General features: G+C 64.2%; 99 protein-coding genes, 2 tRNA genes, 3 rRNA genes, 1 pseudogene and 1 riboswitch (2 of these 106 cut by a window edge). Of the genes and pseudogenes, 43 read left to right on the top strand and 62 right to left on the bottom strand.

Going from position 1 to position 113372, the window contains the following annotated elements:
- The 4 genes from VUG52_RS20410 to sugE form a co-directional block, all read left to right on the top strand.
- On the top strand, positions 1–625 hold the 3' portion of the coding sequence (locus VUG52_RS20410; protein WP_050704572.1) for an ABC transporter permease. Its footprint begins 170 nt before the window's first position; 625 of the gene's 795 nt are visible here — the last part of the coding sequence; its start codon lies off the left edge, out of view; it ends in the stop codon at positions 623–625.
- Between the two features lies 1 nt (position 626).
- A complete protein-coding gene (locus tag VUG52_RS20415) occupies positions 627–1616 on the top strand; it encodes an ABC transporter ATP-binding protein (protein ID WP_050704571.1) in 990 nt (329 codons plus the stop codon).
- 13 nt (positions 1617–1629) lie between these two features.
- The gene (locus VUG52_RS20420; RefSeq protein WP_050704570.1) at positions 1630–2283 is read left to right on the top strand and encodes an HAD family hydrolase; all 654 of its coding nucleotides are present in this window, start codon (positions 1630–1632) and stop codon (positions 2281–2283) included.
- A 235-nt stretch (positions 2284–2518) separates the two neighbouring features.
- A complete protein-coding gene (gene sugE / locus VUG52_RS20425) occupies positions 2519–2836 on the top strand; it encodes a quaternary ammonium compound efflux SMR transporter SugE (protein WP_050704569.1) in 318 nt (105 codons plus the stop codon).
- A gap of 16 nt (positions 2837–2852) precedes the next feature.
- Here the strand turns inward: sugE and VUG52_RS20430 are convergent, their stop codons facing one another.
- On the bottom strand, positions 2853–4727 hold the full coding sequence (locus VUG52_RS20430) for an MFS transporter (RefSeq protein WP_331832018.1): 1875 nt from the start codon (positions 4725–4727) through the stop codon (positions 2853–2855).
- 199 nt (positions 4728–4926) lie between these two features.
- Entirely contained in the window at positions 4927–6066 is a 1140-nt protein-coding gene (locus tag VUG52_RS20435; RefSeq protein ID WP_262951060.1) for a TDT family transporter, read from the bottom strand.
- A 172-nt stretch (positions 6067–6238) separates the two neighbouring features.
- Here VUG52_RS20435 and VUG52_RS20440 point away from each other — a divergent pair, with 172 nt between their 5' ends.
- The gene (locus VUG52_RS20440; protein WP_050704566.1) at positions 6239–7420 is read left to right on the top strand and encodes an MFS transporter; all 1182 of its coding nucleotides are present in this window, start codon (positions 6239–6241) and stop codon (positions 7418–7420) included.
- Positions 7421–7540: 120 nt separating this feature from the next.
- A complete protein-coding gene (locus VUG52_RS20445) occupies positions 7541–11017 on the top strand; it encodes a hybrid sensor histidine kinase/response regulator (RefSeq protein ID WP_050704565.1) in 3477 nt (1158 codons plus the stop codon).
- Here the strand turns inward: VUG52_RS20445 and rmuC are convergent.
- Together rmuC and VUG52_RS20455 are read right to left on the bottom strand one after the other, a co-directional pair.
- Positions 10989–12347 (bottom strand): DNA recombination protein RmuC, encoded by a 1359-nt coding sequence (gene rmuC / locus VUG52_RS20450; protein WP_331833183.1) that lies wholly within the window; start codon positions 12345–12347, stop codon positions 10989–10991. The genes VUG52_RS20445 and rmuC overlap by 29 nt on opposite strands.
- A gap of 333 nt (positions 12348–12680) precedes the next feature.
- On the bottom strand, positions 12681–13100 hold the full coding sequence (locus tag VUG52_RS20455; RefSeq protein WP_050704594.1) for a tetratricopeptide repeat protein: 420 nt from the start codon (positions 13098–13100) through the stop codon (positions 12681–12683).
- Positions 13101–14041: 941 nt separating this feature from the next.
- Between VUG52_RS20455 and VUG52_RS20460 the strand changes: the two genes are divergently transcribed.
- From VUG52_RS20460 to VUG52_RS20470, 3 genes are all read left to right on the top strand, one after another.
- Complete coding sequence (locus tag VUG52_RS20460; protein WP_050704563.1) at positions 14042–14266, top strand: hypothetical protein; 225 nt, start codon at positions 14042–14044, stop codon at positions 14264–14266.
- Between the two features lie 258 nt (positions 14267–14524).
- Positions 14525–15007 carry a hypothetical protein gene (locus tag VUG52_RS20465; protein WP_262951064.1) on the top strand — a complete coding sequence of 161 codons (483 nt, stop codon included), beginning with the start codon at positions 14525–14527 and terminating at the stop codon, positions 15005–15007.
- Between the two features lie 145 nt (positions 15008–15152).
- A complete protein-coding gene (locus VUG52_RS20470; protein WP_050704560.1) occupies positions 15153–16430 on the top strand; it encodes an OmpP1/FadL family transporter in 1278 nt (425 codons plus the stop codon).
- 186 nt (positions 16431–16616) lie between these two features.
- On the opposite strand, the gene VUG52_RS20475 is transcribed toward VUG52_RS20470, so the two are convergent.
- The 16 genes from VUG52_RS20475 to cobO form a co-directional block, all read right to left on the bottom strand.
- Positions 16617–17519: an RHS repeat-associated core domain-containing protein gene (locus VUG52_RS20475; RefSeq protein ID WP_177330830.1), complete on the bottom strand. Its 903-nt coding sequence runs from the start codon at positions 17517–17519 to the stop codon at positions 16617–16619.
- A 100-nt stretch (positions 17520–17619) separates the two neighbouring features.
- Positions 17620–18180, bottom strand: coding sequence for a glutathione peroxidase (locus tag VUG52_RS20480; protein ID WP_050704559.1), 561 nt, complete (start codon positions 18178–18180; stop codon positions 17620–17622).
- 46 nt (positions 18181–18226) lie between these two features.
- Entirely contained in the window at positions 18227–18349 is a 123-nt protein-coding gene (locus tag VUG52_RS20485) for a hypothetical protein (protein WP_256205968.1), read from the bottom strand.
- Positions 18346–19548, bottom strand: a complete 1203-nt coding sequence (locus VUG52_RS20490) for an MFS transporter (protein WP_050704558.1) — start codon at positions 19546–19548, stop codon at positions 18346–18348. The genes VUG52_RS20485 and VUG52_RS20490 overlap by 4 nt, the downstream gene beginning before the upstream one ends.
- A gap of 64 nt (positions 19549–19612) precedes the next feature.
- Positions 19613–20017 (bottom strand): MarR family winged helix-turn-helix transcriptional regulator, encoded by a 405-nt coding sequence (locus VUG52_RS20495; protein WP_050704557.1) that lies wholly within the window; start codon positions 20015–20017, stop codon positions 19613–19615.
- 42 nt (positions 20018–20059) lie between these two features.
- Positions 20060–21184 carry a glycoside hydrolase family 5 protein gene (locus VUG52_RS20500; RefSeq protein ID WP_371263130.1) on the bottom strand — a complete coding sequence of 375 codons (1125 nt, stop codon included), beginning with the start codon at positions 21182–21184 and terminating at the stop codon, positions 20060–20062.
- Positions 21185–21482: 298 nt separating this feature from the next.
- Positions 21483–22217, bottom strand: coding sequence for an adenosylcobinamide-GDP ribazoletransferase (locus tag VUG52_RS20505; RefSeq protein WP_331832019.1), 735 nt, complete (start codon positions 22215–22217; stop codon positions 21483–21485).
- A 1-nt stretch (position 22218) separates the two neighbouring features.
- Positions 22219–22788, bottom strand: coding sequence for an alpha-ribazole phosphatase family protein (gene cobC, locus VUG52_RS20510; RefSeq protein ID WP_262952195.1), 570 nt, complete (start codon positions 22786–22788; stop codon positions 22219–22221).
- The gene (cobT, locus tag VUG52_RS20515) at positions 22785–23840 is read right to left on the bottom strand and encodes a nicotinate-nucleotide--dimethylbenzimidazole phosphoribosyltransferase (protein ID WP_050704553.1); all 1056 of its coding nucleotides are present in this window, start codon (positions 23838–23840) and stop codon (positions 22785–22787) included. The genes cobC and cobT overlap by 4 nt, the downstream gene beginning before the upstream one ends.
- Positions 23837–24358, bottom strand: a complete 522-nt coding sequence (gene cobU / locus VUG52_RS20520; RefSeq protein ID WP_050704552.1) for a bifunctional adenosylcobinamide kinase/adenosylcobinamide-phosphate guanylyltransferase — start codon at positions 24356–24358, stop codon at positions 23837–23839. Before cobU ends, cobT begins: the two co-directional genes overlap by 4 nt.
- Before the next feature lies 1 nt (position 24359).
- Positions 24360–25814, bottom strand: a complete 1455-nt coding sequence (locus tag VUG52_RS20525) for a cobyric acid synthase (RefSeq protein ID WP_050704551.1) — start codon at positions 25812–25814, stop codon at positions 24360–24362.
- Positions 25811–26803 (bottom strand): threonine-phosphate decarboxylase CobD, encoded by a 993-nt coding sequence (gene cobD / locus VUG52_RS20530; protein ID WP_331832020.1) that lies wholly within the window; start codon positions 26801–26803, stop codon positions 25811–25813. Before cobD ends, VUG52_RS20525 begins: the two co-directional genes overlap by 4 nt.
- Positions 26796–27704: an adenosylcobinamide-phosphate synthase CbiB gene (gene cbiB / locus VUG52_RS20535; protein WP_050704549.1), complete on the bottom strand. Its 909-nt coding sequence runs from the start codon at positions 27702–27704 to the stop codon at positions 26796–26798. The genes cobD and cbiB overlap by 8 nt, the downstream gene beginning before the upstream one ends.
- Entirely contained in the window at positions 27701–28351 is a 651-nt protein-coding gene (gene bluB / locus VUG52_RS20540) for a 5,6-dimethylbenzimidazole synthase (RefSeq protein WP_050704548.1), read from the bottom strand. Before bluB ends, cbiB begins: the two co-directional genes overlap by 4 nt.
- Positions 28348–29643, bottom strand: coding sequence for a cobyrinate a,c-diamide synthase (locus VUG52_RS20545; RefSeq protein WP_331832021.1), 1296 nt, complete (start codon positions 29641–29643; stop codon positions 28348–28350). Before VUG52_RS20545 ends, bluB begins: the two co-directional genes overlap by 4 nt.
- On the bottom strand, positions 29640–30251 hold the full coding sequence (gene cobO / locus VUG52_RS20550) for a cob(I)yrinic acid a,c-diamide adenosyltransferase (RefSeq protein WP_028690903.1): 612 nt from the start codon (positions 30249–30251) through the stop codon (positions 29640–29642). The genes VUG52_RS20545 and cobO overlap by 4 nt, the downstream gene beginning before the upstream one ends.
- Before the next feature lie 112 nt (positions 30252–30363).
- Positions 30364–30582, bottom strand: a riboswitch (cobalamin riboswitch).
- Positions 30583–30734: 152 nt separating this feature from the next.
- Here cobO and VUG52_RS20555 point away from each other — a divergent pair.
- Positions 30735–31313 carry a hypothetical protein gene (locus tag VUG52_RS20555; protein ID WP_050704546.1) on the top strand — a complete coding sequence of 193 codons (579 nt, stop codon included), beginning with the start codon at positions 30735–30737 and terminating at the stop codon, positions 31311–31313.
- A gap of 53 nt (positions 31314–31366) precedes the next feature.
- Here VUG52_RS20555 and VUG52_RS20560 read toward each other — a convergent pair whose 3' ends face one another.
- The 5 genes from VUG52_RS20560 to VUG52_RS20580 form a co-directional block, all read right to left on the bottom strand.
- Positions 31367–31900, bottom strand: a complete 534-nt coding sequence (locus VUG52_RS20560; RefSeq protein WP_050704545.1) for a C40 family peptidase — start codon at positions 31898–31900, stop codon at positions 31367–31369.
- A 146-nt stretch (positions 31901–32046) separates the two neighbouring features.
- Positions 32047–32682, bottom strand: coding sequence for a C40 family peptidase (locus VUG52_RS20565; protein ID WP_050704544.1), 636 nt, complete (start codon positions 32680–32682; stop codon positions 32047–32049).
- Between the two features lie 125 nt (positions 32683–32807).
- Positions 32808–33512 (bottom strand): DnaA regulatory inactivator Hda, encoded by a 705-nt coding sequence (gene hda, locus VUG52_RS20570; RefSeq protein ID WP_050704543.1) that lies wholly within the window; start codon positions 33510–33512, stop codon positions 32808–32810.
- A 208-nt stretch (positions 33513–33720) separates the two neighbouring features.
- The gene (locus VUG52_RS20575) at positions 33721–34794 is read right to left on the bottom strand and encodes an AI-2E family transporter (RefSeq protein ID WP_197866841.1); all 1074 of its coding nucleotides are present in this window, start codon (positions 34792–34794) and stop codon (positions 33721–33723) included.
- 11 nt (positions 34795–34805) lie between these two features.
- Positions 34806–35861: a DUF2066 domain-containing protein gene (locus tag VUG52_RS20580; RefSeq protein ID WP_050704541.1), complete on the bottom strand. Its 1056-nt coding sequence runs from the start codon at positions 35859–35861 to the stop codon at positions 34806–34808.
- A gap of 342 nt (positions 35862–36203) precedes the next feature.
- On the opposite strand from VUG52_RS20580, the gene purM reads away from it, so the two are divergent.
- The 4 genes from purM to VUG52_RS20600 all read left to right on the top strand — a co-directional run bounded on the left by purM (position 36204) and on the right by VUG52_RS20600 (position 39064).
- Entirely contained in the window at positions 36204–37262 is a 1059-nt protein-coding gene (purM, locus tag VUG52_RS20585) for a phosphoribosylformylglycinamidine cyclo-ligase (protein ID WP_050704540.1), read from the top strand.
- Positions 37262–37906 (top strand): phosphoribosylglycinamide formyltransferase, encoded by a 645-nt coding sequence (gene purN, locus VUG52_RS20590; protein ID WP_050704539.1) that lies wholly within the window; start codon positions 37262–37264, stop codon positions 37904–37906. The genes purM and purN overlap by 1 nt, the downstream gene beginning before the upstream one ends.
- 8 nt (positions 37907–37914) lie before the next feature.
- Positions 37915–38625 (top strand): DUF3108 domain-containing protein, encoded by a 711-nt coding sequence (locus tag VUG52_RS20595; protein ID WP_050704538.1) that lies wholly within the window; start codon positions 37915–37917, stop codon positions 38623–38625.
- Positions 38626–38881: 256 nt separating this feature from the next.
- The gene (locus VUG52_RS20600) at positions 38882–39064 is read left to right on the top strand and encodes a hypothetical protein (protein WP_028690913.1); all 183 of its coding nucleotides are present in this window, start codon (positions 38882–38884) and stop codon (positions 39062–39064) included.
- 46 nt (positions 39065–39110) lie between these two features.
- Here the strand turns inward: VUG52_RS20600 and VUG52_RS20605 are convergent, their stop codons facing one another.
- The 7 genes from VUG52_RS20605 to VUG52_RS20635 form a co-directional block, all read right to left on the bottom strand.
- A complete protein-coding gene (locus tag VUG52_RS20605) occupies positions 39111–39650 on the bottom strand; it encodes a DUF2058 domain-containing protein (protein ID WP_050704536.1) in 540 nt (179 codons plus the stop codon).
- A 26-nt stretch (positions 39651–39676) separates the two neighbouring features.
- The gene (gene mazG, locus VUG52_RS20610; RefSeq protein ID WP_050704535.1) at positions 39677–40510 is read right to left on the bottom strand and encodes a nucleoside triphosphate pyrophosphohydrolase; all 834 of its coding nucleotides are present in this window, start codon (positions 40508–40510) and stop codon (positions 39677–39679) included.
- Positions 40511–40601: 91 nt separating this feature from the next.
- Positions 40602–42842 (bottom strand): GTP diphosphokinase, encoded by a 2241-nt coding sequence (gene relA / locus VUG52_RS20615; RefSeq protein ID WP_050704534.1) that lies wholly within the window; start codon positions 42840–42842, stop codon positions 40602–40604.
- A gap of 99 nt (positions 42843–42941) precedes the next feature.
- The gene (gene rlmD / locus VUG52_RS20620) at positions 42942–44300 is read right to left on the bottom strand and encodes a 23S rRNA (uracil(1939)-C(5))-methyltransferase RlmD (protein ID WP_331832022.1); all 1359 of its coding nucleotides are present in this window, start codon (positions 44298–44300) and stop codon (positions 42942–42944) included.
- Positions 44300–45199, bottom strand: a complete 900-nt coding sequence (cysM, locus tag VUG52_RS20625; RefSeq protein WP_330105246.1) for a cysteine synthase CysM — start codon at positions 45197–45199, stop codon at positions 44300–44302. The genes rlmD and cysM overlap by 1 nt, the downstream gene beginning before the upstream one ends.
- Positions 45200–45508: 309 nt before the next feature.
- Positions 45509–46903 (bottom strand): sensor histidine kinase, encoded by a 1395-nt coding sequence (locus VUG52_RS20630; RefSeq protein WP_050704531.1) that lies wholly within the window; start codon positions 46901–46903, stop codon positions 45509–45511.
- A 3-nt stretch (positions 46904–46906) separates the two neighbouring features.
- A complete protein-coding gene (locus VUG52_RS20635; RefSeq protein WP_331832023.1) occupies positions 46907–47623 on the bottom strand; it encodes a response regulator transcription factor in 717 nt (238 codons plus the stop codon).
- 219 nt (positions 47624–47842) lie between these two features.
- On the opposite strand from VUG52_RS20635, the gene VUG52_RS20640 reads away from it, so the two are divergent.
- The 4 genes from VUG52_RS20640 (at position 47843) to VUG52_RS20655 (ending at position 52528) form a co-directional block, all read left to right on the top strand.
- Positions 47843–50599: a response regulator gene (locus VUG52_RS20640; protein WP_050704529.1), complete on the top strand. Its 2757-nt coding sequence runs from the start codon at positions 47843–47845 to the stop codon at positions 50597–50599.
- A gap of 68 nt (positions 50600–50667) precedes the next feature.
- Positions 50668–51657 carry a 2-hydroxyacid dehydrogenase gene (locus tag VUG52_RS20645; RefSeq protein ID WP_262974205.1) on the top strand — a complete coding sequence of 330 codons (990 nt, stop codon included), beginning with the start codon at positions 50668–50670 and terminating at the stop codon, positions 51655–51657.
- A 31-nt stretch (positions 51658–51688) separates the two neighbouring features.
- The gene (locus VUG52_RS20650; RefSeq protein ID WP_028690922.1) at positions 51689–52123 is read left to right on the top strand and encodes a hypothetical protein; all 435 of its coding nucleotides are present in this window, start codon (positions 51689–51691) and stop codon (positions 52121–52123) included.
- Positions 52124–52528 (top strand): META domain-containing protein, encoded by a 405-nt coding sequence (locus VUG52_RS20655; protein WP_050704527.1) that lies wholly within the window; start codon positions 52124–52126, stop codon positions 52526–52528.
- A 120-nt stretch (positions 52529–52648) separates the two neighbouring features.
- On the opposite strand, the gene VUG52_RS20660 is transcribed toward VUG52_RS20655, so the two are convergent.
- Positions 52649–53116 carry a TlpA disulfide reductase family protein gene (locus VUG52_RS20660; RefSeq protein WP_062363789.1) on the bottom strand — a complete coding sequence of 156 codons (468 nt, stop codon included), beginning with the start codon at positions 53114–53116 and terminating at the stop codon, positions 52649–52651.
- An 86-nt stretch (positions 53117–53202) separates the two neighbouring features.
- Here VUG52_RS20660 and arsC point away from each other — a divergent pair, with 86 nt between their 5' ends.
- From arsC to VUG52_RS20675, 3 genes are read left to right on the top strand one after another with little or no spacing between them, the layout of a single operon-like run.
- Positions 53203–53556, top strand: a complete 354-nt coding sequence (arsC, locus tag VUG52_RS20665) for an arsenate reductase (glutaredoxin) (protein WP_050704526.1) — start codon at positions 53203–53205, stop codon at positions 53554–53556.
- Complete coding sequence (wrbA, locus tag VUG52_RS20670) at positions 53553–54158, top strand: NAD(P)H:quinone oxidoreductase (protein WP_050704525.1); 606 nt, start codon at positions 53553–53555, stop codon at positions 54156–54158. The genes arsC and wrbA overlap by 4 nt, the downstream gene beginning before the upstream one ends.
- Positions 54151–54564 carry a DUF2069 domain-containing protein gene (locus VUG52_RS20675; RefSeq protein ID WP_262974207.1) on the top strand — a complete coding sequence of 138 codons (414 nt, stop codon included), beginning with the start codon at positions 54151–54153 and terminating at the stop codon, positions 54562–54564. Before wrbA ends, VUG52_RS20675 begins: the two co-directional genes overlap by 8 nt.
- A gap of 113 nt (positions 54565–54677) precedes the next feature.
- On the opposite strand, the gene VUG52_RS20680 is transcribed toward VUG52_RS20675, so the two are convergent.
- Positions 54678–55349, bottom strand: a complete 672-nt coding sequence (locus VUG52_RS20680; RefSeq protein ID WP_050704524.1) for a DNA-3-methyladenine glycosylase I — start codon at positions 55347–55349, stop codon at positions 54678–54680.
- Between the two features lie 4 nt (positions 55350–55353).
- Complete coding sequence (gene ttcA / locus VUG52_RS20685) at positions 55354–56178, bottom strand: tRNA 2-thiocytidine(32) synthetase TtcA (protein WP_011532643.1); 825 nt, start codon at positions 56176–56178, stop codon at positions 55354–55356.
- A 263-nt stretch (positions 56179–56441) separates the two neighbouring features.
- On the opposite strand from ttcA, the gene VUG52_RS20690 reads away from it, so the two are divergent.
- Together VUG52_RS20690 and VUG52_RS20695 are read left to right on the top strand one after the other, a co-directional pair.
- Positions 56442–57041, top strand: a complete 600-nt coding sequence (locus VUG52_RS20690; protein WP_028690929.1) for a Yip1 family protein — start codon at positions 56442–56444, stop codon at positions 57039–57041.
- Positions 57042–57180: 139 nt separating this feature from the next.
- Positions 57181–57675 (top strand): SprT family zinc-dependent metalloprotease, encoded by a 495-nt coding sequence (locus tag VUG52_RS20695; RefSeq protein WP_050704523.1) that lies wholly within the window; start codon positions 57181–57183, stop codon positions 57673–57675.
- A gap of 205 nt (positions 57676–57880) precedes the next feature.
- Here the strand turns inward: VUG52_RS20695 and VUG52_RS20700 are convergent, their stop codons facing one another.
- The 4 genes from VUG52_RS20700 to VUG52_RS20715 form a co-directional block, all read right to left on the bottom strand.
- Positions 57881–59203 carry a dicarboxylate/amino acid:cation symporter gene (locus VUG52_RS20700; protein ID WP_028690931.1) on the bottom strand — a complete coding sequence of 441 codons (1323 nt, stop codon included), beginning with the start codon at positions 59201–59203 and terminating at the stop codon, positions 57881–57883.
- A gap of 406 nt (positions 59204–59609) precedes the next feature.
- Positions 59610–60950: an ATP-binding protein gene (locus tag VUG52_RS20705; protein ID WP_262974208.1), complete on the bottom strand. Its 1341-nt coding sequence runs from the start codon at positions 60948–60950 to the stop codon at positions 59610–59612.
- Complete coding sequence (locus VUG52_RS20710; protein ID WP_028690933.1) at positions 60947–61624, bottom strand: response regulator; 678 nt, start codon at positions 61622–61624, stop codon at positions 60947–60949. The genes VUG52_RS20705 and VUG52_RS20710 overlap by 4 nt, the downstream gene beginning before the upstream one ends.
- Positions 61625–61723: 99 nt before the next feature.
- Positions 61724–62329: an outer membrane protein gene (locus VUG52_RS20715; RefSeq protein ID WP_050704272.1), complete on the bottom strand. Its 606-nt coding sequence runs from the start codon at positions 62327–62329 to the stop codon at positions 61724–61726.
- 123 nt (positions 62330–62452) lie between these two features.
- Between VUG52_RS20715 and VUG52_RS20720 the strand changes: the two genes are divergently transcribed.
- Complete coding sequence (locus VUG52_RS20720) at positions 62453–63244, top strand: dienelactone hydrolase family protein (RefSeq protein ID WP_262974209.1); 792 nt, start codon at positions 62453–62455, stop codon at positions 63242–63244.
- 124 nt (positions 63245–63368) lie between these two features.
- Positions 63369–64070, top strand: a complete 702-nt coding sequence (locus VUG52_RS20725; RefSeq protein ID WP_262974210.1) for a 4'-phosphopantetheinyl transferase family protein — start codon at positions 63369–63371, stop codon at positions 64068–64070.
- Here VUG52_RS20725 and VUG52_RS20730 read toward each other — a convergent pair.
- Positions 64067–65671 carry an ATP-binding protein gene (locus VUG52_RS20730; protein WP_262974211.1) on the bottom strand — a complete coding sequence of 535 codons (1605 nt, stop codon included), beginning with the start codon at positions 65669–65671 and terminating at the stop codon, positions 64067–64069. The two genes, VUG52_RS20725 and VUG52_RS20730, sit on opposite strands and share 4 nt — an antisense overlap.
- The gene (locus VUG52_RS20735) at positions 65668–66363 is read right to left on the bottom strand and encodes a response regulator transcription factor (protein ID WP_050704268.1); all 696 of its coding nucleotides are present in this window, start codon (positions 66361–66363) and stop codon (positions 65668–65670) included. Before VUG52_RS20735 ends, VUG52_RS20730 begins: the two co-directional genes overlap by 4 nt.
- A 442-nt stretch (positions 66364–66805) precedes the next feature.
- Between VUG52_RS20735 and VUG52_RS20740 the strand changes: the two genes are divergently transcribed.
- The 6 genes from VUG52_RS20740 to VUG52_RS20765 all read left to right on the top strand — a co-directional run bounded on the left by VUG52_RS20740 (position 66806) and on the right by VUG52_RS20765 (position 76532).
- On the top strand, positions 66806–68002 hold the full coding sequence (locus VUG52_RS20740) for an IS256 family transposase (RefSeq protein ID WP_016391483.1): 1197 nt from the start codon (positions 66806–66808) through the stop codon (positions 68000–68002).
- 607 nt (positions 68003–68609) lie between these two features.
- The gene (locus VUG52_RS20745; RefSeq protein WP_198745030.1) at positions 68610–71489 is read left to right on the top strand and encodes a ribonucleoside-diphosphate reductase subunit alpha; all 2880 of its coding nucleotides are present in this window, start codon (positions 68610–68612) and stop codon (positions 71487–71489) included.
- Positions 71490–72127: 638 nt separating this feature from the next.
- Positions 72128–73378, top strand: coding sequence for a ribonucleotide-diphosphate reductase subunit beta (locus VUG52_RS20750; protein ID WP_050704266.1), 1251 nt, complete (start codon positions 72128–72130; stop codon positions 73376–73378).
- A gap of 310 nt (positions 73379–73688) precedes the next feature.
- Complete coding sequence (locus VUG52_RS20755; protein WP_262974212.1) at positions 73689–75191, top strand: reverse transcriptase domain-containing protein; 1503 nt, start codon at positions 73689–73691, stop codon at positions 75189–75191.
- Positions 75192–75332: 141 nt separating this feature from the next.
- Positions 75333–75872, top strand: coding sequence for a BRO-N domain-containing protein (locus VUG52_RS20760; RefSeq protein ID WP_331832026.1), 540 nt, complete (start codon positions 75333–75335; stop codon positions 75870–75872).
- 39 nt (positions 75873–75911) lie between these two features.
- Entirely contained in the window at positions 75912–76532 is a 621-nt protein-coding gene (locus tag VUG52_RS20765; RefSeq protein WP_050704263.1) for a DUF6088 family protein, read from the top strand.
- Between the two features lie 163 nt (positions 76533–76695).
- On the opposite strand, the gene VUG52_RS20770 is transcribed toward VUG52_RS20765, so the two are convergent.
- On the bottom strand, positions 76696–77166 hold the full coding sequence (locus VUG52_RS20770; protein ID WP_050704262.1) for a GNAT family N-acetyltransferase: 471 nt from the start codon (positions 77164–77166) through the stop codon (positions 76696–76698).
- Positions 77167–77510: 344 nt separating this feature from the next.
- Here VUG52_RS20770 and pdxR point away from each other — a divergent pair, with 344 nt between their 5' ends.
- From pdxR to VUG52_RS20785, 3 genes are all read left to right on the top strand, one after another.
- Positions 77511–79010: a MocR-like pyridoxine biosynthesis transcription factor PdxR gene (gene pdxR / locus VUG52_RS20775; protein WP_331832028.1), complete on the top strand. Its 1500-nt coding sequence runs from the start codon at positions 77511–77513 to the stop codon at positions 79008–79010.
- 245 nt (positions 79011–79255) lie between these two features.
- The gene (locus VUG52_RS20780; protein ID WP_177330826.1) at positions 79256–79633 is read left to right on the top strand and encodes a helix-turn-helix domain-containing protein; all 378 of its coding nucleotides are present in this window, start codon (positions 79256–79258) and stop codon (positions 79631–79633) included.
- Positions 79630–80934, top strand: a complete 1305-nt coding sequence (locus VUG52_RS20785) for a type II toxin-antitoxin system HipA family toxin (RefSeq protein ID WP_156329583.1) — start codon at positions 79630–79632, stop codon at positions 80932–80934. The genes VUG52_RS20780 and VUG52_RS20785 overlap by 4 nt, the downstream gene beginning before the upstream one ends.
- 33 nt (positions 80935–80967) lie before the next feature.
- On the opposite strand, the gene VUG52_RS20790 is transcribed toward VUG52_RS20785, so the two are convergent.
- Positions 80968–81969 carry an NADP-dependent oxidoreductase gene (locus tag VUG52_RS20790; protein ID WP_331832029.1) on the bottom strand — a complete coding sequence of 334 codons (1002 nt, stop codon included), beginning with the start codon at positions 81967–81969 and terminating at the stop codon, positions 80968–80970.
- Positions 81970–81985: 16 nt separating this feature from the next.
- The gene (locus VUG52_RS20795; RefSeq protein ID WP_262952175.1) at positions 81986–82774 is read right to left on the bottom strand and encodes an SDR family NAD(P)-dependent oxidoreductase; all 789 of its coding nucleotides are present in this window, start codon (positions 82772–82774) and stop codon (positions 81986–81988) included.
- Positions 82775–82922: 148 nt separating this feature from the next.
- Between VUG52_RS20795 and VUG52_RS20800 the strand changes: the two genes are divergently transcribed.
- From VUG52_RS20800 to VUG52_RS20810, 3 genes are all read left to right on the top strand, one after another.
- A complete protein-coding gene (locus VUG52_RS20800; protein WP_262952174.1) occupies positions 82923–83486 on the top strand; it encodes a TetR/AcrR family transcriptional regulator in 564 nt (187 codons plus the stop codon).
- Between the two features lie 107 nt (positions 83487–83593).
- Complete coding sequence (locus VUG52_RS20805; RefSeq protein ID WP_050704256.1) at positions 83594–85024, top strand: transporter; 1431 nt, start codon at positions 83594–83596, stop codon at positions 85022–85024.
- A gap of 17 nt (positions 85025–85041) precedes the next feature.
- Positions 85042–86460, top strand: coding sequence for an aminotransferase-like domain-containing protein (locus VUG52_RS20810; protein WP_050704255.1), 1419 nt, complete (start codon positions 85042–85044; stop codon positions 86458–86460).
- Between the two features lie 122 nt (positions 86461–86582).
- Here VUG52_RS20810 and VUG52_RS20815 read toward each other — a convergent pair whose 3' ends face one another.
- The 14 genes and pseudogenes from VUG52_RS20815 to VUG52_RS20880 form a co-directional block, all read right to left on the bottom strand.
- Complete coding sequence (locus tag VUG52_RS20815; RefSeq protein ID WP_262952196.1) at positions 86583–87482, bottom strand: LysR family transcriptional regulator; 900 nt, start codon at positions 87480–87482, stop codon at positions 86583–86585.
- 46 nt (positions 87483–87528) lie between these two features.
- Positions 87529–89544: an FAD-binding oxidoreductase gene (locus VUG52_RS20820; RefSeq protein ID WP_331832031.1), complete on the bottom strand. Its 2016-nt coding sequence runs from the start codon at positions 89542–89544 to the stop codon at positions 87529–87531.
- Between the two features lie 18 nt (positions 89545–89562).
- Positions 89563–90192, bottom strand: a complete 630-nt coding sequence (locus VUG52_RS20825) for a glutathione S-transferase family protein (protein ID WP_028692248.1) — start codon at positions 90190–90192, stop codon at positions 89563–89565.
- A gap of 177 nt (positions 90193–90369) precedes the next feature.
- Positions 90370–90924, bottom strand: coding sequence for a UPF0149 family protein (locus VUG52_RS20830; RefSeq protein ID WP_050704252.1), 555 nt, complete (start codon positions 90922–90924; stop codon positions 90370–90372).
- 84 nt (positions 90925–91008) lie between these two features.
- A complete protein-coding gene (locus tag VUG52_RS20835; protein ID WP_050704251.1) occupies positions 91009–91986 on the bottom strand; it encodes an asparaginase in 978 nt (325 codons plus the stop codon).
- On the bottom strand, positions 91983–93050 hold the full coding sequence (locus VUG52_RS20840; protein WP_331833184.1) for a hypothetical protein: 1068 nt from the start codon (positions 93048–93050) through the stop codon (positions 91983–91985). The genes VUG52_RS20835 and VUG52_RS20840 overlap by 4 nt, the downstream gene beginning before the upstream one ends.
- 93 nt (positions 93051–93143) lie before the next feature.
- Positions 93144–94040, bottom strand: coding sequence for a nitrilase family protein (locus VUG52_RS20845; RefSeq protein WP_050704249.1), 897 nt, complete (start codon positions 94038–94040; stop codon positions 93144–93146).
- 135 nt (positions 94041–94175) lie between these two features.
- Positions 94176–94487 (bottom strand): annotated as a pseudogene (locus VUG52_RS20850) (FAD-dependent oxidoreductase); the annotation flags it as partial.
- A gap of 276 nt (positions 94488–94763) precedes the next feature.
- Positions 94764–96407 carry an acetolactate synthase large subunit gene (locus VUG52_RS20855; RefSeq protein WP_028692242.1) on the bottom strand — a complete coding sequence of 548 codons (1644 nt, stop codon included), beginning with the start codon at positions 96405–96407 and terminating at the stop codon, positions 94764–94766.
- A 430-nt stretch (positions 96408–96837) separates the two neighbouring features.
- Positions 96838–96953, bottom strand: a 5S ribosomal RNA gene (gene rrf / locus VUG52_RS20860).
- Positions 96954–97084: 131 nt separating this feature from the next.
- Positions 97085–99977, bottom strand: a 23S ribosomal RNA gene (locus VUG52_RS20865).
- A gap of 245 nt (positions 99978–100222) precedes the next feature.
- Positions 100223–100298: transfer RNA gene (locus VUG52_RS20870), tRNA-Ala, on the bottom strand.
- Positions 100299–100322: 24 nt separating this feature from the next.
- Positions 100323–100399 (bottom strand) — tRNA-Ile (locus VUG52_RS20875).
- 86 nt (positions 100400–100485) lie between these two features.
- Positions 100486–102022 (bottom strand): 16S ribosomal RNA (locus VUG52_RS20880).
- The 16S, 23S and 5S rRNA genes sit together here with 2 tRNA genes alongside, the layout of an rRNA operon.
- A 459-nt stretch (positions 102023–102481) precedes the next feature.
- Between VUG52_RS20880 and VUG52_RS20885 the strand changes: the two genes are divergently transcribed.
- Both VUG52_RS20885 and VUG52_RS20890 read left to right on the top strand, forming a co-directional pair.
- Positions 102482–103357, top strand: coding sequence for a formate/nitrite transporter family protein (locus tag VUG52_RS20885; protein WP_050704245.1), 876 nt, complete (start codon positions 102482–102484; stop codon positions 103355–103357).
- A gap of 245 nt (positions 103358–103602) precedes the next feature.
- Positions 103603–104391 carry a hypothetical protein gene (locus VUG52_RS20890; protein WP_156329582.1) on the top strand — a complete coding sequence of 263 codons (789 nt, stop codon included), beginning with the start codon at positions 103603–103605 and terminating at the stop codon, positions 104389–104391.
- Between the two features lie 81 nt (positions 104392–104472).
- Here the strand turns inward: VUG52_RS20890 and VUG52_RS20895 are convergent, their stop codons facing one another.
- A complete protein-coding gene (locus VUG52_RS20895; protein ID WP_050704244.1) occupies positions 104473–105567 on the bottom strand; it encodes an MBL fold metallo-hydrolase in 1095 nt (364 codons plus the stop codon).
- A 125-nt stretch (positions 105568–105692) separates the two neighbouring features.
- Between VUG52_RS20895 and VUG52_RS20900 the strand changes: the two genes are divergently transcribed.
- Positions 105693–106769, top strand: a complete 1077-nt coding sequence (locus VUG52_RS20900; protein ID WP_177330825.1) for a diguanylate cyclase — start codon at positions 105693–105695, stop codon at positions 106767–106769.
- A gap of 51 nt (positions 106770–106820) precedes the next feature.
- Positions 106821–109406: a bifunctional diguanylate cyclase/phosphodiesterase gene (locus VUG52_RS20905; protein WP_050704243.1), complete on the top strand. Its 2586-nt coding sequence runs from the start codon at positions 106821–106823 to the stop codon at positions 109404–109406.
- Positions 109407–109426: 20 nt separating this feature from the next.
- Here VUG52_RS20905 and VUG52_RS20910 read toward each other — a convergent pair whose 3' ends face one another.
- Together VUG52_RS20910 and VUG52_RS20915 are read right to left on the bottom strand one after the other, a co-directional pair.
- Complete coding sequence (locus VUG52_RS20910) at positions 109427–109747, bottom strand: DUF2025 family protein (protein WP_232855825.1); 321 nt, start codon at positions 109745–109747, stop codon at positions 109427–109429.
- A gap of 125 nt (positions 109748–109872) precedes the next feature.
- Positions 109873–110793, bottom strand: coding sequence for a LysR family transcriptional regulator (locus tag VUG52_RS20915; RefSeq protein WP_050704241.1), 921 nt, complete (start codon positions 110791–110793; stop codon positions 109873–109875).
- A gap of 115 nt (positions 110794–110908) precedes the next feature.
- Between VUG52_RS20915 and VUG52_RS20920 the strand changes: the two genes are divergently transcribed.
- Positions 110909–111667, top strand: a complete 759-nt coding sequence (locus VUG52_RS20920; protein ID WP_050704240.1) for an SDR family NAD(P)-dependent oxidoreductase — start codon at positions 110909–110911, stop codon at positions 111665–111667.
- 170 nt (positions 111668–111837) lie between these two features.
- Here the strand turns inward: VUG52_RS20920 and VUG52_RS20925 are convergent, their stop codons facing one another.
- Entirely contained in the window at positions 111838–112617 is a 780-nt protein-coding gene (locus tag VUG52_RS20925; RefSeq protein ID WP_331832032.1) for a LysR family transcriptional regulator, read from the bottom strand.
- A gap of 101 nt (positions 112618–112718) precedes the next feature.
- Between VUG52_RS20925 and VUG52_RS20930 the strand changes: the two genes are divergently transcribed.
- Positions 112719–113372, top strand: partial view of an SDR family oxidoreductase gene (locus VUG52_RS20930; protein WP_050704246.1) — the 5' portion only. 75 nt of this gene lie beyond the right edge of the window; only the first 654 of its 729 coding nucleotides appear in the window; its start codon is at positions 112719–112721; the stop codon falls past the right edge of the window.

Here is a 113372-nt window from a genome sequence, read left to right on the forward strand (position 1 = left end):
GAGCGAGCCGCGCTTTCTCGCCGCCTTCGGCCAGTCGCTGCTGGTGTGCGTCGGCGCGCTGCTGCTGTCGGTGCTGCTGATCCTGCCGTTGCTGTTCGTGGTCCACTACCACTTCCCCAAGCTCGACGCACTGATGAACATCCTCATCCTGCTGCCGTTCGCCGTGCCGCCGGTGGTGTCGTCGGTGGGCTTGCTGCAGCTGTACGGCAGCGGGCCAATGGCCATGGTCGGCACCCCGTGGATCCTGATCGGCTGCTACTTCACCATCGCCCTGCCGTTCATGTACCGGGCCATCACCAACAACCTGCAGGCCATCAACCTGCGCGACCTGATGGACGCCGCCCAGCTGCTCGGCGCCAGCACCTGGCAGGCGGCGTTCCTGGTGGTGCTGCCCAACCTGCGCAAGGGCCTGATGGTGGCGCTGCTGCTGTCGTTCTCGTTCCTGTTCGGCGAGTTCGTGTTCGCCAACCTGCTGGTGGGCACCCGCTACGAGACCCTGCAGGTGTACCTGAACAACATGCGCAACAGCAGCGGCCACTTCAACAGCGCGCTGGTCATCTCCTACTTCGCCTTCGTGCTGGTACTGACCTGGGTCGCCAACCGCCTGAACAAGGACAAGACCTGACATGAGCTTCGTCAGCGTACAGAAACTGCAAAAGAGCTACGCCGGCAGCCCGGTGTTCGAGAACATCGACTGCCAGATCGAGCGCGGCGAATTCGTCACCCTGCTTGGCCCGTCGGGCTGCGGCAAGTCCACGCTGCTGCGCTGCATCGCCGGGCTGACCCCGGTGGACAGCGGGCGGATCCTGCTCGACGGCCAGGACATCGTGCCAGTGAGCCCGCAGAAGCGCGGCATCGGCATGGTGTTCCAGAGCTACGCGCTGTTCCCCAACATGACCGTGGAACAGAACGTCGCCTTCGGCCTGCGCATGCAGAAGGTCAAGGCCGACGAAAGCCAGGCGCGGGTGCGTGAAGTACTCGATCTGGTCGAACTCGGCAGCTTCGCCGGACGCTACCCGCACCAGCTGTCCGGTGGCCAGTGCCAGCGTGTGGCCCTGGCTCGCTCGCTGGTCACCCGCCCGCGCCTGCTGCTGCTCGACGAGCCGCTGTCGGCGCTGGATGCGCGCATCCGCAAGCACCTGCGCGAACAGATCCGCGCCATCCAGCGCGAGCTGGGGCTGACCACCATCTTCGTCACCCACGACCAGGAAGAGGCGCTGACCATGTCGGACCGCATCGTCCTGATGAACCAGGGCCGCATCGTCCAGAGCGGCGATGCCGAGACCCTCTACACCGCGCCCGTGGACCTGTTCGCCGCGGGTTTCATCGGCAACTACAACCTGCTCGACGCCGACAGCGCCAGCCGCCTGCTGCAACGCCCGGTCAGCGGTCGCCTGGCGATCCGCCCGGAGTCCATCACCCTGGGCCTGAACGGCGAACTGGACGGCGAGATCCGCAGCCACAGCCTGCTGGGCAACGTCATCCGCTACCGGGTACGGGTGCGCGACGTCGAGCTGGTGGTGGACGTGCTCAACCGCTGCGCGGCCGACCTGCACGCAGACGGCCAGCGGGTATCCTTGTCGATCGACCCCACGGCGCTACGGGAAGTGGCCTAAGGAGAAGCAACGCATGGCACTGGCAATCTTCGATCTGGACGAAACCCTGATCCACGGTGACTGCGCGTCGCTGTGGAGCGAGCAGATGGCCCGGCTGGGCTGGGTGGACGGCAAATCCTTCCTCAAGCGCGACCATGAGCTGATGGAAGCCTACGGCAAGGGCCACCTGGCCATGGAGGACTACATGGCCTTCAGCCTGGAGCCCATCGCCGGACGTACCCTGGAAGAGGTGGAGCATCTGGTCGAGCCCTGGGTGGAGGACGTGATCGAGCCGATCATCTACGGCGACGCCTGCCGCTGCATCGCCGAACACCGCAAGCGCGGTGACCGGATCCTGATCATCTCGGCCAGCGGCACCCACCTGGTCGGGCCGATCGCGGCGCGCCTGGGTGTCGACGAGTACCTGGCCATCGAGCTGGAGGCGGTCAACGGCGTGTTCACCGGCAAGACCCACGGCGTGCTCACCTACCGCGAGGGCAAGATCACCCGTTTGCTGGAGTGGCTGGACCAGGAGCAGGAGAACCTGGAGGGCGCGAGTTTCTACTCGGATTCACGCAACGACCTGCCGCTGCTGCTGAAGGTCGATCACCCGCACGTGGTGAACCCGGACCCGGTGCTGCGCGAGCATGCGCAGATCAATGGCTGGCCGATTCTGAGCTGGTCTTGAACCGGCCCTTTCGCGGGTAAACCCGCTCCCACAGGTATTGCGTAGCATCAAGCCTGTGGTGATCCTGTGGGAGCGGGTTTACCCGCGAAGAGGCCGGCACAGGCACCATTGATCCGTCACACTTGCCTCTCCCGCCACAAATGTGCAGTATAGTGCGCACTGTGAGGACGGCCTCACGACGCTGTGCGTGAACATACCGGGGACGGCCCCATCATTGAATCGATGGAGACTCACCATGTCCTGGATCATCCTGTTCTTCGCCGGCCTGTTCGAAGTCGGCTGGGCTGTCGGCCTCAAGTACACCGACGGCTTCACCCGCCCCATGCCCACCATCCTCACCGTCGGTGCCATGGTCATCAGCCTCGGCCTGCTGGGCCTGGCCATGAAGGAACTGCCGCTGGGCACCGCCTACGCCATCTGGACCGGCGTCGGCGCGGTCGGCACGGTGATCGCAGGGATCATCCTGTTCGGCGAATCCATGGCGCTGATCCGCCTGGCCAGTGTCGCCCTGATCATCACCGGCCTGGTCGGCCTGAAGGTCAGCGCCAGCTGACCTTCCTGCGTTTCCCTTAGCGAACGTCGCCGCGCAGCAGGCTCACCTGCTCGCGCAGCGCCTCGGGCTGCGCCGCCTCCACCGGGATGGCGGCGCCGGCCACCAGGGTCACCCGCGACCACAGGCGCTTGAAGAAGCCCTTGTTCGGGTCGCGACTGAAGAAACTGCCCCACAGCCCCTGCAACGCCAGCGGAATCACCGGCACCGGCGTCTCCTGCAGGATGCGGTTCACCCCGCCCTTGAACACATCGATCTCACCGTCCGAACTCAGTTTGCCTTCGGGGAAGATGCATACCAGCTCGCCGTCGGCCAGGTACCGGGCGATACGGGCGAAGGCGCGCTCGTAGGTGGCCTCGTCCTCGCCGCGCCCAGCGATGGGAATGGCGCCGGCGGTGCGGAACACGAAATTGAGCACCGGCAGGTTGTAGATCTTGTAGTACATGACGAAACGGATCGGCCGGCGGATCGCCCCCCCGATCAGCAGCGCATCGACGAACGACACATGGTTGCACACCAGCAGCGCTGCGCCCTCGTCGGGAATGCGCTGCAGCTCGCGGTGCTCGACCCGGTACATCGAGTGGCTGAGCAGCCAGATCAGGAAACGCATGGTGAATTCCGGCACGATGCGGAAGATGTAGGCGTTGACCGCGATATTGAGCAGCGACACCACCAGGAACAGCTGCGGGATGCTTAGCTTGGCCAGGCTCAACAGGGCGATGGTGATGATCGCCGACACCACCATGAACAGCGCGTTGAGGATGTTGTTGGCGGCGATCACCCGGGCCCGCTGGTCTTCCGGGGTGCGCGCCTGGATCAGGGCGTACAGCGGCACGATGTAGAAGCCGCCGAAGATGCCCAGGCCGACGATCGACAGCATGATCCACCAGGCCTGGCTCATGCCCAGCAACGCCAGCCAGTCATGGGGCACGGCGCCGACCGGCACATCCCCCGAATGCCACCACCAGAGCAGGCCGAACAGGGTCAGGCCGAACGAGCCGAACGGCACCAGGCCGATCTCCACCTTGCGCCCGCTCAGGCGCTCGCACAGTAGCGAACCGACGGCGATGCCCACCGAGAACAGGGTCAGCACCAGGGTCACCACGGTCTCGTCGCCGTGCAGCCAGTCCTTGGCGTAGGCCGGGATCTGCGTGAGGTAGATGGCGCCGACGAACCAGAACCACGAGTTGCCGACGATCGAGCGCGACACTGCCGGGGTCTGGCCCAGGCCCAGGCGCAGGGTCAGCCAGGACTGCTTGAAGATGTTCCAGTCCAGCTTCATCTGTGGCGCGGCGGCGGCGGCGCGGGGGATCCAGCGGCTGGCCAGGTAGCCCAGCACCGCGGTGGCCACCACCCCGGCGGCAGCCAGTACCGCGTACTGGCTGGAGGACATCAGCATACCGGCGCCGATGGTCCCGGCCAGGATCGCCAGGAAGGTGCCCATCTCCACCAGGCCGTTGCCGCCCACCAGTTCCTCCTCACGCAGGGCCTGGGGCAGGATCGAGTACTTCACCGGGCCGAACAATGCCGAGTGGGTGCCCATGGCGAACAGCGCCACCAGCATCAACTCCAGGTGATGAGTAACGAAACCGGTCGCGCCGATGGCCATGATGACGATCTCGGCCAGCTTGATCGCGCGGATCAGCCGGTCCTTGGCAAACTTCTCGCCGAACTGCCCGGCCAGCGCCGAGAACAGGAAGAACGGCAGGATGAACAGCAAGGCGCAGAGGTTGACCCAGATCGAGCGGTCGCCTTCCAGGCTCAGCTTGTAGAGGATCGCCAGGATCAGCGACTGCTTGAACAGGTTGTCGTTGAAGGCGCCCAGCGACTGGGTGATGAAGAACGGCAGGAAGCGCCGCTTGCCGAGCAGGGTGAATTGCGAGGGGTGACTCATCGTCCTTGTACCTGGTTGGGCTTTGTCATTGGAGGCACGTACAGCGTGATAAGCCACAAATCTGCACGGGAATGTCCATAGGCACAAGGAACTTGTGAGGGCGGGTTCGGTGGGAGCGGGCTTGCCCCGCGATAAGGCCTGTCGCCCCTATCGCGGGGCAAGCCCGCTCCCACAAAGCCCCCCACAAAGCACAATAAAGTCAGTGCTGCGCGATACACGGCGATACGAACAGCTCGCCGCGCCAGGCACCCTGCACGGTACGGCTGGCCACCACCGCCCAGAGCAAGGCCAGCGCCACCACCAGTACCAGGCCAAACACGCTGAAGAAACCGAGTCCCAACCAGGCCGCCAGCTTCAGGGTGGCCAGGCAGTACACCCCCAGGGGGAAGGTGAACCCCCACCAGCCCAGGTTGAACGGCATGCCCTGGCGCATGTAGCGCAGGGTGATCAGCACCGCCGTCAGCAACCACCACAGCCCTGCGCCCCAGAGCACGATGCCGGCCACCAGCCCCAGCCCACGGGCCACCTCGCCGAGGCCACCCAGGCCATTGGCGGCGAACACCGACGGAGCATCGCCACCGAGCACCAGCATGCCCAGCGCGCCGGTCCCGATCGGGCCGAGCGCCAGCCAGCTGGAGGCGGCCATGTTCGCTGGCGGCAGTTTATGCAGGGCCATCCGCAGCATGAGGATGGTGAGGATGCTGAACGCCACCGGCAACGACACCGCCCACATCACATAGCTGGTGATCACCACCAGGAACTGCCGGTGCGCATCCACCAGGTGCGGCGCCAGCAAACCGCCACTGGCGGCGGCGACTTCCGCCGCCACCACCGGCAGCAGCCACACCGCGGTCATCTGGTCGATGCTGTGCTCCTGACGGGTGAACATCAGGTAGGGAATGGCCACGCCGCACAGCAGCGCCAGGCCCACGTCCAGCCACCAGAGCATTTCCACCCACGGCACCACCGCCTCGCCCCAACGCGCCAGGCCGAACACCAGGGCGCCATTGAGGATGGTGGCCAGGCCCATGGGAATGGTGCCAAAGAACATCGACACGGTGGAGTGGGCAAAGATCCGCCGCGCCTCGTCGAAGAACATCACCCAACGGGCGCCGTACAAGACGCAGAATAAGATGAACAGGCCAATGGTCAGCCACCACAGGCCCTGAGCAAGGGTATCCAGCACTGGCACCTGCACCTGGTGCAACGCCAGGGCCAGCACGCCGGTGCCCATGGTCGCGGCGAACCAGTTGGGGGTGAACTGGCGGATCACTTCGCGGGGATGGGCCAGATGGCTCAACGGGCGCCACGAGGGGGCGCGGGTCTGGGTGCATGGCATGGGATGTCTCCTGGCCTTGTGTAAGGTGGATTTATCTTATGCCTTCGAAGAATATCTATATAACGGGTAATTTCTCTATCTGTTATCTGTTTTGCAGATATAGCTAAACGTATAGCCCCTGGAATATGCTTGGCGCGGTTTTCCTGATGACAATAATGACAAGGACCTGTCGATGCTCACCGCCCTCAAGCGCTACCCCAACCCGGTACGCCTGCTCCTGCTCACCACCTTCACCCTGACCATGGCCCGAGCGATCACCCTGCCCTACCTGGTGGTCTACCTGGCCGACAATTTCCAGCTCTCGGTCGGCCGTATCGGCCTGGTGATCGGCGGCGCGCTGATCGTCGCCTCGCTGCTGAGCCTGTACGGCGGACACCTGGTCGACACCGTGCGCAACCATACCCTGGTGATCGCCAGCCTGCTGGTGTTCGCCCTGGCCTTCGTCGGCGCCATCGCCAGTCGCTCGGCCGCGCTGTTCTTCCTCTGCCTGGTGGTGATCAACCTGGCCCTGGCGCTGGTCGACATCGCCGCCAAGGCCGCTTTCTGCGCCCTGTTGCCGGTGGAGCAGCGCGCCGAGGTGTTCGCCATCAAGTACACCCTGAGCAATATCGCCTATGCCGTGGGGCCGATGCTCGGCGTGGCCCTGATCGAGGTGGACGGCCACCTGCCCTTCGTGGTCTCGGCACTGATCGGCCTCGCCATGTGCCTGGCCTACCAGCGCCTGGGCGTTCGCGACCTGCAGCCCCAGGACCGGCCACAGCCCGGTGCCGGCTTCGGCCAGGTGGCCCTGGGCCTGCTGCGCGACCGGCGGTTGGTGTGCTTCACCCTGGGCGGTGTGCTCAGCGCGGTGGTGTTCGGCCAGTTCACCGCCTACCTGTCGCAGTACCTGGTGGTGACCCGCAACCCCGCCGAGGCGGCGCGGCTGGTCGGCTACCTGGTGACTACCAACGCGGTGACGGTGATCGCCTTGCAGTACCTGATCGGCAAGCGCATCGACCGGCGCCGGCTGATGCCGTGGCTGATGGCCGGCATGGGCCTGTTCGTCGCCGGGCTGCTGGGCTTTTCCCTGGCCGGCACGGCGCTGGCCTGGTGCCTGGCGATGCTGGTGTTCACCCTGGGCGAGATCATCGTGATTCCGGCCGAGTACATGTTCATCGACCTGATCGCTCCGGAGCACCTGCGCGGTATCTACTACGGCGCACAGAACCTGGGCAACCTGGGCGCGGCACTGGGGCCGGTGCTGGTGGGCGCCGCCCTGGGGCACCTGGTGCCGGTGGCGGTGTTCTATCTGCTGATCGGGTCGGTGATACTGGCAGGTGTGTTCTACTGGCTGGGGACGCGCCGACCTGAGTGATGCCATCGCGCGGCCCTGCGACGTCCTGCCACTGCGACCATGGTCGGCGCTGACGAACCGCGCCCTGCGTGCCAGACTGATTGATCGGGACCGCGTTTCTATTTTTGCTCCGGAGTTTGCATGTCGTTGTCCAGCGGGCTGATCGCCGTGGTCGCCCTGGCCTACATGGCCATCATGTTCGCCATCGCCTTCTATGGCGACCGCCGCAGCACGCCGTTGCCGCCGCGCCTGCGTGCCTGGGTGTACAGCCTGTCGCTGGCGGTGTACTGCACCAGCTGGACCTTCTTCGGCGCGGTCGGCCAGGCCGCCGAGCAGCTCTGGGCGTTCCTGCCCATCTACCTGGGGCCGGTGCTGCTGCTGATCTTCGCGCCCTGGGTGCTGCAGAAGATGGTGCTGATCAGCAAGCAGCAGAACATCACCTCGATCGCCGACTTCATCGCCGCCCGCTACGGCAAGTCGCAGACCCTGGCGGTGGTGGTGGCGCTGATCTGCCTGGTCGGCGTGCTGCCGTACATCGCCCTGCAGCTCAAGGGCATCGTGCTGGGGGTGAACCTGTTGATCGGCGCCAACGCCGATGCCACCGGCAGCCGGGTGCAGGACACCGCGCTGGTGGTGTCGCTGGTGCTGGCGCTGTTCGCCATCGTCTTCGGCACCCGCAGCCTGGACGTCACCGAGCACCACCGCGGCATGGTCCTGGCGATCGCCTTCGAGTCGCTGGTCAAGCTGCTGGCCTTCCTCGCCGTGGGCGCCTTCGTGGTGTTCAACCTGTATGACGGCTTCGACGACCTGTTCACCCAGGCCCAGCAGTCGGTGCACCTGAGCGACTACTGGGAAGAGACCATCAACTGGCCGTCGATGGTGGTGCAGACCGCCGTGGCGATGATGGCAATCATCTGCCTGCCACGGCAGTTCCACGTCACCGTGGTGGAGAACATCGAGCCCCAGGACATGCGCCTGGCGCGCTGGGTGTTCCCGTTGTACCTGGCCCTGGCCGCGCTGTTCGTGGTGCCCATCGCCCTGGCCGGGCAGATGCTGCTGCCGGGCACGGTGATCTCCGACTCGTTCGTGATCAGCCTGCCGCTGGCCGAGGCCCACCCGAGCCTGGCCCTGCTGGCGTTCATCGGCGGCGCCTCGGCGGCCACCGGCATGGTCATCGTCGAGGCCGTGGCGCTGTCGACCATGGTCTCCAACGACATGCTGCTGCCCTGGCTGCTGCGGCGCAACAACGCCGAGCGACCCTTTGAGGTGTTCCGCCACTGGATGCTCTCGGTGCGCCGGGTGACCATCGTCGTCATCCTGCTGCTGGCCTACGTCAGCTACCGCCTGCTCGGCTCCACCGCAAGCCTTGCGACCATCGGCCAGATCGCCTTCGCCGCGGTGACCCAGCTGACCCCGGCGATGCTCGGCGCGCTGTACTGGAAGCAGGCCAACCGCCGTGGCGTGTTCGCCGGCCTGGCCGCCGGCATCTTCCTGTGGTTCTACACCCTGGTGCTGCCGATCGCCGCCCACAGCCTGGGCTGGTCGCTGCAACTGTTCCCGGGCCTGGCCTGGCTGCACGGCAACCCGCTCAACCTGCCGATCACCCCGCTCACCCAGGGCGTGGTGCTGTCGCTGGCGGGCAACTTCACCCTGTTCGCCTGGGTCTCGATCCTGTCGCGCACGCGGGTTTCCGAACACTGGCAGGCCGGACGCTTCATCGGCCAGCAGACCAGCGCCCGCCCCTCCAGCAAACCCCTGCTGGCGGTGCAGATCGACGACCTGCTCAAGCTGGCCGCGCGCTTCGTCGGCGAGGAGCGCGCCCGGCAAAGTTTCATCCGCTTCGCCTACCGCCAGGGCAAGGGCTTCAACCCCAACCAGAACGCCGACGGCGACTGGATCGAGCACACCGAACGGCTGCTGGCCGGCGTACTCGGCACCTCCTCGACCCGCGCCGTGGTCAAGGCCGCCATCGAAGGCCGCGACATGCAGCTCGAGGACGTGGTGCGCATCGCCGACGAAGCCAGCGAGGTGCTGCAGTTCAACCGCGCGCTGTTGCAGGGCGCCATCGAGAACATCAACCAGGGCATCAGCGTAGTCGACCAGAACCTGCGCCTGGTAGCCTGGAACCGCCGCTACCTGGAGCTGTTCAACTACCCCGACGGGCTGATCAGCGTCGGCCGGCCGATTGCCGACATCATCCGCTACAACGCCGAGCGCGGCTTGTGCGGGCCGGGCGAGGCCCAGGTGCATGTGGCGCGGCGCCTGCACTGGATGCGCCAGGGGCGCGCCCACTCCTCCGAACGGCTGTTCCCCAATGGCCGGGTGATCGAGCTGATCGGCAACCCCATGCCCGGCGGCGGCTTCGTCATGAGCTTCACCGACATCACCCCGTTCCGCGAGGCCGAGCAGGCCCTGCGCGACTCCAACGAGGGCCTGGAGCAGCGCGTCGCCGAGCGCACCCACGAACTGTCGCAGCTCAACCAGGCGCTGACCGAGGCCAAGAGCCGCGCCGAGGCGGTCAGCCAGTCCAAGACCCGCTTCCTCGCCGCCGTCAGCCACGACCTGATGCAGCCGCTCAACGCCGCCCGGCTGTTCTCCGCCGCCCTGTCGCAGCAGGCCGAGGCCATGAACGACGAGGCCCGGCAACTGGTGCAGCACATGGACAGCTCGTTGCGCTCGGCCGAAGAGCTGATCAGCGACCTGCTCGACATTTCGCGCCTGGAGAACGGCAAGGTCACCCCCGACATCAAGCCCTTTGCCCTCAACGAGCTGTTCGACACCCTCGGCGCCGAGTTCAAGGTGCTGGCCGCCGAGAAAGGCCTGGAGTTCCGCCTGCGCGGCAGCCGCCTGCGGGTGGACAGCGACATGAAACTGCTGCGCCGGGTGCTGCAGAACTTCCTCACCAACGCCCTTCGCTACGGCAAGAGCCCGCTGCTGCTGGGTGCGCGGCGCCAGGGCGGACGCCTGTGGCTGGAGGTGTGGGACCGCGGCCCGGGCATCGCCGACGACAAGCTGCAGGTGATCTTCCAGGAGTTCAAGCGCCTGGACAGCCACCAGACCCGCGCCGAGAAGGGCCTGGGCCTGGGCCTGGCGATCGCCGACGGCCTGTGCCGGGTGCTCGGGCATCCGCTGGAGGTACGCTCCTGGCCGGGCAAGGGCAGCGTGTTCCGCGTCAGCGTGCCCATCGCCCACAGCCCCGCGCCCGCGACGCCCGCCCCCGTGGAGCAGGCCGGGCAACCCCTGGCCGGGCTGCAGGTGCTGTGCGTGGACAACGAGGACAGCATCCTGATCGGCATGAACAGCCTGCTCAGCCGCTGGGGCTGCCAGGTGTGGACCGCGCGCAACCAGGCCGAATGCGAGGCCCTGCTCGGCAAGGGCCTGCGCCCGCACCTGGCACTGGTGGACTACCACCTGGATGACGGCGAGACCGGCACCGGGCTGATGGGCTGGCTACGGGCGCGCCTGGGCGAGCCGGTGCCCGGCGTGGTGATCAGCGCCGACGGACGCAACGAGACCATCGCCCTGGTGCATGCCGCGGGCCTCGACTACCTGGCCAAGCCGGTCAAGCCGGCGGCCCTGCGCGCCCTGCTCAATCGGCATCTGAGCCTGGTTCAGTAAGCGCCTCGTCGCTCAGGGCGCGCTCGATCAAATCGGCCGGCAGGCTCTTGCTGGCCCGGGCACCGAGCAGCTTGAGCTGCTCGCTGCGGCTGACCAGGTTGCCGCGCCCCTCGCACAGTTTGTTGCGCGCTGCGGCGTAGGCCTTGTCCACCTGGGCCAGGCGTGCGCCGAGCTCGTCCAGGTCCTGGATGAACAGCACGAACTTGTCGTACAGCCAGCCGGCGCGCTCGGCGATCTCCCGGGCGTTCTGCCCCTGGCGTTCCTGCTTCCACAAGCTGTCGATCACCCGCAGGGTGGCGAGCAAGGTGGTCGGGCTGACGATGACGATCTGCCGGTCGAAGGCCTCCTGGAACAGGTTGGGCTCGGCCTGCAGTGCCGCCGAGAAGGCCGCCTCGATAGGCACGAACAGCAGCACGAAGTCGAGGCTGTGCAGGCCTTCCAGGCGGTTGTAGTCCTTGCTCGACAAGCCCTTGACGTGGTTGCGCAGCGACTGCACGTGCTGCTTGAGCGCGGCTTCGTCGTTGTTGCCGACGAACTGCTGGTAGGCCGTCAGGCTGACCTTGGCGTCCACCACCACCTGCTTGTCGCCCGGCAGCATGATCAGCACATCGGGCTGGAAGCGCTCGCCATCGGCGCTGCGCAGGCTGACCTGGGTCTGGTACTCGCGGCCCTTCTCCAGGCCCGCGTGCTCCAGCACCCGCTCCAGGATCAGCTCGCCCCAGTTGCCCTGGGTCTTCTGGCCCTTGAGCGCCTGGGTGAGGTTGGTGGCCTCGTCGGACAGGCGCAGGTTGAGCTGCTGCAGGCGCTCGAGTTCCTTGCCCAGGGAGAAGCGCTCGCGGGCCTCCTGCTGGTAGCTTTCCTCGACGCGCTTCTCGAACGCCTGGATACGCTCCTTGAGCGGGTCGAGCAATTGGCCCAGGTGCTGCTGGCTGGTCTGGGCGAAGCGTTGCTCGCGCTCGTCGAAGATCTTGGTGGCCATGTCGGCGAACTGCGCGCGCAGGGTGTCGCGGGCTTCCTGCAAGTCCTCGAGGCGTTGCTGGTGGCTCTCCTGCTGCTCGCGCAGCTCGGCCTCCAGGCGCGCAGTCTGGGCTTCCAGACGGCGCAGCTCGGCCTCACGGTTGGCGCGCTCGAGGTGCCAGGCATGGGCGGCGTCACGGGCGTTGTCGCGGTCGACCTGCAGCAGTTCCAGTTCCCGCCCCTGGGCGGCCAGCTGGGTCTGCTTGACGGTGTTGGCCTCGCTGAGGTCGCTGATCTCGTCGCGGCTGGCCTCCAGCTGCGCCTGCAGGCCGGCCTGGGTCAGCTGGGCGGCATTCAGGCGTTCTTCGAGCAAGGCCTGCTCGGCCTTGCGCGCGCCCTGGCCGCGCTGCACCTGCATGACCCAGCCCAGGCAGGGCACGGCGCCCGCCACCAAGCCCAGCAGAATGCTGGTCAGATCCACTGTCATGCTTACCCCGATCGAACATTGACGAATGCTGCGCAGCTTATCAGCCTGGTGGCGGGGCTGCCTGGTCGGTGCCCCCTGTAGGAGCGGCCTTGTGCCGCGAAAGGGCCGTCTAACGGCCCCGAGGTTCAGCGTTGACGCAAAGATCGTCGGGGCCGTTGCACGGCCCTTTCGCGGCACAAGGCCGCTCCTACAGGGGGGAACGCGAAAATTGATATCCGGCTAACAACTAAACCACTGGCGCAACAACCGCCGCGCCTCCTGCGAGCCCTGCCCCGCCGCCAGCTCCAGCCAATAGCGGGCCTGCTCCGGCTCCTGGGCCTGACACAACCGCCCATATTCCAACTGGGCCCGGCGATCACCGGCGCGGGCCGCCTGGCGCAGCAGCTCATGGCCGATGCGCCGGTCGCGGGCATTGCCGCAATCGCGGCAAAGCATCTGCCCCAGGCGGCTCTGGGCCACCACCACGCCCTGGCGCGCCGGCTGCTTGAGCATGCGCCCGGCCAGGTGCTTGACGCTGGGCTTGTCGCCCAGACGCGGGCTGTCGAGCAGCCACAGGGCCACTTTCAGGGAAAAGCGCTTGGGGGAAGGCAGCGATGACGAGGCATCAGGACTGGCGAGGTGTTTACCGCGAAGCTTCATGACCAACAGCAAGGGTGACTCGAGAGGCGCGCCACTCTACTCCATTTTTTGCGGACTGGCCCGAGCGACTTTCGGCTGATCGACATTTTTTTCCATGATTTTTTCTTGACGTTTTCCCAGGGAAAATGCGCATGCCACCCTCACCCACCAATTGTCGGACAATCGATGAAACAGCTGGCACGCCCGTACTAGAGCAAGCGCCCGGGACAATCCACAGAACCTGTGGATAACTCGGTGGACAACCCCTTGAGGCAGCCCGCAAACCCCTGTGAAATGGGGCTTTCAGTCAAACTGTCGATTTTTTCACCAGCAAAAATTAGTGTTTTTTTTCATTGACTTAAGCCCCCAGTCAAGTCATTGGCGAGCCGTCCACAGGATGTTGCAGGAGGGTTACAACTGTTCAGCCGAGTGTGTACAACTGCACCAACAAACGGCATCGCAGTGCACGAAAACGGGACAAGCGGGCAATTGGCCGGGCATTTCCCCCTCTTCACAGCAGGCACGATTGACGACATAATGATCGGCTTCCCGCCAGAAAAGCCAAAAGCTTGCCAACCCCGAAAAGTTCGTGTAGGGTTGCGCCCCGTTAGTACCCAGCTGAAGTCATTCTGGCCACTCAGTCCCTGCAGCACTGTGCTCGACACCGAGCAGACGCTGCCCCATCGGGACCGGCCCATTCGATGATTCACTCGGCAGACCTTGCCCAGCACGAATCACGTTTCAGATTGATCAGGATCTTCCCCGACGCCCAGAACCCTGGTGTCGGTGTGCTGCCTGCCTTCTGTCGTACCTACCAGTCAGCCCAGCGCCCACCTATTGCATGCGCCCCTCTGGCTGCCCTGTTCCAGTCAGGTTCTGCGTCTCCTTAATAAAGACGTCACTGGAACGTTTCTATTGTGCACGGATCAAACACCGTGTCTTACGCAGGAACATCCAACAATATGAGTAACCATCAACAGATCCAGGCTGCCTTTGGCACCCTTTCCCAGGCCTTCGCCCCACTGAAGTGCCTTATCGTTGCCCCTCGCAAGGGCAGCTTCAGCTTCACCCTGGTCGACGAGCATGGCATTGCCTGCCACAGCGAGCGCCTCTACCCGGAACAATACAACCGGGCCGAACCGCTGCAGGCGGTGATCGAGCGCACCCGCCAGTCGCTGACCGCATGAACGAATGGCGGGTGATTCACGCCATGAATACGCCATGCAACACCCAGCCTGAAGGTAATTGGCCTAATCGCCAGCGGGCATATGCCCCGCGCCTTCGGGCTGCAATCGATTTAAAAACAGCCCTTTACACCACAGTTATCACACTACACTTCAACTCGAGCGGCTCCTGCCGCTTCCGGCGGGCCTGACCACTCACCAGCTGCCAAGCTCCAGCGCCCGTCGGCCCTTTCCAGCAGAGGGCATCCAGCAGAGGGCATCATGGGCATCGCTGCGAACGAGTTGAGTCGATATGTGATCCGGCCGACCTTGATCTACCTGGGTCGCCACTGCGAAAGCGCCGAAGCTTTGTTACTGGGCGTTGCAGCAAGCCAGTCTGCGCTGGGCGCCGCCCTGCATGACCGACGCGGCCATGGGCTCTACAGGATCGGTGGGAATCGTCACCGTTGCCTGTGGGACGAATACCTGGCCCGCGACCCCGAACTGGCCAGCCTGGTACGTGGCCTGGCCAGTCAGCACGCCTTCCTCGGCGGCCCGCACCTCGAACTCACCGTCAACCTGCGCTACGCCACCGCCATCGCCTGGATGCTGATCGAAGAGCAGGCCATGCCCTTGCCGGCGGCCGACGATCTGCTGGGCCTGGCGCGGATCTGGCGGCAGACCTTCCAGCCCCAGGGGCGCCTGCGGGATTTCACCCAGGCTTGGCACCACTGTATCGAACCGATGCTCACCCCAGCCTCCTGAGCAACCGCGTCCTACAACCGGAATAAACGGAATTTTGGTCGGATTGTCCTACAAAACCGCTCTATCTCCTGAGTTTCAGCCTATAGCGCAGCGCGGCATTTGTTGGTAGCTTTTCGCCCCGGAGATCCCAAGGAGTTTTCTAATAATGAAAAAAGTTATGCTCAAAACCTCTCTCGGCATTGCCGTTGCCCTCGCTTCCAGCCAATTGCTCGCCAGCGGCTTTGCCCTGAATGAACAGAGCGTTAGCGGCATGGGGACAGGTTTCGCGGGTCGTTCTTCTTCTGCCGAAGATGCCAGCACCGTGTATGGCAACCCGGCGGGCATGGCCCGCCTGAAGCGCGACCAGATGACCGTCGGTGGTGCCGCGGTCATCGCCAAGTCCGATATTTCCGGACGCGGCAGTAACAAAGGGGGGGAAATGGACGGTGACATGGTGCCCGTGGTCGGCGTGCCGATGGGTTACTACGTCAAGTCCATCGATGATCACTGGAGCGTCGGTTTCGGCGTCTACGTGCCGTTCGGCCTGGTCACCGACTACGGTAGCGACGATGCCGCACGCTACTGGGGCAAGAAGAGCCATGTCGAGGTCGTGACCTTCCAGCCGACCGTGAGCTATGCGTTCAACGACAAGGTCTCGATCGGTTTCGGCCCGACCATCAACCGCATCAAGGGCGAGCTGGGTTCGAACCTGGCCAGTATCTCGCCGCTGCGTCCGGCTGATGGCGAGGTGAAGATCAAGGGCGACGACACCGCCGTCGGCTACAACATCGGCATCCTGGTGCAGGCCACCGATCGCACCCGCGTCGGCCTGACCTACCACTCGATGGTCGACTACAAGCTCGAAGGCAAGACCAAGGTCAGCTACCCGCTGCTCGGCCTGGACGGCAACAAGTTCGATGCCACCCTGAAGATCAAGACTCCCGAGTCGGTGGACTTCTCGGTCACCCACGAACTGGATGACCAGTGGACCCTGTACGCAGGCAGCACCTGGACCCGCTGGAGCCGCCTGGAGAACATCACGGTCAACAACGAAGTGCCGGCAGGCCCTGCCGGGCAGTTCGCGACCATCACCGAGGAACAGAACTGGCACGACACCTGGGCTCACGCCATCGGCGCCTCCTACAAGGTGAACAAGGAGTGGGTCCTGCGTACCGGCTTCTCGGTTGACCAGTCGCCGACCAACAACACCAACCGCTCCCCGCGCATCCCTACTGGCGATCGCAAGATCTTCAGCATCGGCGCCGGCTGGAGCCCGACCGACGACATGACCATCGACGTGGCCTACTCCTACCTGTGGGAAGAGGACACCAAGGTCAACAACCAGCCGCACAGCGCGACCGAAGCTGGCCTCAAGGGCAGCTACCAGGCCAAGTACGAAAACAGCGCCCACGGCGTTGGTGCTTCGCTGACCTACCGCTTCTGAGTGGCACCCGCTACATGAAAAAACCGCCCTCGTGGCGGTTTTTTCATACCTGCACAGGCCATTGTTCGCCCAGATCCATAAGCATGAACTTCACACCCCAACAAGCGTGCGCCGATGCAGTAAAGTCGTCACCCGGCCCCTGGAATCTGGACGAACCTTTCGATTTTGACTGTTTCCAAAAGGTGCTCAGTTGTTTTCGCGCAGTAGCCTGCTCGCATCACTATTTCCAGCTGGAACTGTCGAAGAACTATCACCTGAATTTAATACTCGCATTTCGACACTATTATCCGACCGCCCGCCATTAGCACTTGGCGTAGACCTAGACATGTGAACTGCAGCACTGGTACTTGCAATCTGTGCCCCCAGCACAAGACCGGAACCAAGCCCATATAACCATTGATCAGCAGTACTCATCGGCAAAGAACCAGCTACCCCCATTGAATATACTACCCCCGCGACTCCGGTACCGACGGCATGAACACCTGCTGCGCCAAAGTTAGCAACCGCTGCCCTTGGGTTATGGCTCATCTGTCTAAATCCAGCCAATGTATGACCAACGGCTAAAGCTGCTGAACTATACATCCATGCCTGAGCAGCATCATCTCCCCACGAGGGATCTACCAGCACGGACTCAGAGCTCGAGCTATAAGTTTGCGTCGAGCTCGATATTGGGTAATTACCCTCAGATCCAGTAACGTTACGGAACATATTACCTCGAAGATTCCAACCAGGCTCACCAATGTCCGGCAAAGTATAATTACGTCGAAGCACGGGCCCAGGCGCACGACCAGTACGATCCTGATAGTTTATCGGATCGCCCGTACAATAGGCGTACGCATTAACCCCTCCTTTTGCAAACGGGCTTAACGCATCTGGAGATATAAACCGCATCAAACGGGGGGTGTAACTGCGATGTCCATTACCCAGGTAATAAGCCCCCGTCAATGTCTCACGGAGTTGCCCACAGTATGCCAACCGTGGGCCAGTAGCTGCTGACAATGCACCATAAGGCGGATAGCTTCGAGCAGTATCTGCCGTCGCCAGAACGGAATGTTGCTGATCGCATGCCGTTAGATAGTTCATTGCCATGATGCCCTCCGGGCGAACGAGATGTTTCAGCAAGGCTGAACCCCTTCGCCACCGAGGAAAACTGGCAAAAATATCAGGTCATTACCGGCCCAGGCCGGACCTATTGCTCTGAAGGCTGCGAAGCAATCGCCTTGTCGATCGCCGCCCTGAACGCCGGATCATCCGGTTTGGTCAGGCTGGAGAAGTTGCCGATCACCTTGCCCTTGCGGTCCACCACGTACTTGTAGAAGTTCCACTTCGGCGCGCTGCTCTGCCGGGCCAGTTCGACGAACAGCGGGATCGCGTCCTTGCCGCGCACCGGCTGGGCCTTGGTCATGGTGAAGGTCACGCCGTAGTTGGCGTAGCAGACCTTGGCGGTCTTGTCGCTGTCGGCATCTTCCTGCTTGAAGTCGTTGGACGGCACGCCGAGCATTTCCAGGCCCTGCTCGCGGTAGTCCTTGTAGGTCGCTTCGAGGCCTTCGAACTGCGGGGCGAAGCCGCAGTAGCTGGCGGTGTTGATCACCACCAGCGGCTTGCCGGCAAAGCGCTGGCACAGGTCGATCTGCTCCTTGCCGCGCAGCTCCGGCAGGCTGCCTTGGAGCAGCGCCGGGCAATCGGCCGCCCAGCTCGAAGTGGCGGCGGCCAGGGCCAGCAGGGGGAGGGTCAGCCAACGGGCATGCATGATAGCGGTCTCCTGCACATGGTTCCTTGACTGTGCAGGGTAGCGCTTAACACAGGCTCATGCCCAACTGCATCAACGCCAGCCCGCCCTTGTGCCAGCCCCACCACACCAGCGCCAGCACCAGCACTGCGGCGACCAGCAGCAGGCCACGCCCGAGCAGGCGGTTCATGCGGCCTGGGCCTGCAGGCGGGCGACCGGGCGCTCGCGCACCGGCCAGTTCAACGCCGCGGCCAGCAGGCTGAGTAGAATCGAGATCTGCCACACCAGGTCGTAGCTGCCGGTCTGGTCATACACCACCCCGCCCAGCCAGCCACCCAGGAACGCGCCCAACTGGTGGAACAGGAACACGATGCCGCCGAGCATCGACAGGTTGCGCACGCCGAACAGCGTAGCCACGGTGCCATTGGTCAATGGCACCGTGGACAGCCACAGCAGGCCCATGGCGATACCGAACAGGTAGGCACTGAACTGGGTCACCGGCGCCCAGAGGAACAGCACGATGACTACGGCGCGCAGCAGGTACAAGGCGGTCAGCAAACGCGGCTTGGACATGCGCCCGCCGAGCCAGCCGGCGGTGTAGGTGCCGACGATGTTGAACAGGCCGACCAGCGCCAGCACGGTGGTGCCGGTGATCGCCGGCAGGTGCTGGTCGACCAGGTAGGCCGGCAGGTGCACGCCGATGAACACCACCTGGAAGCCGCAGACGAAAAAGCCCAACGCCAGCAGCCAGAAACCGGAGTGCGAGCAGGCCTCGCGCAGCGCCTGGCCAAGGCTCTGTTCGGCACCATGGCTGGGCAGCGGTCGGTCACGCAGCATACCTACGAACGGCACGATCAGCGCCACCATCAGGCCCAGCACCAGCAACGCCGCCGACCAGCCCAGCCACTGGATCAGGCCGAGGGTGCCGGGAAGCATGGCAAACTGGCCGAAGGAGCCGGCGGCGCTGGCGATGCCCATGGCCATGCTGCGCTTTTCCGGCGGCACCGCGCGCCCGACCACGCCGAGGATCACCGAGAACGAGGTGCCGGACAGGCCGATGCCGATCAGCAGGCCGGCGCTCAGCGACAGCGACCAGGCCGAATCGGCCATGCCCATCATCACCAGGCCGGCGGTGTAGAGAATGCCGCCGATCACCACCACCTTGGCCGCGCCCAGGCGGTCGGCCAGGGCGCCGGTGAACGGCTGGGCCAAGCCCCAGATCAGGTTCTGCAGGGCGATGGCGAAGGCGAACACCTCGCGGCCCCAGCCGAACTCGGCGCTCATCGGCGCCAGGAACAGGCCGAAACCATGTCGCACCCCCAGCGACAGCGCCAGGATCAGCGCCGCCCCCAGAAGTACCCAACCGCTGCTCCGCCAAAGGGAAGTCATTGTCGTTGTCTCCAGCCCATCGCAAGGTTGATACGGGTATATACCCGCTTTATGTCGTAGTCGTTCAGGCAAGCTGCTCCAGCAAGCGCACCAACTCGTCACGCTGGCTTTCACCCAGTCGCTCCACCAACTGCGCCTGGGCCTGCTGCCAGGCCGGGTAGGCGGCGTCCAGGCGCGCTCTGCCCGCCTCGCTCAGCAGCACCACGCGGTTGCGCTGGTCGTCGCCGTCGGCAAGACGCACCAAGCCATCGGCCTCGAGCACCTTGAGGTTGCGGCCCAGAGTGCTTCGCTCAAGGCCCATGGCCTCGGCCAGGCAGGTGATACTGGGGCGGTCGAGGCGCTGCACATGGCGCAGCAGGGAAAACTGGGCGACATTGATGCCGAAGCCGGCAAGGGCCTCGTCGTAATGCCGGCTCACCCCACGGGCGGCGCGACGCAGATGGGTACAGATGCATTCACTGGTCAGCATGGTTACGTGTATATACCCGCATTATGGATGTTGCAAGAAATTTCACGGTGTCGGGTCAGGCTGCAGGCGCTGGCGGATCGGCTCGAACTCGGCCGTGGCCTTGCGCGGCAAAGGGTCCGGCGCGGCGTTCTCGATGGCTTGCCAATAGCGCCACGGCACCTTGGCCGAACCCAACTCGTAATCCATGCCATCCCAACTGTCCTCGCGGAAGCTGTAGAAGGCCCAATGCAATTGCTGGCGATCCAGCACTGTGAGCACATCCTCCAGGTATTGCTGGCACCCGGGCAGCCGGCGCATGCAGCCGAACTCGCCCACCACCAGCCGCGAACGCGGCAATTTGATCGAATCAGCCCAGTCCACCGGTTGCTGAAGATAACGGGCTACCTGTTCGGCACCCCACTGCCGGGTCTGCCCGGCAAACGGCACTGGCCCCGGATAGGCGAAGGGTTGCTGGCGGGCAAGATTAGGCGCACTGGTGGCGGCATAGGGTTCGTACATGTGCACGCTGTACAGCACACGCTCATCCTCCAGTGCCTTGGGCCAGTAGCCGAAGGCATCGGCCGCGGCGTACCAGCCAGCATCGACCATGATCGGCGTCTTGCCGTCGACCTCACGGATCGCCGCCAGCAACTGCCGATAGAGCGCCGGCAGGTCACGCGCCCCGCCCTGTTCGCGGGCGTACCACTGCTTCATCCGATCAAGGTCGGCGTGCTCGGCCAGGCCGCCGTGCTTCTCGGGTGCGGGCTCGTTGATGAGGTTGTAGGCGGCAACGGCCGGGTGATCCTTGAGGGCCTGGGCAACGTCTCGCCAGAAACGGGCGGACTGGGTCCAGTAGCGCTTGTCCTGCCATAGCCTGTCGTCGAAGCGATTCTGGTTGTTCTGCGCCCAGCGCATGCCGGGGAGCGACAGTGGTGTGATGACCACCTTGAGGCCGGCAGCGTGGGCGCGATCCAGCGCCGCAATGAGCTGCTTCAGGTCGGCGTCGGCCAAGCCCTGGTAATCGTCGGCGTTGCCCAGCAGGAAATCGCGTTCGGCCGGGTGCCATTTATCGTAGGAGAGGCGCACCCAGCTGGCGCCGTAGCCTTTCAGGGCATCGAAGTAGGTTTGGTCCGGGGGCAGGCGGTTGAAGCTGTTGCCGCCGTGGCGGGGGGTGTTCCAGAAATCGATCAGGTCGGCGGCGGTGGCGGGTATGGCGGCAAGGGCCAGCAGGCTGGCGAGTATCCAGGGGTGCATGGCAGGGGCTCCTGATATTTGGAGGGGCGAACGAGGATAGCCGCAATACGTGGGGATGGTTTCCGAGATCCATGCAGGACACGTCCGCTTTCTGTAGGAGCGGCCTTGTGCCGCGAAAGGGCCGCAAAGCGGCCCCGGCGATCATTGCATTAACGCTGAAATCCTGGGGCCGCTAGGCGGCCCTTTCGCGGCACAAGGCCGCTCCTACACAGGGGAACGTGTCGGTCTGAAGCTATGCGCGTAGTGCCAGGGTAATTACCACCGTCAATTCCAGCAGTTCCAACAGCGCCCCGGCCGTATCTCCTGTGGTTCCACCCAAGCGACGGCACATCAGCTTACGCAGCCACACGAATACCACCAACGCCGCCAGCAGTGGCCACAGCACCGCCGAGCCTCCCAATGCCAGTCCGGCCAGCGCAGAAACCGACAATACCCAGGTCGCGCCGCGCCGGGGCAGGTGTTCGGCCAGGGCCGCACCCAGTCCACCCGCACGCACGTAAGGCGTGCCGAGAAACAGCCCAAGCATCGCCGCCCTTCCCACCACAGGCGCCAGTACCAGCAGGCCGCCAGCGCCCCGCTCGACCAGCACCCAGAGGGCACAGAACTTCAGCAGCAATACCAGCACCAGCGTGACCACGGCAATCGGCCCGCTGCGCGGGTCCTTCATGATCTGCAAGGTGCGCTCGCGATCACCGAAGCCCCCCAGCCATGCGTCGGCGCTGTCAGCCAGGCCGTCCAGGTGCAGCCCGCCGCTGAGCAGCACCCACAGCGCCAGCAGCAAGGCCGCGTGCAAGGGCGCTGCAGTGCCATGCAACAGATGGCTGGCCAGCCACAGGAACAGGCCAAACAGCAGCCCTACCAGCGGATAGCACAACAGCGAAAGCCCCATCTCCCGGGGCTCCGGCATGCCCGGCAAGCGCACCGGCAGACTGCTGAGGAACTGCAGGGCGATCCAGAACGGCAACATCTCAACCCACCTCGCGCATCTGGCCGTCGTTCTCCAGCATCAGACGAGCCAGCGTGCCATGCCCGACCTCGACCTGAAGCAATTGCTCACGTGGCAAGCCACGTGCCCGCGCCAGGAGAAGACGCATCACCCCGCCATGGGTGACCATCAGCACGCGCTTGCCTGCGTATGCACGGCGCATGCCCTCGACCGCCGCCAGCACCCGTTCGGCAAAAGCCAGCACCGGCTCGCCGCCCGGCGGGGTGAAGGCATACGGGTCATTCCAGAACTGCCCCAGGGCATCGGCGTCGACCTGCATGATCTGCGCGGCGCTCTGCCCTTCCCACTCGCCGAAGTGCAGCTCGCGTACACCGGCCTCGCGCAGCACCGGCAGGTTCAGCCGCGCCCCCAGCTCATCGGCGAACACCGCACAGCGCTGCAACGGCGAACTGACCAGCACGTCCCAGGGGCCGGCGTCGGCGACGGCCTGGCGCATCTGCGCCCAGCCGGTTTCGGTCAGGGCGTCGTCGAGGCTACCGCGCAGGCCGCCACCCAGTTCGGTCTCGCCGTGACGCAACAGTTCGAGGATCATGCCGGGCGATCCGCCACCGCCGCCTCGGCAAAGGTCGCCATCTGCCCGTGCAGCGCGCAGGCAAGGCGGATCAGCGGCACCGCCAGCGCCGCGCCGCTGCCCTCGCCCAGGCGCAGCCCCAGGACCAGCAGCGGCTCGGCCTCCAGGGCCGCCAGCAGGGCCTTGTGCCCCGGCTCGGCGCCCTGGTGGGCAAACAGCAGCCAGGGGCGGCACTGCGGATTGAGGCGGACCGCCACCAGGGCGGCGACGCTACAGATGAAGCCATCGACCAGCACCGCCACGCCATGCTGCGCGCACGCCAGGTAGGCACCGGCCAGCGCGGCGATCTCGAAGCCTCCGACACAGGCCAGCGCCTGCAGCGGCTGATCGGCGCGCAGACCGTGCAACACCAGGGCACGCTCGATCACTTCGGCCTTGTGCCGCACACCGGCGCTGTCCAGGCCGGTGCCCGGGCCGCTCAGTTCGCGCGCCGGGCAGCCCAGCAAGGTACTGGCCAGCGCGGCGGCGGCGGTGGTGTTGCCGATGCCCATTTCGCCGCCGATGAACAGCTGGGCGCCGTTGTCGAGTGCGCGCAGGGCACTGTCGCGCCCGGCCTGCAGCGCCGCAGCCAGTTGTGCGTCGGTCATCGCCGGCTGACGGGCGAAGTTGGCGGTGCCGGGCCCAAGATTCAGGTGATGGACACCTGGGAGTTGCAGCGTCGGGTCGATCGTACCGAGATCAACCACCTCAAGGTCCGCCTCCAACTGGCGCGCCAACACGCTGATCGCCGCGCCGCCGCCGACGAAGTTGCGCAGCATCTGCCCGGTCACCGCCTGCGGGTAGGCAGAGACGCCCTCCTCCACCACGCCATGGTCACCGGCGAAGATCGTGATGGCGACCCGCTCCAGGCCGGGACGTTCGCGCCCTTGCAGGCCGGCCAGACGGATCGCCAGGCCTTCGAGCTGGCCGAGGGAACCGGCGGGTTTGGTCAGCTGCTGCTGACGGGCTCGGGCCTGGTCCATGGCGGCGGTGTCGAGGGGTTGGCAGGCGTCACGCCACCACATCTGGGTCATAGGGCAGGTCCTTTGAGCATGAGAGGGAGGCCGGCCACGGTCAGCACCACGCGCTGGCAGCGTTCGGCCACGGCCTGGTGCAGCGTGCCCGCCAGGTCGACGTAGCGACGGGTCAGTTCGCCCATGGGCACCACGCCCAGGCCGGTTTCATTGCTGACCAGGACAAGGGTGCCCGGCAGCTGTTCCAGGCAATCGAGCAGCGCATCGCGCTCCTGTGCCAGGCGCAGGTCATCCTCGAGCATCAGCAGGTTGGTCAGCCACAGGGTCAGGCAGTCCACCAGCAGGCAGCGCCCTTCGGCGGCTTCGGCGCGCAGCACCTTGGCCAGCGCCACGGGCTCTTCCACCAGCCCCCAATGGGCCGGACGGCGCTCGCGGTGCAGGCGCACGCGTTCATTCATCTCGCCATCCAGCGGCTGGCTGGTGGCGATGTAGGTCACCGGCAGGCCGCTGGCCTCGGCCAGTTGCTCGGCCAGGCGGCTCTTGCCCGAACGGGCGCCGCCGAGGATCAGGTTGCGCATGTCAGGCGACTCCACACAGTTGGCGCAGGCGCGCGGTGTCCAGGTGCTGCTCGACCAGGTCGGCCAGGCGCTCGATATCGTGTTCGCGCAGGGCCTCGTAGTCGACAGGCTGCACCTCGGCCAGACCCGCCCAGCGCAGCAGCGCGGCACACGACTGTGTGCCCTCGAACAGGCCATGCAGGTAGGTGGCGAGAATCTGCCCGTCGGCGCTGATGGCCCCGTCGGCGCGGCCATCGGCCAGTTGCACCGCCGGACGCTCCAGCGCCGGGCCGTGGGTAACCCCGGCATGGATCTCGTAACCCGACACCTGTGCCTGCTCGAGACCGAGCAGGCCTGCCACGTTGCGCAGTTGCTTCTCGGCCTCCAGCACGGTGCTGTAGGCCAGCAGGCCGAGACCGGCGCTGGAACCGGCGGGCCCTTCCAGGCCCAGTGGGTCATGCACCTGCTCGCCGAGCATCTGCAGGCCGCCGCAGATGCCGATGAGCTTGCCGCCGTAGCGCAGGTGCCGGGCGATGGCGGCGTCCCAGCCACGCTCGCGCAGTTGCGCCAGGTCGCCTCGCACGCTTTTGGAGCCTGGCAGGATGATCAGGTCGGCGGGCGGGATCGGCTGGCCCGGGCCGATGAACTGCAGGTCCACCTGCGGATGCAGGCGCAGCGGGTCGAAGTCGGTGTGATTGCTGATCCGCGGCAGCACCGGGACGATCACCTTGAGCACGCGCTCGCCCTTCGCCCCTTGGCGGGTATCGATACCGTCCTCGGCCTCCAGGTGCAGGTCGGTGACATAGGGCAGCACGCCCAGCACCGGCTTGCCGGTGCGCTGCTCCAGCCAGTCCAGGCCCGGCTGCAGCAAGGCGATGTCGCCACGGAAACGGTTGATGACAAAGCCCTTGACCCGCGCCTGCTCGCTCGCCGACAGCAGCTCCAGGGTGCCGACCAGGTGCGCGAACACGCCGCCCCGGTTGATATCGGCCACCAGGATCACCGGGCAGTCGACCGCCTCGGCGAAGCCCATGTTGGCGATGTCGCCGGCACGCAGGTTGATCTCCGCCGGGGAACCGGCGCCTTCGACCATCACCACCGGGTAGGCTGCGCTCAGGCGCTCGTGGGATGCCAGCACCGCCTGCATGGCGATGGACTTGTAGTCGTGGTAGGCGACGGCGTTCATACTGGTCACCGCGCGGCCATGGACGATCACCTGGGCGCCGGTGTCGCTGTTGGGCTTGAGCAGCACCGGGTTCATGTCGGTGTGCGGCGCCAGCCGGCAGGCCTGGGCCTGCACCGCCTGGGCGCGGCCGATCTCGCCGCCGTCGGCGGTCACGGCGCTGTTGAGCGCCATGTTCTGCGGCTTGAACGGCACCACGGCGATGCCCTGGCGCAGCAGCCAGCGGCACAGGGCGGTAACCAGCGTGCTCTTGCCGGCATCGGAGGTGGTGCCTTGCACCATGAGGGTGGTCATGCCGATTCCTTCTGGTAGTCCGCCAGGGCCTGGGCCAGGCGTAGTTCGTCGGCGGCCGTGGCGGGCAGGCCGAAACGCAGCGCGGGCGGCTGCTCGAACAGGCGCACCAGGATGCCGCGGCGGGCGAGAAAGTCATGCAGGTGCGCGGCGCGCTCATCACGCACGTACTGGAACAAATCGCAGCCGCCGCTGGGTGGCAGGCCTGCGTCGTCGAGCAACGAAGCCAGGCGCTGGCTGGCCTGGGCGCAACGGGCAATCTGCGCCTTATGCGCCGCGTCGTCGGCGAAACAGGCCTGCCCCAGCACACGGGTCGGGCCGCTGACGGTCCAGGGCCCGAGTGCCTCGGCCAGGCGCCGCAGCACATCGGCCTGGGCGACGACAAAGCCCAACCGCACACCGGCCAGGCCAAAGAACTTGCCGAACGAGCGCAATACGATCAAGCCCGGTTGCCCGGCCTGCTCGACCACGCTGTGTTCGGGCGCGGTGTCCATGAAGGCTTCGTCCACCAGCAGCCAGCCACCGCGCTCGGCCAGACGCCTATGCCAGGCCAGCAGGCGTTGGCGGGTTACCCGGTGGCCAGTGGGGTTGTTGGGGTTGACCAGCACCAGGACGTCGAGGCTGTCGAGCACCTCCTCGACCTTGCTCTCGTCCAGCTCGACCAGCGTGTGCCCTGCCCGTGCCCAGGCATGCTGGTGCTCGGCATAGCAAGGCGAGAGTACCCCGACCCGCCCGCTCGGGCGTAGGTACGGCAAGGCCTGGATCGCTGCCTGGGAACCGGCCACCGCCAGCAACGGCTGCGCGCCATAGTACTGCCGCGCCGCCGTCTCCAGGCCGTCCTCGGTCTCCGGCAAGCGGGCCCAAGCCTCCAGCGGAATCGACGGTATCGGGTAAGGCCATGGCGCGATACCGCTGGACAGGTCGAGCCACTGCTCCCGTGGGATGGCGTACTGTTTCACCGCCCGCAGCAGGCGGCCACCGTGTTCAAGCATTCAGATAGGCTCCCACGCAGATCAACAGCACCCACAGCCACACGCCGCGCTGCACCAGGCTCCAGCCGCGCTCGATGGCCTCGGCGTCGGCCATCGGCCCTTCACCCAGGCGCGGCCGTTCGTGCAACTCGCCGTGATACACCGCCGGGCCGCCCAGTTCCACGCCTAAAGCGCCAGCCCCCGCCGCCATCACCGGGCCGGCGTTGGGGCTGTCCCACAGCGGCGCCTGGTTGCGCCAGCAGGCCAGGGCCAGGCGGGTCTTGCCCAGCAGCGCATAGGTCAGCGCCACCAGCCTGGCGGGAATATAGTTCAGCCCATCGTCGATGCGCGCCGCGCACCAGCCGAAGCGTTCGAAGCGCTCGTTGCGATAGCCCCACATGGCATCCAGGGTATTGCTCAGGCGGTACAGCACCACCCCCGGCGCACCGGCCACGACGAACCAGAACAGCGCGGCGAACACCGCGTCGCTGCCGTTTTCCAGCACCGACTCGGTGGCCGCCCGGGCCACGGCGGGCTCGTCCAGCTCGCGGGTCTCGCGACTGACCAGATAACCGACGCGCCGCCGCGCCTCGGCCAGGTCCCCCTGGCGCAATGCCTGGGCCACCGGCAGCACATGCTCGCCCAGGCTGCGCAGGCCCAGGGCGCAGTACAGCGCCAGCACATCCACCAGCCAGCCGATGTACGGCAGCCAGGAGAGGATCAGCGCCAGCAGGGTCAGCGGCACCACCGCCAGGAACCACGCGGTAACGCCATGGCTGCGCCAGCCGCGCCCACCGGCGTTGAACCGTTGTTCAAGGCGCGAGGCGAAGTTGCCGAAGCCCACCAGCGGATGGCGTCGGCGCGGCTCGCCCAGCAGCGCATCCAGGGCCACGCCCGCCACGGTCAGCAAGGCCACGCTCATGGGCGCTCTCCCCAATGGTTCTCGTACAGCATCTCGCTCAAGGGCCGTTGCTCGGCCCAGTCTTCCAGTACCAGCATCGGCGCCGGATAGAACTCGGTCACCGGCCCCAGGCACAGCACCGCCATGGGCTTGGCGCCTACGGGCATGCCCAGCAGCTCGGCCAGGGCCTCGGGGTCGAACAGCGACACCCAGCCCATGCCCAGCCCTTCGGCGCGTGCCGCCAGCCACAGGTTCTGGATGGCGCAGGCCAGCGAGGCCAGGTCCATTTCGGGCAGGGTGCGGCGGCCGAAAACGTGCGCCTCGCGCTTGTCCATCAGCGCGGCCACCAGCACTTCGGCGCAGTCGTTGATGCCTTCGACCTTGAGCTTCATGAATTCATCGGAGCGCTCGCCCAGGGCTTCGGCGGTGCGCACCCGCTCCTGCTCCACCAGCGCCTGGATCCGCTCGCGCAATGCACGCTGGCTGATACGGATGAACCGCCACGGCTGCATCAGGCCCACGCTGGGCGCCTGATGGGCGGCGGCGAGCAGGCGCCCGAGCAACTCGGGGGCCACCTCGCCCCCGGCGAAATGGCGCATGTCGCGGCGTTCGCCAATGGCCCGGTAGATGGCCTGGCGCTCGGCTTCGCTGTAGGCGTGTCGGCTCATGGTCGCAGCAGCGCCGCCGCCGCGTCGGGGTTGGAGGGGAAATAGAAGTGCACGTAGGAGGCGGTCAGGCGCCCCAGGCGATAGACCGCCTCGTTGCCCCGCCCACCGTTGGGGCTCAGGCCACGGGCGATCGGCGCCAGCTCGGTGCTGGTCAGCGAATGGTGGTAGGTGTGGCCACGCAGGGTGCCTTCGGGCAGCTCGACCGCCTGCAGGGCCAGGGCCGCCAGGCGCTTCTGCATGGTCGCCTCACCCGGCAGCAGGCCCAGCAGCGCGGCGCGCTCGCCTGCCACGTCGGTCAGTGCATCGAGCAGGTAGAGCATGCCGCCGCACTCGGCCAGCAATGGCTTGCCGGCGGCATGATGAGCGCGGATCGCTTCCAGCATCGGTGCGTTGGCGGCCAGCGTCTGGTGATGCAGCTCGGGGTAGCCGCCGGGCAGGTAGAGGCTGTCCACCACGGGCAGCTCGCGATCATGCAACGGCGAGAAGAATTCCAACTGCGCGCCGAGGCCACGCAGCAGCTCGAGGTTGGCGCCGTAGGTAAAGGCGAAGGCTTCGTCACGGGCCACGCCGATACGCACCCCAGCTAGCGACGAGGTCATACTCACCGGCTCAGGCCCGGCAAAACGGACCGGAGGCGGCAACGCGGCATCGCAGCTGTCGCCCAGTGCTTCGGCGGCGGCATCCAGGCGTGCATCCAGGTCATTCAACTCGCTGGCCTGGACCAGGCCAAGGTGACGACTGGGCAGCTCGATGCCGCGCTCGCGGGACAACCCGCCGTACCAACGCAGGCCTTCGGTCAGGCTGCCTTCAAGCAGTTGCGCATGGCGCAGGCTGCCGACCCGGTTGGCCAGCACCCCGGCGAACGGCAGGTCGGGCTGGTAGCGCGCCAGGCCCAGGGCCAGGGCGCCGAAGGTCTGGGCCATGGCCGTGCCGTCGATCACTGCCAGCACCGGGACGCCGAAGTGGCGCGCCAGGTCGGCGCTCGACGGGGTGCCGTCGAACAGGCCCATCACGCCCTCGATCAGGATCAGGTCGGCCTCACCCGCCGCCTCCCAGAGCAAGCGGCGGCTCTCGTCGGCGCCGATCATCCACAGGTCGAGCTGGTAGACCGGCGCGCCGCTGGCACGCTCGAGGATCATCGGGTCGAGAAAGTCAGGCCCGCACTTGAACACCCGCACCTTGCGCCCGAGGTTGCGGTGCAAACGGGCCAGGGCGGCGGTGACCGTGGTCTTGCCCTGGCCCGAGGCCGGGGCGGCGATCAGCACGGCGGGACACTGGCGCGACTCACTCACAGTTCGACGCCCTTCTGCGCGCGGATACCGGCCTGGAAGGCGTGCTTGAGCATGCCCATCTCGGTGACGGTGTCGGCCAGTTCGATCATTTCCGGCTTGGCGGCGCGACCGGTGACGATCACATGCTGCATCGGCGGGCGGGCCTGGATATCGGAAAGCACCTGATCGAGGTCCAGGTAACCGTGCTTGAGGGCGATGTTCAGCTCATCGAGCACGACGAACTGGATAGACGGATCCTGCAGCAACTGCCGCGAGACCGCCCAGGCGGCCTCGGCGGCGGCGATGTCACGCTGGCGGTCCTGGGTTTCCCAGGTAAAGCCCTCGCCCATCACGTGATAGCGCACCTGCTCGGGGAAACGCCGGAAGAACAGCTCCTCGCCGGTGCTGTTGCGGCCCTTGATGAACTGCACCACGCCGCACTGCATGCCATGGCCCAGGGCGCGGGCGAGCATGCCGAAGGCCGAGCTGCTCTTGCCCTTGCCATTGCCGGTCAGCACCAGCAGCAGCCCGCATTCGTTGGGGGAATTGGCGATGCGCTCGTCGATGATCGCCTTCTTGCGCTGCATGCGCGCCAGGTGACGTTCGTCGCGTTCGATGGATTCGCTCATCAGGGGTCTCCGCAGGCTGTCGCGGCGGCGGCGACAGATAAAAGGCAGGCAGACGAGGAGCGCGCAGGGGCATGGCAACAGCCACATCGCACCGCGCATCACCCTCCGTGATGCCGTTTGGCAGTGACAGGCCGGTCTCCGGGCTCATGAGCGGGCGCAGGCCCTGGCCACGCGCCTTCCCGGACATGGACATCCAGTGGCCTTGCGTAACCGTCTACTCATCTACCGTTGCGGGGGCAGCGCCGGACTCGCGCCTGCTGGCGCCCACCGGCTTCCCAGTTTCACCCTGCCGAACCGCGGCTCGCAGGGCACCTGAAACACGCCGCGAAGGTTAGAGGGTTGAATCGGGAGCGTCAATCGAACGAGGGCCGATCTGGCCTGGATCAATGGCCGATCCGCCAGCTTGTGCCACACTGAAAGCAGTGATATCACATAGCCACTATTTTCGGCTGACCTCGATCACAATGACAAGGAGAGCGCAGCATGCAAGGCCTGATCATCAACAACACGCGCCTGGAGTTCCTGCGCCCGGCCCTCGAACGCTGGGTCGACTGCATCGACCGCTTCAACCAGCTGCAGGGCGACAACGAGGCCCCCTACTGGCACGGCACGGCCACCAACGTCGGCCTGCTCGCCGCTGCCGCCTGGCAGGGTGAGCTGGTGGCGCTGGAACGGCACATGAGCAAGAAGCAGCGCGACGAGGGCGAGCGCGATGGGCGCTGCGACCTGTCGATCAGCAGCGCCGAGGAATCGCTGTACCTGCACGCCGGCCAGCGCTGGCCGCGTATCGCCCGCCTCGACCTGACAGCGGCCCTGCAGGAAACCGCCACCCTGGCCAAGCCGATCGCCTATGGCAGCCAGCTCAAGGCCGGGGCGCTCTTCGTCACCCCGTGGAAGGCCGGCCAGCACGCCAGTCCCGAGGAACTGCAGGACCTGGTGGACGACCTGCAGAAACACACCGCCTGTGCGATTGCCTGGTACTTCCCGTATGCCTACCGCAAGCTGCACAACGAACTGGGGCAGTACTATCCCGGGGTGGCGCTTCTGCTCAAACAGGCCTGATGCCAACCGGGCAATACTGGACCAAGCTCATACCCTGCCCGCGCCGGTAGGTATCAGGGATTCTGCGCCAGATGCCCCGGCGGCAACACCCGTTTGGCCTGGAGGTAGGCCTTGGCCCAGTAGCTGTTGGACAGGTAGTCCAGGCGCACGGTGCCGCCCGTCGACGGCGCATGCACGAAGCGCCCTTCACCGACGTAGATGCCGGCATGGCTGACCTGCGACCCACCGCTGGTGGCGAAGAACACCAGGTCGCCCGACTGCAGCGAATTGATATCCACATTTGGCGCGCGCATGACGATCATCTCCCGGGTCGAGCGTGGCAGACTGATACCCGCCGCATCACGGTAGACATAGCCGATCAGGCCGCTGCAATCGAATCCGGCATCCGGTGTGTTGCCACCCCAGCGATACGGTGTGCCCACCAGGCCGATGGCGCGGAACAGCACATCGTCAGCCGCAGGCGAGGAAGGCGCTTGATTGAACACCATCGGCGACTTGGGTACCGGTGCCGGTGCGGGCGCACGGCTGGAGCAGGCCGCAAGCAGGGCCACCAGGGAAAGGAATGCGAAGCGCGCCAACATCGCCATGATGCGAACGTCCTGTCGAAATCCCGACGGCCACGGCCGAAGGTAAAAATAGTTGAGAATTTAGATTAGACGCTTTCTGTAAATGCGCACGGCGGCGAGCTTTTCAGCTACGCCGCCGTGCGAGGTTACAGCATTTTGATATCAAATCAATTGCGCGAGATCGTGGTCGGCGCCATGGCGAGCGCGCGTTTGGCCTCGATGAAGGTCTTGCTCCAGTAGCGATCGCCCAGGCTGTCGATGCGCACGCCACCGCTGCGGCGGCTGCTGGAGTGGATGAACTGGTTGTCACCCAGGTAGATGCCGGCATGGCTCACGCGGCCACGGCCGTTGGTGCTGAAGAACAGCAGGTCGCCGGGCTTGAGCTTGTTGCGGGCGACCTTTGGCGCGTCGACGTTGATCATCTCGCGGGTCGAGCGTGGCAGGTTCATGCCCGCCTCTTCGCGGAACAGGTAGCCGATGAAACCGCTGCAGTCGAAGCCGGACTTCTCGGAGGTACCGCCGAAACGGTAGCGGGTGCCGATCAGGGCCATGCCGCGTTCGAGAATGCTGTCGGCCAGCACGGGCAGCTGATAAGGCTTGCCGTTGCTGGAGAAGGCGTCGAGGTCGTCTTCGCTGGCCAGCTCTTCCTCGGTGAATACGGAAGAGGCGGAAGCCTTGGCCTTGACCGATTGCTCGGTGGCCACGCGGTGGTCCTGCGAGGGCTCGACCGGGCCAGTGGAGGCGCAGCCGTAAAGTAGGGTGACAAGTGCAAGTGGCACGAGGGGTGCGAAGCGCTTCAGCATGGGCACGACCGTGTCTGTAGTCCTTTAGAAGGGGGAAACTATGCCTTCTATCGGACCCATTTGCAAATTTTATCGAAAAAGATGTGACTTTTCCGTTTTGACGCTCTGGCACCGTGTTCTCAGGGTTACCAGCCGAGGGTTTCCTTGAGGAACGGGATGGTCAGCTTGCGCTGGGCTTGCAGGGAAGCCTGGTCGAGGCGCTCGAGCAGGTCGAACAGCGCGCTCATGCTGCGCGTGCCGCGGGTGAGGATGAAGTGGCCGACTTCGTCGGTCAGGTGCAGGCCACGGCGCGAGGCTCGCAGTTGCAAGGCGCGCAGCTTGTCCTCGTCGGACATGCCGCGCATCTGGAAGATCAGTGCCAGGGTCAGCCGCGATTTCAGGTCGGCGAGCTTGATCGGCAGTTCCCGTGGCGAACTGGACGCCGCCAGCAGCAAGCGCCGGCCGCTGTCGCGCAGGCGGTTGAACAGGTGGAACATCGCCTCTTCCCAGTCCGCCTTGCCGGCAATCACGTGCAGGTCGTCGATGCACACCAGCTCGTACTGTTCGAGGTGGTCGAGCAGTTCGACGCCGCGATCGAGCAGTTGCGCCAGGGGCAGGTAGACGGCGGGTTGACCCAACTGCTGGAAACGCTGGGTGGCGGCCTGCAACAGGTGGGTGCGGCCCACGCCCTGCTTGCCCCACAGGTAGATGAGGCTTTCGGTCCAGCCGGCGTCGGCTTCGCACAGCCGCTCGACATAGCCCAGTGCCGCAGCATTGGCGCCGGGGTAGTAGTTGATGAAGGTGGCGTCGTCGCGCAGACGCACACCCAGGGGCAACTGGATCGGTTTCATGCTCGCGGGCGGTCGCGGGGACCACAGGGGGCCTTTGATGAACAGTGTGCAAAGTCTATACCCGCAGCGCGGACGGCACAATCGGCGAGGGGAATAGCGCAAGTAAAATCAAGTAGTTGCACTGTTTCACAAGCATCGCGGGGCAAGCCTGCTCGCACGTTATCGCCCCTGCCAGGGTAGCGTGGGAGCGGGCTTGCCCCGCGATTGATCATAGGTCGGGGTCGATCTCCCCGGCATACATGTCCGACTCCTTGTACAGGTCATGCACATGCCGCAGCAGCACCATGATCACCGCCGCCACCGGCAACGCCAGCAACACCCCGGTAAAGCCGAACAGCTCGCCGCCGGCCAGGATCGCGAAGATCACCGCCACCGGGTGCAGGCCGATGCGGTCGCCCACCAGCAGCGGTGTCAGCACCATGCCTTCGAGCGCCTGCCCGACCATGAACACCGCGACGATGCCCAGCATCGGGTAAAGCTCACCGCCGAACTGGAACAACCCGGCGACCAGCGCCGCGCCGATGCCGATGATGAAGCCCATGTACGGCACGATCGCCGCCAGCCCCGCGAGCATGCCGATCAGCAGGCCCAGCTCCAGCCCCACCAGCATCAAGCCGGTGGAATAGATGACGCCCAGTGCCAGCATCACCAGCAGCTGCCCGCGCACGAAGGCCCCCAGCACCTCGTGGCACTCGCCGGCCAGCCCCACCACCTGCGGCTCGCGCTGGCGCGGCAGCAGGCTGCGCAGCTTGGCCATCATCAGGTCCCAGTCGCGCAGCAGATAGAAGCCCACCACCGGGATCAGCACCAGGTTGGCCAGCCAGCCGATCAGCGCCAGGCTCGAAGCGGTGGCCTGGGACAGCAGCACACCGACGATGTCGGTGGTCTGGCCCATGTGCTCGCCGATGGCGGCCTTGATCTTGTCGAACTTCCAGAAACCATCGGCCAGGCCCAGGCGGCTCTGCACCCAGGGCAGCGCCACATGCTGCAACCAATCGAGCATCTGCGGCGCCAGCTCGTACAGGCGCAACAGTTGCTTGGCCAGCATCGGCACCAGCACCAGCAGCAGGGCCAGGAAGATCAAGGTGAACAGGCTGAACACCACCACCACGCCCCAGGTGCGCGACAGGCCGAGCCGCTCCAGGCGATCCACCAGCGGGTCTGCCAGGTAGGCCAACAGGATGCCCACCAGGAACGGCGAGAGGATGTTGTGCAGGAAGTACAGCAGCACGGCGATCACAAAAGCCGCGCCCAGCCAGATCCAACGACGCATATCAATCATTCAAGTATTCCTTACCAGCGAAAACGCAGGCCGTCGAACGGCTTGGCGGCGGTGGCCGGTGGCGTCGCGCCGGCCGGATCCTGCGTGCTCGGCGCAGGCGTGGCGGGCACAGGCTCGGCGGGCAGCTCCTGGAGCTTGGCCAGGCTCAACTGCGCGCGCAGCTGCTCGCGATTGCCGCTGACGCGATAGGTCAGGGTACCGCCATCGGCCATCTGCAGGCGCGCGCCATAAGGCTCGAGCACCCGGCTCAGCTCGGCGTAGCGCGCCAGGTTCATGCCCTGGACCTGCACCTGCAGGTCGCTGCTGGCGCCGGGGCGGGTGACGTAGCGCGGCGCCAGGCGGTTGCTCACCGCCAGCAGCACGGCATCGGCCAGGGCTGCCTGGTCGGCGCCCTCGGCGCTGCCCTGCTCACGCTGATCGCCCAGCCACAGCTGCCACTTGCCCTGCCACTTGCCGTCGGCCTCGTGGGCGTGCACCGCCAGCAGCGCATCGGCGCCATAGCGCTCGGAGGCCTCGCGCAGCGGCGCCGGGTCGTTGCCTTCGAGCAGCTTGGCATTGGCCACCAGTTGCTCCTGCAGGTCGGCCAACGGCAGGCGCAGGGGCAGGCCACGGTGCTGGGCGGCCCGGCGCAGGGGTTCGGCGACGGTCTGGCCATCGCCGACCAGGCTGCTGCCCTCGACGCTGTCGTTCAGCCACCAGCCAAGGATCGACGGCCGATTGCTGCCCCACAGCGCCAGGCCAGCCTGGCGCAGGGCGCGCTCGGTGCTGCCGGGGTCGAACTCGACCAGCACCGACTCCGGCGGCCCGGCCTCGGTGCCGACCTGGTTGATGATCTGCTGCGGGTCCTTGCGCAGGGCGGCCAATGCCGGGTTCTGCGCCGCCTTGGGATCGCCGGTCAGGCGCAACACCAAGGTATCCAGGGCCTTGCCGGTGGCCTGGGCGCGGGCTTCGCCGCCCTGCCCTTCGACCGGTTCGCGCACCTGATACAAGCCAGAGACGGTTTCGGCCTGGGCGACGCTGCCGGCCACAGCCAGGCAGGCACCCGCGAGGAAATTGAGAAGACGCATTGAGGATTCCTGTCCAGATGACCTTGGGGCGACACGCCCTTGCCTGTCGGCTGTGACCGCGCAACCATGGAAAATGCTCCGCGTTGCCAGCCCGTTGCGTGGGTCGCCATGCCTATACCTTATACAGGCACCGGCGCGGCAACCAGTCGCACGGGGTGAAACACGGTTTTTTGCCCAGATTTCCCGCCTGCCCGTCGGCCTGAGGATGGCCGCCTTGGGGCAACCCTGATAAAATCGCGCGCCTTCGCAGACCAGTGACGTACAGGCAGCCGCCGTTTCTGAAACCGGCCTTGGCCGTCCCGGTCGTTTTTCTGAATCCCTCCCTCCTAAAGGCCTGGATCAATGAGCAAGCAACCCTCCCTGAGCTACAAAGACGCCGGTGTAGACATCGACGCCGGCGAAGCACTGGTCGAACGCATCAAGGGCGTCGCCAAGCGCACCGCACGTCCTGAAGTCATGGGTGGCCTGGGCGGCTTCGGCGCCCTCTGCGAGATCCCGGCCGGCTACAAGCAGCCGGTGCTGGTCTCCGGCACCGACGGCGTCGGCACCAAGCTGCGCCTGGCGCTGAACCTGAACAAGCACGACAGCATCGGCCAGGACCTGGTCGCCATGTGCGTCAACGACCTGGTGGTGTGCGGCGCCGAGCCGCTGTTCTTCCTCGACTACTACGCCACCGGCAAGCTCAATGTCGACGTGGCCGCCACCGTGGTCACCGGCATCGGCGCCGGTTGCGAACTGGCCGGCTGCTCGCTGGTCGGTGGTGAAACCGCCGAGATGCCAGGCATGTACGAGGGTGAAGACTACGACCTGGCCGGTTTCTGCGTCGGCGTGGTGGAAAAGGCCGAGATCATCGACGGCTCGAAAGTGGTCACCGGCGACGCCCTGATCGCCCTGCCGTCCTCCGGTCCGCACTCCAACGGCTACTCGCTGATCCGCAAGATCCTCGAGGTTTCCGGCACCGACATCGACAACACCCAGCTCGACGGCAAGCCGCTGGCCGACCTGCTGATGGCGCCGACCCGCATCTACGTCAAACCGCTGCTGCAGCTGATCAAGCAGACCGGCGCGGTCAAAGCCATGGCCCACATCACCGGCGGCGGCCTGCTGGACAACATCCCGCGCGTACTGCCAAAAGGCGCCCAGGCCGTGGTCGACGTGGCCAGCTGGCAGCGTCCGGCGGTATTCGACTTCCTGCAGGAAAAAGGCAACGTCGACGAGCATGAAATGCACCGCGTGCTGAACTGCGGCGTGGGCATGGTCATCTGCGTGGCCCAGGACCAGGTCGACAACGCCCTGAACGTGCTGCGCGCCGAAGGCGAGCAACCGTGGGTGATCGGCCGTATCGACGTGGCCGCCGAAGGCGCCGCCCAGGTCGAGCTGCAGAACCTCAAGGCACACTGATGCCCTGCAATGTAGTCGTGTTGCTGTCGGGCTCCGGCAGCAACCTGCAGGCACTGATCGACAGCAACAGCGCCAGCGACAGCCCGGCACGCATCCGCGCGGTCATCTCGAACCGTGCCGATGCCTACGGCCTCGAGCGCGCCAAGGCCGCCGGCATCGAAACCGCCGTGTTGTCGCACACCGGGTTCGACGGGCGCGAAGCCTTCGACGCGGCGCTGATGGCGCTGATCGACGGCTTCCAGCCCGACCTGGTGGTGCTGGCCGGTTTCATGCGTATCCTCAGTGGCGATTTCGTGCGCCACTACCAGGGCCGCCTGCTGAACATCCATCCGTCACTGTTGCCGAAGTACAAAGGCCTGCACACGCACCAGCGCGCGCTGGAAGCGGGCGACGCCGAGCACGGCTGCAGCGTGCACTTCGTCACCGAGGAACTCGATGGCGGGCCTCTGGTCGTACAGGCTGTGGTGCCCGTGGCAACGGACGACACCGCGCAGACGCTCGCCCAGCGCGTGCACCTGCAGGAACACCAGATCTACCCGCTGGCGGTGCGCTGGTTCGCCGAAGGACGCTTGCGTCTGGGCGAACAGGGTGCATTACTGGATGGCCAGCCGCTGGCGGCCAGCGGTCACTTGATTCGATCCTAGGAGAATTTATGCGTCGCGCCCTGCTCTTGGCTCTCGCCGTGCTCGCCCTGCCCCTCCAGGCAGCTGATCTGAAGCCTTTCGCGGCCAGCTACACCGCCGACTGGAAACAGCTGCCGATGAGCGGCACCGCCGCACGCAGCCTGGAAAAGAACGCCAACGGCACCTGGAGCCTGAACTTCAAGGCTTCGATGATGATTGCCAGCCTGACCGAGCAAAGCACCCTCAAGTTCGAGAACGACACCCTGCTGCCGCAGCAGTATCACTTCGAACGCGGCGGCCTGGGCAAGGCGAAGAAGGTCGACCTGAACTTCGACTGGGCCGGCAAGAAGATCACCGGCAGCGACCGTGGCGACGCCATCAACCTGCCGCTCAACCGCGGCGTGCTGGACAAGTCGTCCTACCAGCTGGCCCTGCAGCATGACGTGGCCGCCGGCAAGAAGAGCATGACCTACCAGGTGGTCGACGGTGACGAGATCGACACCTACGACTTCCGCGTGCTGGGCACCGAAAAAGTGACCACCAAGACCGGCCAGGTCGACGCGATCAAGGTCGAGCGCGTGCGCGACCCGAGCCAGAGCAAGCGCATCACCGAGCTGTGGTTCGCCAAGGACTGGGACTACCTGCTGGTGCAACTGCGCCAGGTCGAGACCGATGGCAAGGAGTACGTGATCGTGCTGCAGGATGGCACGGTCGATGGCAAGGCGGTCAAGGGTAACTGATACCGCTGCCTGCAATGCCCGAAGCCCCGCCTTGTGCGGGGCTTCTTTTTTGGCCAATACCTGTATCGCCAAATCGCGGGGCAAGCCCGCTCCCACGCAGGTTTGTGATCGGTTCGTGGGAGCGGGCTTGCCCCGCGATTTGGCCCTTTCATGAAACTTGTTTCATCGCCGTTTTATTTACTTAGCCTGCTAACAAATTCTATAAAGGAGGCCTGCGACAGAGTGCCGCAGCCAACCGAAGAAGTGGAGTTTGACGATGACAGTCCAGGTAACCGAACGCGACGAATCGAAAATGTCCCACGAAGGCCAGGCCGCTGGCCTGCGGATCTGGGACGTGCATCAACAAGGCCAGCTGGTCGGCATGTTCCATGACGAGCAACAGGCTCACCAGTACCGCATGGAGCTGGAGTACCTCGAGCGCCAACGCCCGGCGCAGTGACCCGGCCCTGCAACAAAAAACCCCGCCAAGGCGGGGTTTTTCGTGCTTACCACATGAGATCGTCAGGGATCTTGTAGGCCGCGTACGGATCGTCCTCGTCCGCCTCCTCGACATGGGTATTGAGCAGCAGGATACGGTTGGGGTCGCGCTCTTGGATCTTCACCGCCGCCTCGCGCGGGATCACCTCGTAGCCGCCGCCGTGGGCGACGATGGCCAGCGCGCCATTGCTCAGCTTGCTGCGCATCAGGGCGTTGACGGCGATGCGCTTGACCTTCTTGTCATCGACGAAGTTGTAGTAGTCCTCGGTGGTCAGCTTGGGCAGGCGGGTCGCCTCGATCAGTTGCTTGATCTGCGCGGCACGGGCCTTCTGCTCGGCCTTCTCCTGGACCTGGCGATTTAACTCCTGGTCCTTCCTGGCCTTCTCGGCCATGGCTTCCTTGGCCAGTCGTTGCTGGCTGTCGTCCACCTCCACCTGACCCTTGTGTTCCAGGCGTTTCTGTTTCTTCTGGGCTTTGTTGGTCTGCGAGACCTGTTTCTGGTTGACCAGGCCGGCTTTGAGCAATTGGTCGCGAAGGGAAAGGCTCATGGGTGTTCACTCACTTATGCATCGGCTCAGCCGCAGCTGGGCAGGTTCTTTTCCTGACGCTTGGCCTCGCCCCAGAGGGCGTCCAGCTCGTCGAGGGTACGATCTTGGATGTTCAGGCCCTGCTCGCGCAATGCCTGTTCGATGAATCGGAAGCGCCTCTCGAACTTGCGGTTGGCGCGGCGCAACGCGTTTTCCGGGTCGTGCTTGAGGTGCCGGGCCAGGTTGACGGTGGCGAACAGCAGGTCGCCCAGTTCGTCCTCCAGCGCGTCGCTGTCGCCGTCGGCCATGGCCTGCAGCACTTCGTCGAGCTCCTCGCGGACCTTGTCGAGCACCGGCAACGCCTCGGGCCAGTCGAAGCCGACCGTGGCAGCGCGCTTCTGCAGTTTGGCGGCGCGGGACAGGGCGGGCAAGGCCGCGGGCACGTCGTCGAGCAGCGACAACTGCTCGGGCTCGCTCTTTTCGGCACGCTCCTCGGCCTTGATCTCCTCCCAACGCGACTTGACCTGGGCCTCGTCGAGCTTGGGTGTGTCCAGCGGCGCGTACAGCTCGCCGGTGGGGAATACATGGGGGTGGCGACGGATCAGCTTGCGTGTGATCGAATCGACCACGCCGTCGAACTCGAAGCGCCCTTCTTCGCGGGCCAGCTGGCTGTAGTAGACCACCTGGAACAGCAAATCACCCAGTTCGCCCTGCAGGTGCTCGAAGTCGCCGCGCTCGATGGTGTCGGCGACTTCGTAGGCTTCCTCGATTGTGTGCGGGACAATGCTGGCGTAGTCCTGCTTGAGGTCCCAGGGGCAGCCATATTGCGGGTCGCGCAGGCGGGCCATGAGGTGCAGCAGGTCTTCAAGGGTGTAGGTCATGGGTTGTCCTTACCGGCCTCATCGCGGGGCAAGTCGCATCGGCGCACCGCCGCTCCCACGGTGGGAATGGGCTTGCCCCGTGATGGCGGTATCAAGGGGTACGATTACGCCGCGTCTCGATGATGTTGGGCAACTGCGAGATCCGCCCCAGCAAGCGCCCGAGGGCGTCGAGGCCCGGGATCTCGATGGTCAGCGACATCAGCGCGGTGTTGTCTTCCTTGTTCGAGCGGGTGTTGACCGCCAGCACGTTGATCTTCTCGTTGAGCAGCACCTGCGACACGTCGCGCAGCAGCCCCGGGCGGTCGTAGGCACGGATGACGATGTCGACCGGGTAGGTCTGCACCGGGATCGGTCCCCAGCTGACCTGGATCATGCGCTCCGGCTCCTTGCCCGCCAGCTGCAGCACCGAGGCGCAATCCTGGCGGTGAATGCTCACGCCACGGCCCTGGGTGATGTAGCCGACGATGGCATCGCCCGGCAGCGGCTGGCAGCACCCGGCCATCTGCGTGAGCAGGTTGCCGACGCCCTGGATCTGGATGTCGCTGCGCTTGCCCGCGCGGATGCCCCGGGCCTGGCGCGGGATAAGCTCGACCGGCTCCAGGCGCTCGGGTTCGAGCAACTGCTGCGCGGCGTTGACCATATGCGCCAGGCGCAGGTCGCCGGCGCCTAGGGCGGCGAACATGTCTTCGGCGGTCTTGACGTTGGCCTTTTCCGCCAGGCGTTCGAAGTCCACCTGGGGCAGGCCCAATCGGCTCAGTTCGCGCTCGATCAGGGTCTTGCCGGCGGCCACGTTCTGGTCGCGGGCCTGCAACTTGAACCAGTGAACGATCTTGGCCCGGGCCCGCGAGGTGGTCACATAGCCCAGGTTGGAGTTCAGCCAGTCGCGGCTCGGGTTGCCGTGCTTGCTGGTGATGATCTCCACCTGCTCGCCGGTCTGCAGGCTGTAGTTCAGCGGCACGATACGGCCGTTGATCTTGGCGCCACGGCAGTTGTGGCCGATCTCGGTGTGCACCCGATAGGCGAAGTCCAGCGGCGTGGCGCCCTTGGGCAGGTCGATGGCGTGGCCGTCGGGGGTGAACACATAGACTCGGTCCGGCTCGATATCGACGCGCAGCTGCTCAGCCAGGCCGCCGATGTCGCCCAGTTCCTCGTGCCACTCCAGCACCTGGCGCAGCCAGGAGATCTTCTCTTCGTAGTGGTTGGAGCTGGGCTTGACGTCGGTGCCCTTGTAGCGCCAGTGCGCGCACACGCCCAGCTCGGCTTCCTCGTGCATGGCGTGGGTGCGGATCTGCACCTCCAGCACCTTGCCCTCGGGGCCGATCACCGCGGTGTGCAGGGAGCGGTAGCCGTTTTCCTTGGGGTTGGCGATGTAGTCGTCGAACTCCTTCGGAATGTGCCGCCACAGGGTGTGCACGATGCCCAGCGCGGTGTAGCAGTCGCGCACTTCCGGCACCAGCACGCGCACCGCGCGCACGTCGTAGATCTGGCTGAATTCCAGGCCCTTGCGCTGCATCTTGCGCCAGATCGAATAGATGTGTTTCGCCCGGCCGCTGATGTCGGCGTTGACACCGGTGGCCAGCAGCTCGTTCTGCAGCTGGTTCATCACGTCGCTGATGAAGCGCTCGCGGTCCAGCCGGCGCTCGTGCAGCAGCTTGGCGATCTGCTTGTACTGGTCGGGCTCGAGGTAGCGGAACGACAGGTCCTCGAGTTCCCACTTGATATGGCCGATGCCCAGCCGGTGCGCCAGCGGCGCATAGATGTCGAACACCTCGCGGGCCACGCGCAGGCGCTTCTCGTCATCGGCGGCCTTGACCGCTCGGATGGCGCAGGTACGTTCGGCGAGCTTGATCAGCGCCACGCGCACGTCGTCGACCATGGCCACCAGCATCTTGCGCAGGTTCTCGACCTGCGCCTGGGAACCGAGCACCAGCGACTGGCGCGGGCTGAGGCTGGCACTGATGGCCGCCATGCGCAGCACGCCGTCGATCAGCTTGGACACCACCGGGCCGAAACGCTGGCCGACCTCGGCCAGGGTCACCTTGCCTTCGCGCACCGAACGGTAGATGACCGCCGCCACCAGCGAATCCTGGTCGAGCTTGAGGTCGGCGAGGATCTCGGCGATCTCCAGCCCCGCCTGGAAACTGGACGTGCCGTCGGCCCAGGAATGCTTGGCCGGATTGCCTTTCTTCTCGACTTCATGGGCGAACTCGCAGGCCTCTTTCAGCCCCGGGCGATCGAGCTGCGAATCGACGCTCACCACATGATCGAGCCATGCTTCGAGATTGATACTGCCGTCGTTGTTGACCGGCTGGTGCACTCTCACCTGTACCATCTATGTTCTACCTTTCCATACAGCGCACCACGCGGGTGCACTGGCTATCACCTGTGCGTCCCTCACTCCCTGAAGGGCGCACCAAGAGGGCCAGCCCGGCTAGCCCGCTTCGAATAACGCCATGGCCTCGACATGCGCCGTCTGAGGAAACATGTCGAGAATCCCGGCCCTTTTTAACCGGTACCCCTGCCCGACCAGCACTTGCGTATCTCGCGCCAGCGTGGCCGGGTTGCACGATACGTAGACCAACCGCTTCGCGCCCAGTCGGGCGATGCCTTGCACCACCTCGAAAGCCCCGTCGCGCGGTGGATCCAAGAGTACCGCAGAAAAGCCCTCGGCGACCCATCCGGCGCCTGCCAAAGGCTGCGATAAATCGGCCTGAAAAAACCGAGCGTTATGCACATTATTGCCGTCGGCGTTGGCCGCGGCGCGCTCGACCATGGCCTGCACGCCCTCCACCGCCACCACCTCGCGCGCCTGGCGAGCCAGGGGCAAGGCGAAGTTGCCCAGGCCACAGAACAGGTCCAGGACCCGCTCGTGCGCCTCGGGCGCCAGCCAGGCCAAGGCCTGCTGGATCATCAATGTGTTGACCTGGGCGTTGACCTGGACGAAATCACCCGGCCGCCAGGCCAGTTCCAGGCCCCAGGGTTCCAGGGCGAAGCCCAGTTGCGCTGCGGCATCCACCGGCGCCGGCTCGCCCTCGCCCTGCAGCCACAGCTGGGCGCTGGCCTCGCGGCAGAACGCCTCGAGCCGCGCCAGGTCTTCACTGGGTAATGGCGCCACATGCCGCACCAGCACCGCCTCGGCGTTGCCGCTGAACAGCTCCACGTGCCCCAGCGCCTGCGGCTTGCCCAGGCTGCGCAACACGGTCGGCAGGTGGCGCATGATCGACTGCAAGGGTTGTACCAGCACCGCGCACTCGTCGATGCCGACGATGTCCTGGCTGGCCTCGGCGCGGAACCCCACGTCCAGTTGGCGCGCCTTGGTGTCCCAGCGTACCGCGACCCGCGCCCGACGGCGGTAGCCGAATTCCGGTCCGCTCAGGGGAACAGCCCACTCCTCGGGCTGCACGCCGGCCACCCGCTGCAGCTGCTCGGCGAGCAGGCGCTGCTTGAGTGCCAGCTGGCCGTCATGGGGCAGGTGCTGGAGGTTGCAGCCACCGCAGCGGGCGTAGTGCCGGCAAGGCGCTTCGCGGCGCTCGGGGCTGGCCTGGAACACGCGCTCCAGGCGCGCCTCGACCACCTTGCCGCGGGCAGCGAGCACCCGCGCCTCGACGTCCTCGCCGGCCAACGCGCCGCTGACGAACCAGGTACGTCCTTCGATGAAGGCGATGCCGCGACCGTCACCGGCCACGCGCTCGATCGACAGACGCTGCTTCTTGCCCACGGGCACCTGTGCGGCGCGGTTGCCGCCGGCCGGCTGGAAACGCAGGCCGGCGTTGCTTTTCTTTCTGGACATCAGGTCGGATCGAACAGGCCGGTGGAGAGATAGCGGTCGCCGCGGTCGCAGATGATGGCGACCATCACCGCGTTCTCGACTTCACGGGACAGGCGCAGCATCGCCGCCACCGCACCGCCGGAGGATACGCCACAGAAAATGCCCTCTTCGCGAGCCAGGCGACGGGTGGTCTCCTCCGCCTCCTGCTGGGACATGTCGACCACGCGATCGACGCGGGTGGCGTCGAAGATCTTCGGCAGGTACTCGTGGGGCCAGCGGCGGATACCGGGGATGGCCGAGCCTTCCATCGGCTGCAGGCCGACGATCTGCACCGCCGGGTTCTGCTCCTTGAGGTACTGCGAACAGCCCATGATGGTGCCGGTGGTACCCATGGAGCTGACGAAATGGGTGATGGTGCCCTGGGTCTGCTGCCAGATTTCCGGGCCGGTGCTGTTGTAGTGGGCGATCGGGTTGTCGCCGTTGGCGAACTGGTCGAGGACCAGGCCGCGGCCTTCGGCCTGCATCTTCTCGGCGAGGTCGCGCGCGCCCTCCATGCCCTCTTCCTTGGTCACCAGGATCAGCTCGGCGCCGTAGGCGGTCATCGCCGCCTTGCGTTCGGCGGTGGAGTTGTCCGGCATGATCAGGATCATCTTGTAGCCCTTGATCGCCGCGGCCATGGCCAGGGCGATGCCGGTGTTGCCGGAGGTGGCTTCGATGAGGGTGTCGCCGGGCTTGATCTGCCCACGCAGCTCGGCGCGGGTGATCATCGACAGCGCCGGGCGGTCCTTGACCGAGCCTGCCGGATTGTTGCCTTCGAGCTTGAGCAGCAAGGTGTTGCTGGTGTCCCCGGCGATGCGCTGCAGGCGAACCAGAGGCGTATGGCCGACGCAATCGGCAATGGTTGGGTACTGCAGGGTCATGGGCGTTTTCGCAATCCGGACGGCAGGGGCGACTATCATACCGGCAAACCCAGCGCGGCCATATCACGCAATTGCTGGATGTTATAACGGGTGGCTATAAGCGCGGAGGCCTGGCACCCGCTTTGCGGGTGATCGCGGGGCAAGCCCGCCCTCATGGAACAAACCGTAACTCATTGATTTAGCTTAACCCTGTGGGAGCGGGTTTACCCGCGAAGAATCCAGCGCGGTGTATGGCACCGGCTCCGCCGGTGTTCGCGGGTAAACCCGCTCCCACAGGGGGACAGTTCACAGCGCGGCAACGCAAATTTCCTACGGGGTGTGCGGAGCCTTTGTGAGAGTGTTTTTTTCCCCCGATGGGCTCGACTCCCCCGCAGCCAGGCGCATGCACAAGCGCAGGCCATGCTCGCCATTGACCGCCCACACGCTCCCACCCTGGCGGCGGATCGCATTGCGGGCGATGCTCAAGCCCAAGCCGAAACCACCATCCCCAGGCCGCGAACCCTCCAGCCGGGAAAACGGCGCGAAGATCCGCTCAAGGTCATCCTCGGCCACGCCACCGCCCTCGTCCTCCAGGTCGATACGCCAATACCCGCCCTCTCGCCAACCGCTCAGGCGCACCAGGCCCGCCTCGGGTGAATGACGAATGGCGTTGCGCAGCATGTTCTCCAATGCCTGGGCCAGGTCGTTGAGGCTGCCCTGCACCCAGCAGTCGGCCGACAGCTCGCAACGCAGCCGTCGCGGTGCCCAGCCACTTTCGTAGCAGGCGTTCTCGCTGAGCAGGTCCCACAGCGCCGCCACCTGGATCGGCTCGAGGTTCACCGGCGCGCGCTCGGCGTCCTGCCAGGCCAGTTGCAAGGTGTCCTCGACCAGCTGCTGCATGCCATCCACCTCGCGGTGCAGGCGTTCGCGCAGGCGCTGCAGGTCGGTCTCGCCATCGCAGGCAACGCGCAGGCGGCTGAGCGGCGTGCGCATCTCGTGGGACAGGTCGCGCAGCAACTGCTGCTGCAGGGCCACGGTACCCTGCAGGCGCTCGGCCATCTGGTCGAAGGCGCGGGCCAGCTCGCCCAGTTCGTCCTTGCGCCGGGTGGTACGCGAATCCAGGCGCGCCGCCAGCTGGTCGGCGCGCCAGGCATTGGCCTGCTCGCGCAACTGGTTGAGCGGCACGATCAACATGCGGTACAGGCCGACGCATAGCAGCAAGGTGAACAGCCCGGGGATGATGCCGTTGGTGACGACGCGCCAGAACAACCGGTACTGGCCGGGGTTGAAGCGCTCCGGCAGTTCGATCACCAGCATGCCCTGCTCCGGGGCGCCGGGGAACGGCAGGCGCAACCAGGGCTGGCCGATGGTGCGCCGGCTCATGGGCCAGTCGACGCCACGCAGGCGGGTCAGGCGCTGGGCCTGGCCGGCAGTCAGGTCGGCGCTGCCCAGCGGCTGCAGATCGCCATCGAGCACGCCCACCCAGCCACGCTCGCGCTCACGCATGGTGGCCAGCCAGGCATCCACGCCCTCACGGTCGCCGCTGCGCCAGGCCTGCTCGGCTTCGGCCGCATAGCCGCGCAGCACTTGCCGTGCCGGCTCGGAGAGGAAAGCATCCTGAGTTTCCATGTGCCGGCCCCAGCTGTAGCTCAGGCCGATCATCAGCAGGCAGAAGCCCACCAGCAGGACGGTCAGTTTCCAGAACAGCGAGTGACGGTCAAGCACGATTCAGTCGGCCTCGCCCGCGCCGAACACATAGCCTTTGCCCCACACGGTACGCACCTGGCGCTCGTGGTAGCCGATGGCCTTGAGCTTGCGGCGGATCTGGCTGACGTGCATGTCCAGGCTGCGGTCATGCCGCGAGTAGCCGCGCTGCAGCACCTGCTGGTAGAGGAAGGGCTTGCTCAGCACCTCGTCCTGGCTGCGGTGCAGGATGTCGAGCAGGCGGTACTCGCTGGGGGTCAGACCGGCACAGGCTCCGGCGAGGCTGACATCGGTGGTCTGCTCGTCGAAATGCAACTGCCCGATTTCCACCTCACGCGGCGCCCGAGCGCGTCGCTCGAAGGCCACCCGGCGCAGGATCGCCTCGATGCGCACGCGCAGCTCGGCAAAGCTGAACGGCTTGGGCAGGTAGTCGTCCGCGCCGCGCTCGAAGCCACTGATGCGGTCGGCCTCGGCGCCCAGCGCCGACATCAGGATCACCGGCGTGGCGCTGCGCCGACGCAGGCTGGCCAGGGCGTCCAGGCCATTGAGGCCGGGCAGCAGGATGTCCATCAGCACCAGGTCGAACACCTGCCGCCCCGCCGCCTCCAGGCCTTCGAGGCCATTGCGGCACCAGGTCACCTGGAAGCCACCGCGCTGCAGCTCGTCATGCAGGTAGGCGCCCAGCACGGGATCGTCCTCGATGGCGAGGATGTTGGTCGCGTGAATCGCTTCAGGATGCATTGGCAACTGCCATCAATTCTCAGTTACGCGATTATTGGACAAGCGGTCCGAACAAGGCAACCGTCGTCCGACTGGCGCGACCTCGAAGTGGCCGCGCCGGCAACGCCAGCCGAGAAAAGCAAAAACCACTACAAATCCTGTGCATTACCCCTCAGCGCAGAGTAACGTTCCCGCTGATGCGCGAACCGCGCCTTTAACAGCACATGACAGGAGACAGGTGTGCTCGACCGTTTGGGAATCCGCAGCCGCGTCCTGCTGCTGGCCTTGCTGCCCGCCAGCCTGATGGCCCTGGTACTGGGCAGTTACTTCACCTGGCTGCAACAGAGCGACCTGCGCACGCAACTGCTGCAGCGCGGCAAGATGATCGCCGAGCAGCTGGCGCCTTTGGCGGCACCGGCCCTCGCCCGCCAGGCCCCGGCGCAACTGGAGCGCATCGCCGCCCAGGCCCTGGAGCAGGCCGACGTGCGCGCCGTGGCGTTCCTCGCCGCCGACCGCACGCGCCTGGCCCACGCCGGCCCGAGCATGCTCAACCAGCCGCCCAGCGGCGGCACCGGCACGCAGCTGCTGCAGCGCACGGGCAACGACGCCACCCGCTACCTGATGCCGGTGTTCGGCCATCACCGCGACCTGGCCACCGACGCCGTGCCCGCCGAGGCCGAGCGCCTGCTCGGCTGGGTGGAAATCGAGCTGTCCCATGACGGCACCCTGCTGCGCGGCTACCGCAACCTGTTCACCAGCCTGCTGCTGATCCTCGCCTGCCTGAGCCTGACCGCGTTGCTGGCCCTAAGCATGAGCCGCACCATCAACAACCCGATCAACCGCATCAAGCACGCGGTCAACCAGCTCAAGGACGGCCACCTGGACGAGCGCCTGCCGGCCATGGGCAGCCATGAGCTCGATGAGCTGGCCGCCGGCATCAACCGCATGGCCGAGACCCTGCACAGCGCCCACGAAGAGCTGCAGCACAGCATCGACCAGGCCACCGAGGACGTGCGCCAGAACCTGGAGACCATCGAGATCCAGAACATCGAGCTGGACATGGCGCGCAAGGAGGCCCTGGAGGCCAGCCGCATCAAGTCCGAGTTCCTCGCCAACATGAGCCACGAGATCCGCACCCCGCTCAACGGCATCCTCGGCTTCACCCACCTGTTGCAGAAGAGCGAGCTGACCCCGCGCCAGCTCGACTACCTCGGCACCATCGAGAAGTCCGCCGACAACCTGCTGGGGATCATCAACGAGATCCTCGACTTCTCCAAGATCGAGGCCGGCAAGCTGGTGCTCGACAGCATCCCGCTGAACCTGCGCGACCTGATCCAGGACACCCTGACCATCCTCGCCCCGGCCGCCCACGCCAAGCAGCTGGAACTGCTCAGCCTGGTCTACCGCGACACGCCGCTGTCGCTGGTCGGCGATCCGCTGCGGCTCAAGCAGATCCTCACCAACCTGGTGAGCAACGCCATCAAGTTCACCCGCGAAGGCACCATCGTCGTGCGCGCCATGCTCGAGGACGAGCAGGAAGACAGCGTGCAACTGCGCATCAGCGTTCAGGACACCGGCATCGGCCTCTCGCCCCAGGATGTGCGCACCCTGTTCCAGGCTTTCAGCCAGGCCGACAACTCACTGTCGCGCCAGCCCGGCGGCACCGGCCTGGGGCTGGTGATCTCCAAGCGCCTGATCGAGCAGATGGGCGGCGAGATTGGCGTCGACAGCACGCCAGGCGAAGGCTCGCAGTTCTGGATCAGCCTCAACCTGCCCAAGGCCCACGACGACGCCGAGGAGCAACCCGCCCAGGCCCTGCTCGGCCGCCGCGTGGCCATCGTCGACGGCCACGACCTGGCACGCCAGGCGCTGGAGCACCAACTGGAGGACTGCGGCCTGGCGGTCAGCGTGTTCGCCTCCTGCGACCAGCTGCTGCAAGGCGTGCAGGCCGCCAGCCAGGCCGGGCAGCCGTTCGAGTTCGCCGTGCTCGGGGTCAACCTGGGCAGCCTGGCGCCGGAACAGCTGGGCCAGTACCACCAGCAGCTCGAACGCCTCGGCTGCCAGTGCGTGGTGCTCTGCCCGACCACCGAGCAGCCGCTCTACCACCCTTACCTGCCCAATGCCCATGGCCAACTGCTGGCCAAGCCGACCTGCACCCGCAAGCTGCGCCGCCTGCTGCTGGAACTGGTGCAGCCGCGCCGCCCAGTGTGCGAGCAGCGCAACCAGGGTGGCCAGCGCATGCCGAAGATCCTCTGCGTCGACGACAACCCGGCCAACCTGCTGCTGGTGCAGACCCTGCTCGAAGGCATGGGCGCCGAGGTGCTGGCCGTGGACAACGGCTATGGCGCGGTACAGGCCGTGCAGGACGAACCCTTCGACCTGATACTGATGGATGTACAGATGCCCGGCATGGACGGTCGCGCCTGCACCGAGCAGATCCGCCAGTGGGAAAGCAGCCAGAGCGGCCCACCCCTGCCGATCGTGGCCCTCACCGCCCACGCCATGGCCAACGAAAAACGCGCCCTGCTGCACAGCGGCATGGACGACTACCTGACCAAGCCGATCAGCGAGCGCCAGCTGTCCCAGGTGGTGATGAAGTGGACCGGCCTTAGCCTGGGCTCACCGCCACCGGAACGCGCCAGCGAACGCCTGCCCGACAGCAGCGAGCTGAAGGTGCTCGACCCGGAGGAAGGCCTGCGCCTGGCGGCCGGCAAGCCAGACCTGGCGGCGGACATGCTGGCCATGCTGCTGGCCTCGCTGGAATCCGACCGCGAAGCCATCCTGGCCGCGCGCAATGCCGCCGACCGCACGGCGATGATCGAGCGCGTGCACCGGCTCAACGGCGCCTCGCGCTATTGCGGCGTGCCGCAATTGCGGGCGGCCTGCCAGCGCAGCGAAACCTTGCTCAAGCAGGACAGCCCCCAGGCGCTACAGGCCCTGGACGAACTGGACCAGGCCATCAACCGACTGGCCGAGCAGGCGCGCCAGAGCGCGTAGGAGACACAGGTCAACGCCAAAACCAGCCCTATGGCTAGACTGGTGGCATTTCAGATAGGACTCAGACCATGCGCGCCCTGTTGTTCAGCAGCCAACACTACGACCAGGAAAGCTTCACCCGCGCCGCCAGTGCGGGCAGCGTGGAGCTGCACTATCAGCCCGCCCGCCTGACCCTCGACACCGCGCCCCTGGCCCAGGGCTTCGAGGTGGTCTGCGCCTTCATCAACGACGAGCTCGACGCGCCGGTGCTGGAACGCCTGGCCACCGGCGGCACGCGCCTGATCGCCCTGCGCTCGGCCGGCTACAACCATGTCGACCTGGCTGCGGCACAGCGCCTGGGCCTGACCGTGGTCCGCGTCCCGGCCTACTCGCCCCACGCCGTCGCCGAGCACGCCGTGGCCCTGATCCTGGCCCTCAACCGCCGCTTGCACCGGGCCTACAACCGTACCCGCGAAGGCGACTTCACCCTGCACGGGCTGACCGGCTTCGACCTGCACGGCAAGACCGTCGGCGTGGTCGGCACCGGCCAGATCGGCGCCGCCTTCGCCCGCATCATGGCCGGCTTCGGCTGCCAGCTGCTGGCCTACGACCCCTACCCCAACCCCGAGCTGGTCGCCCTCGGCGCCCGCTACCTGGAACTGCCCGAGCTGTTGCGCCAGGCACGCATCATCAGCCTGCACTGCCCGCTGACCGAGCACACCCGCCACCTGATCAACGCCCAGAGCCTGGCGCAGTTGCAGCCCGGCGCCATGCTGATCAACACCGGCCGCGGCGCGCTGGTCGACACCCCGGCGCTGATCGACGCGCTCAAGAGCGGCCAGCTCGGCTACCTGGGGCTCGATGTGTATGAAGAGGAGGCGCAGCTGTTCTTCGAGGATCGTTCCGACCTGCCGCTGCAGGATGACGTGCTGGCACGCCTGCTGACCTTCCCCAACGTGATCGTCACCGCCCACCAGGCCTTCCTCACCCGCGAGGCCCTGGACGCCATCGCCGCGACCACCCTGGACAACATCAACCGCTGGGCGGCAGGCAATCCGCACAATCTTGTAAACGGTTGATGCTAGGATACGCGGCAATTTTGGAGGACCCATGGTCGAACACGATTTCCGCTACACCCTTTTCAACCCGCAACACACCCTGATCGAGTGCCGCGCGCTGGTGCCTGGCCGCTACCAGGTCACCGGCAACGGCGGCTCGATCCAGAAGGGCGACGTCCTGCTGGTCACCCTCAAGGGCAGCAAGGACCTGTCCATGCGCCTGACCGTCGAGACCGTGCGCCACCTGATCAACCCGCACGGCCAGTGGGTCGCCGTGGCCCAGGGCCCGGCGTTCAACGAGCTGGAAATCCTCAACTGGCAGGTCAAGTGCGACAGCTGCGACGCGGTGCTGGACTTCGAGTTCGCCAACGACGCCAAGCTGGGCAAGAAGGGCCAGGCCCCGGCCGCCAGCGCGCGTATCCAGGAACTGGGCTGGGCGAGCAAGGGCGACAAGCACCTGTGCCCGCAGTGCCGGGAGCGTGGTTGAGTGAAACAGCTGCTGACCGGCGCGCTGATCGCCTGCGGCCTGATGGGCTGCGCCGCACAACCCTCGAAGCTGCAGCAGGAGCAGAGCTACGTGCTGGAGTGGATCGGTGAGCGCCCGCTGATCGACTACAGCCACCTGACACTGACCCTGGCCAGCGATGGTCGCGCCTATGGCAACGGCGGCTGCAACCACTGGTTCGCGCCCTACACGCTGGATGGCGAGCGCATCAGCTTCGGCAAGGTCGGCAAGACCCGCAAGCTGTGCGCGCCAGCGCTGATGGACCAGGAAAAACGCTTCCTGCAGGCGCTGGAAACGGTGCAGCGCTGGGATGTGTCGCCGATCGAGCAGATCCGCTTCTGGCCGGTCGAGGGCAAGCCGCTGCGGTTCTGGCCTGAGGAAGGCTGAAATATCCTGGGGCCGCTGCGCGCCCCTTTCGCGGCACAAGGCCGCTCCTACAGGGTTTCGCGTCCTCCTGTAGGAGCGGCCTTGTGCCGCGAAAGGGCCGCAAAGCGGCCCCAAGATCGATCAGGCGCCGCCTTTCAAAGCCTTGATCTTCGCCTGCAACCCTTCAAGCGTCTGCTCGCCCATCAGTTGCTCACGCACCTTGCCCTTGTCATCGATGATGTAGGTCACCGGTAGCGCCTCGCTGCGCGGCAGCTCGTAGCGCTCGGCCGGGTCCTGGGCCAGCACGGTGAAACCTATGCCCAAGGTATCGGCGGCGGCTTTCAGGTCCGGCCCCTGCAGACCATCGAAGTTCACTCCCACCACGCGAATGCCCTGTGCCTCCCACTGCTTGGCGGCGGCATTGAGTTCAGGGATTTCCGTACGGCACGGGCCACACCATTCGGCCCAGTAGTTGAGCACCAGCCAGTGCCCGTCGATCTGTTCGGCCTTTACCGTGTTGCCGTGCTGGTCCACGCCGTAGTCCGCACCGCAGCCGCCGAGCAACAGGCTCGCGGTGATGGCCAGTGCAGCTGCCAAACGCCTTGCCATGGGTCAATCCTTCTCGAAGTTTTCAAGCATTGAAGTCGGTCGCTGCGGTTAGAATAGCCGCCACACCCAGCTGGATGCGACCCGTCATGACCGATCTGACCCTCTATCATAACCCGCGCTGCTCGAAATCCCGCGGCGCCCTGGAACTGCTCGAGGCACGCGGCCTGGCGCCGACCATCGTGCGCTACCTCGAGACCCCGCCGGACGCCGCCACCCTCGAACAGCTGCTGGCCAAGCTGGGCATCGGCGCGCGCCAGCTGCTGCGCACCGGCGAAGACGAATACAAGGCCCTCGACCTGGCCAACCCGGCCCTGAGCGACGCCCAGCTGATCAAGGCCATGGCCGAGCATCCCAAGCTGATCGAACGCCCGATCCTGGTGGCCGGTGACAAGGCCGTGGTCGGCCGTCCACCGGAGAAGGTCCTGGAGATCCTGCCGTGAGCGAACCCTACATCCTGGTGCTGTACTACAGCCGCCACGGCTCGACCAGCGAGATGGCCCGGCATATTGCCCGCGGCGTCGAGATGGCCGGCCTGGAGGCGCGCCTGCGTACCGTGCCGGCAATCTCCACCGAATGCGAAGCCGTGGCCCCGGACATCCCGGCCAGCGGCGCGCTGTACGCCACCCTCGACGACCTGCGCCATTGCGCGGGCCTGGCCATGGGCAGCCCGACCCGCTTCGGCAACATGGCCGCGCCGCTCAAGTACTTCCTCGACGGCACCAGCAGCCTGTGGCTGGGCGGCGAGCTGGTGGGCAAGCCGGCGGCGGTGTTCACCTCCACCGCCAGCCTGCACGGCGGCCAGGAGACCACCCTGCTGTCGATGCTGCTGCCGCTGATGCACCACGGCATGCTGGTCACCGGCCTGCCCTACAGCGAATCGGCGCTGCTGGAAACCCGTGGCGGCGGCACCCCGTACGGCGCCAGCCACCATGCCGGCGCCGACGGCAAGCGTGAGCTGGACCCGCACGAGATCACCCTGTGCCGCGCGCTCGGGCAGCGCCTGGCGAAGACGGCCAAGGCCCTGGGTGGCGAACGTGGCTAGAAAGCCGAAGGTCTTGCCGCCACTGGACTGGCTGGCCCCGCGGGTGCGCTTTACCCGCGCCCTGAGCCTGGCCTGCTTCTTCGGCCTGATCGCCCTGCTGGTGGTGAACAACCTGTGGTTCGCCGACCTGCACGGGGCGCGGGTCGAGGTGATCATGGCCATCGAGCTGATCCCCCTGCTGCTCTTGCTGCCGGGCATGCTGATGGGCAGCGCCCGGGCGCATGCCTGGACCTGCTTCGTGGTGAACATCTACTTCATCAAGGGCGTGCTGGCGGCGTTCGATCCGGCGCGGGCGCTGTTCGGCTGGGTCGAGGTGCTGGTGAGCCTGGGGTTGTTCGTCAGCGGGTTGCTGTTTGTGCGTTGGAAGTTCCAGCAGGAGCGACGCCTGGCGGGTGAAGGACAGTAGATCTGGTCTGGCCTCTTCGCGGGTAAACCCGCTCCCACAGGATCTTCACTGTATCTGAAAGCAGTGCAGTACCTGTGGGAGCGGGTTTACCCGCGAAGAAGGCAACACCGATATCAGTGGTTGACGGTATGCGCCAGCATCACCGACAACTGGCACAGCGGCCGGCCGCTCTCTGCATGCCACTGGTTGAACGCCTGCTGCACCAGTGCCAGGTCACGCTGGCTAGTCGGCGGCTTGTCGATGATCTTCTGCGCGATCAGCGCCGCCGCCATGTCATCGGTGGGAATGAAGGTATCCTTGCCGACCATCCGCAGGAACCGCGGCGCCGACAACCCACCCAACTGGTTGCCATGCTTGGCCAGGTACTTCCACAACCCGACGATATCGGTCTCTGGCCAGTCGGCGATGAACGCGCCGAAACTGCCCTTCTCCTTGGCCACGTCCAGCACCATCTGCGCATTGCGCGGCACGCTCTTGAGCTTGCCCAGGTGGCGGATGATGCGCTCGTCGTGCATCAGCCGCTCCAGGTGCTCGGCGCCCATCAGCACCACCTTCTGCGGGTCGAAACCGAAAAACACCTGCTCGAACGCCGGCCACTTGGCGTCCACCAGGCTGTGCTTGAGCCCGGCGCGGAACACGCGCAAGGCCAGGGTCGACAGGTAGCGGTCGTCAGGGATGTCGCGCAGCTGCGCGGGCGTGCGCGGCTGCGGCAGGAAGGCTTCCAGCGCCTGGGCCGAACCGAAGCGGTTCAGGCAGTACTCGTGCAACCACTGATAGTCGCGCATGGGCTCAGATGTTCAGCACGTCGAGGAAACGCGGGGTGGCGCTCTCGTCGATCTTCAGGCTGGTGAAATCGAACAGGTTGCGGTCGGCCAGCTGCGACGGCGCGACGTTCTGCAAGGCGCGGAAGATGCTCTCGGTGCGACCCGGGTGCTTGCGCTCCCACTCCACCAGCATGTCCTTGACCACCTGGCGCTGCAGGTTCTCCTGCGAGCCGCACAGGTTGCACGGGATGATCGGGAATTCCTTCATGTCCGAGTAGGCCTGGATGTCCTTCTCGCTGCAGTAGGCCAGCGGGCGGATCACCACGTTGCGGCCATCGTCGGCGCGCAACTTCGGCGGCATGCCCTTGAGCGCGCCGTTGAAGAACATGTTGAGGAAGAAGGTCTCGACGATGTCGTCGCGGTGGTGACCCAGGGCCATCTTGGTCGCGCCGATCTCGTCGGCGAAGGTGTACAGGGTGCCGCGACGCAGGCGCGAGCACAGCGAGCAGGTGGTCTTGCCCTCCGGTACCAGCTCCTTGACCACCGAGTAGGTGTCCTTCTCGACGATGTGGTACTCGACGCCCAGCTCTTTCAGATAAGCCGGCAACACGTGCTCGGGGAAGCCCGGCTGTTTCTGGTCCATGTTCACCGCGACGATGTCGAACTTGATCGGCGCCACCTTCTGCAGGTGCAACAGAACGTCGAGCATGGTGTAGCTGTCCTTGCCGCCGGACAGGCAGACCATGACCTTGTCGCCATCCTCGATCATGTTGTAGTCGGTGATGGCTTCGCCGGCGAGACGACGCAGGCGTTTTTGCAGTTTGTTCTGGTTGACCGAGAGGGTGCCCATAGCGCTTGGATCCGCGAGGTGTGACAAAAGCCGGCTATTTTACGCACAAACCGCACGGCGCAGTAGGTGAATCCGATAAAGACTTCAAGGGAATCAGCACCGCGCCTGACAGCGCAATTTGCTCTAAAAACCCGGTTTTACGCGGGGAACGGCTTCCTATACTGCGACATAAGGCCACATTGGCGCAGTACTTGGTGTCCTGGCCTCGGGCCATCGGCGCTCCATCCGGGGGGCGTTTGGCAACGACGATAGGAGTGACCCGTATGATTCATCACGTTGTAGGGCTGTTCACCCACCCTGACCAGGAGTGGCGGGAGATCCGTGGCGAGGAAGAAAGCATCAGCCACATGTACCTGACGCACACGCTGATCCTGGCGGCGATCCCCGCCGTCTCGGCGTTCATCGGCACCACCCAGGTCGGCTGGGTGATCGGCGAACGGCCGGCGGTGATGCTGACCATGGAAAGCGCGCTGTGGATGAGCATCATGTCGTACCTGGCGATGCTCGCCGGGGTCGCGGTGATGGGCGCCTTCATCCACTGGATGGCGCGCACCTACGACGCCAACCCGAGCATGGCGCAGTGCATCGCCTTCGCCACCTACACCGCCACCCCGCTATTCATCGGCGGACTCGCGGCGCTGTACCCGCACCTGTGGCTGGGCATGCTGATCGGCACGGCGGCCATCTGCTACACCGTGTACCTGTTGTATGTCGGCTTGCCGACGTTCATGAACATACCGTCGGATGAAGGCTTCCTGTTCTCAAGCTCCGTGCTGGCGGTGGGCCTGGTGGTACTGGTGGCGATCATGGCCGCGACCGTGATCATCTGGGGACTGGGCGTGGGGCCCGTCTATACCAACTGACGCATACCTATAGATCCAACCAACACTGGGGCATCACCCGAGGCCGCCGCAAGGCGGCTTCGTTTCGTGTGCCTGACCGGCGGCTCGGCAGCCGGCCTGTGCCTGCGGCATAATGCCCGGTCAGGAGAACTACCCCGCCATGCCCGAGCTGCTCAGACAACGCGTCGAAACCTGTTACCAGCAAGCCGAAACCTTCTTCAAACGCCCCTTTCCGCGCCCGCAGGTCAGCTTCAAGCTGCGCGGCCAGAAAGCCGGTGTCGCCCACCTGCACGAGAACCTGCTGCGCTTCAACCTGCAGCTGTACCGCGAGAACCAGGAAGACTTCCTGCGCCAGACCGTGGCCCACGAGGTCGCCCACCTGGTGGCCCACCAGCTGTTCGGTGACCGCATCCAGGCCCATGGCGAGGAGTGGCAGCTGATCATGCGCGGGGTGTACGAACTGCCGCCAAACCGTTGCCACAACTATGAAGTGCAGCGGCGGGTGGCGACGCGCTACATCTACCGCTGCCCGTGCCCGGAGAGCGACTTCCCGTTCACCGCCCAGCGGCACAAGCTGGTGCACCAGGGCCGGCGGTATCTGTGCCGGCGGTGCCGGGAGATTCTGGTGTACAGCGGCGAGACCCGCGTCGAGTAGTTGCCGGGCACGTCCCTGTAGGAGCGGCCTTGTGCCGCGAAAGGGCCGCGCAGCGGCCCCGGCGATATTTGCATCAACGCTGAAATCCTGGGGCCGCTTTGCGGCCCTTTCGCGGCACAAGGCCGCTCCTACAGGGGGGGTAGGCTTATGCTAGTGACACAAAAAAGGCGACCCGAAGGTCGCCTTTTTGCATTTCACACGTCGATCAACGCGCCGGGCCTTCGGCCACGCCCAGGTCGTCGGTCGGACGGGTGTCGACCAGCGGCGAGCCGCCGGACGCCAGTTCCGCCTGCAGGGTGTCGGTGTCCAGCTCCTTGACCCACTTGGCCACGACCACGGTGGCCACGGCGTTGCCGATCAGGTTGGTCAGGGCGCGGGCTTCGGACATGAAGCGGTCGATACCCAGGATCAGCGCCAGGCCCGCCACCGGCAGGTGACCGACGGCCGACAGGGTCGCGGCCAGCACGATGAAGCCGGAACCTGTGACGCCCGCGGCACCTTTGGAGGCCACCAGCAGCACCAGCAGCAGGGTGATCTGGTGGGTGATGTCCATGGTGGTGTCGGTGGCCTGGGCGATGAACACCGCGGCCATGGTCAGGTAGATCGAGGTACCGTCCAGGTTGAACGAGTAGCCGGTCGGGATCACCAGGCCAACCACGGATTTCTTCGCGCCCAGGCGCTCCATCTTGGCCAGCATGCGCGGCAGGGCCGACTCGGACGACGAGGTGCCCAGCACGATCAGCAGTTCTTCACGGATGTAGCGGATCAGCTTGATCACGCTGAAGCCGTGGGCGCGGCAGATACCACCCAGCACCACCAGGATGAACAGCACGCAGGTGATGTAGAAGCAGGCCATCAGGTAGCCCAGCTGTACCAGCGAGCCCACGCCGTATTGGCCGATGGTGAAGGCCATGGCACCGAAGGCGCCGATCGGGGCCAGCTTCATGATCATGTTGATGATGTTGAACATGACATGGGCGAAGCGGTCGATCAGGTCCAGCACCGGCTTGCCGTAGCTGCCCAGGCGGTGCAGGGCGAAGCCGAACAGTACCGAGAACATCAGCACTTGCAGGATGTCGCCATTGGCGAAGGCGCCGACCACGGTGTTGGGGATGACGTTGAGCAGGAAGCCCACGGTGGTCTGCTGCGCGCCGGCGGCGGCGTAGGCGGCCACGCTGCTGGCGTTCAGGGTGCTGACGTCGACGTGCATGCCGGCGCCCGGCTGGACCACGTTGACCACGACCAGGCCGATGATCAGGGCGATGGTGGAGACGATCTCGAAGTACAGCAGCGCGTAACCGCCGGTCTTGCCAACCGATTTCATGCTCTGCATGCCAGCGATGCCGCTGACCACGGTGCAGAAGATGATCGGGGCGATGACCATCTTGATCAGCTTGACGAAGCCGTCACCCAGGGGTTTGAGGGCTACGCCGGTTTCCGGGTAGTAGTGGCCGAGCAGGATACCGATGGTGATGGCGACGATCACCTGGACATACAGCGATTTGTACAGCGGCTGACGAGTCGTCATGGCTAGTTTTTCCTCAAGTGGGCCGGCGCATCCTTCCCAGGATGTCGGGGCACCTGAATCGCGAACCCTCCTGTACCCGGAGGGATTTGTCGTTGTGGGCGAGTGCCTGGGCAGGCCTCTGCCAGCTGAATAGCAAGGGCGATGCCAAAGTGCCCACTTGAGGTGCACAGCCAATGATTACAGGGTGTGAATGCCCCGGGACGGGGCGAAGAACCCCGTAGGAAATGGCGGATTTCCGCCCGATGGCGGAAATCGTACAGGGTGGGTTGGCGGGAATCCGCCTCAGAGGTATTCGGTGGGAGCGGGCTAACCCCGCGATGAGGACCGCGCCGGATGGCACCGACTTCGCCGGTATCGCGGGGCTAACCCGCTCCCCCGCACCGCCCCCTGCACTGGAAAGGCAGAATCAATCGAGTCGGAAAGCGATGCGGAACGCAGCCCCGCCCAACGGCGAATCGCCCAGGCTCAGCTCGGCGTCATAGCTGTCGATGATGTCCTTGACCACCGCCAGCCCGATCCCCTGCCCCGGGTGCTGGCGGTCCAGCCGCTCGCCGCGCTCGAGTATCCGCTCGCGTTGATCCGGCGGCACGCCCGGCCCGTCGTCCTCGACGCACAGCGCCAACAGCCCCGGCGATTGCTGCAGGCTCACCCGCACCTGCCCCAGGCATAACCGGTAGGCGTTTTCCAGCAGGTTGCCCAAGAGCTCCAGCAACGCGCCCTGCTCCATCGGCACCCGCGCCAGGGCCGGGATGTCGAGGCTGACCTCGACGCGCTTGTCGCGATAGACCTTGGCCAAGGTGCTGCACAGGCTGTCGAGCAACGGCTTGAGCTCGACCTGGTGGCGGACCAGGCCGCTCTTGCGCAGGCTGGCGCGCTGCAGCTGGTAGTCGATCTGCTGGCTCATGCGCTCGATCTGGCTCTGCAGCACCCGCGCCTGTTCGCGGTCGCCCTGCTCCATGCTCTCGCCAACGCCCTGCAGCACCGCCAGCGGGGTCTTGAGGCTGTGTGCCAGGTCGTCGAGCGAGTCGCGGTAGCGCTGACGCTGCTCACGCTCGCTGCGCAGCAGGCGGTTGAGCGAGCCGGTCAGGCGCAGCAGTTCGCGCGGGTGCTCGCGGCTGAGACCGTCCCGCGCCCCGCTCTCCACGTCGTCGAGTTCGGAGCTGAGCCGGCGCAATGAACGCAGCCCCCAGGTCAGGCCGGCCCAGAGCAGCACCATCAGCGCCAGCAGCGCCGCGCCGAAGCCCAGGTAGAGCTTCTCGCGCAGGCCGTTGAGGGTGTCCTGGTACTCACGCACCGGCTGCAGCGCGACGATACTGAACGCCGCGCTCTTGCCGCCGAGCAGCTTGACCTCGACGTCGTAGACGAAGAACTCGTCGCCGTCATCCTGGTGAATGCGGGCGAACTCGTTGCCGCGCCCGTCATAACGAGGGTGATAGTTGATATTGCGGTTGCGGGTGGCCCGCGACTGCCACACCAACGTGCCCTGGCGGTCGAAGATGTAGCCGAGCAGGCCGGTGTAAGGCAGGTTGTAGCGTTCGTCCGGCAGCAGCGCCGGCATCTGCAGCTGGCCGCGCTCGATGCGCGCGGCCGAAATCAGGGTGGTCACGTCCGAGGCCAGGCGCTGCTCGATCGACTCCTGCAACGCCAGGCTGAAGGCCTTCTGCAAGGCCGGCAGCAGCGCCAGCATGAACAGCAGCGCCAGCAAGGCCGCCGCCAGCATCAGGCGAACTCGCAGCGAACGGATCATCGGCAGCGCTCGGTGAACAGGTAGCCCAGGCCGCGCACGGTGTCGATCGGCTTGAAGCCGTTGTCGCCCTCGAGCTTGCGGCGCAGGCGGCCGACCAGCACCTCGATGACGTTCGGGTCGCGCTCCTCGTCGTCCGGGTACAGTTGCTCCATCAGCCGGTCCTTGGCCACCACCTGCTGGTGATGGCGCATGAGGTACTCGAGGATGCGGTATTCGTAGGCGGTCAGCGCCAGCGGCTGCTCGTCCAGGGTCGCCTGCTTGCGGTTGAGGTCGAGCACCAGCGGCCCGGCGGCGATGGTCGACTGGGTGAAGCCGCTGGAGCGGCGCAGCAAGGCGTTCAGGCGGGCCTCCAGCTCTTCGAACTGGAACGGCTTGACCACATAGTCGTCGGCGCCGGCGGCCAGGCCCTCGACCTTGTCCTGCCAGTTACCGCGGGCGGTGAGGATGAGGATCGGGAAGGTCTGGCCGAGGCTGCGCAGCTGGCGGATCAGGTCCAGCCCGCTCATGCCCGGCAGGCCCAGGTCGATCACCGCCAGGTCGTGGTTGTACTGCTCGGCCTGGTACAAGGCTTCTTCCGCGTTGGCCACCGCCTGCACCACATGGCCGCCTTCGCCGAGGCGGGTGAACAGGTGATGACGCAGCAGCGCCTCGTCCTCGACCACCAGCAATTTCATGTGGATCTCCTTTCAATAGGGAATGCCTGTACCGGCCTCATCGCGGGGCAAGCCCGCTCCCACGGGTCATGCAGAGGCCGGTACAGGATAACAGCGACCTCAGAACTTGTAGGTAGCTGCCAGGTAGGTCTGCGCGCTGCTGGTCAGGCGCAGGGTTCCGTCCTTCGGCCCGCCGTGGGCGCCGATCTCGGTGGCGGCGTTGCTGCGCAGGTAACGGTAGCCCAGCTCCACCGAGGTGTTGTCGGTGACTTCCTGGATCACACCGGCCTGCAGGCCGACGGCGTAACCGTAGTCGGTATCGCGGCGGGCGCCCGGCGAATCCTGGGTCAGCTTGGTCATGCCCAGGCTGCCGCCGCCGAACAGCTTGGTGGTATCGCCCACCGGCAGGAACAGGTCGTAGCTGCCCAGCAGGTTCTCCTGGCGCAGCTTGACGCCGCTGTGATCGCCCGAGACGTTGTCGTAGGTGATGTAGTAGCGGCCCTGGTCGTTGATCTTGCCCAGGCGAGCGCCCCAGGTGCTGTCCTTGCCGATGATGCCGTCGGCGTTCAGGCCGTCGGTGTTGCGTTGCAGCAGGCCGGACTTGCGCACTTTGTCACTGGTCTGGCCGTAGGTCAGGCTGGCGAAGTTGTCATCGGCCTGGGCAACGCTGGTGAGGCCGGCTGCGCAAACTGCCATGGCGGCGATCAGGGTGTTGAGGGTTTTCATGGTTCAGTTACTCCGGGTTGGATGCGTTGTTGCTGTCTGGGGGCTAGAGTAGGGAGGGCGCCCTGAACCCCTGCTGAACCCGGCCTGAACCTTGGCTGAACGAACCGAAGAAGGAGCTCGACCATGCGTACCCTGCTTGCCCTGGCCTTGTTGTGCAGCGCCAGCCTTGTCCAGGCGGCGGTGCAGACCCGCGAGATTCCCTACCAGGATGCCGACGGCAACCGCCTGGTCGGCTACTACGCCTACGACGACGCTATCGAGGGCAAGCGCCCGGGCGTGGTGGTGGTGCATGAATGGTGGGGGCTGAACGACTACGCCAAGCGCCGCGCCCGCGACCTCGCGGCGCTGGGCTACAACGCCCTGGCCATCGACATGTATGGCGACGGCAAGAACACCGAGCACCCGGCCGACGCCCAGGCGTTCATGGCGGCGGCGATGAAGGATCCGAAAGCCGCTGCCCGGCGCTTCGATGCCGGGCTTGAGCTGTTGAAGATCCAGCCCAACACCAACAAGCACCAGCTGGCGGCCATTGGCTACTGCTTTGGCGGCAAGGTGGTGCTGGATGCGGCGCGCCGGGGCGAGAAGCTCGATGGCGTGGTGAGCTTCCATGGCGCGCTGGTGACCCAGACACCGGCCAAGCCCGGGGTGATCCGGGCGAAGATCCTGGTGGAACACGGTGAGGCCGACAGCATGGTCACCCCGGAGCAGGTGGCGGCGTTCAAGGCGGAGATGGATGCGGCCAAGGCCGACTACCAGTTCGTCGGGATTCCGGGGGCCAAGCATGGGTTTACCAACCCGGATGCGGATCGGTTGGGGCATGGGGGGCATGGCGGGCCGGATATCGGGTATGACAAGGCGGCTGATGAGAGCTCCTGGAAGGATATGCAGGTGTTCTTGAAGAAGGCGTTTGACTGAAGGGCCCATCGCGGGGCAAGCCCGCTCCCACGCCGGAAAACAATGCCATTCGTGGGAGCGGGCTTGCCCCGCGATGACGCTTCGGTGATTTGCGCCAGCTATCGCGGCTGGCACAATACCCGCCATGAACAGACTCCCCACCTGCTGCGCCCCGCTCCAGCACCACTGGCCCCTGCCCCGCCCGGTCCCCGGCGCGGTGCTGGTCAGCTGCGCCTTCGACCCGGCCCGCCTGGCCGCCGACGACTTCCAGCGCGCCGGCGTCGAGCAGACCGCCAGCCTGCAACGCTCGGTGGCCAAGCGCCAGGCCGAGTACCTGGCCGGCCGGGTCTGCGCTCGCGAGGCGCTGCGGATTCTCGACGGTCGCAGCTACGTTCCCGCCCCTCATGAAGACCGCTCGCCCATCTGGCCCACCGGCATCCACGGTTCGATCACTCACGGCCAAGGCTGGGCCGCAGCCGTGGTCGCGGCCGACGGCCAATGCCGTGGCCTGGGGCTGGACCAGGAAACCCTGCTCAGCGAAGAGCGCGCCGAACGCCTGGCCGGGGAAATCCTCACCCCCGCCGAGCTGGAGCGCCTGGACCGCAGCCAGCAAGCCCTGGCCGTGACCCTGACCTTCTCGCTCAAGGAAAGCCTGTTCAAGACCCTCTATCCGCTCACCAAACAGCGCTTCTATTTCGAACACGCCGAACTGCTGACCTGGTCCGCCGACGGCCATGCACGCCTGCGCCTGCTCACCGACCTGTCGCCCGAGTGGCACCACGGCGTCGAACTCGATGGCCAGTTCTGCCTGCAGGACGGCCATCTGCTCAGCTTGATCAGCGTCTAGTCGCGCGGCTGCTCACGCGGCCAGCTCAGGCTGAAACACGCCCCGCCCAACTGCTCGCTGTGCCCGACCAGGGCGCGGCCGCCGTGCCAGTAGATGATCCGCCGCACGATCGACAGCCCCAGCCCATGCCCGCCCGAAGCCCGGGTGCGGCTGTCGTCGAGACGGGTGAACGGGGTGAAGATGCGATGCCACACGCCTTCGGGAATCCCGGGGCCGTCATCCTCTACATCGATGCGGCAACGCTGCTGGCCGATCTGGTAGCTCAGGCGTACTTCCGATTCGGCATGGCGCATGGCATTACGCACCAGGTTCTGCAGGGCCCGGTGCAGGTAGCGCGGCTCGGCCTCGACCCGGGCGTCGCCACCGTCGAGCCCGTGGCACACCCCACGCACCACCCGCACATCGGCCCTCAGCGGTGCCAGCTCCTCGATCACCCGTGCCAGCAGCTCGTCCAGGTCCACCACCTGGAAATGCAGGGCCGGCGCGCCCTGCTCCAGACGAGCGTAGGTCAGCATCTCGTCGACCAGCTTGTCCAGGTCCTGGATATCGCCGTCCATGCCGGCCAGGTGCTTGGCCCTGGCCTCGTCGGTGCTGGCGCTCTCGATCATCTCCAGGCCGAAGCGCAGGCGCGCCACCGGCGTGCGCAACTCGTGGGACACCGCCCGCACCAGCTCGCGCTGCATGGTCAATGAACGCTGCAGGTGTTCGGCCATGCCGTTGAAGGCCTCGGCCAGGCGCCCCACCGAATCGGCGTCGCCGGCCGGCACGCGGGTGTCGAGGCTGCCCTGGGCGATGCGCGTGGCCGCCACCTCCAGGCCCGACACGCGCCGCTCCAGCTGACGCACCAGCAGGTAGACCACCAGGCCGATCAGGCACAGGCCGAGGAAGGCGATCAGGATCAGCAACTGCGGCGGATACGGGTTGAGCTGGTACAGCGGGCCAATCTCCAGCACCCAGGGCGAACCGGACAGCCCCGCGAACACGCGGATCGAATCGCCGTCCCGGCCCAGGGCCATCACCGTGTCGCCCTCCTCCACCCGGCGGCGCTGGTCGTCGTCCAGGGCGGCGCGCTCGATGCGCTGCAGGGCAATGTCGAAGCCGAAGCCCTTGCTCTGGCGCAGCTGCGCCAGGCGCGCCTGCTGCTCGGTCACCGGGTAGCGCACCAGCTCGTCGGCCAATAGATAAAGCGTGGCGCGGGCCAACTGCTCGCTGATCTGCTTGACCTCGGCCACCAGCAGCAGGTCTTCGTGGCCGACCCGACGCAACACCCGGGCGGCATGCGGGCCGGTCTTTTCCACCACCACCAGGTCGCGGTACAGCCGCGCCCGCTGCCCACCGTCGAGGTTGAACGCCGACAGCGGCTGCAGGTCCAGCGGCACGCCGAGCAGGCGCTCCCAGATCACCAGCGAACGGGTGCGCTCCACCGCATTCTGCTGCGCCAGGTTGTCGGCCATCAGGCTGAAGGTACCCTGGGCCAGGCGCTCGCGGTGCTGGCCGGCGCGGATCTCGTTGACCAGGTGCAGGCTGAGCACGCCGAGCACGGCCACCAGTACCAGCACTGCGAGCATGCCGCCATAGATGCGCAGGAAGATCGAATTCATGGCGCCTCGCCGACGAACAGGTAGCCTTTGCTGCGCAGGGTCTTGATCAGCCGCGGGGTGATCGGGTCGTCGCCGATCTTGGGGCGGATCTTGGAAATGCGCACATCGATGGAGCGGTCCTGGCCGTCGTAGCCGACGCCGCGCAGCGAGGTGAAGATCTCCTCGCGGGACAGCACCCGCCCGGCGTTGCTGGCCAGCAGCCAGAGCAGGTCGAACTCGGCGCCGGTCAGCTCGATCAGCTGGCCGTCCAGACGCGCCTCGCGCTGGCGGCTGTCTATATGCAGCGGGCCGAAGGTCAGTTCCTGGCGCCGCTCCGGAGCCTCGCTGCGGCGCAGCAGGGCATTGATGCGTGCCAGCAGCACGCGGGGGCGCACCGGCTTGCACACATAGTCGTCAGCGCCCAGGTCCAGGCCCTGGATCTGGTCCAGCTCATCGCTGCGGGCGGTGAGCATGAGGATCGGGCCGCCATACTGGCCACGCACCCGGCGGCAGATGCTCAGGCCGTCCTCGCCGGGCAGCATCAGGTCGAGGATCACCAGGTCCGGCTGGCTGTCGATGATGCGCCGCGCGGCACGGCCGCCATCACCCTCCACCGCCACCTCGAAGCCATTGGCCTGGAGGTACTCGGCAGTGAGCTCGGCGAGGCGCTGGTCGTCCTCGACGATGAGGATGCGGTTGATTGGCTGGTCCATGGCCTTACCCTTCTTCTGGTTTTTGTCGGGCCTTGCGGTTGGCTGTAGCGGCCTCATCGCGGGGCAAGCCCGCTCCCACGCATGACTCTGTATCCCACGCATGCTTCTATATTCAGCGTGGGAGCGGGCTTGCCCCGCGATGAGGCCGGTACAACCCTTTGATTCCAGCGAAATTCCACCTTCACCAAAGCGCAACATCAGCCCCGGATACTACGTCCCGCCCCCACCCCTGCCAACCACCCAGAACGCCCCACGACTGAACCGTTTTTTGTGATAGGGTGCGCGCCCGAAAAAATCTGCGCGACGGCGTAGCACAGGATCGTGTCCCAGGAAGTGGTGTAACTGAACCAGCCGAAGGCGCCCTGCGGGCGAAAGAGGATGGTCATCGTGGTTCTTGGCTAACGTTGAGTTTGCGGACTTAACCTTCACCAGAGAAACCACGATGACCAAGCCCACTATCGCATTGACCGAGTTGGTTGAGAAAGGGGCAGACGCTGATCTGCTCAAGCAAATGATCCAGTTCGTTGCCCAGCGCATGATGGAGTTCGATGTCGAAGGCCTGTGCGGCGCCGGCTTCGATGTCAAAAGCCCAGACCGGACAAACAGCCGCAATGGCTACCGTGATCGCCTCTGGCAAACCCGCGCCGGTGACGTTGACCTGAAGATCCCGAAGCTGCGCCAGGGCAGCTACTTTCCTGGCTTTCTCGAGCCTCGACGTACCGCCGAGAAGGCCATGGCAGCGGTGATCCAAGAAGCTTACATTCAGGGCGTTTCAACGCGTTCGGTGGACGAGCTGGTCAAGGCCATGGGCATGACCGGCATCTCCAAAAGCCAAGTGTCACGGCTGGCTGGTGAGATCGATGAGCGCGTTCACGCCTTCCTTGACCGACCGCTTGAAGGCGACTGGCCCTATCTCTGGATAGATGCCACCTACGTCAAAGTGCGGGAGGCCGGGCGCATCGTCTCGGTCGCCGTAATAATCGCTGTGGCCGTGAACACCGATGGTGGCCGTGAAGTCCTGGGCATGCGTGTTGGCCCATCAGAAGCCGAGCCGTTCTGGACGGACTTCCTGCGAAGCCTGATGCGGCGTGGCTTACGTGGAGTGAAGTTGGTCATCTCCGATGCCCACGAGGGGCTCAAGGCGGCTGTCTCCAAGGTCTTCAACGCGACCTGGCAGCGCTGCCGCGTGCATTTCATGCGTAACGCCATGGCCCATGTCGGCAAGGGTCAGCGCACCATGGTGGCAGCGCTTCTGCGCACGGTTTTCGCCCAGGACAGCCGTGCCGAATGTCATCAGCAGTGGCGCCTGGTCGCCGATCAGTTGCGCGAAAAGTACCCCAAGATCGCGACGCTCATGGACGGCTGCGAGGATGAAGTGCTGGCGCACATGGCGTTTCCAAAAGCGCACCGTCAGCAGTTGCACAGCACCAATCCACTGGAACGGCTCAACGCTGAAATCAAACGTCGCACCGACGTCGTGGGCATCTTTCCCAACGACCCTGCAATCACACGGCTGGTAGGCGCGATGCTGCTGGAGCAGAACGACGAGTGGTGCCTGCAACGGCGGTATATGCAGTTGGAGGCCTTCGAGGCAGTCAGCGATAATCCACAGGCCAAGCTGTCGGCCGTGATCAACTAAACGGCAAACTCAGTGGTCAAGGCCATGATGAGTTACACCACTTCCCGGGACACGATCTAGCACAGACAAAAAATAGTGCAAACCTCTTGGGACAAGGGCTACAGCGAATACCCACGGATCACTCACAAAGTACCCACAAGTTATCCACAGGCGCTCACCTTGCAAAGCCCCCGAGACCGCATTATCTTGTATCCCTATCGCAGCGAACCACTAGATGTTGGGTTTCGCTCAAAATCACAAACACAAGTCGCCAGGCAAATTCAAGCGAATTTACCGACTGAACTTAACGTGATTTCAACAGCCAAACCGCTCCTGCGGAGGGCGACCGAGGCAAGCCGCAGACGGCCTTGTTCGGGTATGAGTGTTGCAGGCAATGCCTTGCCACTCATCAGCAACAGATTTTGGGTACGCCCAGAACCTTTGACTTCGGCCAGGGAGCGGCAGGTTATTGCCCCTTATTCCTGAGTCTGTCCCGAAGTCGGTAAGCCCGAGCGGGCGTATGCGCGTGCATGACGCCTCCCCGCCCGGGCCATCGAGCAAGTGGACGGAACGGTGGGCGCCCCAACAAGGCGCCTGAACAAACTAGAAACTGTGGAGACACCCACCCATGCAAACCGACACAACTCGCGAGAACCCGCAGGGCAAAGCGCCGCAGGCCGCCGATTCCAATCAGGATCTGGCAGCCACCGCGCCTGGCCAACTGCGCGTGATCAAGCGCAACGGCACTGTCGTCCCCTACACCGACGACAAGATCACCGTGGCCATCACCAAGGCGTTCCTCGCAGTTGAAGGCGGCACCGCCGCCGCCTCGTCGCGCATCCACGACACCGTCGCGCGCCTGACCGAGCAGGTCACCGCCACGTTCAAGCGTCGCATGCCATCGGGTGGCACCATCCACATCGAAGAAATCCAGGACCAGGTCGAACTGGCCCTGATGCGCGCCGGCGAGCAGAAAGTCGCCCGCGACTACGTGATCTACCGCGACCAGCGTGCCAAAGAGCGCGCTACCCGCTCCAACGCCGACGCCGTGGTCGAGCCGCACCCAAGCATCCGCATCACCCTCGCCGACGGCAGCCTCGCGCCTCTGGACATGGCCCGCCTGAACACCATCATCAGCGAAGCCTGCGAAGGCCTGGCCGAAGTCGATGGCGACCTGATCCAGCGCGACACCCTGAAGAACCTGTACGACGGCGTGGCCCTGAAGGACGTCAACACCGCCCTGGTGATGACCGCCCGTACCCTGGTCGAGCGCGAGCCGAACTACTCGTTCGTCACCGCCCGCCTGCTGATGGACACCCTGCGCGCCGAAGGCCTGGGCTTCCTGGGCGTGGCCGACAGCGCCACTCACCACGAGATGGCCGACCTGTACGCCAAGGCCCTGCCGGCCTACGTCGAGAAAGGCGTCGAGTTCGAACTGCTCGACCCGGCGCTGAAAGGCTACGACCTGGAGCGCATGGGCAAGGCGATCAACCACGAGCGCGACCAGCAGTTCACCTACCTGGGCCTGCAGACCCTGTACGACCGCTACTTCATCCACAAGGATGGCGTGCGCTTCGAGCTGCCGCAGGTGTTCTTCATGCGTGTGGCCATGGGCCTGGCGCTGGAAGAGAAAGATAAAGAAGCCCGTGCGATCGAGTTCTACAACCTGTTGTCGTCCTTCGACTACATGGCCTCGACCCCGACCCTGTTCAACGCCGGCACCCTGCGTCCGCAGCTGTCCAGCTGCTACCTGACCACCGTGCCGGACGACCTGTCGGGCATCTACCACGCGATCCACGACAACGCCATGCTGTCGAAATTCGCTGGTGGCCTGGGCAACGACTGGACCCCGGTGCGCGCCCTGGGCTCGTACATCAAGGGCACCAACGGCAAGTCGCAAGGCGTCGTGCCGTTCCTGAAAGTGGTCAACGACACCGCCGTCGCCGTGAACCAGGGTGGCAAGCGCAAGGGCGCCGTGTGTGCCTACCTGGAAACCTGGCACCTCGACATCGAAGAATTCATCGAGCTGCGCAAGAACACCGGTGATGACCGTCGTCGTACCCACGACATGAACACCGCCAACTGGATCCCTGACCTGTTCATGAAGCGCGTCTTCGATGACGGCAAGTGGACCCTGTTCTCGCCATCGGAAGTGCCTGACCTGCACGACCTGACCGGCAAGGCCTTCGAAGAGCGCTACGAGTACTACGAAGCCCTGACCGAGTACAACAAGATCAAGGTGTTCAAGACCATCCAGGCCAAAGACCTGTGGCGCAAGATGCTGTCGATGCTGTTCGAAACCGGCCACCCATGGCTGACCTTCAAGGACCCGTGCAACCTGCGCTCGCCCCAGCAGCACGTGGGCGTGGTCCACAGCTCGAACCTGTGCACCGAGATCACCCTGAACACCAACAAGGACGAGATCGCGGTCTGCAACCTGGGCTCGATCAACCTGCCGAACCACATCGTCGATGGCAAGCTGGACACCGCCAAGCTGCAACGCACCGTGAACACCGCCGTGCGCATGCTCGACAACGTGATCGACATCAACTACTACTCGGTGCCGCAAGCGCGTAACTCGAACTTCAAGCACCGCCCTGTCGGCTTAGGGATCATGGGCTTCCAGGACGCGCTGTACCTGCAGCACATCCCGTACGGCTCGGACGCTGCCGTCGAGTTCGCCGACAAGTCGATGGAAGCGGTCAGCTACTACGCGATCCAGGCTTCCTGCGACCTGGCCGACGAGCGCGGCGCCTACGAGACCTTCCAGGGTTCGCTGTGGTCCAAGGGCATCCTGCCGCTGGACAGCCAGCAGATCCTGATCGAGGCCCGTGGCCAGAAGTACATCGACGTCGACCTGACCGAGAGCCTGGACTGGGCACCGGTGCGCGAGCGCGTCAAGAAAGGTATTCGTAACTCGAACATCATGGCCATCGCGCCGACCGCGACCATCGCCAACATCACCGGCGTGTCGCAGTCCATCGAGCCGACCTACCAGAACCTGTACGTGAAATCGAACCTGTCGGGCGAATTCACCGTGATCAACCCGTACCTGGTCCGCGACCTCAAGGCCCGTGGCCTGTGGGACTCGGTCATGATCAACGACCTGAAGTACTACGATGGTTCCGTGCAGCAGATCGAGCGTATCCCGCAAGAGCTCAAGGACCTGTACGCCACCGCGTTCGAAGTCGAGACCAAGTGGATCGTCGATGCCGCCTCCCGTCGCCAGAAGTGGATCGACCAGGCCCAGTCGCTGAACCTGTACATCGCCGGCGCTTCGGGCAAGAAGCTGGACGTGACCTACCGCATGGCCTGGTACCGTGGTCTGAAGACCACCTACTACCTCCGTGCCCTGGCCGCGACCAGCACCGAGAAGTCGACCATCAACACCGGCAAGCTCAACGCCGTGTCGAGCGGCGGCGACAGCGCCCCGGTCCAGGCCGCGGGCCCTGCCCCGGTACCGAAGGCCTGCGCCATCGACGAGCCGGATTGCGAAGCCTGCCAATAAGGCCTTCGCAGCGCTGAGCTGAACATGCCGCCTCAATCGCCCTCACGGGTGGCTGAGGCGGCATTTTTTTGCGCCCCGACATCCCCCTGCGGGAGCGGTGCGTGGGAACGGCACGTGGGAGCGGGCTTGCCCCGCGACAGGGCCCCTACAGGCAATACACCCCCTAGGCCCTGACCAAGATCAAAACACCATATGTAGCGCCAAACAAAAAAAATCCTACTACATATAGGATCTAATCCCATTTAGGGCTAGACTCTTACCCCGTGACGAACCACCGGTATCCAGTGAACGGAAGCACGTAATGCAGGTCGAAAATTTACCGCCCTGCGCCCCCTGCGCCGCCCCGATCCAAAGTGATTTCCGGTATACTTCGCGGCCCCAAAAAGGGATGAGCCAATGATCGACTGCGTGAAGCAAGCCCCCCGGGGCCACACCGCAGGTTTTATCGTTGCCGTACAGCTTCCAGGTGCCCTGCCCCCTCGCCCGAGTGCAGGCCAGGCGCCGACCCGAACACCTTCAAACGTGACGAGAGCCCGCTCTCACTGCTTGCCGCAGCGCCCGTTGGCGTCGCGCCGTACAGGCATCACTTCAAAATCCAACCGGTTGCCCCGCGCAACCCTCTAGCAGGAGCCAGGACCATGCTGAGCTGGGACGAATTCGACAAAGAAGACGGTGAAGTCGCCGCCAAAGGCAACACCCCCGCGCAGGCCGCAGCCGCCACCACCCTCGACAAGCTCGACAGCGCCGGCGGTGCCGCCGCCCTGGAAGCCCGCGCCGCCACCGCCGCCGACTCCGACGCCGTCAAGCGCGCCAAGGCTGCGCTGGACGCCCTGGACATCGCTGAAGGCCTGGCCGAGCTGGAAGGCTCCTCGGCCCGTGTCGCGGTCGATGAAAAGCGCATGATCAACTGCCGCGCCGACCTCAACCAGCTGGTCCCGTTCAAGTACGACTGGGCCTGGCAGAAGTACCTCGACGGCTGCGCCAACCACTGGATGCCGCAAGAGGTCAACATGACCGCCGACATCGCCCTGTGGAAGAGCATGGACGGCCTGACCGAAGACGAGCGCCGCATCGTGATGCGCAACCTCGGCTTCTTCTCCACCGCCGACTCGCTGGTGGCCAACAACCTGGCCCTGGCCGTGTACCGCCTGATCACCAACCCCGAGTGCCGCCAGTACATCCTGCGCCAGGCCTTCGAAGAGGCGATCCACACCCACGCCTACCAGTACTGCATCGAGTCGCTGGGCATGGATGAAGGCGAGATCTTCAACATGTACCACGAGATCCCGTCGGTCGCCAAAAAGGCAGCCTGGGGCCTGAAGTACACCCGCGCCATCTCGGACCCGGAGTTCAACACCGGCACCGTCGAAACCGACAAAGAGCTGCTGCGCAACCTGATCGCCTACTACTGCGTCCTGGAAGGCATCTTCTTCTACTGCGGCTTCACCCAGATCCTGTCCATGGGCCGCCGCAACAAGATGACCGGCGTCGCCGAGCAGTTCCAGTACATCCTGCGCGACGAGTCCATGCACCTGAACTTCGGCATCGACGTGATCAACCAGATCAAGATCGAGAACCCGCACCTGTGGGATGCCGCGATGAAGGAAGAGGCTACCCAGATGATTCTGCAGGGTACCCAGCTGGAGATCGAATACGCCCGTGACACCATGCCACGCGGCGTGCTGGGCATGAACGCGGCGATGATGGAGGATTACCTCAAGTTCATTGCCAACCGTCGACTGACCCAGATTGGGTTGAAGGAAGAGTATCCGGGGACTACCAACCCGTTCCCTTGGATGAGCGAGATCATGGACTTGAAGAAGGAGAAGAACTTCTTTGAGACTCGGGTTATTGAGTATCAGACTGGTGGGGCGTTGAGCTGGGATTGATATAGTTTCGCTATTAGAAAGACCGCTCAATAGCGGTCTTTTCTATGATCAATAATAAAATTTCTCTGGACAACAGAGGTGGCATATAGCTACTATCTGGATGAATTTATAAATCTCAATATTCTCCCTTGGGGATAACGGTGACTCCTTCTACCTGCTAGCAATAGTCGGTCTTCAACCGTGGAACTGCACGGTTGACGGGGGGGGAGAGTTCAAATGCTTCTCAACCAAGTGATAACTTACTTTTACTTGGGAGTGCACCGTGGAAAGGCCTGAGCTTGCTCAGGCTTTTTTGTTAGGAAAATAAATCATGTCTCTAGTTGACCAGCTTGAAAAGATAATTACCGAAGAAGCTGAGAAGTTAATCAGCAGATACCATGAGTATCACAACAGAATCCACATCGAATCAATAAGAAACAAAAGGCGGCTAGGGCAAAATGCTCGACCCAAAGTAGTTCATACTCCTGACTACTGGAAAATCGATAGAAAATTCAACCCTTTCTATGTGCTAGGGAAATATAAAGCCATAGCAAGATCTATCGCAAAAAAAATTGAAAACAAAAGCTACACCCCTAACCCGCCTCATATAAAACAGGTTCCAAAGCCTGATGGGACGATGCGAAGTGTTGCCGTATATCAAATTCCTGACGCGGCAATCTCGAAACATTTCTTCAACAGACTGTTATCAAAAAACAGACATCGTTTCAGTTCGTTCTCATACGCCTACCGAAACGATAGAAATGTTCATTTTGCCATCCAAGATATCGCCGTAGATCTAAGAAGAAACGAGAGGACCTTTATTGCAGAGTTCGACTTCTCAGACTTTTTCGGTTCTATATCTCACAAGTTCCTAAAGAACCAATTTTCCGAGAATGGCTTCTATATTAGCCCAGAAGAGCGATACATAATCAGTGCGTTCTTGAAAGAGCGCTCAGTCGGCGTCCCTCAGGGCACATCCATAAGTCTTTTCCTAGCCAATCTAACATGCTGGTCATTTGATCAAGGTTTAGAAAAAGAGGGAGTTAAGTTCTCTCGGTATGCAGACGACACGATTGTCTGGTCGCCTGACTACGCAAAAATTTGTAACTCATTTTCTCGGATCAATGATTTCTCTAGGGCTGCAGGCGTTAAAATCAATGCAAAAAAATCTGACGGCATATCACTTCTTACAAAGGAAGGTATGCCTTCAGAGATGCCTTCAAAAACAAGCCTAGACTTCCTTGGCTACTCACTCTCTGTTGATCGAGTTTCAATCAAAGAAAAATCAATAAAAAAAATCAAAAAACAAATATCCTACATATTATACAAAAATCTAATTCAACCCTTAAAACAAAAAACCCTTGCAGGGCAAATAATTCCCACAAGGGAGAGAGACCGTAGTTTCTTAACGGCAATACTGGAAATTCGTCGCTATATGTATGGCGGATTGAGCAAACAACAAATCAAGGACTTTATTTCCGGGCGCTCCAAGCGAATCTACTTCAAAGGCGTAATGAGTTTTTACCCACTAGTAGATGATGACAAACAGCTTTCTCAGCTTGACGGATGGCTTTTATCAGTAATACACCGAGCGCTAAAGCTTAGATCAAAGCTTCTTCTAGCGCATGGATACAACCGTTTAGGCAGCTTCCCATTCTCACTTTCCAGAGAGGATTTACTAGATGAGTGTGCAAAAATTAAAGTCCGAAAGAAAAACCTCTTCGAAATACCAAGTTTTCTTCTAATACATAGCGCATTGAAAAAGGGCCTTCTTGAATCTGGGATTGAAAAAGTCATGAACTCCAAATCATTGAGCTACAACTATAATTCGTAATCAAGCCTCTACTATTTGTTACAAATCCATGATTGCGTGAGTGCTTTCAATTCAATAATTTCTTAAGGCGTTTAAGAACGCTCACGCAGCGGAACCCCGTTCCCGTTAGAAACGGCTCTCCTGATTCTGGAAGGCCAAGCCATGGACAACCACCACACCCCCACCCTCTTCACCCGCCACAACCGCCCCCTCCACACCCTCTGGCTCGAATCCCAAGCCTGGTTCTGCGCCCACGAACTCGGCCGGATGACCGGGCGCTTCTTCGACGAACACTGCATCCGCAAGCTCGACCCGGACCAGCACCGCACCGTGCAGCTGCTGCGCTACGGCCAGTACGGCGAGACCACCATGGTCAGCGAGTCCGGGGCCTATACCCTGCTGGCCCATCATCACATTCCGGAAAACCGCCACCTGCGGCACTGGCTGACCCATGAGGTGGTGGCGGTGCTGCGCGATGGGCAGGACTCGGCGCTGGAAGACCTGCCGCGCCTGTGCAGGATGTGCTGGCCGGGTGGGCATACGGCGAGTCTGTTGTATTGGCAGAGTGAGCCTTGGGTACGGATGCGGGATATGCCGGTGGTGATGGCGGCGGAGTTGCCCGTGGTGGTGCCCGAGCGGCGCAAGTTGAGCTGGAAGGAATGTGCGCAGCGGGCGTTGCGGTTGCATGGGGTGGGGGATTGACCAGCTTGAGGCTTCAACCAGGTCGATGAGAAGGCAAGCGTGTCGGTAGCGCAGGCGATTGCCAGCTACATTCGTTATCTGGCCCGAGGCAAGCCGTTCTCTGTTCAACACTTCACGAAGTTCGGATCACGCTCCGCCGTGGACAAGGCCCTGGCCCGCCTTGTCCGGGCGAGCGCCTTGGAGCGGGTGGCGCGAGGTGTGTACATGCGCCCAAAGAGCAGCCCCTATGTGGGCAAGGTGCGACCGGGGCCTGTCACCGTGATGATGGCAATGGCCAAGGCACGTGGCGAGATCATCCAAGTGCATGGGGCCGAAGCAGTTCGATGGTTCAGGCTCAGCACGCAGGTTCAGGTGCGGCCGATGTACTACACCAGTGGCTCCAGTCGTGATCTACGGGTGGGTGATGCGGTCGTCCACTTGCGGCATGTATCAGCGGATAAGTTGCAATGTGCGGGTAGTCAGGCCGGCTTGGCGCTGTGTGAGCTTTTCTATATCGGCAGACGCGAACTGACGGGCGCGATGGTTCAGACGATTCTATCCAGGCTCGATACCGGAGAGGCAGAGAGATTGATGCGCTGCAGGATGCCTCGGTGGATGCGCAAGATTGTGGATGGAGCGTGTGGGCAGTCAACGCCCGCCTCAGCCCGAGGAAAGGGCTGAAACGAGCTGTACGTATTGCTGAAAGAGCCGTGCAGGGGATGGCACCGGTTTCGCCGGTGTCTGCCCGTCAGTACAGGCAACTACGACAACCTTGCCGTCCCGATCGCGGGGCAAGCCCGCTCCCACGCCCTTATCCGCTCACAATGGACTTAGCACAATGGCCTTAGTGAGCAACATCCAACGGCATCCGATACTCAATCACCCCCGGCTTCTCGGCAATCCAGTCATACAACCGCTGCGCAGTCCGGTTGGTCTCCTGGGTATGCCAGTACAGCCGGTCGCACTGCTGCTGCCGGGCCTGGTCCTGAACGTACTCGATCAGTTGCTTGCCGATCATCCGCCCCCGGGCGCTCGGGCACACGTACAGGTCTTCCAGGTAGCAGAAGTCGTTGCGCCCCCAGGTCGAGCGGTGGAACACATAGTGGACGAAGCCGAAGAGCTGTTCGCCGTCGGTGGCCACGGCGCAGTGCATGGGTTCGGTCGGGTCGAAGAAGCGGGCCCAGGTGCGCTCGGTGATGGCTGGGCCCAGGTCTACCTGGTAGAAGGCCTGGTATTGCGACCAGTAGTCGTGCCAGGGCTGAAGGTCGGTTTGCTTCACTTCGCGGATGAAGACGGGTGGTTGGGTGGTGGTCATTGGTGGAACCCCTTTTTGGGCAAAGCAGTGTGGATGAGTGAGGGGGCCGGCCTGCCCGTAGCGCTTGCCTTCCTTGGTGGTTGCTTGCGGGCTGGGGTTTTATAGCGGATAAATGGTTGGTTTTTACCTGCCAATTAGTCGTGAATATCCAGACCATTTTAGGGTTCTGGAAGGGCGTAAGGCTCGGGATTGCCGGGGCTGCTTTGCAGCCCTTTCGCGGCGCAAGGCCGCTCCTACAGGGGGCGCGGTCCCTTGTAGGAGCGGCCTTGTGCCGCGAAAGGGGCGTGAAGCGGCCCCGGCATTGGCAGCCATTAATCAGGTCCATCAGCCAGGGAATCAGGCCAATGTTCAAACACGCGCAGCTGGAATCGGTGAAAGCCTGGATCAACGACCCCGCACACGCCGCGCTGGCCTTGCATGTGCGCATCCAGCGGGCGATCCGTCAGTTGATCCTCGACGGCGCACTGCCGGTGGGCAAGGCGCTGCCCGCCTCTCGCCCGCTGGCCCAGTCCCTGGGCGTCTCGCGGGATACCGTGGAGTCGGCCTACAGCCAGTTGCACGCCGAGGGCTTTATCGAGCGGCGCGTGGGCAGCGGCAGCTTCGTGTCGCAACGGGCCCGCTGCCTGCCGTCGCGCAAGCGCCAGCGTCCGGCACACACCGAAGCCCCCGTGCAGTTGAGCCGCCGAGGTGAAGCGGTGTTGCTTAGCGGTGGCGTCCACAACTTCCAGTCGCCCCGCCCCTTCGCCCCGGGCGTGGCCGAAACCCGGCACTTCCCCCTGGCCATCTGGGAGAAGCTGGAGCGGCAGGTGTACAAGGAATACGGTACACGGGCGCTGGAGCACAGCGAGCCGCAGGGCATGGCCCCCTTGCGCAGGGCAATCGCCGACTACCTCAACCTCGAGCGCGGGGCCCAGGCATCCGCCGAACGCATCCTGATCCTCACCAGCTCGCAGCAGGCCCTTGGCCTGTGCGCCCAGGTGCTCATGGACGCCGGCGACCAGGTGCTGGTCGAGGACCCGCTGTACCAGGGCACCCGCAAGGCCGTCACCGCCGCCGGCCTGGCATGCGTGCCGGTCCCGGTGGACGCGCACGGCCTGCAGGTGGACGCCATGGCCCCGCTGGCGCCGGATGCCCGGGCGGTGTTCCTCACCCCTTCGCACCAATACCCGACCGGCGCGACCCTGGCACTGGACCGGCGCCTGCTGGCGATCGAATGGGCCCGGCAGCAACGCGCCTGGATCATCGAGGACGACTACGACAGCGAGTTCCACTACGCCGGCCGCCCCACCGCCTGCGTGCAGGGCCTGGACTCGCACGAGCGCACGCTGTACATCGGCACCTTCACCAAATCGCTGTTCGCCGGGCTGCGCATCGGCTACCTGCTGCTGCCACCCCAGCTCGTCGCACCGATGACCGCCGCCCGTACATTGCAGGACGGGCATAACGCCTCCATCGTCCAGCTGACCCTGGCCCGGTTCATGGAAGGCGGGCACTTCAACGCCCATGTGCGGGCCATGCGCGCGCTCTACGCCGAGCGGCGGGACGTGCTGGCGGATCTGCTGCGCAGGCACTTGGGGGCGTTCCTCGTGCCGCAGGTGCCCGCCGGCGGGCTGCAGATGCCCTGCCATTTCGTGCAGGGCCTGTCTGAAGACGCCGTGGTCAGGGCAGCACGCGGGGTGGGGATCGATCTGTTGGGGCTGGGCAGCTTGTACGCAATGCCGAGGAACGATGCCGGCTTGCTGATGGGGTTTGCGGCACTGACGCCCGCTGAGATGAGGGCGGCGGTGGTGAAACTGGAGAAGGTGCTGGCAGGTTTGGTCACTTCAGGACGTTCGATGCGGTAGCCCGTTCTGCGCGAAACGAAATGTGGTAAAGCAATCGCTGAAATCCGCTGCGGAAACCAGGATCAGACAACGCCTAGAATTCTTGGCAAAAAAACTAAAATGCACGCTCAACGCCTAGAAAACTAGTCTTTATCGAGTAGCTGATTTTCCTTTCAAGTGCACTATACAAAGCCTAGAATCCTAGGCATGCAGGTCAATAACGGCGTTTTAAGCATAGGATCCCAGGCGTTATGAAAGCCATATCAATGACTGACGACGCTATCGCCAACGAGATCGGCCAACGCATTGAGGCTATCCGCCTGAAGCGTAATATTGGCCAGGACATCGTCGCCCATGAAGCCGGGATTTCCCGGGAGACCTACCGCAAGCTCACGGCAGGCAAAGGCACCCTGGTGAACGTGATTGCCGTGCTGAGGGTGCTGGGAGAGCTTAATCGTCTCGCCTCCCTCATCGAGGACGTCAGGACCAGCCCCGTGCAACTGGCAAAAATGCAGGGCAAACAGCGAATGCGGGCGACCGTCACACGGGCTACACCGCCGGCGCCTGAACACGGAATCAGGACGCCTATCGGCAAGCCCACGCTCATTGGTGGCCCGAAACCCGACAAGGATGACAGCTGGTGATTGCACGGATCTATCTCTGGGATGTGTATGTAGGCGCGCTCAACTGGAACACGCAGACCCAGATCGGAGAGTTCGAATACACCCCCGAGTTCGTCAGGACCGGCCTTGAGATCTCGCCGCTCCATATGCCCTTGCGCCAGGACTACACCTATGTGTTCCAGGGGCTGGACCGCGAAACCTTCAAGGGCCTGCCCTCGATCCTCGCCGACTCCCTACCCGATGATTTCGGCAACGCGCTGATCGATGCCTGGCTGGCCCAGCAGGGGCGTGACAAGGCAACGTTTACCCCGGTCGAACGCCTGCTGTACCAGGGCAAGCGCGGCATGGGCGCCCTGGAATATCGTCCGGCGATGGCCACCGAGCGGGACAAGGGGGAGAGCATCCATATCGATGCCCTGGTGCGCCTGGCCAGCGAGGTGTTGTCCGAACGCGAATCGATCGCCGAGCGCCTGGATGCCAAGGACCCGTCGCTGGACGACAGCGCCCTGCAGCACCTCATCCAGATCGGTACCAGCGCGGGCGGTGCCCGGGCCAAGGCGGTGATCGCCATGAATGCCGAAGGCGAGATCCGTTCGGGCCAGGTCACCGCGCCGCCGGGCTTCGAGTACTGGTTGCTCAAGTTCGATGTGGCCAAGGACTCGACCGTACTGGCGGACTCGCAAGGCTACGGGCGCATCGAGTACGCCTACCACCTGATGGCCAAGGCGGCCGGCATCACCATGACCGAGTGCCGATTGCTGGAGGAAGGGGGACGCGCTCATTTCATGACCCGGCGCTTCGACCGCACGACCGAAGGTGAAAAGATCCACGTGGCGACCTTGTGCGCACTCGACCACGCCGACTTCCGCAAGCCTGGCCAATACTCCTATGCCGAGGCCTTCGCGGTGATGCGCGCACTGCGGATTTCCCGCGACGGCGCCGAACAGTTCTACCGCCGCATGGTCTTCAACCTGGTGGCACGCAACCAGGACGACCACACCAAGAACACGGCCTTCATGATGGACACCGACGGCACCTGGTACCTGACGCCGGCGTATGACGTGTCCTATTCCTACCTGCCTGGCAGCTTCTGGGTCGATACCCACCAGATGACCGTGAACGGCAAACGCGACGACTTCACCCTCGACGATCTGTTAAGCGTTGCCAGCCAAGTGCGTGGCATGGACGCACGGCGGATCATCAAGGAAGTCTGCGAAGCCGTCGCACAATGGCCGCAGTTTGCCCAGGACGCTGGGGTGCCAACCTCAGCCAGTAAGCGAATCGGTGAAGTACACCGCCTGTATCTTGGCGAGGGGCTTTGAATAAACACCCCTCCCGAGGGCTGGACGCGCAGCTCAAGCCACCCGCACCACCACCTTGCCCTTGCTCCGCCCACCTGCCACCGCCGCCAACGCCTGTTCGGTAGCCTCGAAGGCGAACACTTGGTCGAGTACCGGCGTCAGGATCCTCTCCTCCACCAGCTGGGTGATGGCCTCCAACTGTCGACCATCGGCGCGCATGAACACGAACCGATAGCGCACGCCCGAGGCCTCACAACGCTTGCGGATGCGGCGGCTGAGCAGGCGAAGTACCTGCCGTAATGGCCAAGCCATCCCTTGCTCGGCCGCGAACTCAGGCGTGGGCGGCCCGGAAATGGAAATCAGCTGGCCACCCGGTTTGAGAATCTGCACCGAGCGCTCCAAGGTGCCTGCCTCCAACCCGCTGAGCACCACATCGTAGCCGCGCAATTCCCGGGTGAAATCCTGGCGCTTGTAATCGATGACCACATCCGCGCCCAAGGCCTTCACCCATTCGACATTGCCCGTGCCGGTGGTCGTGGCGACGAACGCCCCCAAGTGCTTGGCCAACTGGATCGCGATGCTGCCCACGCCACCGGAGCCCGCATGAATCAGCACCTTCTGCCCCGGCTTGAGCTGGGCGGTTTCCACCAATACCTGCCAAGCGGTCAAGGCCACCAAGGGCAGCGCGGCGGCCTGTTCCATGCTCAAGTTGGCGGGCTTTCGCGCCAGCGCCTGCTGGGTGACGGCGATCTGTTCGGCAAAACTGCCGATGCGTGCCTGCCCGGGCCGTGCATAGACCTCGTCGCCGGGCTTGAAGCGGGTGACACGGGCACCCACGCGCAGCACGGTACCGGCCAGGTCGTTGCCCAGGATCAGCGGCAAGCGGTACGGCAGCACCCGTTTGAACTCGCCGTTACGCAGCTTCACGTCCAGGGCGTTCACCCCGGCGGCGTGGACCCGCACCAGCACGTCGTCATCCCCCAGGGCGGGCACGGGCATTTCGGCGATACGCCCGACGACATCCTTGCCATAACGATCGATGATGAAAGCTTTCATTGAGATCTCCCGTGACTCACTGCGCACTGCGATAGCGCTCGGCGACCTGGGATTGGCGCAAATCCCCCATCAGCATCTGCCGGGCGCCATCCAGCGCAGCCCAGCGGTCGGCGTGCTGCAAGGGCGGAATGGTGATCGCTTCGCGGCGGTCGTAACCCACCAGCGCAGCATCGACCAAGTCTTCCACCTCCATCACTTCTGGCAACGTGTTGATATCCAATCCGGAACGCGACCAGATCTCGGTGCGGGTCGCGGCCGGCAGCACGGCCTGCACATAGACACCCTTCGGCCCCAGCTCCAGCGCCAGCCCCTGGGACAGGAACTGCACGAACGCCTTGGTGGCGCCATACACGGTCATGCCCAGTTCCGGCGCCAGCCCCACCACCGAGCCGATGTTGACGATCGCGCCAGTGCCCTGCTCGGCCAGGCGCGGCGCAATGGCGGCAGCCAGGCGGGTGACGGCGGTGACGTTCAGGCCGATCAGTCGCTCGAGGCTTGCGCCATCCTGCCCCAGGAAGCCCCCTGACTGGCCTTGCCCGGCGTTGTTGATCAGTACGCCTATACGCACGTCTTCACGCAACCGCGCTTCGACCCGAGCAAGGGCATCGGCCTGGGTGAGGTCGGCGACCAGCACCTCGACGGCGACAGCGAAGTGCTCACGCAGGCGGGCAGCCAGGGTCTCCAGGCGCGCCTGGTCGCGGGCGACCAGCACCAGGTCGTGACCACGCTGGGCGAAGCGTTCGGCATAGGTAGCGCCGATACCGCTGGAGGCACCGGTGACGAGAACGGTAGGCAAGGCACTCATGGCAAATCCTCAAGGTGGATGGCGACACCCGATCGGGGTGGGCCTGGCCTTTATGATTACGACCATCATCTAACCATGTCAACATTTTGATGATGACCGACATCAATGTATGATTAACCTCATCCCCACGGCGCAGGAGTCATCCGCCATGAAAGTCACCAAGGCACAAGCCCAGGCCAACCGCGCCCATATCATCGAGACGGCGTCCTCGTTGTTCCGCCAGCGGGGCTATGACGGGGTCGGCGTCGCCGAGTTGATGGCGGCCGCCGGTTTCACCCATGGCGGCTTCTACAAGCATTTCGGCTCGAAGGCCGACCTCATGGCCGAGGCGGCGGCCTGCGGGCTGTCGCAGAACGCCTCCGGCACCGAAGGTGGCGGTGTGGCGGACTACCTGCGCCAGTACCTCTCCAGGGAGCACCGCGACAACCCGGCCTCAGGTTGCACCCTGGCGGCGCTGGCCAGCGATGCCGCGCGCCAGCCCGACGCCGTGAAGACGGTGTTTGCCGACGGGCTCGAGCGCTTGCTGGCAACGCTCCAGGCCGCCAGCGAGCCGACGGATGCCGCCAACGAGCAGGCCGAACGCGCCCGGCGCCTGGGCGTGATCGCCACCCTGGTGGGCGCCATCACGCTCTCCCGCGCCTGCCCGGACGATTCGCCGCTGGCGGACGACATTCTCCAGGCCTGCCGGGACCGGTTGCTGACACCGCAGTAACCCCGCCCGGGCTGTATTGAAAATCGCCCGGGCGCTGTATCTGTTTCAGCAGGCGCCCGCCCTTCACCCTCCACCTCACTCCCTGGATGGCTGAAGGAACCCGCATCATGGCTGCCCTGCTGCTGCAAATGTCCCCCATTGGCCTGGTGATCGCCTTGATCCTGCTGCTGCGCCGCCCACCCGTGCAGGCCGCGCTGGCCGGTGTGGCCGGTGTCTTGCTGTTATGGGGCCTGGGCGCTGCGCAGCCGCTGTCGGCGGCGGTGTCCGGCGCCATCCTGCAAGACACGTTGATCCTGTTCCTCAGTACCGCCTGCGTGATCGTCCCGGGGCTGGCCTTCGTCATCCTGGTCGAACGCGCCAACGCCCCGCAGGCGATCGGCGCCTGGGTGCGGGAGCTGGGCTGGACGCCGCCGATGCAGGTGATCTTCATCGTGCTGGGCCTAGCGCCGCTGCTGGAGGCGATGACCGGGTTCGGCGTATCGCTGATCGCCACGGTGCCGCTGCTGATGGGGCTGTTCTCGCGCCAGGTCGGCATGAAGATGGCGCTGGCCGGCATGGTGGTGATGCCCTGGGGCACGCTCGGGCTGGCCACGGTGATCGGCGCGCTGCTGGCCCACGTGCCGGCGCAGGAACTGGGCAGCCATTCGGCGCTGGTCAGCGCGCCGGTGTTCCTCGGCCTGGCCGCCGTGGCGCTGGTGCTGGCGGGGATTCGCAGTCTGCAGGCTTGGCTGGGGTTGGCGCTGGTCTCGTTGCTGTTCAGCGCGGTGCTGTATGCGGTCAACCGCTGGATCGGGCCGGAGGCGTCGGGCGTGCTGGCTGGGTTGGCGGTGGCCGGCGTGGGCCTGGGGATGTCCTGGGCACGGCGCGGGGCGCTGGTGCGCTGGCCGCAGGCGGCATGGCCGTACCTGGCCCTGCTGGCGGTGATCATCATCTCGCGGGGGCTGTTCCTGCTGTCGGGGTGGGACGGGCTGTGGGTGGTGCATGGCACCAACGTGTCGTGGAAGCCACTGGCTTCGCCGGGGCTGGCCTTGCTGCTGGTGGTGCTGATGATGGTCGGGCGCCAGGGCGCGGGCTTCCCATGGCAGGCGCTGGTCACCCGGGCACGGTTCCCGGTGGCGACGATCTTCCTGTTCCTGCTGCTGTCGCAGGTGATGGTCAAGGCCGGCTTCCTGGTCGAGGCGCAACGGGCGTTGCAGGCGCTGTCCGGGGTGTCGCTGGCGTCGACGGTGTCGCTGCTGGCGGGGTTGGCCGGCTATGTCACCGGCTCCAATGTCGGCGGCAACACGCTGGTGATGCCCTCCATCGCCGCGCTGTCCACGGTCCACGGCCCGTGGCTGGCGGCGATGGTCAACAGCGCCGCCGGGCATGGCGCGCTGGGCTCGCTGTCGATCCTGTCGCTGATCATCGGGCTGGCCGGGGCCAACCGTGATGAGGAGCACGGGCTGATCCGCTTCGGCTTTGCCCTGGTACTGCTGAACATCGTCGTCGTGGCTGCAACCGGCGTGGTTTTGCTCTACCTTTCCGGAGCCCCCGCCTGACACGACACAAGGCCCCCATGGACCGGAACCCCAAGCCCGACAAACGCTGGCACACCGTCAACGCCTGGCTGCTGCGCCAGATCGACAGCGGCGAATGGCCCAGCGGCACGCAACTGCCCTCGGTGCGCGAGCTGGCGCGGCTGTTCGACAGCAGCATCGCCACCGTGCAGCGGGCCCTGGCGGAGCTGGAGGCCAATGCCTATGTGCAGGCCACGCCGCGGATCGGCTATTTCGTCGCCAAGGGCGCGGCCCAGGTACAGGGGTTCGACCTGGCCAGTGTCACCGTCAACGTCAACCATGCGGTGGTCGCCATGCTCGCCCAGGCGGCCAGCAATACCGCGCTGTCGTTGAGCTCGGCGGTGCTGCACGACGAGCTCACGCCCCAGGTGCTGCTGAACAAGTGCCTGGCGACACTGGCCGCCAAGACCGACCAACCCTTGGCCGGCCTGATCGCCCCGCCGGGCCTGGCCTCGCTGCGCCGGCGCATCGCCGGGCTGATGCTGCAACGCGGCGTGACCTGCGGGCCAGACGATATCCTGGTGACCTCGGGCGACACCGTGGCCCTGGAGCTGGCCCTCGAAGCCGTCGCCCGGCCAGGGGCCACGGTGGCCATCGAGACACCTACCTACTACGGCATCCTGCAGACCATAGAACGTCTGGGGATGCGCGCCCTGCCCATCCGCACCCACGCCGACAGCGGCATGGACCTCGAGCACCTGGAATGGGCGCTCAAGCGTGGCAAGGTCGATGTGGTGTTCCTCAACCCGACGCTGCAGAACCCACGGGGCTTCATCATGCCCGACGCGGCGCGGGCACGGCTCTCACAGCTGGCGCAGGCAGCGGATGTGCCGATCATCGAGGACGATATCTTCTTCGACCTGGTGGACGAGGCGCAGCGGCCCAAGGCGATCAAGCACTACGACGAGACCGGGCAGACGATCTATTGCTCGTCGTTCTCCAAGACCGTGGCGCCGGGGTACCGGGTGGGCTGGTGCGTGGCGGGGCGGTATCGGGATGCGATCCTGGCCCAGTTGTTTTCGCGCAACCTGGCGGTGTCGAGCCTGGCCCAGCGGGTGCTGGATGAGTTTATCGGTCGGGGGTACATGGAGGAGCACTGCGCGAAGCTACGCGGGCGGCTGGCGGCGCAGGCCGGGGTGATGGAGACGCTGGTACGCTCGGCGTTTCCGCTGGGGACGCGTTATGTGGCGCCGCAGGGTGGATTTATCCATTGGATCGAATTGCCGGAAGGGACGGACATGGTGGCGCTGCAGCGGCTTGCGGCGGAGCGTGGCTGCAATGTCGGCGCCAGCGGGATGTTCTTTGCCGATGGGGAATGTGGCACTGGGTTGCGGGTATGCCTGGGGCGGGTGATTACGTCGGAGGTGATGGGCGGGTTGAGGGTGCTGGCGGAGTGTGCGGCGCTTTCAGGCGCTTGAATGCCGGGGGCGCTTTGCGCCCCTTTCGCGGCACAAGGCCGCTCCTACAGAGAGATGTGCGTTCGCCTGTAGGAGCGGCCTTGTGCCGCGAAAGGGCTGCGCAGCAGCCCCAGCTATCTGGATCAGGCCAAGTGCACCTGGCTACGCAAATGCTCGGCCAACATATCGATAAAGGTCCGCACCTTGGTCGAGCCATATTTGCTCTCCCGATGCAGGATATGGATCGGCCACGGCGCTTCCTCGTACTCGGCCAGGATCACCTGCAAACGCCCGGCCGCCACTTCATCCGCCACCTGGTACGACAGCAACCGTGCAATCCCCAGCCCGGCACTGGCCGCGGCGATCGCGGCGTCGTTGCTGGTCACGGTCAGGCGCGGCTTCATGCGGATCAGCGTCGGGTCGTCGATGGCGCCGAAGCGCCAGTCCGTGCGCGGTGACAGGGTTCCGGCGGCGATGACTTCGTGCTTCTGCAATTCCGAGGGATGGCGCGGCGTGCCGTGGCGTTCGAGGTACTCGGGCGAGGCGCACAACAACCGGCGCATCCTGCCCACGCGCAACGCCTTGAGGCCCGAATCGGGCAACTGGCCGATACGCACGGCCACGTCCATGCCCTCCTCCACCAGGTTCACCACGCGGTCGAGGAAGAACGCCGACACATCCACCTCGGGGTACTGCTGCAGGTAACGGACGATGCACGGCATGACGAACTTCTTGCCGAACAGGATCGGCGCGGTCACCGCCAGGTCGCCCTTGGGCGCGGCGTTGATGCCGGCGGCGGCTTCGTTGGCCTCGACGATGCTGGCGAGGATGTGCCGGGTGTCCTCCAGGTAGCGCCCGCCGGCCTCGGTCAGGCGCACGCTGCGGGTGGTGCGCAGCAGCAGCTTGACCCCGAGCTGTTCCTCCAGGGCGCTGACGGCGCGGGTCACCGCCGCCGGCGAGATCGCCAGGCGGCGGGCGGCGGCGGCGAAGCTTTCCAGCTCGCCAACAGCCACGAACACTTTCATCAGGTGGATCTGGTCCATGCCGCGCCCCACGCGTTGTCGTGGGGCGATTATCGCCGTGGTCACGCTAGAGCTCCAGTACCAGAGGCTGCACGCCGTCCTCGGCCTGGGCGGGGATGGCGCAGCAGATCAGCACGCTGCCGGGCTCGGGCAATTCGGCGGGCGGGTTCGGGTAGTGGACCTGGCCGCTGACCAGTTTGGTCCTGCAGGTACCGCAGGAGCCCCCTCGGCAACTGAAGTCCGGCGACAGGCCACGGCTTTCCGCCAGTTCCAGCAGCGTGCCGCTGTCCGGCGCCCAACGCGCTTCCTTGGCGGAGCTGGCGAAGTACACCGGCACCGGTTGGCTGGCGGGCGGGGGCTGCTGCAGCGTCGGCTGGTTGTCGTCGGTGTGGCGGCGCAGGGTCGAGGGGCCGAAGGCTTCGGCATGGATGCGGGCGTCGGGCACATGCACGCCGCGCAAGCCTTCGTACAGGTCCTGGGTGAAGCTGGCCGGGCCGCAGAGGTAGAAGTCGTAGTCATCCAATGCCAGCGTGGCCTTGATTTGCTCGATGCCCAGACGGCTGGCGAATTGGTAGTCATGCTCCAGCACGGCCTGTGGCTCGGGCTGGCTCAGGGCACGATGGATGCTCAGCAAGCCCTTGGCGTGTTGCTGAAGCACGGCAAGCTCCTGCTGAAACGGCAAGTCGGCCAGTGTGCGCCCGCCATGGAACAGGTGGATGCGCCGCCCCTGCCCTTTCGCCAACTGCTCGCGGAGCATGGCGATCAACGGGGTGATGCCGACGCCCGCGCCAATCAGTACAAGTGGCCGGTCGCTCTGCTGATCCAGGGTGAAGCTGCCCATGGGCTGGCGCACCTCCAGCCGATCGCCGACCTTCACCTGTTGGTGCAGATAGCGTGACGCCGGCCCCTGCGCCTTGACGCTGATGCGTAGGAAGCCATCGGACGGCGCGCTGGACAGGCTGTAGGTACGGATCAGCGGCGTCTCTCCATCGATGCGCAAACGCACGGGAATATGCTGGCCAGGGGCGAAGGCCACTGCGGCGCCATCCTCGGGTTGCAGATGGAACGAGCGGATATCGCGACTCTCCTGCTCGATGTGCAGTACCCGCCAGGTCAGCCATTGACGCTGCCGTTCGCGCTGTTGCAGGCGCTGCTCGGCTTCGCGCCAGGTGCCGGTCATCAGGCTGGTGGGTGCGTATGCCTGGAAGGCCCAGCGCAGCGACACGGCAGCCCGGCGCAGCACCACCTGCTCGATGTCCAGGGTCCAGATCCGCTCGGCGCCTTCGAAGGCGCTGATCAGCGGGCTGTCGAGAATGACTTCGGTACGCCCGGAAACCTGCAGCACATCGCCCGTGGTGAAGTCGACGAACAGCAGGCCGGCGACCGGATTGACCAGCAGATTGCCGAGGGTATTGAAATGCAGGTTGCCAGCGTAGTCGGGAATGGTCAGGCGATTGCCCTCGACCCTGACGAAACCGGGCCGACCACCGCGGTGGGACACGTCCACCGAGCGCTGGCCAGCGTCCTGATCGACGTAGCTGGCGACAAAGAAGGTGTCGGCGCTTTCGATGATGGCGCGGGTCGCGGCATCCAGTGCCGCTGAATCCCGTCGCCCCTGCGGCGGCTCGTCGACGCGGGTGTACTCGCGCATCTGGATGTACTGCGGGCAGTTGCCGAAGGATTGCTCGACCACCACTTCCAGCTGGTCGGCGCTGGCCCGGCGGATCAGGCCATTGAGGCGATTGCGCCGCCGCGTGTGCAGTTCGATCCCCAGCAGGCCGATGGCGCCACCCGCCACCAGGCCCGGCGTGGCCGGATCGTCGCTGGCGAGATCGGCACCGATCAGCAGCTGCCGCGGATCGGGCGAGCTGACGAAGCCTTCCGGGCCTTCGAGCAGCGTCGCCCAGGGTTTGCCTGCGGCGTCCACGGCACCGGCCACCATGAACGGCAACTGCTGGTAGAACATGCGATGCTGGTCGGGCATGTAGTCACGAATGACCTTCTGCCCGAACGCCTCCATGCGCTCGGCAACACCGACGTGCTCCTGCAGCTGTTTTTCACCTGCATGCCAGGGCGATTGCATGGCGGCATTCCTCGGGGCTCAGAGGGTGGTCTGCAAACCGATGACCGTACGCGGCATCGGCACAAAGCCTGGCAGCGCCTCGACACGGGCCAGCCAGGCGCGCACGTTGGGGTAAGGCTCCAGCGACACGTTACCTTCCGGTGCGTGGGCGATGTACGAGTAGTTGGCGATATCGGCGATGGTCGCCTGGTCACCGACCAGGAACGGGCCCTTGGCCAGTTCGGCGTCGATCACCTTGAGCAGGGTGTGGGCGCGGCCAATGACTTCATCGGTGTTGAACGAGGCACCGAACACCGTCACCAGACGTGCCGCCGCCGGGCCGAAGGCCAGGGGACCCGCCGCGACCGACAACCAGCGCTGCACACGGGCGGCCCCGACCGGATCCGCAGGCAACCAGCGCTCACCGCCGTAGGCCTTGGCCAGGTAGACCAGGATGGCGTTGGAATCGGCGATGACGATGCCGTTGTCATCGATCACCGGCACCTGGCCGAAGGGGTTGATGGCGAGAAACTCTGGCTGCTTGTGCTCGCCTTTGGCCAGGTCGACGAAGACCAGCTCGGTGGGCAGTTCGAGCAGCGACAGCATCAGCTCGATGCGGTGGGCGTGGCCGGACTTGGGGAAGTTGTACAGCTTGATCGGGCTTGGCATGTGCGGGGCTCCGGATCAGCGCCGGGAGTGGCGCTGCTGGAGGACATGCTGCACTGGATTGCCCGACAGCAGAATCAGTGCTGGGAGCAATCCAGTATTTCGGCAGGTGGAATAATCACACTCGCGGGGCAAGTCGGGTCGCCGCATCGCCGCTCCCGCGAGCCCGCACTTACGATCTCAATGACGGTGCTGCTTCTGGTACTGATACAACCCCCGCGCCGCCTCGACCACCAGCGGCACACAGGCCTGGAGCTCATCGAAACTCATCGAATCGAGCAGCTCGAAGTTGTCTTCCAGCCCATGCAGGGAAATGGCCTTGAGCAGACGATCCTGCTCCGGCGGCAGCTCGCTCCACTCGGCCACCTGGGTCCCGCGCATGTAGCCGAAGCACCATTCCTCGAGAATGATCGCCGGGCCTTCCTCGCCTTCGCTCTCCTCGAACAGCGGTTCGAAGTGCTCGAGGTCGTCGGCCAGCGCTTGCGCCACCTGGCTGGCGTAACGCAGCATCAACGCGGTATAGGCCTCTTCATGGGCGGGCTTCTTGAACTTCGGCACCTTGCCGCCGGCGACGGAGGGTAGCCATTGCTCGGGATTGACCTTCCTAGGGGAGCTGGCCAGAGCGGTGAAGAAACCGTTGAGTTCGGCGAGGTTGAGCACCGAATAGTCGTTGCCGTAGGTGATCAGCAGGTCTTCGAGACGGTCGAGTTCTTTTTCGCTGAGCGCGGGGAGCATGGGCGGGTGTCCTAGGGCGGAAATTTGCGTGCACCCTAGCACAGGCAACGCCTACCCGCTCCCATCACGGGAACGGGCATCGGGCTATTGCTGCAGCCAGTGCGCCAGGTCGGCCTGCCGCCCGCTGCCGATCAGCAGCCACAGCAAGAGTCGGCACTTGCGCGGGCAGAGCCAGCCGGCCATGTGCAGGCCCCGGTCCTGCAGGTCGATCTCACCGCCGATGAATCCGTAGGTCCCAAGGGCTGTCGGGCCATTGCCAGTGCGGGTGGCGATAATCACCGGCATGTTGCCGGCGATGCGCCCCAACGCCTCGGCCCAGGCTTCAGAGACATGACCTGCGCCAAAGCCGGCAACCACCAGCCCTGAATAGCCCAGGCCTCCGAGCGCTTGCAGCAGCCTCGTATCGGCATCGAGACAGGCCTCCAGCAGGACGACCTGGTGATCCACCTGCGCCGGCAGGGGCAACACCCGCCGTGGCGTGGCAGCCTGGCGATAAAGTGGTCTGCCCTCCACGACCGCCCCTATCGCCCCAGCGCCAGGCGACTCGAAGGCCGCCATCGCCAGGCTGGCAGTCTTGCGCACCCGCGCGGCCAGGTGGATCTGGTCGTTGATCACCACCATCACGCCACGCCCCCGGCTGCCATCGGCGATTGCAACCTGCACCGCCGCCAGCAGGTTCGCCGGACCATCCGCGCCCGGCTGGCTGGCCGAACGCATGGCGCCGGTCAGGATCAGCGGGGTGTCATGGGGCCAGAGCAGGTCGAGGAAATACGCGGTCTCCTCCAGCGTATCGGTGCCCTGGGTGAGGACCACGGCCTGGGCCCCCGCTTGCACTTGGGCGCTTGCCCAGGCCAGCGCACCCAGCATGTCGCTGAACGCCAGCGAGGCGCTCGGCACCAGGCTCAACGTGGTGGTGCTGATCTGCGCCAGTGCCTGCAGTTGCGGCAGGGACGCCAATAGCGCGGCGCAATCGAGCCGGGGTGTCACACCCTGCCCCGGCGCCGCGGACTGCATGCTGACCGTGCCACCCAGGCTGGCGATCGAAACGCGTGGTGCTGTCATGGGTTACCTCCCGCAAGCAGGCCGACCAGGGGCACGATGCCCAGGGTGCTGATGGCCATGGACAGGACATTGCCGATATAGCCGTGCATGTAGCCCGGCAAGCGCTGGCTGATGGCCACGGCAAGCGGTGGCGCGATCAGCGCGCCAAGCACTGCGCTGGCGACGATCACCTGCCAGCTGCCGCCCAGTGTCAGCACGGCGGCGGGCACGATCGACACGATGGGAATATAGGTCGGATACCAGCCCCGTTCTTGCCATTGCCGCCGCCAGAACAGCACACCAACCAGCGATGCCAATGCCTGCCCGGCCACCATCTGCAGCACCAGTTGCGAGCCATAGGCCGGCGCCGCCGGGGCCAGTACATAAGCCAGCAAGACGCCCAGCAGCAAGCCGAGGCTGGCCAGTTCATTGCCAAAGAACGGCGCTTCGCTGAAATCGGCCAGTACCCGGCGCAGGGTCCAGACCACGCCATAGTCGGGCTGGCTGGCCGTCGCGGCGACCACTGGACGCTGGCCATCGCGAACCAGCGCCGGGAAGCGCTTGCACAGCAGGAACGCCAGCACACTGGCCAGTGCCATGCCACTGACATTGCCGATCACCACCGGCAACTGCAGCGGGTAGCACAGGTAGTTGACCAGCAGCAGGCTGGCCGGCGTGACTAGCACGGTACCGAGCAGCGCGCCATTGATCGCGACGCGCCAACAGCCGCCAAACAGCAGGACCATGGCCGCCGGCAGCGAGACGAAGGCGACGAAGGTCGGCTGCCAGGCACCACCCTCCAGCGTCCAGCCCCACAACGCATGGCTGAGCAGCAGACCGAGCAGCGAGCTGATGATCAGCCAGGGCCACAGCCCGGTGCCGTAGCAGATGGCGAAGCCTTGCCAACGATACCCGCGCTGCTGGGCCCAATGCGCGAGGCTCGCCCCCAGCAGCAGCCCCAGTGCCGGCAACTCGTGCTTGTAGAAGGCGACCTCGCTGATATCGCCGACAATCCAGCGCAGCCTGCTCAACGGCTGGTCGAGGGTTGCGACGAGCTGCGCATAGTCGGGCCATCCACCCAACATCAGGCTGGCAACGCAAAGCAGTGCGAGGCCCAGGAGAATCAGCGATGACGACCGTTGTCGTGGTAAGGAAAGGCGCTGTTCCATGACGCCTCCTCAACGTGGCATCGGCGCATGCAGCCGATACCCCAGGGTGGCGTCGTAGAGGTCGGTGCGCCGGTCACGCGGCAGGTCGTTGAGGCTGTTCCAGATCGGCGCCGAGCGGGCGGCACTGAGGTCGACGTCGGCGTAGAGGATGCATTCCTCCTCGGCACTGGCCACCTCGCCGATGGGCCAGCCGTTGGTGCCGGCAATCAGCGAACAACCGAGGAAGCGCCCGCCCCGTTCGCGACCAATGCGATTGGCGGCGGCGATATAGACATTGTTGACGTGGGCCGCGGTCATCGTCAGGTACGAGGCCATGCAGCGTCCGGCCTCGTCGAACAGCGGCGGCGGCGTCCAGACCCAGTTGTTCAGGCTGCAGATGATGTCGGCGCCCTGCGCGGCCATGAGCCGTGGCACCTCCGGGAACCAGATGTCCCAGCAGATCAGCAGGCCGATGCGGCCGATGGGCGTTTCGAACACCGGGAAGCCCAGGTCTCCGGGGGTGAACCAGAGCTTTTCCTGGTTCCACAGGTGCGCCTTGCGGTAATGCCCGAGCAGCCCCTGCGGGCCGAACAGCACGGCGCTGTCGTAGAGCTTGAGGCCGTCCCGCTCGGCGAAGCCTGCGGCCAGATACACCTGCTGCTCACGGGCGAACTCCGCCCAGGCCTGCAGGCATCGTCCATCCTCCAGCGTCTCGGCGTGGGCATAGGCCTCGGCGCGGGAGTTGAAGGTGTAGCCGGTGTTGGCCAGCTCCGGCAGCACGATCAGGTTCGCCCCTTCACGTGCGGCGCGGCGGGCCAGGGCCAGGCCACGGCTCAGGTTGCCATCGCAGTGGTCCAGGCCGACCTGCGGGTCGTACTGGATGACGGCAATGCGTACGGGGCTGACGGGAGTGGTGTGTTCCTGCATGGCGGCTTCCTGTTCTGGTTGTTGTGGAAGGCCGCCAGTAGAACGGGCATGGCAGGTGGGGCGACAGTCAGCAGGATCCTCTGGAACTGAGGGAGATTGCGAAAAGACGTGGAGGAGCACTCCTACAAAGTTGTTTCAAAGCGCCTGTCGAGGCACCTGATAATGCGGATAGTGCTCGAGGCTGAAGCCCCCCTTGAAACATGCGCCGGTGTTGTTGCAGAGGTTGATCACGGTGTCGATGGCAGTGCGCAGACACGGCTCGGTCCAGCCGGCATCGACAGAGAAAGACTCCCCGGCGAGGTAGAGCCCTGAATGGGCACTCCGGTCACGGTTGTAGTTCATCAGGCTTACCGCGTCGTAATAGGCGCCTGCCCGGTACAATTTCGCACAGCCAAGTGCATTCCTGTCTGTCATCCATCTTTGTATGCGGGTGTTTCCAAGATCGATGGCAAAGGGTGGCTCAACGACATGGGCGCAGGAGATTTTGCGTTGATCTGATGGTGATGGTTTCGGATTCTCAGGGTAGGTGAAGAGCCTGAGCATGCCGAGAGCAGGGAGGTGGGGAACGGTAGATGTGTAGGGTGGTGCTGCGTGTGTCGTTGCCTGAACTGACGCTATCGCGGGGCAAGCCCGCTCCCACGCCCCCATTCCCACAGGCCTGTAATAGCGCTATGGGAACGGATGGCGTGGGAGCGGGCTTGTCCCGCGATGGGTCGTCAGCGTTTAGACCGCCAGCGCGCGCTCACGCAGCTCGCTGTTGAGGATGCGGTCGTTCTCGCTGTAGTCCACCGGGCAGTCGATCACGTGCACGCCCGGGGTCTTGATGCAGTGCTCGAGCAGCGGCAGGAAGCCTTCGGCGCTTTCCACGCGGTGGCCGTTGGCACCGTAGGCTTCGGCGTACTTGACGAAGTCCGGGTTGCCGTAGTCCAGACCGAAATCGGTGAAGCCCATGTTGGCCTGCTTCCAGCGGATCATGCCGTAGCCGTCGTCACGCAGGATCACCACGGTGATGTGCATGCCCAGACGTACTGCGGTTTCCAGCTCCTGGCTGTTCATCATGAAGCCGCCGTCGCCGCATACCGAGATGACCGGGCGATCCGGATACACCAGGTGCGAGGCCATGGCCGATGGCAGGCCGGCGCCCATGGTCGCCAGGGCGTTGTCCAGCAGCACGGTGTTGGGCTTATGGGCCTTGTAGTTGCGGGCGAACCAGATCTTGTAGATGCCGTTGTCCAGGGCGACGATGCCTTCGGACGGCAGGGCGCGACGGATGTCGGCGACCATGCGCTGCGGGTAGACCGGGAAGCGGTCGTCGTCGGCGCCTTCGGCGATCTGTGCTTCGTTCGCTTCACGGATGGCCATCAGGCGGGTGAAGTCCCAGTGGCTGGTGTCGGTCAGCGCTTCGCTGATCTGCCACACGGCGTTGGCGATGTCGCCGATCACTTCCACCTGCGGGAAGTACACGGCATCGACTTCAGCCGAGCGGAAGCTGACGTGAATGACTTCGGTGCCGCCACGGACCATGAAGAACGGTGGCTTCTCGATCACGTCGTGGCCGATGTTGACGATCAGGTCGGCGGCTTCGACGGCGCGGTGCACGAAGTCACCGGAGGACAGCGCGGCGTTGCCCAGGAAGCGTGGGTGGCGCTCGTCTACCACACCTTTACCCATCTGGGTGGTGATGAACGGGATACCGGTCTTGTCGATCAGCTGCTTGAGGACCTTGGCGGTCATCTTGCGGTTGGCGCCGGCGCCGATCACCAGGATCGGGTTGCGGGCGTTCTGCAGTTTCTGCACGGCGGCTTCGATGGCCACGTGCTCGGCCAGCGGGCGACGGTGCAGGCTGCGCGGGATCGGCAGGGCGTCGGTCTGCTCGGCGGCGATGTCTTCCGGCAGCTCCAGGTGCACGGCGCCCGGCTTCTCTTCTTCGGCCAGGCGGAAGGCCTCACGCATGCGCGCAGGGATGTTGTCGGCCGAGGCGAACTGGTGGGTGTACTTGGTGATGGGGTCCATCATGCCGCACACGTCGATGATCTGGAAACGGCCTTGCTTGGACTTCTTGATCGGCTTCTGGCCGGTGATCATCATCATCGGCATGCCGCCCAGGTAGGCGTAGGCGCTGGCGGTCACCAGGTTGGTCGCGCCAGGGCCGAGGGTCGACAGGCTGACGCCGGTCTTGCCGGTCAGGCGGCCGTAGGTGGCGGCCATGAAGCCCGCGGATTGCTCGTGGCGGGTCAGTACCAGCTTGATCTTCGACTTGCGCAGGGACTCGAGCAGGTCGAGGTTTTCCTCACCGGGAATGCCGAACACATACTCGACACCTTCGTTTTCCAGGCATTGCACAACGACATCGGCGGCCTTGGCCATCTTGCTTCTAACCTCAAGTAATAGGACGGTGAAAGTCCAGAAATGCGCAGCACGGTACGCTGGCATCGCTCGGTCCGGGTGCCAGGATTGCCCCGAACCTAAGCCTTGACGCAGGGTAGGTACGGGGAAGTCACGTAATTGTGACGGCAATATTGTCGCACCTGTGACGAGGCGATGTGAGGTAGCCGACGAGCAAAGGATATTTGCGTGATCGTCAGCAAACGGATCCCCTGTAGGAACACACGACGTGGGAGCGGGCTTGCCCCGCGATTAGGCCGGATCAGGCGGTGATGTTGCCTGGGCTGGCCTAATCGCGGGGCAAGCCCGCTCCCACGTTGTGTATTCCACAGCAGAGGTGACGTTGCTTTTCGGAACGCGGAAAAGACAAAACCCCTACCTGCTCGCGCAGATAGGGGTTTTGCGAAATGAATCTTGACGATGACCTACTCTCACATGGGGAAACCCCACACTACCATCGGCGATGCATCGTTTCACTGCTGAGTTCGGGATGGGATCAGGTGGTTCCAATGCTCTATGGTCGTCAAGAAATTCTGTTGCCAGAACATCCAGATGGATACTCCAGCGAATTCGGATATGTGAATTTGTGAAGCTGCGAACTTTCGGTTCTTTCGTCCTCACCACCGCAATCTGCGCTTTGCAAATTGCTTGGGTGTTATATGGTCAAGCCTCACGGGCAATTAGTATTGGTTAGCTCAACGCCTCACAGCGCTTACACACCCAACCTATCAACGTCGTAGTCTTCGACGGCCCTTCAGGGAGCTCAAGGCTCCAGTGAGATCTCATCTTGAGGCAAGTTTCCCGCTTAGATGCTTTCAGCGGTTATCTCTTCCGAACATAGCTACCCGGCAATGCCACTGGCGTGACAACCGGAACACCAGAGGTTCGTCCACTCCGGTCCTCTCGTACTAGGAGCAGCCCCTCTCAAATCTCAAACGTCCACGGCAGATAGGGACCGAACTGTCTCACGACGTTCTAAACCCAGCTCGCGTACCACTTTAAATGGCGAACAGCCATACCCTTGGGACCGGCTTCAGCCCCAGGATGTGATGAGCCGACATCGAGGTGCCAAACACCGCCGTCGATATGAACTCTTGGGCGGTATCAGCCTGTTATCCCCGGAGTACCTTTTATCCGTTGAGCGATGGCCCTTCCATACAGAACCACCGGATCACTAAGACCTACTTTCGTACCTGCTCGACGTGTGTGTCTCGCAGTCAAGCGCGCTTTTGCCTTTATACTCTACGACCGATTTCCGACCGGTCTGAGCGCACCTTCGTACTCCTCCGTTACTCTTTGGGAGGAGACCGCCCCAGTCAAACTACCCACCATACACTGTCCTCGATCCGGATAACGGACCTGAGTTAGAACCTCAAGGTTGCCAGGGTGGTATTTCAAGGATGGCTCCATGAGAACTGGCGTCCCCACTTCAAAGCCTCCCACCTATCCTACACAAGCAAGCTCAAAGTCCAGTGCAAAGCTATAGTAAAGGTTCACGGGGTCTTTCCGTCTAGCCGCGGATACACTGCATCTTCACAGCGATTTCAATTTCACTGAGTCTCGGGTGGAGACAGCGCCGCCATCGTTACGCCATTCGTGCAGGTCGGAACTTACCCGACAAGGAATTTCGCTACCTTAGGACCGTTATAGTTACGGCCGCCGTTTACCGGGGCTTCGATCAAGAGCTTCGCTTGCGCTAACCCCATCAATTAACCTTCCGGCACCGGGCAGGCGTCACACCCTATACGTCCACTTTCGTGTTTGCAGAGTGCTGTGTTTTTAATAAACAGTCGCAGCGGCCTGGTATCTTCGACCGGCGTGGGCTTACGCAGCAAGTGCTTCACCCTCACCGGCGCACCTTCTCCCGAAGTTACGGTGCCATTTTGCCTAGTTCCTTCACCCGAGTTCTCTCAAGCGCCTTGGTATTCTCTACCTAACCACCTGTGTCGGTTTGGGGTACGGTTCCCAGTTATCTGAAGCTTAGGAGCTTTTCTTGGAAGCATGGCATCAACCACTTCGCGCTCTAATGAGCACTCGTCATCAGCTCTCGGCCTTGAGATCCCGGATTTGCCTAAGATCTCAGCCTACCACCTTAAACTTGGACAACCAACGCCAAGCTGGCCTAGCCTTCTCCGTCCCTCCATCGCAATAACTGGAAGTACAGGAATATTAACCTGTTTTCCATCGACTACGCTTTTCAGCCTCGCCTTAGGGACCGACTAACCCTGCGTCGATTAACGTTGCGCAGGAAACCTTGGTCTTTCGGCGTGCGAGTTTTTCACTCGCATTGTCGTTACTCATGTCAGCATTCGCACTTCTGATACCTCCAGCAAGCTTCTCAACTCACCTTCACAGGCTTACAGAACGCTCCTCTACCGCATCACCAAAGGTGATACCCGTAGCTTCGGTGCATGGTTTGAGCCCCGTTACATCTTCCGCGCAGGCCGACTCGACTAGTGAGCTATTACGCTTTCTTTAAAGGGTGGCTGCTTCTAAGCCAACCTCCTAGCTGTCTAAGCCTTCCCACATCGTTTCCCACTTAACCATGACTTTGGGACCTTAGCTGACGGTCTGGGTTGTTTCCCTTTTCACGACGGACGTTAGCACCCGCCGTGTGTCTCCCATGCTCGGCACTTGTAGGTATTCGGAGTTTGCATCGGTTTGGTAAGTCGGGATGACCCCCTAGCCGAAACAGTGCTCTACCCCCTACAGTGATACATGAGGCGCTACCTAAATAGCTTTCGAGGAGAACCAGCTATCTCCGAGCTTGATTAGCCTTTCACTCCGATCCACAGGTCATCCGCTAACTTTTCAACGGTAGTCGGTTCGGTCCTCCAGTCAGTGTTACCTAACCTTCAACCTGCCCATGGATAGATCGCCCGGTTTCGGGTCTATACCCAGCGACTAAAGCGCCCTATTAAGACTCGCTTTCGCTACGCCTCCCCTATTCGGTTAAGCTCGCCACTGAATATAAGTCGCTGACCCATTATACAAAAGGTACGCAGTCACCTAACGAAGTAGGCTCCCACTGCTTGTACGCATACGGTTTCAGGTTCTATTTCACTCCCCTCTCCGGGGTTCTTTTCGCCTTTCCCTCACGGTACTGGTTCACTATCGGTCAGTCAGTAGTATTTAGCCTTGGAGGATGGTCCCCCCATGTTCAGACAAAGTTTCTCGTGCTCCGTCCTACTCGATTTCACTGGCAAGAGATTTTCGTGTACGGGGCTATCACCCACTATGGCCGCACTTTCCAGAGCGTTCCACTAATCTCAAACCAGCTTAAGGGCTGGTCCCCGTTCGCTCGCCACTACTAAGGGAATCTCGGTTGATTTCTTTTCCTCAGGGTACTTAGATGTTTCAGTTCCCCTGGTTCGCCTCTTGCACCTATGTATTCAGTACAAGATAACCAGCTTATGCTGGCTGGGTTCCCCCATTCAGAGATCTCTGGATCACAGTCTGTTTGCCGACTCCCCAAAGCTTATCGCAGGCTACCACGTCTTTCATCGCCTCTGACTGCCAAGGCATCCACCGTATGCGCTTCTTCACTTGACCATATAACCCCAAGCAATCTGGTTATACTGTGAAGACGACATTCGCCGAAAATTCGCATTTCGCTCATTGCTGAGCAGAACTCACAAATTTTACCTTAGCCTGAATAACCAGCAGTGAAACTGGTATTCAGTCTATCTATCACATATCCGAATTTTTAAAGAACGATCTGACAAAAGTCAGAAATCAACATTCACACCGGAATGTTCATTTCTAAGTTCTGAGCAGTGCTGCGAAACCTGAAAGAGTGGTGGAGCCAAGCGGGATCGAACCGCTGACCTCCTGCGTGCAAGACAGGCGCTCTCCCAGCTGAGCTATGGCCCCATTTACTAGGCCGCACCAAGTAATTGGTAGGTCTGGGCAGATTTGAACTGCCGACCTCACCCTTATCAGGGGTGCGCTCTAACCAACTGAGCTACAGACCTATAACAGGGTCGCGTTACAGCATCGTCTTTACACAATGAATCAAGCAATTCGTGTGGGAGCTCATCAGCAGGCTGATGTCTTCGATTAAGGAGGTGATCCAGCCGCAGGTTCCCCTACGGCTACCTTGTTACGACTTCACCCCAGTCATGAATCACACCGTGGTAACCGTCCTCCCGAAGGTTAGACTAGCTACTTCTGGTGCAACCCACTCCCATGGTGTGACGGGCGGTGTGTACAAGGCCCGGGAACGTATTCACCGCAACATTCTGATTTGCGATTACTAGCGATTCCGACTTCACGCAGTCGAGTTGCAGACTGCGATCCGGACTACGATCGGTTTTGTGAGATTAGCTCCACCTCGCGGCTTGGCAACCCTCTGTACCGACCATTGTAGCACGTGTGTAGCCCAGGCCGTAAGGGCCATGATGACTTGACGTCATCCCCACCTTCCTCCGGTTTGTCACCGGCAGTCTCCTTAGAGTGCCCACCATAACGTGCTGGTAACTAAGGACAAGGGTTGCGCTCGTTACGGGACTTAACCCAACATCTCACGACACGAGCTGACGACAGCCATGCAGCACCTGTGTCAGAGTTCCCGAAGGCACCAATCCATCTCTGGAAAGTTCTCTGCATGTCAAGGCCTGGTAAGGTTCTTCGCGTTGCTTCGAATTAAACCACATGCTCCACCGCTTGTGCGGGCCCCCGTCAATTCATTTGAGTTTTAACCTTGCGGCCGTACTCCCCAGGCGGTCAACTTAATGCGTTAGCTGCGCCACTAAAATCTCAAGGATTCCAACGGCTAGTTGACATCGTTTACGGCGTGGACTACCAGGGTATCTAATCCTGTTTGCTCCCCACGCTTTCGCACCTCAGTGTCAGTATCAGTCCAGGTGGTCGCCTTCGCCACTGGTGTTCCTTCCTATATCTACGCATTTCACCGCTACACAGGAAATTCCACCACCCTCTACCATACTCTAGCTCGCCAGTTTTGGATGCAGTTCCCAGGTTGAGCCCGGGGCTTTCACATCCAACTTAACGAACCACCTACGCGCGCTTTACGCCCAGTAATTCCGATTAACGCTTGCACCCTCTGTATTACCGCGGCTGCTGGCACAGAGTTAGCCGGTGCTTATTCTGTCGGTAACGTCAAAACAGCAAGGTATTAGCTTACTGCCCTTCCTCCCAACTTAAAGTGCTTTACAATCCGAAGACCTTCTTCACACACGCGGCATGGCTGGATCAGGCTTTCGCCCATTGTCCAATATTCCCCACTGCTGCCTCCCGTAGGAGTCTGGACCGTGTCTCAGTTCCAGTGTGACTGATCATCCTCTCAGACCAGTTACGGATCGTCGCCTAGGTGAGCCATTACCTCACCTACTAGCTAATCCGACCTAGGCTCATCTGATAGCGCAAGGCCCGAAGGTCCCCTGCTTTCTCCCGTAGGACGTATGCGGTATTAGCGTTCCTTTCGAAACGTTGTCCCCCACTACCAGGCAGATTCCTAGGCATTACTCACCCGTCCGCCGCTGAATCAAGGAGCAAGCTCCCGTCATCCGCTCGACTTGCATGTGTTAGGCCTGCCGCCAGCGTTCAATCTGAGCCATGATCAAACTCTTCAGTTCAATACTGCTTGGGTTTTTAAGAAACCCTAAACTTGGCTCAGCAATCTCAAATGACTATGTGATTTCTCGCATGGCCACTTGTGATGCTGATAATCTTGGCGACTATCAGCCCGTACTCACAAGCACCCACACGAATTGCTTGATTCAATTTGTTAAAGAGCGTTTGGCTAAGAGCTTTTCGCCTCAACCGAGGCGCGCATTCTACGCTTTCCTCATTTGCTGTCAAGCGTTGTTTTGAAGTTTTTTTCGAAGCTGCTTTTTGCAAAACACCTTCAACCTCAACAACTTACCGCTTGCCTCGTGGCGTTCAACGCTGCGAGGAGGCGAATAATACGCGGTTTGATTTCAGAGTCAACACCTTGATCGGAAAAAACTTTCGATCGCCATCCGGCGGCCGCTCGGCAACTATTCGACGCGATTGCCGCTCTGTAGAGAAACACGCAAGCGGAGCGGCTGGCCATGAGTGATGCACAGAGCGAGAAGACCCCGGGGCTGTCGCCGGACGAAGAGCAGGAAGTCAGCCACAACCAGCCGCCCCGGGCGGCGGTGCTGCACGAGATCATCCGCGCCCAGGGTGACCAGGAACTGGAGCGCACCCTTGCCGCCTTGTGGTGGTCGGCGCTGGCGGCGGGCCTGACCATGGGCCTGTCGTTGATGGCCATGGGGCTGTTCTATGCCCGCCTGCCCGAAGGCGATAGCGCCCAGGTGATCGCCAGCCTGGGCTACAGCGCAGGCTTCCTGGCAGTAATCCTCGCCCGCCAGCAACTGTTCACCGAAAACACCCTGACCGCCGTGCTGCCGCTGATGACCACCCCCACCCTCACCAACCTGGGCCGCCTGCTGCGCCTGTGGACCATCGTCCTGCTCGGCAACCTGGCCGGCACCTTGCTGGTGGCCTGGGTGATGCTCGAGCTGCCGATCTTCGACAGCAAGACCGATGTCGCCTTCCTGGATGTGGGCCGCAAGGTGATGGAGAACGGCATCGGCCAGATGTTCGCCAAGGGCATCGTCTCGGGCTGGATGATCGCCACCATGGTCTGGATGATCCCGTCCATGGAGCACGCCAAGATCTGGATCATCCTGATGATCACCTACCTCATGGCCCTGGGCGACTTCACTCATATAGTAGTGGGCTCGGTCGAGGTGTCTTATCTGGTCTGGGCTGGCGAGCAGAGCTGGAGCGCCTTCTGGCTCGACTTCGCCCTACCCACCCTGGCCGGCAACATCATTGGCGGCAGTTTCATCTTCGCCTTGATCAGCCATGCCCAGGTACGCAGCGACAGCGGCAAGTCGCCCTCGAAACTATTGAAGGACGATAAACAGGCCAAGGACTAGTGTCCTGTCTGGAAAAAACGTTCTTTTTTGGCGAGTGACTGGGTGTCCGTCCCAAGCGCCGCGACGAGTCATAACAGGGCTATGGCGAGGATTGGCAACGTAGTCAGGGCCCCCTAGACGCCATCAAAAGTGAAGAGCTTATTTTCGAGACAGGACACCAGGGAGCATCACCTATCATTTTTGCTAGTTCCTTGAAACTCGTACCCGGTGTAAAACACTTCACATGTTCCGTCCAGAAGAGTCGCGTGGAAGGCTCAACGGACAGTTCGCGCTCGCTCATCGTTTTTAACATTGACCATGAGGCACGAAAAATGACTACGACTCCGCAAACAAAAGAAGCTTTAAATCTGCATGTATACCCTTCTCACCAGAAAAAAATAGGCAAGAATCAAGTATCACTAAGCCCCAGCAGGTTAATTGTCTTCCCTCAACCGGGGATCGGGGGGAGGATTAAATTTGAGTGGCGTGGATACTTAACCAACACGCACTACAGAGAACAAATATTCGTCAAACCAATCGACCCCACTGCAAACCTGACTAGCCAAGAGATGTCAGCTAGCCACATCACGTCATACAAATTTATTAAGACTCGATTCTTTGTCCTGAATGAAAAAAATGATGAAGTGCTCTATGAGTCTAAACAGCAACACTTCGAGGTCATACTCGCTCATAACTCTAGCAGCTTCCTTGCCGGCCCTATCGTACCCGACGCCTCCGGAAGCACGCTCGATCCCGACAAGGGTGACATTAGGGGGGTACGTGTAGACGTCCCCTATAAAGGCATGACACTTGAAGACAACTGCCTGCTATTTGCAAGCATCTATCTAGGTGAAAATCGCATGGACAATTTCGTTCTAGGGACGCAAGCGGATCAGGATGCCGTCGACAACGGAGGCTTTTCATTCTGGCTGGACAGGACAAGGCTGAAGAAGCATCCAGACAAGAAGCTGGTACTTGAATATCAGGTAGCAACCGCCACTGATTCTAAGGCTTCATGCACGAGTGAATTCAAGCTTATTGTGCCACACTCATAAATACCGTCGAAACTGCGGGAAGACTTATGGCCTTGCTCTCAACGCAGCATGATCGTCGCGCAGACGCCTTTTATAACAAGACTAACGCGCGGCAACCGCCCGCTCGGACGCCCTGCCCCGCTGCGGCAATGGCCGCGGTCGCCACCAGTTCTGCCCCGGATGCGGTGAGTCGAGGCTGACCCGCTCGCCCATCTGCGGCGTGCTCAGCTCCACCTGGGCGGCACTGGCCAGTGCCAGGATACGTTCGAAGGGCTCCTGCCAGCTGTGAATCGACAGGTCGAAGGTGCCATTGTGGATCGGCAGCAGCCAACGGCCCTTCAGGTCCAGGTGCGCCTGCAGGGTCTGCTCCGGCTGCATGTGCACATTGGGCCAGGCAACGTTGTAGGCGCCGGTCTCCATCAAGGTCAGGTCGAAGGGCCCGTAGCGCTCGCCGATCTCGCGAAATCCGGCGAAGTAACCGGTATCGCCACTGAAGAACAGCCGCAGCCCTTCGTCGATCATCACCCAGGACGCCCACAGCCTGCGATTGCTGTCGAACAACCCACGCCCAGAGAAGTGCTGCGCCGGCGTGGCGGCGAAGCGCACGCCTTCGACCTCGGTCTCCTGCCACCAGTCCAGCTGCCGCACCTTGGCCGGCGGCACACCCCACTCGATGAGCAGGTCGCCTACCCCCAGCGGCGCAAGAAAGTGCTCGGTGCGCGGCGCCAACCGGCGAATTGCCTGCTCGTCGAGGTGGTCGTAATGGTCATGGGACAGGATCACCGCGGTCAGCGGCGGCAGGTCGTCGAGCGTCAGCGGTGGCGCATGGAAGCGCAGCGGCCCGGCCCACTGTACCGGTGAGGCGCGTTCGGCGAACACCGGGTCGGTAATAAAGAAGCGCCCGCGCAGCTTGAGCAGTACGGTGGAGTGGCCGAGGCGCCACAGGCTGTGATCCGGCGCGTCGGCCACCTGCTGGCGGGTCATCGGCTGCAGGCTCAGCGCCGCGTCTGGCCGGGTTTGCGGCGGCTTGCGCAGCAGCAGGTACTTGACGCCGATGCGCAGTTTCTTGAGCACGCCATCCCGGGGCAGCTCGACCTGGTTGTGAAAGCGTCCGTCCCGGTGCGGTGCCGGCTCGCCGGCGGGGGTAGCCATGGGGACCATGAGCAACAGCACTCCGCAAATGAAGAAGGCCTTCATATTACTCCACAGGGTCGGATCAACCGTGAAATGGCTTGTAAGGTCATTTTTCGCCGATGAACGATTGTTCAACAATATTCACACGACTTATGCGATAAACGGCGCCCCACAGAAGAACGACAACCATGATCGACAACCGCAGCGGCAAGGGGCTCTCTTTCGTCAAGCGCATCTACCTGCCGCGCATCATCGGCCTGGGGATCGGCCTGTTCAGCGTGATGGCGGCCATCGCCCCGCTGAACCCGCCGCAGTGGGCCTGGGCCCTGTTGCTATTCAATGGCCTGCTCTGGCCCCATGTGGCCTATCAATGGGCCCGGCGCTCTGCCACGCCCTACCAGGCCGAACAGCGCAACATCCTGCTGGATTCGCTGATGGGCGGGTTCTGGACCGCAGCGATGCATTTCAACCCGCTGCCCACGGTGACCATCCTGTCGATGATGACCATGAACAACGTCGCCGCCGGTGGCAAACGGGTACTGCTGCGCGGGCTGTTGGCCCAGTTGGGCGGCATGCTGCTGGCCAGCGCCCTGCTCGGCACCGGCCTGCAGCCCCAGGCCACGCAGTTGCAGGTGCTCGCCTGCCTGCCGATGCTCACTCTCTACCCCTTGGCCCTGGGCTGGGTGTGCTACCAACTGGCGATCAAGCTGGCCGAGCACAAGCGCCGGCTCAGCGCCCTGAGCCGCACCGACAGCCTCACCGGCCTGCTCAACCATGGCTCGTGGAAGGACCTGCTGCTGCTCAAGTTCCAGATCTGCCAGCAACAACAGCTGCCGGCGGTCATCGCCCTGATCGACATCGACCACTTCAAGACCATCAACGACACCTACGGCCATGTGGTCGGCGACTGCGTGCTGCGCCAGCTCAGCCAGGAACTGCGGCGCAGCCTGCGCGAGGACGACCTGGCCGGGCGCTACGGCGGCGACGAGTTCTGCGTGATCCTCCCCGGCGCGCAGGAGGCCCAGGCCTGCCAGGCCATGGAGCGCCTGCGCGAACGCGTCGGCGCCTACCGCAACCCGCAGCTGCCGGACCTGCGCATCAGCCTGAGCATCGGCCTGGCGGACTTTCGCACCACCCTCGCCTCGCCCGAGCATTGGCTGGAACAGGCCGACAAGGCCCTGTACGCCGCCAAGCACCAGGGGCGCGATCAGGTCAATTTCGCCCGCGGCGAGGCCGCCCTGCTCAAGCTGGCCTATCCTGACTGAACCTTCGCCCGGGCCCCGGGCGCAGACAGCAGTTGAAGGAGTCGCCCGTACATGGACAGGAACGTCGACCTTTCATCCTCCAGCCCCACCTCGCGCCTGCAGGTGCGCCGCCTGGTCGGCGGCTTCTGCGCGCTGTTCGGGCTCGCCTGCGTGTTCACCCTGGTGGCGCTGTTCAACATCGCCACCACGCTGGACCGCCAGGCGCAGGAGCAGAGTACCTTCCAGGCTACCCAGGCGCTGGAGCAGCGGCTGGTGGCCTCGCGCCAGTTCCTCTCCAGCTACGCCGTCTGGGACGTCGCCTACGAACATCTGGTCGGCAAGGTCGACTGGCAGTGGGCGTACGAAGAGAAGAACGTCGGCGAGTCGCTGTACAGCGCCAGCGGCTATGAAGGCGTGTTCGTGGTCGAGGATGGCCGCACTACCTACGCCCTGTTCAAGGGCAAACCCACCGACTCGCCGGCCAGTGCCCATATCGACAGCCCCCTGGCGCCGATCATCGACGCGGCGCGCAAGGCGGCCCCGGCCCGCGAGCAGGTGACCCACTTCGTGCGCTTCAACGGCTGGCCGGCGGTGCTCAGCGCGGCGGCGGTGCGCCCGGATAAAGAGGTGACCGAGGCGGATGTGCGCCAGGCGCCGGTGATGGTGTTCGTCGACCAACTGACCGAAGCCAAGCTCGCCGTGCTGGGCAAGGGCGCGGGCCTGACCGGCATGCGCCTGGAGAAGAACGGCGCCGCCCAGGCCGGACAACCGCATATCGCCTTGGGCGAAACCGGCTATCACCTGGCCTGGAACACGCCATTGCCGGGTCGCCAGCTGCTTCACGCCTTCCTGCCGCCGCTGCTGGCGGTGCTGCTGGTACTCGGCCTGGTGCTGCTCTACCTGTTCCGCCATGCCCTGCGCAGTTCCCGCGCCATCGATGACAGCCTGCTGCGCCTGCAGCAGAGCAACCGCGCCCTGGAGGCCAGCGAGCAGCGCTTTCGCGCAGTGGCCGAGGCCGCGTCGGACTGGATCTGGGAAACCGACCGCCAGCACCGCCTGACCTACCTGTCGCAGCGCTTCGTCAGCGTCACCGGCTACCGGCTCGAGGACTGGATAGGCCAGCCGCTCAACCAGCTGCTGGCCTGCGACACCACGCCCCTGCTGCCGTGGCTCGACAGCCAGGCCGACGAAAACCCGCAGCAACTGGCCAACCTGCGCTGCAACTACGATGACGCCAGCGGGCAGAACCGCTACTGCCGCGTTTCGGCGCGCTCGATCGTCTACGAGGGCAAGCTCGCCGGCTTTCGCGGCACCGCCAGCGACATCACCGACGAGGTCGCCGCCCACGCCCGCATCCAGCACCTGTCGATGCACGATGCCCTGACTGGCCTGGCCAACCGCAACAAGCTGTCGCGCCATCTCGAGCAGGCGCTGTTGCGCGGCAGCGATTCACCGCCGCTGACCTTGCTGCTGCTCGATCTGGACAGCTTCAAGCCGATCAATGACTCCCTCGGTCACCCGGCCGGCGACGCGGTGCTGCAGGAGGTGGCCGGCCGCCTGCGCGACACCACCCGCGACAACGACCTGGTGGCCCGCCTGGGCGGCGACGAGTTCGTCCTGGTGCTGCATGGCCTGGACAACCGCAGCGAAATCGACCGCTTCTGCGCCCGCCTGCTCGACCTGCTGCAGCAACCCATCGCCTACGAGGAACATCAGTTGCACATCGGCGCCAGCATCGGCATCGCCCAGACCCGGGTCCAAGGCTACGATGCCGGGGAGCTGATCCGCTGCGCCGACATTGCCCTGTACCAGGCCAAGGCCGACGGCAAGAACACCTGGCGTTACTTCTCGCCGGAGATGAACCAGCAGATCCAGTACCGCCGGCAACTGGAAAACGACCTGCGCCGGGCCATCAAGCAGCATGAGTTCGTGCTGCACTACCAGCCGCGCTACCGCCTGGACGACTTGAGCATCGTCTCGGTGGAGGCCTTGTTGCGCTGGCAGCATCCCGAAGAAGGCCTGCTCGGGCCGGACACCTTCATTCCCCTGGCCGAACAGAGCGACCTGATCGTGCCCCTCGGCCGCTGGGTGCTGGCCGAAGCCTGCCGCAATGCCCGCGACTGGCCCGACGAACTGCTGGTCTCGGTCAACCTGTCGCCGGCACAGTTTTCCCGCAGCGATGTGGTCGCCGATGTGCGCCAGGTGCTGCTGGACACCGGCTTCCCGGCCCAGCGCCTGGAACTGGAGATCACCGAGAACGTGATGCTCAACGACATCGAAGGCGCCCTGGGCACCATGCTCGCACTCAAGGAGCTGGGCGTGCGCCTGAACATGGACGATTTCGGCACCGGTTACTCGTCGCTGGGTTACCTGCGTACCTACCCCTTCGACAGCATCAAGATCGACAAGCGTTTCATTGCCGGGCTCAGCAGCCAGAGCGGCAACGACCGGGCGGTGGTCCAGGCCATCATCAACCTGGGCAAGGCCATGGGGCTGACGGTCACCGCCGAGGGGGTGGAGACCGAGCAGCAGTTGCAGGCGCTGGACAGGGAGCAATGCCATGAGGTCCAGGGCTACTACCTGAGCAAGCCGGTGGACCGGGCGGGGTTCGAGGCGCTGCTGGCGGGCCGGGAGGTGCGCCAGCAGGATGTGTCCTGAGCCCCTCGTGATGCATGCCTTCAGCGCAGGCTGCGCTCGGCCACGATCTCCGGCAGGTCGGTGCGCTTTAGGTAGATACGCAGCGGCTCGCCGATGTTCAGCCGGTCGTCCACGTGCTGCTCCAGCAACAAGGCCAGGCGCTCCCGGCACAATGCCATGCGCGTGTCGGCCTCGGGCCGCCAGACGAACTCGTTGCAGGGGGTGATGCTGTCGTCGGCGACGTCCATGCCGAACGAATCTTCGGAAAACCGCACGATATGAATGCCGCGCTTGCCGTGGAAGCCGACAAAGCCCTTGAGCTGGTCGGCGGCGTTGCAGATGTCCTGGGAAGTGATGGCCATGGCGTAACCTCGCAAAATTCGGAAGTGACGCACGCAGGGAACGGTCACCTCTGGCGGGCGACGCGCAGGTGCCAGCCTAACGCAACTGCCGGAATCTTCGCCACGCTTTCTCGCCCCTTCCCGTTTCAGCCGGTTGGCGCCGCCACCGGGTCGACCTGCGACGCCAGCAGCGCCGCCAGCCAGTTCATGAACGCCTGGACCCGGCGCGGCACATGGCGCTGCCGGGCATACAGCAACGACACCGGCATGGCCCGCGCCTGCCAGGGCTCGAGCAGCGATACCAGTTCACCATTGCGCAGGTGTTCATCGACACCCACCGCCGGCACCTGGATCAGCCCGAGCCCGGCCAGGCAGGCGGCGGAGTAGGCTTCGGCATTGTTCACCGTGACCACGCCGGCCATGGCCTGGAAGCGCAGCTCGCCCTCCTGCTCGTATTCGAACCCGGCGCTGCGGGCACCGAGGTTGCGCACGTAGTGGACCAACCGATGGCCGGCCAGATCCTGCAGGTTCCGTGGCACGCCGTGACGCTCGAGATAGGCGGGGCTGGCACAGTTGCGCATGCTCAGGCGCCCCACCGGGCGGGCGACCACGTCCAGGTCGCTGAGCGCGCCGATGCGCATCACGCAGTCGAAGCCTTCGCGCAGCAGGTCGACCTGGCGGTCGGTGCAGCTGAGTTCCACTTCCAGACGCGGGAAACGCTCGAGAAACCCTGGCAGCGCCGGCACGATCAGCCGCCGCGCCATCATGGTCGGCAGGTCGATGCGCAGGCGCCCGGCCAGCTCGGCATCGTCGGCGCTGAACAGGCTTTCGATCTCGTCCATGCCCGACAGCAGGTCCTTGCTGCGTTCGTAGAGCAAGGCGCCGTCCTGGGTGGTCTGCACCCGTCGCGTGGTGCGGTTGAACAGGCGCGTGCCGAGCAACCGCTCCAGCGCACGCACCTGCTCGGAGACGGTCGAGCGCGGCAGGCCCAGGCTTTCGCCGGCCAGGGTGAAACTGCTCAGTTCGCTGACCCTGACAAAGGTGCGCAACAGCTCCAGCTTGTTCATCACGGGCTCCGATTGTCCATTCAATACGAACAGTATTTCCGGAATCCGTGGATTTAACAGCCATCAACCGATCAATAACCTGTCATTCAACAACCACCCCACCGAGGTAACCGACATGACTCGCAAGATCGCACTGATCACCGGCGCCAGCCGCGGCCTGGGCAAGAACACCGCCGAACACCTGGCCGCTCGCGGCATCGACATCATCGGCACCTACCACAGCAAGGCCGACGAGGCCCACGCCGTGGCCACCTCGCTGGAGCAGGCCGGCGTGCGCGCCGCCATGCTGCAACTGGATGTCAGCGACAGCGCCAGCTTCGCCGCCTTCGCCGAGCGCCTGGGCGACACCCTCGAACAACAGTTCGGCCGTCGTCAGCTGGACTTCCTGGTGAACAACGCCGGCATCGGCCTGAACGTGCCCTTCAGCGAGACCAGCGAGGCGCAGTTCGACCAGTTGCTGAACATCCAGCTCAAGGGGCCGTTCTTCCTCACCCAGCACCTGCTGCCGCTGCTGGCCGACGGCGGGCGCATCGTCAACATCTCCACCGGCCTGACCCGCTTCGCCCTGCCCGGCTACGCCGCCTATGCGGCCATGAAAGGCGCCATGGAGGTGCTGACCCGCTACCAGGCCAAGGAGCTGGGCGCGCGCGGCATCCGCGTGAACATTCTTGCGCCAGGTGCCATCGAGACCGACTTCGGCGGTGGCGTGGTGCGCGACAACCAGCAGGTCAATGACTATATCGCCGGCAACACGGCGCTGGGACGCGTCGGCCTGCCCGACGATATCGGAGCGGCCATCGCCCTGTTGCTGGAGGATGGTAATGGCTGGATCACCGGGCAGCGGCTGGAGGTGTCTGGGGGGATGTTTCTCTAGGCACGCGTTGCCCAGTCGATGCGCAGTTCCTGTGTAGGAGCGGCCTTGTGCCGCGAAAGGGCTGCGCAGCAGCCCCGGCAATCTTTGCATCAACGCCGAAATCCCGGGGCTGCTGCGCAGCCCTTTCGCGGCACAAGGCCGCTCCTACACGGAGAAACGCCTACCACCCTTCAAGCGCGGCTCAGGGCCTGATGCAGCGCCGCCACGGCGGGCAGTGCCAAGGCCTCATGGGACATGCACAACCCGACCCGACGGCGCAGCGTCAGGCCACTGCCCGGCTGCCAGTAGACACCCGGGCAACGCTCGACCAGCGACTGCGGCAACCAGGCCGCGCCCTGCCCGGCGGCGACCATGGCCAGGACCCGTTGCAACGAACCGGCCTGGCCGACCTGCTCGCCCCCGTCATACAAGCCCATCAAGCGCTGGTGCGAGGGATGCTGCGGGCAGGTGATCCAGCGACCGTCCGGCTGGCTGCCGGTGGCCATCACCCGCACGAACGCTTCCTCCCACAGCGGCAGGAACAGTTCATCCTCGCAACGCTGGGCCTCGTCGGCCAGGCGAGCGTCGCCGTCGCAGCCTTCCAGCAGGGTCAACTGCAGACCCACCACCGCCTGGCTGGCCAGGCGCACGCAGGCCTCGACCTGGGCCGGCGCGATGTCGGCCTCGATGCCCAGCGCCAACGGCACCCGCTCCTGTCCCTGGCGAAACCGCAGGCGCAGGGCCTCGGCCTCGGCCACCATACGGCAGGCCTGGGGATACAGCTCGCGTGCCTGCTCGCTGACTTCGACGCCGCGGGCCTGGCGCAGGAACAGTTCGGCGCCCAGATCCTCCTCCAGCTGGCGAATGGTCACCGACAAGGTCGGCTGGGCCACGCACAGCCGCTGGGCGGCTACAGTGATGTTGCGCGCTTCGAAGACCGCGATGAATGCCTTGAGATGACGGATATCCATAGATAGAACCGATGCCAGCCAACGAAAAAAGCCGTTTTTCATGGCCGCTAGCGCTATCTAGAATCTTGGCCATCGAAAGCGATTATGCCTGGGAGGCAACCATGAACAAACCCCTGATCATCGTCACTGGCGCCAGCTCCGGTATCGGCGCCGCCACCGCCCAGCGCTTCAGCGCTGCGGGGCATCCGCTGCTGCTGATCGCCCGACGCCTGGAACGCCTCGAGGCGCTGGCACTCCCCGATTGCCTGTGCCGCGCCGTGGATATCCGCGACCGGGCGGCGCTGGTGGCCGCCGTGGCCGAGGCCGAAGCGCTGTACGGCCCGGCCGATGCCCTGGTGAACAATGCAGGCGTGATGCTGCTGGGGCAGATGCACGAACAGGACCCGGAGCAGTGGGAGCGCATGTTCGACATCAACGTCAAGGGCCTGCTAAACGGCGTGCATGCGCTGCTCGGCGGGATGATCGAGCGGCGCCATGGCACGCTGATCAACGTCAGCTCCGTGGCCGGGCGCAAGACCTTCCCCAACCATGTGGCCTATGTGGGCAGCAAGTTCGCCGTGCACGGGCTGTCGGAGAACCTGCGCGAGGAGCTGGCGCCGCACAATGTGCGGGTGGTGACCATCGCGCCGGGCGCGGTGGAGACCGAGTTGCTCGGACACACCACCGACGAGGGCATCAAGCGCGACTACGAGGCGTGGAAGGCCAATGACATGGGCGGCGTGGTACTGAGCGCCGAGGATGTGGCCGGGGCGATC

This window comes from Pseudomonas sp. LH21 (assembly GCF_036549575.1).
Taxonomy (GTDB): Bacteria; Pseudomonadota; Gammaproteobacteria; order Pseudomonadales; family Pseudomonadaceae; genus Aquipseudomonas; species Aquipseudomonas peradeniyensis.

Excerpts from the sequence above, each read along its gene's own strand:
- VUG52_RS20415 (WP_050704571.1), top strand. The coding sequence starts at position 627 with ATGAGCTTCGTCAGCGTACAGAAACTGCAAAAGAGCTACGCCGGCAGC.
- VUG52_RS20420 (WP_050704570.1), top strand. The coding sequence starts at position 1,630 with ATGGCACTGGCAATCTTCGATCTGGACGAAACCCTGATCCACGGTGAC.
- sugE (WP_050704569.1), top strand. The coding sequence starts at position 2,519 with ATGTCCTGGATCATCCTGTTCTTCGCCGGCCTGTTCGAAGTCGGCTGG.
- VUG52_RS20430 (WP_331832018.1), bottom strand. The coding sequence starts at position 4,727 with ATGAGTCACCCCTCGCAATTCACCCTGCTCGGCAAGCGGCGCTTCCTG.
- VUG52_RS20435 (WP_262951060.1), bottom strand. The coding sequence starts at position 6,066 with ATGCCATGCACCCAGACCCGCGCCCCCTCGTGGCGCCCGTTGAGCCAT.
- VUG52_RS20440 (WP_050704566.1), top strand. The coding sequence starts at position 6,239 with ATGCTCACCGCCCTCAAGCGCTACCCCAACCCGGTACGCCTGCTCCTG.
- VUG52_RS20445 (WP_050704565.1), top strand. The coding sequence starts at position 7,541 with ATGTCGTTGTCCAGCGGGCTGATCGCCGTGGTCGCCCTGGCCTACATG.
- VUG52_RS20455 (WP_050704594.1), bottom strand. The coding sequence starts at position 13,100 with ATGAAGCTTCGCGGTAAACACCTCGCCAGTCCTGATGCCTCGTCATCG.
- VUG52_RS20460 (WP_050704563.1), top strand. The coding sequence starts at position 14,042 with ATGAGTAACCATCAACAGATCCAGGCTGCCTTTGGCACCCTTTCCCAG.
- VUG52_RS20465 (WP_262951064.1), top strand. The coding sequence starts at position 14,525 with ATGGGCATCGCTGCGAACGAGTTGAGTCGATATGTGATCCGGCCGACC.
- VUG52_RS20470 (WP_050704560.1), top strand. The coding sequence starts at position 15,153 with ATGAAAAAAGTTATGCTCAAAACCTCTCTCGGCATTGCCGTTGCCCTC.
- VUG52_RS20475 (WP_177330830.1), bottom strand. The coding sequence starts at position 17,519 with ATGGCAATGAACTATCTAACGGCATGCGATCAGCAACATTCCGTTCTG.
- VUG52_RS20480 (WP_050704559.1), bottom strand. The coding sequence starts at position 18,180 with ATGCATGCCCGTTGGCTGACCCTCCCCCTGCTGGCCCTGGCCGCCGCC.
- VUG52_RS20485 (WP_256205968.1), bottom strand. The coding sequence starts at position 18,349 with ATGAACCGCCTGCTCGGGCGTGGCCTGCTGCTGGTCGCCGCAGTGCTG.
- VUG52_RS20490 (WP_050704558.1), bottom strand. The coding sequence starts at position 19,548 with ATGACTTCCCTTTGGCGGAGCAGCGGTTGGGTACTTCTGGGGGCGGCG.
- VUG52_RS20495 (WP_050704557.1), bottom strand. The coding sequence starts at position 20,017 with ATGCTGACCAGTGAATGCATCTGTACCCATCTGCGTCGCGCCGCCCGT.
- VUG52_RS20505 (WP_331832019.1), bottom strand. The coding sequence starts at position 22,217 with ATGTTGCCGTTCTGGATCGCCCTGCAGTTCCTCAGCAGTCTGCCGGTG.
- cobC (WP_262952195.1), bottom strand. The coding sequence starts at position 22,788 with ATGATCCTCGAACTGTTGCGTCACGGCGAGACCGAACTGGGTGGCGGC.
- cobT (WP_050704553.1), bottom strand. The coding sequence starts at position 23,840 with ATGACCCAGATGTGGTGGCGTGACGCCTGCCAACCCCTCGACACCGCC.
- cobU (WP_050704552.1), bottom strand. The coding sequence starts at position 24,358 with ATGCGCAACCTGATCCTCGGCGGCGCCCGTTCGGGCAAGAGCCGCCTG.
- VUG52_RS20525 (WP_050704551.1), bottom strand. The coding sequence starts at position 25,814 with ATGACCACCCTCATGGTGCAAGGCACCACCTCCGATGCCGGCAAGAGC.
- cobD (WP_331832020.1), bottom strand. The coding sequence starts at position 26,803 with ATGCTTGAACACGGTGGCCGCCTGCTGCGGGCGGTGAAACAGTACGCC.
- cbiB (WP_050704549.1), bottom strand. The coding sequence starts at position 27,704 with ATGAGCGTGGCCTTGCTGACCGTGGCGGGCGTGGCCCTGGATGCGCTG.
- bluB (WP_050704548.1), bottom strand. The coding sequence starts at position 28,351 with ATGAGCCGACACGCCTACAGCGAAGCCGAGCGCCAGGCCATCTACCGG.
- cobO (WP_028690903.1), bottom strand. The coding sequence starts at position 30,251 with ATGAGCGAATCCATCGAACGCGACGAACGTCACCTGGCGCGCATGCAG.
- VUG52_RS20555 (WP_050704546.1), top strand. The coding sequence starts at position 30,735 with ATGCAAGGCCTGATCATCAACAACACGCGCCTGGAGTTCCTGCGCCCG.
- VUG52_RS20560 (WP_050704545.1), bottom strand. The coding sequence starts at position 31,900 with ATGGCGATGTTGGCGCGCTTCGCATTCCTTTCCCTGGTGGCCCTGCTT.
- VUG52_RS20565 (WP_050704544.1), bottom strand. The coding sequence starts at position 32,682 with ATGCTGAAGCGCTTCGCACCCCTCGTGCCACTTGCACTTGTCACCCTA.
- hda (WP_050704543.1), bottom strand. The coding sequence starts at position 33,512 with ATGAAACCGATCCAGTTGCCCCTGGGTGTGCGTCTGCGCGACGACGCC.
- VUG52_RS20575 (WP_197866841.1), bottom strand. The coding sequence starts at position 34,794 with ATGATTGATATGCGTCGTTGGATCTGGCTGGGCGCGGCTTTTGTGATC.
- VUG52_RS20580 (WP_050704541.1), bottom strand. The coding sequence starts at position 35,861 with ATGCGTCTTCTCAATTTCCTCGCGGGTGCCTGCCTGGCTGTGGCCGGC.
- purM (WP_050704540.1), top strand. The coding sequence starts at position 36,204 with ATGAGCAAGCAACCCTCCCTGAGCTACAAAGACGCCGGTGTAGACATC.
- purN (WP_050704539.1), top strand. The coding sequence starts at position 37,262 with ATGCCCTGCAATGTAGTCGTGTTGCTGTCGGGCTCCGGCAGCAACCTG.
- VUG52_RS20595 (WP_050704538.1), top strand. The coding sequence starts at position 37,915 with ATGCGTCGCGCCCTGCTCTTGGCTCTCGCCGTGCTCGCCCTGCCCCTC.
- VUG52_RS20600 (WP_028690913.1), top strand. The coding sequence starts at position 38,882 with ATGACAGTCCAGGTAACCGAACGCGACGAATCGAAAATGTCCCACGAA.
- VUG52_RS20605 (WP_050704536.1), bottom strand. The coding sequence starts at position 39,650 with ATGAGCCTTTCCCTTCGCGACCAATTGCTCAAAGCCGGCCTGGTCAAC.
- mazG (WP_050704535.1), bottom strand. The coding sequence starts at position 40,510 with ATGACCTACACCCTTGAAGACCTGCTGCACCTCATGGCCCGCCTGCGC.
- relA (WP_050704534.1), bottom strand. The coding sequence starts at position 42,842 with ATGGTACAGGTGAGAGTGCACCAGCCGGTCAACAACGACGGCAGTATC.
- rlmD (WP_331832022.1), bottom strand. The coding sequence starts at position 44,300 with ATGTCCAGAAAGAAAAGCAACGCCGGCCTGCGTTTCCAGCCGGCCGGC.
- cysM (WP_330105246.1), bottom strand. The coding sequence starts at position 45,199 with ATGACCCTGCAGTACCCAACCATTGCCGATTGCGTCGGCCATACGCCT.
- VUG52_RS20635 (WP_331832023.1), bottom strand. The coding sequence starts at position 47,623 with ATGCATCCTGAAGCGATTCACGCGACCAACATCCTCGCCATCGAGGAC.
- VUG52_RS20645 (WP_262974205.1), top strand. The coding sequence starts at position 50,668 with ATGCGCGCCCTGTTGTTCAGCAGCCAACACTACGACCAGGAAAGCTTC.
- VUG52_RS20650 (WP_028690922.1), top strand. The coding sequence starts at position 51,689 with ATGGTCGAACACGATTTCCGCTACACCCTTTTCAACCCGCAACACACC.
- VUG52_RS20660 (WP_062363789.1), bottom strand. The coding sequence starts at position 53,116 with ATGGCAAGGCGTTTGGCAGCTGCACTGGCCATCACCGCGAGCCTGTTG.
- arsC (WP_050704526.1), top strand. The coding sequence starts at position 53,203 with ATGACCGATCTGACCCTCTATCATAACCCGCGCTGCTCGAAATCCCGC.
- VUG52_RS20680 (WP_050704524.1), bottom strand. The coding sequence starts at position 55,349 with ATGCGCGACTATCAGTGGTTGCACGAGTACTGCCTGAACCGCTTCGGT.
- ttcA (WP_011532643.1), bottom strand. The coding sequence starts at position 56,178 with ATGGGCACCCTCTCGGTCAACCAGAACAAACTGCAAAAACGCCTGCGT.
- VUG52_RS20690 (WP_028690929.1), top strand. The coding sequence starts at position 56,442 with ATGATTCATCACGTTGTAGGGCTGTTCACCCACCCTGACCAGGAGTGG.
- VUG52_RS20695 (WP_050704523.1), top strand. The coding sequence starts at position 57,181 with ATGCCCGAGCTGCTCAGACAACGCGTCGAAACCTGTTACCAGCAAGCC.
- VUG52_RS20700 (WP_028690931.1), bottom strand. The coding sequence starts at position 59,203 with ATGACGACTCGTCAGCCGCTGTACAAATCGCTGTATGTCCAGGTGATC.
- VUG52_RS20705 (WP_262974208.1), bottom strand. The coding sequence starts at position 60,950 with ATGATCCGTTCGCTGCGAGTTCGCCTGATGCTGGCGGCGGCCTTGCTG.
- VUG52_RS20710 (WP_028690933.1), bottom strand. The coding sequence starts at position 61,624 with ATGAAATTGCTGGTGGTCGAGGACGAGGCGCTGCTGCGTCATCACCTG.
- VUG52_RS20715 (WP_050704272.1), bottom strand. The coding sequence starts at position 62,329 with ATGAAAACCCTCAACACCCTGATCGCCGCCATGGCAGTTTGCGCAGCC.
- VUG52_RS20720 (WP_262974209.1), top strand. The coding sequence starts at position 62,453 with ATGCGTACCCTGCTTGCCCTGGCCTTGTTGTGCAGCGCCAGCCTTGTC.
- VUG52_RS20725 (WP_262974210.1), top strand. The coding sequence starts at position 63,369 with ATGAACAGACTCCCCACCTGCTGCGCCCCGCTCCAGCACCACTGGCCC.
- VUG52_RS20730 (WP_262974211.1), bottom strand. The coding sequence starts at position 65,671 with ATGAATTCGATCTTCCTGCGCATCTATGGCGGCATGCTCGCAGTGCTG.
- VUG52_RS20735 (WP_050704268.1), bottom strand. The coding sequence starts at position 66,363 with ATGGACCAGCCAATCAACCGCATCCTCATCGTCGAGGACGACCAGCGC.
- VUG52_RS20740 (WP_016391483.1), top strand. The coding sequence starts at position 66,806 with ATGACCAAGCCCACTATCGCATTGACCGAGTTGGTTGAGAAAGGGGCA.
- VUG52_RS20745 (WP_198745030.1), top strand. The coding sequence starts at position 68,610 with ATGCAAACCGACACAACTCGCGAGAACCCGCAGGGCAAAGCGCCGCAG.
- VUG52_RS20750 (WP_050704266.1), top strand. The coding sequence starts at position 72,128 with ATGCTGAGCTGGGACGAATTCGACAAAGAAGACGGTGAAGTCGCCGCC.
- VUG52_RS20755 (WP_262974212.1), top strand. The coding sequence starts at position 73,689 with ATGTCTCTAGTTGACCAGCTTGAAAAGATAATTACCGAAGAAGCTGAG.
- VUG52_RS20760 (WP_331832026.1), top strand. The coding sequence starts at position 75,333 with ATGGACAACCACCACACCCCCACCCTCTTCACCCGCCACAACCGCCCC.
- VUG52_RS20770 (WP_050704262.1), bottom strand. The coding sequence starts at position 77,166 with ATGACCACCACCCAACCACCCGTCTTCATCCGCGAAGTGAAGCAAACC.
- pdxR (WP_331832028.1), top strand. The coding sequence starts at position 77,511 with ATGTTCAAACACGCGCAGCTGGAATCGGTGAAAGCCTGGATCAACGAC.
- VUG52_RS20780 (WP_177330826.1), top strand. The coding sequence starts at position 79,256 with ATGACTGACGACGCTATCGCCAACGAGATCGGCCAACGCATTGAGGCT.
- VUG52_RS20790 (WP_331832029.1), bottom strand. The coding sequence starts at position 81,969 with ATGAAAGCTTTCATCATCGATCGTTATGGCAAGGATGTCGTCGGGCGT.
- VUG52_RS20795 (WP_262952175.1), bottom strand. The coding sequence starts at position 82,774 with ATGAGTGCCTTGCCTACCGTTCTCGTCACCGGTGCCTCCAGCGGTATC.
- VUG52_RS20800 (WP_262952174.1), top strand. The coding sequence starts at position 82,923 with ATGAAAGTCACCAAGGCACAAGCCCAGGCCAACCGCGCCCATATCATC.
- VUG52_RS20805 (WP_050704256.1), top strand. The coding sequence starts at position 83,594 with ATGGCTGCCCTGCTGCTGCAAATGTCCCCCATTGGCCTGGTGATCGCC.
- VUG52_RS20810 (WP_050704255.1), top strand. The coding sequence starts at position 85,042 with ATGGACCGGAACCCCAAGCCCGACAAACGCTGGCACACCGTCAACGCC.
- VUG52_RS20815 (WP_262952196.1), bottom strand. The coding sequence starts at position 87,482 with ATGGACCAGATCCACCTGATGAAAGTGTTCGTGGCTGTTGGCGAGCTG.
- VUG52_RS20820 (WP_331832031.1), bottom strand. The coding sequence starts at position 89,544 with ATGCAATCGCCCTGGCATGCAGGTGAAAAACAGCTGCAGGAGCACGTC.
- VUG52_RS20825 (WP_028692248.1), bottom strand. The coding sequence starts at position 90,192 with ATGCCAAGCCCGATCAAGCTGTACAACTTCCCCAAGTCCGGCCACGCC.
- VUG52_RS20830 (WP_050704252.1), bottom strand. The coding sequence starts at position 90,924 with ATGCTCCCCGCGCTCAGCGAAAAAGAACTCGACCGTCTCGAAGACCTG.
- VUG52_RS20835 (WP_050704251.1), bottom strand. The coding sequence starts at position 91,986 with ATGACAGCACCACGCGTTTCGATCGCCAGCCTGGGTGGCACGGTCAGC.
- VUG52_RS20840 (WP_331833184.1), bottom strand. The coding sequence starts at position 93,050 with ATGTTGGGTGGATGGCCCGACTATGCGCAGCTCGTCGCAACCCTCGAC.
- VUG52_RS20845 (WP_050704249.1), bottom strand. The coding sequence starts at position 94,040 with ATGCAGGAACACACCACTCCCGTCAGCCCCGTACGCATTGCCGTCATC.
- VUG52_RS20855 (WP_028692242.1), bottom strand. The coding sequence starts at position 96,407 with ATGGCCAAGGCCGCCGATGTCGTTGTGCAATGCCTGGAAAACGAAGGT.
- VUG52_RS20885 (WP_050704245.1), top strand. The coding sequence starts at position 102,482 with ATGAGTGATGCACAGAGCGAGAAGACCCCGGGGCTGTCGCCGGACGAA.
- VUG52_RS20895 (WP_050704244.1), bottom strand. The coding sequence starts at position 105,567 with ATGAAGGCCTTCTTCATTTGCGGAGTGCTGTTGCTCATGGTCCCCATG.
- VUG52_RS20900 (WP_177330825.1), top strand. The coding sequence starts at position 105,693 with ATGATCGACAACCGCAGCGGCAAGGGGCTCTCTTTCGTCAAGCGCATC.
- VUG52_RS20905 (WP_050704243.1), top strand. The coding sequence starts at position 106,821 with ATGGACAGGAACGTCGACCTTTCATCCTCCAGCCCCACCTCGCGCCTG.
- VUG52_RS20910 (WP_232855825.1), bottom strand. The coding sequence starts at position 109,747 with ATGGCCATCACTTCCCAGGACATCTGCAACGCCGCCGACCAGCTCAAG.
- VUG52_RS20915 (WP_050704241.1), bottom strand. The coding sequence starts at position 110,793 with ATGAACAAGCTGGAGCTGTTGCGCACCTTTGTCAGGGTCAGCGAACTG.
- VUG52_RS20920 (WP_050704240.1), top strand. The coding sequence starts at position 110,909 with ATGACTCGCAAGATCGCACTGATCACCGGCGCCAGCCGCGGCCTGGGC.
- VUG52_RS20925 (WP_331832032.1), bottom strand. The coding sequence starts at position 112,617 with ATGGATATCCGTCATCTCAAGGCATTCATCGCGGTCTTCGAAGCGCGC.